This is a genomic window from Massilia soli (assembly GCF_016809835.1).
GTDB classification, from domain to species: Bacteria; Pseudomonadota; Gammaproteobacteria; order Burkholderiales; family Burkholderiaceae_D; genus Telluria_A; species Telluria_A soli.
Genome location: NZ_JAFBIL020000004.1, coordinates 282,008 through 395,590, shown reverse-complemented (window position 1 = coordinate 395,590; position 113,583 = coordinate 282,008). Strand labels below are relative to the sequence as shown.

Sequence of the window (113,583 nt, the reverse complement as noted above, 5' to 3'; positions counted from 1 at the left end):
AAAATGCGATCAAGCATGGCATCGAACCGACTCTGCGCGGCGGCGACGTGCACGTGTCGGCGGTGCAAGCAGGCGCCAATGTGGTGATCCGCGTTGTCGATAGCGGCGCCGGCATGAGCAGCTCGCCGGGCGCCGGTGTCGGGCTCGAGAACGTGCGGCACCGCTTGCAGCTGGTGCACGGGGAAGCGGCCAGCTTGACGCTCTCCGACAATCTCGATGGCGCTGGCATTACGGCGGAAATTGTCATCCCCCACCCACCCGAACAGAAAACAGCATGAAAACAAGAATCATGATTGCGGAAGATGAACCGCTGATGCGCGAACGGCTGCTGGGGATGCTTGGGGAGGCCTGGCCTGAAGCCGAGGTGGTGCTGGTGGCGGAGAACGGCAATGACGCATGGGATGGTTTTCTGGAACATGAACCCGAGGTCGTGTTCCTCGATATCCGCATGCCGGGCATGTCCGGCCTGGAAGTGGCCGAGCGCATCGGCAAAGTGGCGCATATCGTTTTTGTGACTGCCTACGACCAGTACGCGGTCGACGCGTTCGATGCGGGCGTCGTCGATTACCTGCTCAAACCGGTGCAAGCGGACCGGCTGGCACGCGCCATCGCGCGGCTGCGCGGCAAGCTCGGTGCGGCGCCGGTCGACTTGGGCGATATCCTGCGCCAGCTGAAGACCGCGATCCCGGAGCCGAAACGCGAGAGGATGAAATGGATCAAAGCGACGGTTGGCAAGCAGATTCGCCTGATCGATGTCGACGAGGTGCTGTTTTTCCAGTCGGACGCCAAGTACACGCGGGTCGTGCTGGCGGGCTCGGAGGCGCTGGTACGGATTCCCCTGAAGGATTTGATGAGCGGCCTGGACCCGGCGCAGTTCTGGCAGATCCATCGCTGTACGATGGTCAATGTCAGCGCCATCGCCGCCGCTGAACGCATCGACGCCGAGCGGCTCCAGGTGCTGCTGCGCGGCAGTGACGAAAAACTGCCAGTGAGCCGGACCTTCAACCACCTGTTCCGGGACTAAACGGCGGCAATAACCGTCGTTCCCGCGAAAGCGGGAACCCATAGCGTGTATGCTCAGCATGGATTCCCGCCTGCGCGGGAACGACGTGGAAGAACTACGCCGCTACTGCTTCTTCGACCGACTCGGCCGGCACGTCGACCGGCTGGCGGATCAGATAATCGAACGCGCTCAGCGCAGCCTTGGAACCCTCGCCCGCAGCGATCACGATCTGCTTGTAAGGCACGGTCGTCACGTCACCGGCTGCAAACACGCCCGGCAGGTTGGTGTGGCACTTGGCATCGACGACGATTTCGCCGAATTTGCTCAGCTCCAAGGTCCCCTTCAGGAACTCGGTGTTTGGCACCAGGCCGATTTGCACGAACACGCCTTCCAGGCCCACGTGGTGAATCTCGTTGCTCACGCGGTCTTTGTAGCTGATGCCATTGACCTTCTGGCCGTCGCCGGTGATTTCCGTGGTCTGCGCATTGACGTGCACCGTCACGTTGTTCAGGCTGCGCAGCTTGTTTACCAGCACCGCGTCGGCCTTGAGCGCATCGGCAAATTCGATCACCGTGACATGCTGGACGAGGCCGGCCAGGTCGATCGCGGCTTCGATGCCGGAGTTACCGCCACCAATTACCGCAACGCGCTTGCCCTTGAACAGCGGGCCGTCGCAGTGAGGGCAGTACGCCACGCCCTTGTTCTTGTACTCCGCCTCGCCCGGCACGTTGACATTCCTCCAGCGCGCGCCGGTGGAGACGATCACGCTGCGCGAATGCAGCACGCCGCCGTTTTCCATGTGCACGGCGACCAGGCCGCCCGGCGTTGGTGCCGGAACGATGCGCGAAGCACGCTGCATGTTCATGATGTCGACATCGTAATGGCGCACCTGGGCTTCCAGCGCCATGGCGAATTTCGGGCCGTCGGTCTCCAGCACCGAGATGTAGTTCTCGATCGCCATGGTGTCATTGGTCTGGCCGCCGAAGCGCTCTGCCGCCACACCGACACGGATGCCTTTGCGCGCCGCGTATACCGCAGCCGCCGCGCCGGCAGGGCCGCCGCCGACGATCAGCACGTCGAACGGCGCCTTCTCGTTCAGCTTGGTCGCTTCGCGGTCGGCCGAGTTGACGTCCAGCTTGGCGACGATTTCTTCCAGCGTCATGCGGCCGGAACCGAACAGGGTGTCGTCCTTGAACACCATCGGCACCGCCATCACCTGGCGGGTTTCAACTTCGTCTTGATACATACCGCCATCGATGATCACGGTATTGATATTCGGGTTGTAGATTGCCATCAGCGAGGCAGCCTGAACGACGTCCGGGCAGTTATGGCAAGAGAGGGACATGTACACCTCAAAATTGCCTCCGTCCAGGGACATGATCTGTTCAAGCACGTCGGCTTCCACTTTTGGCGGATGGCCGCCGGTCCACAGCAGGGCCAGCACCAGTGAGGTGAACTCGTGGCCCAGTGGAATCGCGGCAAAGCGCACGCCGCGGGTCTCGCCTTGCTTGGCGATCACGAACGACGGCGAACGGGCGTCGGTACCCGATTCGTCAACGCTGACTTTGTCGGACAGGCTGGCGATCTCGGCCAACAGCTCACGCAGCTCTGCGCTCTTGGCGCTGTCGTCCAGCGTTGCGATGAGCGTGATCGGTGCGCGCAGGTTCTGCAAATAGGCCTGCAATTGCGTTTTTAAGGTGGCGTCAAGCATGTCGATATCCGTAAAGTAAGCGCCTTGCAGTTTCAACTGCTGGGCCGCTGAGCGGCCCGGCGATGAAGGGCGGCAAGGCGCGCGCCCTTCAGCAGTCACAATTTAGATCTTGCCGACCAGGTCGAGCGATGGGGTCAGGGTCTTCTGGCCTTCGTTCCACTTGGCAGGGCAAACCTGGCCTGGGTTCGCAGCAACGAACTGGGCAGCCTTCAGCTTGCGCAGGGTTTCCTTGACGTCGCGCGCGATGGCGTTGTCATGGACTTCCATGGTCTTGATGACGCCGTCCGGGTTGACGATGAAGGTGCCGCGCAGTGCCAGGCCTTCTTCTTCGATGTGCACGCCGAATGCGCGGGTCAGTGCGTGGGTTGGGTCGCCGACCAGCGGGAACTGGGCTTTGCCAACGGCTGGCGAGGTCTCGTGCCAGACTTTGTGCGAGAAGTGGGTGTCGGTGGTAACGATGTACACCTCGGCACCGGCCTTCTGGAACTCTGCATAGTTGTCAGCTGCATCTTCGACTTCGGTTGGGCAGTTGAAGGTGAACGCGGCAGGCATGAAGATGATGACCGACCACTTGCCTTTGAGGTTTTCGTCCGAGACTTCGACGAATTTGCCGTTGTGGAAAGCTTGGGTTTTGAAAGCTGGAACTTGAGTGTTGATCAGAGACATGGGAAGGTCCTCGTAGCTGTGTGTCGGTTAATAAAAACTATCGAATGAGAAGAACTCATTGAAAACATGATACACCAATCCGAGCCGACTCCTCATTGGTTGTATTAATCGGTGTGATTGAAAAAGCTATGACCAGGTTGCCGAAAGGCATGGAGCGGCCGGCTCAGCCGCGGATGCGTTGAAATTTGTATCAGGTGGCCGAACCCAAGTAGAATGCGGTGTCCGCGGGTGTAGCTCAATGGTAGAGCAGAAGCTTCCCAAGCTTACGACGAGGGTTCGATTCCCTTCACCCGCTCCAGCCGGTTCCGGCATTCAAGACGTTTCAGTGTCATTCCCGCAGCGCAGATCCTCATGTGAAAAGACCCGGTTCCGAAGCTTGCGCCTTCAGGCCGGCCGCTGGCCGGCCCTGGGAAGACATGGGGCCCCTGGAGCTGAACGGCGCCTTGGAATTGCCCGGACTATAATTAAAACGTCCTGCTTTTCAATGGGAGGCAACCGATATGCGCACTATCCATGCAGCCATCCTCGTTGCCAGCATGTCGATCGTTCCCGTTGCCAGCGCAGAGCGCGCCAGTGCCGTGCACAAAGGCCAGGAGGCCGCAGTCGCCTGGCTTGACCTGCTCGACTCCGCTCAGTACGGCGCCAGCTGGGACCAGGCTGCTGTGCAGCTACAGCGCGCCGTTCCCCGGCAGACCTGGGAGGCGCGCACCCGTGCGCTGCGCGCGCCGCTTGGCGCCGTGCTTGCGCGGAGATTAAAGCTGGCCAGCTACACGGAAACCCTTCCGGAGCTGGTCGCCGGGCAAACAGTTGTACTTGAGTATGAGACGCGGTTTGAAAACAAGGTAAGCGCGGTCGAAACGGTCACGCCGATCAAGGATGCGCAGGGCAGTTGGAAAGTGGGTGCATACAGCATCCGTTGACAAAAGGCACTCAATGAAACGACATCTGGTGTTCGTCCACGGTCGCGCGCAGCACGGCAAAGATGCCGCCGCGCTGAAACAAGAGTGGATCATCGCGCTGAAAGCAGGGCTGGCGAAAAGTGGCCTGACCTTGCCTGTCGCCGACGACGAGATCAGGTTTCCATACTACGGCGACACGCTTGACCAGATCGTCAAAGGATCGAGCCTTGACGACGCGGTTGACATCGTCGTGCGTGGCGTCGCGCCGTCCTCGCCTGAAGAAGAATTCTTCACCGAGTACCTTGCCGAACTAAAAGCCGCCATTGGCATGCCGGATGACCCTGGCAGGCAGAGGGGACCGCTGAACTGGGGCTGGGTCCAGGCCTTCCTAAGCGTCCTCGACAAGACCGTTCCGTTTGCCAGCGCCGCCGGCGTGGCGTTATTTACCAACGACGTCTTCCAGTACCTGTACCGCAAGGACCTGCGCAACGTAATGGACGACGGCGTGCGCGCGGCCTTTGTGCCGGGCAGCGAGGCGGTGGTCGTCAGCCATTCGCTGGGCACCGTCATCGCCTACAACGTGCTGCAGAGCGCCCAGCTGAGGGTGCCGCTTTTTGTCACGCTCGGGTCGCCATTGGCGATTCGCGCGGTCAAGCGCAAATTGCAGCCGGTGTCGCATCCGGCGGCGGCAGCGCGCTGGTTTAATGCCATGGATGAGCGCGACGTTGTTGCGCTGTATCCGCTTACATCAGAGCACTTCGCCGTGTTCCCGCCCATCGAGAACATGACCTCCGTGGAAAATTTCACCGAAAACCGTCATGGTATCGCTGGCTACCTGAGCGATAAGGAAGTCGCCAGGCGGATTCATGATGCGCTGATTGCGCCCTAAACAGGGAAACCAATGGAAGTCATCGTCCTCAACGCCGACCTGCGCTTTACCGGGCAAGCCCTGCTGGTCGGACATTACCGCTCAACCACGCTGACCGGCGCGGAAGCGGCCGTCGATGCGCTGCTCGACGAACGGATGAGCCGAAGCCTGAATGCCGGGTTGTATCCCAGCGCAACGGGGTCGCATCAGGTTTTCCAGAACACGTGCGCAGGCGCGTGCCTGTCGGCAGTGGTCGTCGCAGGCCTCGGCGACGAAGGCGACATGCGCACCGCTGATCTTGTCTACACCATTCGCCAGGCCATCCTGGCGTACGCACAGCGCCTGTCCGAACGGTCCGCAGGCAAGCCGCCCGCCGATTTTTCGCTTTCGGCCACGCTGGTCGGCAGCGGGGGCAGCGGCATCAGTGCCGGCAGCGCGGCGCTGGCCATCGTGCAGGCCGCGCACGAGGCGAACACCAAGCTGGAGCACGTCGACGGCTGGCCCAGGCTGCGCCAGCTGACGCTGGTCGAACTGTATCTCGAGCGCGCAACCGACGCGTGGCATGCGCTGCAGATGCAGCAGCAGGCCGACCGCACGTTGCTGCAGCTGGTTGGCAAAATCCAGTTCGGACCGGGGGCGTTGCGGCGCACGCCCGATTCCGGCTACCGCGGCACCAGCTATGATTTCATCAGCGCGCTGCGGCAGGCCGGCCCCGACGCGGATCACCCGGGTATCGCCTATACGCTCGACACCCGGCGCGCGCGTGCGGAGGTACACGCGCACCGCGCACAGGCCACCCTGGTCAGGGAACTGGTGTCGAAGGCGTCGAACGACCCGGCAATCGATCCCGACATCGGGCGCACGCTGTTCGATCTGCTGATCCCGATCGACATGGAACCCTTCCTGAGCGGCTCCATTGAACTGGTCATGGAACTCGATGCCACTACCGCCGGCATTCCGTGGGAACTGCTTGATACGAGCCTGGAAAGCGATGCCGCCGACAAGCGCCCCTGGGCCGTCCGCAGCAAACTGGTCCGCAAGATGCAGCTGGAGGAATTTCGCGCCAGCCTGCGGCCGGCCAGCGTCGGCGACAAGGTGCTGATCATCGGCGATCCGCAAACATCGTCGCCGCTGTATCCGCCGCTGCCGGGGGCACGGCGCGAGGCGATCGCGGTCGCGCAGACGCTGACCCGGCCCGGCAGCGGCCTCGAACCCGGGCAGGTCACTCTGCGCGCCGAGGAGAATGACGCGCAGGCGATCCTGATCGCGCTGCTCAAGGACCCGTACCGCATCGTGCATGTCGCCGGCCACGGCGAGCCGGGACCGCACGGCGGCGTGGTCCTATCGGGCGACAACACCTTCCTCGGCGCGAACGAGATCAACGCCATGCGCAGCATTCCCGACCTGGTGTTCCTCAACTGCTGCCATACCGCGAGCGCCGATCCCGCCGCCATCTTGCAGCCCTACGACCGCACCCAGTTCGCCGCGAATGTCGCCGAGTCGCTGATCCGGATCGGCGTGCGGTGCGTGGTTGCCGCGGGCTGGGCGGTCACTGACGATGCGGCCGAAGTGTTTGCAACCGCTTTCTACGTCGCGCTGCTGAACGGCTCGCGCTTTATCGAGGCGGTCGGCATCGCCCGCGCCGCTGCCTGGAATGCCCACCCTGAATCGACAACCTGGGCCGCGTATCAGTGCTACGGCGACCCGGACTGGCGCTGGCGCGCGATGCGCCGGAACGACACGGCATCGCGCCTGGCGGTGCCGTTGAACGAAGAGTTCAGCGACCTCGCCTCGCCAGTATCGCTCGCCATCGCGCTCGAAACCCTGGCAGTGCAGAGCAAAATCGGTAGCGTCCAGCGCGAGGTGCTGCTGGCCAGGCTGCAGTATCTCGACCGCGAATTCGGGCCACTGTGGGGAGGCATCGGTTCGATTGCCGACGGCTTCGGCTACGCCTACGCGGGTGCAGGATACGACGACAAGGCAATCGAGTGGTACCAGAAGGCGGTGTGCGCGGAGGATGGCACCGCCACGCTGCGGGCGGCGAAGCAGCTGGGCGAACTGCTCACGGCGCGGGCCGGGTCGTCGGCCGCGGCCGACCTGCCCGACTGTTTGGGTAAGCTATAATGCCGCTTCCGCAGTCCGTCAATTTTGCATCCCATGTCCTCTGATACCCCACCAACCGGCCCAAACCGGCCGATGCTCTACGACCCAACCGAACACCGCATCCGCAGCTTCGTCACACGTGCTGGCCGCCTGTCGGTGGCACAGGCGCGCGCGCTGGAAGAACTGGGCCCGAAGTTCCTGATCGAGTACGCCAAGGCGCCGCTCGATTACGAGCAGGCGTTTGGCCGCAAGGCGCCAGTGGTGCTGGAGATTGGCTTCGGCATGGGCGACACCACGTCGCATATCGCGCGTGCGATGCCGGAGAAGGATTTTATCGGTGTTGAAGTGCACACGCCTGGCGTGGGCAGCCTGCTCAAGCAGATCGGCGAGCAGGGCATCACCAACCTGCGCCTGATCCAGCACGATGCGGTGGAGGTGCTGAACCAGATGATCCCTGACGGTTCGCTGGCAGGCGTGCACGTGTTCTTCCCGGATCCGTGGCACAAGGCGCGGCATAACAAGCGCCGTTTGATCCAGGGGCCGTTTGTGACGCTGCTGGCGCAGAAGCTGGCGCCGGGCGGTTATCTGCACTGCGCGACCGACTGGGAAGACTATGCGGTTCAGATGCTGGAGGTGCTGGGCGCCGAGCAGCTGCTGCAGAATACCGCCGAAGGGTATGCGCCGCAGCCGGCGTATCGTCCGCTAACCAAGTTTGAGAACCGTGGCCTGAAGCTGGGGCACGGGGTGTGGGATTTGGTGTTCGTTAAAAAGTAGATCGCGGCCGCGTGTCGCGCGGAGGCGCGCTTCGCGCTTGTCCGCCCTACGCAGTCGCCAGTGGTTTTTTTTTGCGAAATCGACCGCGGGTTTCGTAGGGCGGAAGAGCGCGAAGCGCGTCATCCGCCGAATTACATCATCTCGCCAATCAAGGCGACAATCTCTTCACCATACGACGCGAGCTTCTTCTCGCCCACGCCGCTGACGCCGCGCAGGTCGTCCAGCGAGCGCGGTTTGGCCTTGGCGATCTCGCGCAAGGTCGCATCCACAAAGATCACGTACGCCGGCACGTTGTGCTCGCGCGCCGTACCCATGCGCCACGAGCGCAGGCGGTCGAAAATCTCTTGTTCCGATTTCGACAGCTCGCTTTCGACGTAGCCTTTCGAGGCCGATGGCGCGCGCTTTTGCTTGGCAGGCTTGACGTATTGGCGCAGCTGCACCTTCTGCCCGCCCTTGAGCACCGGACGCGCGGCGTCGGTGAGCTTGAGCGAGCTGTATGAGTCATGGTCGACCGTGATCAGCCCGAGCGCGATCGCCTGGCGCAGGATCGCTCGCCACTCCGCTTCGGTGCGTTCGCTGCCGATGCCGTACACCGACAGCGAGTCGTGGTGCCACTGCTTGATGCGGTCCGACTCCACCCCGCGCAGCACGTCGATGACGTGGCCGCCTGCGAACCGCTGGTCGACCCGGTAGATCGTCGACAGCAGCTTTTGCACCGGCACCGTGCCGTCGAACGACACCGGCGGTATCAGGCAGGTGTCGCAATTGCCGCACGGGCCGGAAGGTTCGCCGAAGTAGTCGAGCAGGCGCACGCGCCGGCAGGTTAGCGTTTCGCACAGTCCGAGCATGGCGTCGAGCTTCATCGACAGCACCCGCTTGAACGTTTCGTCGGCTTCGGATTCGTCGATCATCCGGCGCTGCAGCACCACGTCCTGCAAGCCGTACGCCATCCAGGCGCTGGCCGGCATGCCGTCGCGGCCTCCGCGCCCGGTCTCCTGGTAGTAGCCTTCGATGCTTTTCGGGAGGTCAAGGTGGCAGACGAAGCGCACGTCCGGCTTGTCGATGCCCATGCCGAAAGCGATGGTCGCGACCATCACCATGTTCTCTTCGCGCAGGAACTTGGCCTGGTTGGCGGCGCGCTTCGTGTGGTCCATGCCGGCGTGGTACGGCATCGCGCGTACCCCGTTCTCGTTCAGGAATTCGGCGGTCTCTTCGACCTTCTTGCGCGACAGGCAGTAGACAATGCCGCAGTCGCCGCCATGTTCGGCGGTGATGAAGTCGAGCAGCTGCTTGCGGCCGTTGTCCTTCTCGACGATCTGGTAGCGGATGTTCGGACGGTCGAACGACGAGACGAACTGGCGCGCGTCGTCGAGCTGCAGCCGCATCGCGATTTCGGCTCGGGTTTGCGGGTCGGCGGTGGCGGTCAGCGCGATGCGCGGCACGTCCGGGAAGCGTTCGTGCAGGATCGACAGGCGGATGTACTCGGGGCGGAAGTCATGGCCCCATTGCGATACGCAGTGCGCTTCATCGATCGCGAACAGCGCGATCTTCGACGCGTCGAACAGGTCGAGGCAGCGCTGCGTCATGAGGCGCTCTGGCGCAACGTAGACCAGGTCAATCTCGCCGGTGCGCACCAGCCGTTCGATGCGCATCGATTCTTCAAACGTCTGGGTCGAGTTCAGGAAGGCGGCGCGCACGCCGACTTCGGCCAGCGCGTCGACCTGGTCCTGCATCAGCGCGATCAGCGGGGACACCACGACGCCGACGCCGTCGCGCAGCAGTGCGGGAATCTGGTAGCACAGCGACTTGCCGCCGCCGGTAGGCATCAGCACCAGCGCGTCGCCGCCGCTGCTGACGTGTTCGACGATCTCGGCCTGCTGGCCGCGGAAGGCAGGGTAGCCGAAAACGGTTTGCAGCTGTTCGAGGGCGCGTGCGCTGATGGCAGGATTCATGTCTAGTGCACCCAAACGATCCACCCGTAATGCGAGCTGGCGAGCACGATCAGCCCGAACACGATGCGGTACCAGGCGAACACCGTGAAGTCATGGGTGCTGATGTAGCGCAGCAGCCAGCGAACGCACATGAATGCGGAAATGAAGGCCGAGATCGAGCCGAGCGTGAACATCGGCAGGTCGTCCAGCGTGAGGATGCCGCGCTCCTTGATCAGCGAGTACACGGTCGCCAGCATCAGGGTGGGAATCGCGAGGAAGAACGAGAACTCGGTAGCGACGCGGCGCGGCAGGCCGAACGCCATCGCGCCGATGATGGTCGCGCCAGAGCGGCTGGTGCCCGGAATCAGCGCGGCCGCCTGCGCAATGCCGACCTTGAGGGCGTCGGCCATGCTCATGTCGTCCACGCTCTCGAAGCGCACCGCCGGCGGATTGTGCTTGTGGTGGCGCTCTACCCACAAGATGATGAGGCCGCCGATGATGAAGGCCAGTGCGACCGGCACCGGCGAAAACAGGGCGGCCTTGATTGCGCTGCCGAAGATCAGGCCGAGCAGCGCCAGGGGCAGGAAAGCCACAAAGACATTCAGCACGAATCGCTGTGCCTGCCGATCATGGGTGATGCCGCTGAAAATCGACACGATACGGGCCCTGTACTCCCAGCACACGGCGAGGATGGCGCCGGCCTGGATCACGATTTCAAACACTTTCGCCTTGGCATCAGTAAAGTTGAGCAAGCTGCCCGCCAGAATCAGGTGGCCGGTGGAAGAAATTGGCAGAAATTCTGTCAACCCCTCCACCACGCCCATGAGAATGGCTTTTACCGCGATGATGATATCCATGTATTCGGCGAAAACGTACGTCTGTGTTGAGAGAGTCAAGACCGGAAGGCGTCACGGTGCGGGGTCGAAGCTTACCACGACTGGCCTCCGGGCTATGGGTCAACGGCAACAACGGTACGCATGTCCCGCCGCATTCTCAACCTTGTGATTGTATGGTCAAGCGCCGGCCCGGGATTGACGATGAATCAACGCCGGAGAAGCCTTGTGACGTGCTGTGCTCGCCGTTTTATTGCAATCTATATAATCAATTACACGATTTTTAGGCGGCGAGGCTGATGATGGCGAGAAGATTTCCTGTATATGCGGTTGGCGGCCTGGTGTTGCTGCTAGGCGGACTGGCGGCGTGCTCGCCGCTCAAGGCGCTGAACGCGCTGTCACCGGCGGGCGCGTCCACCGCCACCGCCGGCGTCGCCTATGGCAGCGGCCCTCGCAACAAGCTCGATATCTATGTGCCGAATGGCGGGGCAACTGGCGCGCCGGTGGTGGTGTTCTTCTATGGCGGCAACTGGAACAAGGGCGAGCGCGCCGACTACGCTTTCGTTGGGCGGGCCCTGGCGTCGCGCGGCATCGTCGCCGTGATCCCCGATTACCGGCTGTACCCCGAGGTGCGCTACCCCGACTTCCTCGACGACTCGGCCCTGGCGGTGGCGTGGGCAGCGCGCGAGATCGCCCGTTATGGCGGCGACCCGGCGCGCCTGTTCGTGATGGGACACAGCGCCGGCGCGTACAACGCCGCGATGGTGGCGCTGGACGAGAGCTACCTGGCAAAGTCGGGCATGAAGACCGCCGCGCTGCGCGGCTGGATCGGGCTGGCCGGGCCGTATGATTTCCTCCCGATCGTCAACAAGGATACGCGGCCGGTCTTCCATCATCCCAACACGCCGCCGGGTTCCCAGCCCGTCAACCATGTCGGCACGACCTCGCCGCCGGCGCTGCTGATAGCCGCGTCCAGCGACAGCCTGGTTAATCCTGCCGACAACACCGGGCGCCTCGCAGCAAAACTGCGCAGCACTGGCGTGGCCGTCACCGAGTTGTATTACGGTGGAGTCACCCACACGACGCTGGTGGCCTCGATGGCGGCGCCGTTACGCGGGCTGGCGCCGACGCTCGACGCCGTGGACAGCTTCGTCAACGAGACGCCGCGCACGCCTTGATGAGTCCGGCATTGCCCCCATGTGTTGGCAATGCTGAAACAAAAACTGAACTGGAGACGGCCGCTGTTCTACCTGCTGCTGCCGATTTTCTTCGTGATGGTGTTTCTCGGATTCCCGCTCCCGGTCGCGCCGCCGCCGGCATTGCGGCCGACCCAGGAGCAAACTGAAGTGGTCAAGAAGAAGAAACGCAAAGGGCTGAGCGGCCCTGTCCCGCTGGATGAGGCGCCGCCTAAGTAGGCGCGGTCGCCCGTTCAAGGTCAGTCAGCCATGCGATCGCGTGTTCGCGCGACGTACCGCACATGTCTGCCGACGCTTGAAGGCCGGCGCAAAACGCCGGCCGGTCCGGGTGGCCGAAGATTGCGCAACCGTTCGTGTCCGTCAGCTGGATGCAGCGCACGCCAGCGGGCTTCCCGTCGGGCATGCCGGGAATCGGGGAGGTAATCGAAGGAGCGGTGCAGCACGCTCCGCATCCGGCACGGCAGCTGACCTGGTTTGCACTGGCTGACATCGGCAATATTGAAGACAGGATGCGACAGTATACAGGAGCAGTCAAACCGGGCGGCCGATGACATCCGCGCCGTTGAGCATGGGCTCAAGCACCCGCCCGCATTGCGGACACACGCCCGGCCCGGCGTGGCGTATTTCCGGATGGATCGGGCAGGTGTAGACGGTGCCGTCGGGGAGCGGCTGGGGATAGTGGTGCATGTCGGGCATCCGGTTATATGCATGCTCTGGCCGCAAGTAGTCAGCAATCCATCGTAGCCAGCACCTTGGCGCGCCGGTTGCGCTGCCTCAATCGAGGCTGCGCGCGACTGTACAAAGTGGATACATTTCTCCCGCCCCAATCCGTTGCTTCCGACCCCGACATTGATTAGCATGGCTGTCACGATGTTCTTTTGGCAGCGCCCTCCGCGCCCCCGCAGCTACCTGGAGTTTCCTGATGCTTCTCGATTCGGTTCGCTGGTTTGCCGCCGCTGCGCTGGTCGCCGGGCACTTCGGTGCCGCGGCGCAGTTGCCATCCGACCGCGCCCGCACCGAGCAGGTCGAGGTCAGGCTGATCAGCGATGCCGCAAGCGTGGCTCCCGGCCAGACGGTGTACCTGGGTCTCGAACAAAAGATCATTCCCAACTGGCACACATACTGGAAAAATCCCGGCGATTCCGGCACCAGCACCAGCATCGAGTGGCAACTTCCGGCGGGCGTCACAGCGGGTGACATCTTGTGGCCGGCGCCTGGCCGCTTCGACATCGGCCCGATCACCAACTACGGCTACGCCGATCACGTGGTCCTGCTGACGAAGCTCACCGTGCCCGCGTCGCAAGCCATCGGCAGCCAGATCCCGATCGAGGCAAAAGCCAGTTGGCTGGTCTGCGAGGAAAGCTGTATTCCGCAAGACGCGACCTTGAAGATCACGCTGGCAGTGGCGGCCGCGGCCTCCGGCAACGGCGAACAGGCGCAGATCATCGGTGCCGCGTTGAAAAAAATTCCGCAGGCAGTCAGCTGGCAAGCCGCATATCAGCGCGAGAATGGCAAACTGCAGGCGAAACTGGCCATGCCGTCCGATATCGCCGGTCAATCCGCAGCCGACTTCGTCGGCCAGCATACCTTGCGCTTTTACCCGGCCGACTGGGGAACGGTAGCCCACAATGCGCCGCAGGCGTTCCAGCTGGACGGGCGGCAGCTGACGATCGCACTGGCCCCCGGCGAGACGCCTCCCGCGCCAGGTGCCCCTGTGCGCGGCGTGCTGGTCGCCGAAGAAAAGACCGCGCCTGGCGGGCATGGCGTCATTGTCCATGCGGTTGAACTGGGCGCCAGCGCGGCTGCGCCAAAGCCGAAGAATGCCGCCGTACTGGCGCCGGTTGCAAGCGAACCGAACATCACCGTATGGCGGGCGCTGCTGCTGGCCTTCATCGGCGGCATCGTGCTCAACCTGATGCCCTGCGTCTTTCCGGTGTTGTCGATCAAGGCCCTCGGATTGCTCAAGCATTCCGATCTGAGCAGCGCGCAGAAGCGCGCGCAAGGCCTCGCCTACACCGCAGGCGTATTGGCCAGCTTCAGCCTGCTGGCGCTGGCGCTCATCGTCATCAAGAACCTCGGCGCGCAAGTGGGCTGGGGCTTCCAGTTCCAGTCGCCGTACTTCGTGCTCGGCGTGGCTTACCTGATCTTTGTCGTCGGACTCAGCCTGTCCGGGGTGTTTGCGCTGGGCGGCCCGGCCAACCTGGGTTCAAGCCTTGCCGGCCGCAGCGGCTACAGCGGCAGCTTCTTCACGGGCGTGCTGGCCACCATCGTCGCCACCCCTTGCACGGCGCCTTTCATGGGCGCCGCGCTGGGCTTCGCGCTGACCCAGCCTTCGCTGGTGCTGTGGCTGGTCTTCCTCGCGCTCGGCCTCGGCCTGGCGCTGCCGTACCTGCTGGTCAGCGCGTGGCCCGCTCTGCATCGGATACTGCCCAAGCCCGGCCTGTGGATGGAACGGCTCAAGCAGGCGCTGGCCTTCCCGATGTACGGCGCGGCCGTGTGGCTGGTCTGGGTGCTTGCGCAGCAGGCGGGCGTCAACGCCGTGCCGCTGGCGCTGGGCGGCATGATCATGCTGGCGCTGATCGCCTGGATCTTCGACAGCACCCGCACCACCAGTGGCGGCGCCCGCGTGGCCGCGAACGGCGTGCTGCTGGCAGCGACGCTGGCCACAGTCGGCCTGAGCTTCCAGGCGGTGCGCGTGCTGGCCGCGACACCTGCCCAACTGGCGCAAGCGGGCGCGGGGGAGAACTGGGAAGCCTATTCGCCGCCACGCCTGGCCGAGCTGCGTGAGCAGGGCAAGCCGGTTTTCATCAACCTGACCGCCGCCTGGTGCATCACCTGCCTGGTCAACGAGAAAGTCGCGTTGAGCCAGCCAGAGTTCAAGGCATTGCTGCAGGAGGAAGGCATTACGTACATGAAAGGCGACTGGACCAACCAGGATGCCCAGATCAGCGCCTTGCTCAAGCAATACGGCCGCAGCGGCGTTCCGCTGTATCTGTTTTATCCATCAGGCACGGGATCCGAGGCGGCGGTGCTGCCGCAGATCCTGACGCCTGACATCGTCAGCTCGGCGTTGCTGTCGAAATAGCGCCGGATCATCGTTACGTGAACTGAAACCTCAAGGAGATACAACATGTCGACAACAATCAAGCAGGTGGTCAGGGCAGCAGTCACCGTGGGTTTTCTGGCCGCAGCATCGTCCGCGATGGCCGCTGCCGACCTGAACCAGCCAGCGCCGTCCTTCGATGCGGTCGGGGCGGACGGCAAGCCGGTCAAGCTGTCCGACTTCAAGGGCAAGACGGTGGTGCTGGAGTGGACCAACCATGAATGCCCATTCGTCGCCAAACACTATGACAGCGGCAACATGCCGACGCTGCAGAAAGACGCCGCCGGCAAAGGCGTGGTGTGGATGCAGGTCTTGTCGTCGGCCCCGGGTAAGCAAGGCCATGTGGACGGCGCGACCGCGCAGAAGCTCAACGCCAGCCGTAAAGCGGCGCCAGCATTCACGCTGCTTGATCCGGACGGCAAGATCGGCAAGCTGTACGGCGCGCAGACCACCCCGCACATGTTCATCGTCAACGCCGCTGGCCAGCTGGTCTACAAGGGCGGCATCGACAGCATTCCAACCGCCAAGAAGGAAGACCTGGCGAAAGCGGAAAACTATGTGTCCGCAGCGCTGAGCGCCATCAGCACCGGCAAGCCGGTCGAGAAGGCCAACACCAAGCCGTACGGCTGCTCGGTGAAGTACGCAGGCTAGTTGGCGGTGCACGTTATCCGGGCAGAGACGACGGCCCCAGCTTGACGGACCGTTATCAGCAGTCTATATTAATGACTCGCAAGTAAGTTACCCGGATGGCAGCACATGGATTGCTCTTTCAATATGAAACCGCGCTGGGAGCGCCGCAAGGACGCGCGCCCCCAGGAGCTTCTTGCGGCCGCACTGGACCTGTTCGTCGAGCGCGGCTTCGCCACGACGCGGCTGGAGGATGTCGCCAAGCGCGCCGGCGTGTCGAAGGGCACGCTGTACCTGTACTTCACCAACAAGGAAGAGTTGTTCAAGGCGGTGGTACGCAACAGCGTCGTGCCTGCCATTGACGCGACCGAAGCGGACATAGCCGGGTTCGAAGGCCACAGCGCCGACCTGCTGCGCCGGGTCATGCACGGCTGGTGGGACCGCATGGGCGAGTCGAACGCCTCGGGCATCATCAAGCTGGTGATGGCCGAAGCGAAGAATTTCCCCGACCTGGCCTGCTTCTACCAGGAAGAAGTCATCGTGCGCGGCACCCGCGCCATCGCGGTGATGCTCGAACGCGCAGTCGCCAAGGGCGAGTTCCGCAATGTCGACATCAACGTCATGACCCAGGTGTTGATCGCGCCGGTATTGATGCTGATGACCTGGAAGCATTCGATCGGTCCTTGCGCCCATGAGCAGCTCGACCCGGCAGCTTTCATCGATTCCTTCCTCGACATGGCCCTCAACGGCCTGCTGCCGCCCCAGCCGGTCCCCCCCGCAGTCCAGCCGTGAGTTGCCAAAAGCGCCAAGTCGGCGTTTTCGCAGCTTCATTCCCTTTAAACTGCAGACTGTCGCAATTTCTCCCGATCTACGAACCCATGTCGCTAAGATGTGGGTTCTGAGGCCGTTCAACGATAAAATATCGGATTATTATTTTTCCACCGAGTCATAGAGATGAATATCGAACAAGCCCGCTTTAACATGATTGAACAGCAGATCCGTCCATGGAACGTGCTGGACCAGGACGTGCTCGACCTGCTGGTAGTCGTCAAGCGCGAGGAATTTGTTCCTGCGGCTTGCAAGGCACTGGCGTTTGTCGATACCGAAATTCCGCTGCCAGGCGGCGAGGCGATGTTTACGCCGAAGATGGAAGCGCGCATTTTGCAGGAAGTTATGCTCAAGAAGCACGAAACTGTCCTGGAAATCGGCGCTGGCTCCGGCTACATGGCGGCACTGCTGGCGCACAAGGGACGTCATGTGACGACCGTCGAGATCTCGCCTGAACTGAAGGCCATGGCCGAAGCGAACCTGGCGCGCGCCGGCGTCGCCAACGTCAAGGTGGAGCAGGGCAATGGCGCGGCAGGCTGGGACAACGGTGCGCCATTCGATGTGATCGTGATTTCGGGCGCGCTGGAAGTGCTGCCGGAAGCGTTCCTCAAGCAAGTCAAAGTCGGCGGACGCATCGCCGCGGTCATCGGCGTGGCGCCGGTGATGTCGGTCAATGTCATCACCCGCGTTTCGGAAACGGCCTACGACACGGTCAAGGTCTTCGAGACCAACGTCAAGCAGCTGAGCGGCGCGAAAGCCGTATCGCACTTCTCGTTCTAAGGCGGCGCGGCGATGAAACACCTTACCGCACCCGAGCTTGCAGAGTGGCTGGCTGACCCGTCGCGCCCGCGTCCGGTGCTGCTGGACGTGCGCGAAGGGTGGGAATTCGAGACCTGCAAGATCGAAGGGTCGACGCTGATCCCGATGAATACCGTGCCGGCGCGCCTTCAGGAACTCGATGACGATGCCGCGATCGTCTGCATCTGCCATCACGGCGCGCGCAGCGCGGCGGTGGCGAGCTTTTTAGAACGCAACGGTTTCACGGATGTAAGCAATTTGACGGGCGGCGTTCACGCCTGGGCTGTGCAGGTCGACAGCGCGATGCCGAAGTACTGACCATCACATCAGTACGGCGGAATCGGAGATAGTCAGCTGCAAATTTATTTAAACCTTTTGATGACTCCAACGGAGAATGCAATGCAGAAATCCCTTATCGCCGTGCTGATAGCCAGCGCTGTTGTTTCGCTCAACGCACAGGCGGCCGACCTCCTCGACGTGTACAAGCAGGCACTGGCAAATGATGCGGTGTTCGCGAGCGCGCGCGCCTCGGCGGCGGCAGGCAGGGAGCGGGTTCCGCAAGGGCGTTCGCTGTTGCTTCCGACCATAGGCGCAAACGGCGCGGTCGTCAAAAACGATACCGACAACTCGCCATGGAATGAAGGCGCGCTCGGGACGCTGCCGAACGGCACCGTCGGCACCATTCCGGGCAGCGGCAGCAACCTGCGTACCACCGACTACACGCTGTCGCTGGTCCAGCCGCTGTTCCGCTGGGCCAACTGGCAGACCTACCAGCAAAGCAAGCTGCTGCAGGCCATCAGCGAAGCCCAGTTCGCCCAGGCGCAGCAAGACCTGATCACCCGCGTGGCGCAGGCGTATTTCGACGTGCTGGCGGCGGAAGACACGCTGGCATCGACCCAGTCGCAGAAGACCGCGACCACCGAGCAGCTGGCCTCGGCCAAGCGCAATTTCGAAGTCGGCACCCAGACCATCACCGACACCCACGAAGCACAGGCAGCGTATGACCTGGTCGTGGCGCAGGAATTCGCCGCCATCAACGACCTGGCCGTCAAGCGCACCGCGTTGCAGGCGATCATCGGCACCGACCCGCAGGGGCTGGCGCCGCTGAAGCCGGGCGTGGCACTGGCATCGCCCCAGCCTGCCGTGCTTGAGCCATGGGTATCATCGGCCGAGACCTCGAACTACGGCGTGGTTGCCGCCCAGCTGTCGCTGGAGTCCGCCAAGCGCGACATCTCGAAAAACCGCGCCGGCCACTACCCGACGCTGGACCTGGTCGCCAACTCGACCCACCGCAAAATCAGCGGCCAGAGCCTCGGTTCGGGCACCACCCAGAACAACGCCATTGGCGTGCAATGGAACGTGCCGCTCTTCAACGGTTTTGCCGTGACCAGCCGCGTACGTGAATCGATCGCTTTGGAAGACAAGGCCCGCAGCGACCTCGAAACCACGCGCCGCAACGCAGCGCAGTTCGCGCGCCAGGCTTACCTCGGCGTCAACAGCGGGCTGGCGCAGGTGAGGGCGCTGGAAGCGGCGGAAGTGTCGAGCACTTCGGCGCTCGATTCGAACAAGCTGGGCTACCAGGTTGGCGTGCGCATCAACATCGACGTGCTGAACGCGCAGCGCCAGCTGTTCTCGACCCGCCGCGACCTGTCGCGCGCGCGTTACGACACCATCGTCAACGGCCTGCGCCTGAAGGCGGCCGCTGGCGCGCTGCGCGAAGACGACCTGATCCCGGTGAACAACCTGCTGCAGAAATAAGCGGCAAGGCAAGCAAAAAACGGCGCTTCGGCGCCTTTTTTTTCGCTATGTCACCGTGAATGTGGAAAACGGAGTGGCCCCCATCCCGTCGTGCCCGCGCAGGCGGGCACCCATGCCAGGGATGCGGTAACCGCGAGACCCCGATCCGCTACCCGGCGCCAGTATGGATTCCCGCCTGCGCGGGAAGGACGGAGTCCATTCCACACATAACGGTGACATCGCTTTTTATTACCGTTTGCAGGCGGGAAAGATATCAGGCGATTTCGCTCAGTGCGGTGAGGCCGGCGCCGGCGCCGTTGTCCTTGCGTTCGATCAGCTCGATCTTGTAGCCGTCCGGATCGGTGATGAACGCGATGATGGTGCTGCCGCCCTTGACCGGTCCCGGCTCGCGCGTGACGTTGCCGCCGTTGGCGCGCGCCGAGTCGCAGGCTGCGACGATGTCGTCCGCCGAGATCGCAATGTGGCCGTAGGCGGTGCCGAGCTCGTACGAATCGACGCCCCAGTTGTAGGTCAGCTCGAGCTCCGCGTGGTCGGGGTTCTTGCCGTAGCCGACGAACGCCAACGTGTACTTGTATTCCGGGTTCTCACTGGTGCGCAGCAACGTCATGCCGAGGACCTTGGTGTAGAAATCGATTGAACGCTGCAGGTCGCCGACCCGCAGCATGGTGTGCAGGATACGCATCCCGGCTCCTTGACTGTGTAATGTGAGCCACGATTTTAAGCGCAAGCGGCGATTCGTGCGCGCGCCGCCTTAAAAGCTGAGCAGTTCCTTCAGCTCGATCGCGTTGCGGCGCGATACCTCGACCATGCGGCCGTCGCTCATCGTGATCATGTAGCCAAGGCTGATCGACTCTTCAATGCTGCGGATCGCCTGCAGGTTCACCACGCACTGGCGGTTGGCGCGGAAGAAGTGCCCGGCCGGCAGCCGTTCTTCGACGCTGTTGAGCGACTTCTTCACGTAGGCCTTGTCGGCGCCGAAGAAGACCTGGACGTAATTCTTGCAGCTCTCGATGTACTTGATCGCGTCGAGCCCGACCAGGTGGCATTTTTCGCCGTCCTTGATGAAGATCTTGCTGCCGATGTCCAGCCGCCGCGGCGCCCTGGCCGGATCGGATTCTCCGAGCAGCTTGTGCAGCGCCTGTGCCAGCCGCTCGGCGCTGATCGGCTTGAGCAGGTAATCGACGGTATTGAAGTCGAACGAGCGGATCGCGTATTCGCTGAACGCCGTCGTGAACACGATGCGCGGCAGGTAGTCGAGCTGCGCGAGCAGGTCGAAGCCGCTGGCGCCAGGCATGTGAATGTCCAGGAACAGTACATCCGGCCGCAGCGCCATGATCATCGGCAGCGCGCTGTCGGGATGGTCAGCCTGGCCCACTACCGTGAGCGCCGCGTGCTCGCCGAGCATGCGCACCAGCCCTTCGCGCGCCAGGCGCGAGTCTTCCACCACGATGGCTCTCATGCGCTCTCCTTCGGCAGCGCGATCCGCACATGGAATCCGCCCGGGTGCGCGCTAGCCGCCAGCGTCGCGCCGGTCCCATACAGCAGCCCCAGGCGCTGCTCGATGTTGCGCAGCCCGATGCCCATGCCGGGCTGCCTGGCGCCGTCGGCCGGGGCGTCGTTGCGCACATCGAGCAGCAGCCGCTCGTCTTGTTCGGATATGTCGACACTCAAGCTGCCGCCATCGCGCAGCTGGTCCAGCCCGTGCTTGACGGCGTTCTCGGCCAGCATCTGCAGCGTCATCGGCGGGATCAACTGCGATTGCAGCGAAGCCGGCACGTGCAGGTGAAAAGCGTGGCGGCCGTCGTACTGCGTGCCGACGATCGCCAGATACTTCCTGACGATGGCTATCTCGTCGCTGACGCGCACCTTGTCGCGCGTCGCGCTTTCCAGCGAATAGCGCAGGATCTCGGAGAGCGAGGTAATCATGGCGTCGGCGCTACGCGCATCCTCATGGATCATGAAGCGGATGTTGTTCAGGGAGTTAAACAGGAAATGGGGATTGAGCTGGTTGGACAGGTTGCTCAGCTGCGCGTCCTTCAGGTTGTTCGCCAGGCGCAGGTTGAACAGCTCCGCTGCTGCCGCCTTGCGTGCGGTCGCCACGCTGATGTAGATGAAGCTCCACACGCATACGAACAGCTGGCTTTGCGGCGCGTGGTCAAGCAGGCGGTCAAGCAGCACGCGGCCGGCCGTCATGGCGATGCCCGCCTCGGCGTAGCGCGCGGCGAACTGCTCCCAGAACAGCGGCAGCAGGAGGGCCACCAGCACGAACGCGATCAGCACCCCTGCCACCGCGCTGTACGCGACGGTCGCGGCGATTACCGTCACCATCGCAGGGCGATGTACCTCCATGCTGCGGTAGCACTTGCGGAACGCGAGTACTGCGATCGTATAGATCGGCATCCAGACGATGCTGCTGACAATCTGATAGGCGCTCATCGATCCCCACGCCGCCGCCATCGCGACCGTGACAGCCAGTCCCACGGCGAGGGCGCTGCAGTGATACATCCAGAACGTGCGCGCGCGCGGGAAGAAGTGGTCGGCCATGTGGCAGGTGCGATCTCGATGAGGATGGTCAGGCATTCTAGCAATGGGCAGGGGCGGCGCATAGCGCTCATTCCCCCTGATCCTGCTACCAGGCGCGGATGCGCTCCGCGGCCGGCTTGTACATGGCGTCGCCGGGACGGGTCGCAAAGGCGTCGTGGAAGGCATCGGTGTTGGCGGCGGGGCCGTTGGCACGATTGGCGTGCGGCGCGTGCGGGTCCGAGGTGAGCGTTTGCAGCATCATCTCGTCGCGCATCTTCACGCGCCGGAAGTGCGCCACCGCGAAGAAGAAGCGCTGCGGCCCGGTGCGCCCGTCGATGACCGGCGCTTCCTTTCCGCCGAGTGAGCGGATGTAGGCCTTGTACGCCACCTGTACGCCTGCCAGGTCGGCCAGGTTTTCGGTCAGCGTCAGCTTGCCGTTCACGCGCTTGCCGGGCAGCGCTTCCACCGTGTCGAACTGCGCAACCAGGCGTGCCCCGAGCGCGTCGAAGGCCAGGCGGTCCTGGTCGGCCCACCAGTTGCGCAGCTTGCCTTCGCCGTCGAACTGGCTGCCCATCTGGTCGAAGCCATGGGTGATCTCGTGCGCGATGTTGACGCCGATCGCACCGTAGTTCATTGCCGCATCGGCAGCAGGGTCGAAGAACGGCGGCTGCAGCACCGCTGCCGGGAAGACGATCTCGTTGAGCATCGGGTCGTACATCGCGTCCACCGTCTGGGGAGTGAAATGCCACTCGTCGCGGTTGACCGCGCGGTCGGCCTTGGCCGCCTGCTGCTGCCAGTTGAAGCGCGCGGCGCGCACCTTGTTGCCAAGCGCGTCGTCGGCCCGTACTTCAAGCTTGCGGTAGTCGCGCCACACCGACGGGTAGCCGATCTTGGTGCGGTAGCGGGCCAGCTTCTCGAGCGCCTGACCCCTGGTCGCTGCAGTCATGCGCGCGGTTTGCTGGATCGATTCGCGGTACGCGGCCATGACGTTGTCGACCATCGCTTGCACCTGGCGCTTGTGGGCAGGCTGGAAATGGCGGCGCACATAGAGCTGGCCCACCGCTTCGCCAAGCGCGCCATTGAGCACGGCAATGCCTTGCTGCCAGCGTGGCTCAGGCGCCTTCGCGCCGCCAAGGGCCACGCCCCGGAAGGCGAAGCGCGCGTCGCGGAACGCCTGCGGCAGCACATTGGCATGCGCGTCGAGGGTACGCATGCGGATGTACAGCTTCCAGTCGGCCAGCGGCCTTTCGGCCAGCAGGCCGGCGGCCGCTTGCAGCGATGCCGGGTGGGCGACCATCAGGGTTGTCGCGCCGCCCAGGGAGGCGGCGGCCAGGTAGGCGTCCCACGCAAATCCCGGCGCGTGCTTGTTCAGCGCGGCGGCGTCCATCGGGTTGTACATCCGTGCCGGGTCCATCAGCTCCTCGCGCTTCGCGTGCGTTTGCGCGAGGGCTGTTTCGAGGGCGATCACGCGCTGCGCGGCGTCGCTGGCGTTCGGCAGTCCGGAGAGACGCGCCAGCGTTTCAAGGTAAGCACGGTAGGCGCCGAGGGCGGCGTCGAAGCGCGCATCGCCGGCAGCCAGGTAGTACTCGCGGTCCGGCAGGCCCAGGCCACCTTGCCACATCATCGCGCGGCTCAGGGCCGGGTTCTTCAGGTCGGGGAAAACGCGCAGCCACAAGGGGGTGTCGATCACGCCTTGCGAGCGGCCCAGGAATGTCGCCAGCGCGGCCGGTGAATCGATCGCGTCGACCTCGCGTAGCGCTGCCTTGAGCGGGGCAAGGCCGGCGCGCTCGATTGCGGCGGTATCCGTGTAGGCGGCGTAGAACGCGCCGACCTTCTGCTCGATGCTCCCGGCCGGCTGGCGCGAGGCCGCCAGGCCGTTCACGATGGCGCGGATGCGCGCGTCGGTGATGTCGTTGACCTCGACCCCCAGCACGTACGATTTGTCGGCCGGGATGGCGGTCTGCGCCAGCCATTGGCCGTTCGCCGCAAGGAACAGGTCGTCCTGCGGCCGAACGGCTGCCCCGGCGCCCGGCGGGACAGGGACGGACGCGGCGGGCGTGGCAAGTGCGGGCTGGGCGAGTGCAGCCAGCAGTGACAGCGCGGTGGTGATGGAGAGTGGGTTCATGGCAGGCTCGAAGTTGTTCTTGAGCGGCCATTGTCAGGCGCGAAATGTGCCTGAATAAAAAAAGGTGCCGAGCGGCGAAATAGGGGGATGAGCGGCATGCAACGCCGCTCCCACCGGCCCGGTGCTACCGGGACCGGTGGAGTGGCCAGTGCTTATGCTTCCAGACGTGCATCCAGCGTGATTTTTGCATTCAGCAGTTTGGATACCGGGCAGTTGGCTTTCGCGTCCTGCGCAGCCGCGTCGAAGGCTTCCTGGCTGGCGCCCGGGATCTGGGCGACCAGTTCCAGGTGGACCGCCGTGATTTCGAAGCCGCCCTCGACTTTTTCGAGCGTCACGGTGGCAGTGGTTGCCAGGTGCTTGGCGGTCATGCCGGCCTCGCCGAGCTTGCCCGACAGCGCCATCGTGAAGCAGCCCGCGTGCGCAGCGCCGATCAGTTCTTCGGGATTGGTTCCCGGGCCGTTTTCGAAACGGGTGTTAAAGCCGTACTGCGTGTTGTCGAGCACGCCGCTTTGGGTCGAGATGAACCCTTTACCGTCTTTGATGCCGCCACTCCAGGCGGCCGATGCTGAGCGTTTATTCATGAATCCTCCATTGCTTAATCGTGTCTGAAAGCCCATGGTGCCATGCGATACATACGGGCTCTGTACGCACACGCACAAAGCCCGGCCAGCTTTATTTCTTTGCGGCAGTAGTAGCGGCCGGTGTGATACGCCAGACGATGTTGCCGACGTCGTCCGCCAGCAGGATCGCACCGGCCTTGTCGACCGCGACCCCGACCGGACGCCCGTAAGCGCGTCCATCCTTGCTCAGGAAGCCGCTGACCACGTCTTGCGGTGGGCCGCTGGGCATGCCGCCGGCGAATGGTACGTAGATCAGCTTGTATCCGGAGTGCGGCTTGCGGTTCCATGAACCATGCTGGCCGACCAGCGCGCCGTTCTTAAACTGCGGCATCAGGTTGCCGTCGTAGAAGGCCAGCCCAAGCGATGCCGTGTGCGCGCCCAGCGCATAGTCCGGCTTGATGGCCTTGGCCACCAGGTCGGGGCGCGGCGGCTGCGGGCGGGTGTCGACGGTCTGGCCATAATAGCTGTACGGCCAGCCGTAGAAGCCACCGTCCTTCACCGAGGTCATGTAGTCAGGCACGAGCTCGTCGCCCAGCTCATCGCGTTCATTGACACTGGTCCACAGCACTTTGCTTTCCGGATGGAAGGCCATGCCGACCGGGTTGCGCAGTCCGCTGGCGAAGATGCGGCCCTTGCCGGTGGCGCGGTCGAATTCCCAGATCGCGGCGCGGCCTTCTTCCTTGTCCATGCCGTTTTCGCCGACGTTGCTGTTCGAGCCGACCGACACGTACAGCTTGCTGCCGTCCGGACTGGCGACCAGGCCTTTGGTCCAGTGGTGGTTCATTCCGGCAGGAAGGTCGGCTACCTTGGTGGCCGGCGCGGTGATGCGGGTGTCGCCTTCCTTGTAAGGGAACTTGACCAGTGCGTCGGCATTGGCCACGAACAGTTCATTGCCCACCAGCGCCATGCCGAACGGCGAACTCAGGCCATCGAGGAACACGGTGCGGCTGGTGGCCTCGCCCTTCGGACCAACGCCGCGCAGCAAGGTGATGCGGTTGGCCGATGGCACGCCGGCGCCGGCTTTCTTCATTTGCTGCGCCATCACGACGCCCTTGACCTTGGCGATGACCCCGTCCGGTTTGTCTTCTTCCTTCTTCGGCGGCTTATTGGTTTCCGCAACCAGCACGTCGCCGTTCGGCAGCACGTACAGCCAGCGCGGGTGGTCCAGTTTGCCAGCATAGGCGTTGATGGCCAGGCCTTTGGCGGCAACAGGGTAGGTGCCTTTCGGCCATGGCTGTGCCTTCGCCACATTGACGGTCGGGATCAGTGTCCGCTCCGGCGCGGGCAGCGTTGGGTTCGGACCGAAGCCCGGTGGCATCGTTTGGGCAACAGCGGCTGAGCACAGCGCGCCCAGGGCCAGACCCGGGATCAGGAAGGCAGGCTTCATCAGTTGCTTCCCTTAGGTGGGTTGGCGGTATCGTGATGGCGCATGCCGTCGGCCGGATGCGCTTGCGGCTTGGCCTGGCCGGAGCCGCCCGCTGGCGGCACGGCCCGGTCGATGCCGGGCGTGCCGCGCAGGTCGGTGTCGACCAGCCCTTGCTCGAGGTCGCTGGCGGCCTGCTCCATGATGCCGCGCGGTTCGGTTTCCTGCGCGTCCGGCGATTCGTCGCGCTCGTGCGGCAGCCGCTTGACGCCGTCGTTGCTGATCGGGGCGTCGGTGTTGACCTTGCGGTCGCGTGTTTCGGTAACCATGCGTTGCTCCCTGAGTTCTTGCGGTTTAATTGTGCAAATGGTATCGCTTCGCAGTGAATTTGGTCGCGCAATTGCGAGGGGGCGCTGGCGATCCGGACGCGGTCCGGCGCATCGGTGCTGGTTGTTGTCTTGCCGGAAGTTGGCGCCGCACTCTATACTGTGCATGCATACAGCCCTGGCAGCGCCGGGGCGAAGTAGCAGCCGCAGGCATTATCGGGTAATCTGCTGCGTGACATCATCCATCAACCGCCGAGATTTCTATGCCCGACACGCCTGACATGAAGAACACCATCGCGCTGGTCGTGCGTCCGAATACCGCGGGTATCGAGCAGCCGGTCCAGCAATTGGTGGATTTCCTGCAGCACAGCGGCTACCGGGTGGTGTTCGAATCGGGCACCGCCGAACACCTGGCGCTACCCGGCATCGAGGCGATGAGCGCGGACGCCATCGGCGCCAGCGCCAAGGCGGTGGTGGTGATGGGTGGCGACGGCACCATGCTCGGCATCGCGCGCCAGCTGGCGCCTTACGATGTGCCTCTGATCGGCATCAACCTGGGGCGCCTCGGCTTCATGACCGATATTCCGGTCGACCGCATGATCCCGTCGATCGACGCCATCCTCAGCGGCAAGGCGCGTACCGAACACCGCACCCTGCTCGAAGGCTGCGTCAAGCGCAATGGCGAAACCATTCACTGCGGCCAGGCCGTCAATGACGTGGTGGTGGCGCGCGGCGCCGGCGCCGGCATGGTCGAGCTGAAAGTGCTGGTCGACGGCGACTTCATGTACAACCAGCGTTCGGATGGTTTGATCATCTCGACGCCGACCGGTTCAACTGCCTACGCATTATCGGCCGGCGGTCCGTTGCTGCACCCTAGCCTGGGCGGCATCGCGCTGGTGCCGATCGCCCCGCACGCGCTGTCGAACAGGCCGATCGTGGTGCCCGATTCGAGCACCATCACGGTGGAAATCGTGGCCGGGCGCGACACCAGCGTCAACTTCGACATGCAGACTTTCGCCAGCCTGATGCACGGCGACCAGATCATCATTTCGCGCTCGCCGCATGACATGACTTTCCTGCATCCGGAAGGCTGGACCTATTACGAGACGCTGCGCGAAAAGCTGCACTGGAACGAGTACCCGGCGGGCGAAAGCCGGCCGAAATAACAGAAAACCTGATCACCATGCTGCGTACACTTTCCATCCGCGACTTCGTCATCGTCGACTCGATCGAGCTTGAATTTTCCAGTGGTTTTTCGGTGCTCACCGGCGAGACCGGCGCCGGCAAGTCGATCCTGATCGACGCGCTGCAGCTGGCGCTGGGCGGCCGCGGCGACGCCAGCGTGGTGCGCGAAGGCGCAGCCAAGGCCGACATCACGGCTGACTTCAGCGCCATTGGCGCGGCCAGCGACTGGCTCGTGCGCAACGAGTTCGCCACCGGCGAAGGCGGCGCGCTGCTGCGCCGCGTGATCGACAACGCCGGCCGCTCCAAAGCGTATATCAATGGCGTGCAGGCCACCGCGACCCAGTTGCGCGACCTCGGCGAACTGCTGGTGGATATCCACGGCCAGCATGCGCACCAGTCGCTGCTCAAGCTCGACGCGCAGCGCGCGCTGCTCGACAGCCAGGCGGTGGCGAAGGAGGGCGGCGGCGCGCAACATGCGCAGGACGTGGCCGCGGCCTACAAGGCGTGGCGCGCGGTATCGCGCCAGCGCGAGGAATTCGAGACCAATGCCAAGAACGTGCTGGTCGAACGCGAGCGGCTTGAGTGGCAGGTCAATGAGCTGGAAAAGCTGGCCGTCAAGCCAGGCGAATGGGCCGACATCACCAACGAGCACAGCCGCCTGTCGCATGCGGCCAGCCTGCTCGAAGGCGCGCAGGAAGCGCTGACCGCGATTTCCGATGCCGAGCATCCGATCCTGTCCCAGATTTCGTCGCTGAACCAGAAGCTGGGCAAGCTGGTCGACATCGATGCGCAGCTGCAGCCGGTGCTCGATTGCATGGAGCCGGCGCGCATCCAGTTGCAGGAGGCGGTGTATGCGCTCAACGATTATCTCGACCGGGTCGATCTCGATCCGGAGCGGCTGCGCCAGGTCGAGGGCAGGCTTGAGGCGATCCACAGCACCGCGCGCAAGTTCCGCGTGACGCCGGAGGAACTGCCGGAAGAACATGCGACCCTGTCGGAGAAGCTCAGGCAGCTGGCCGACGCCAGCGATATCGATGGCCTGCGCAAGCAGGAAGACAAGCTGAAGGCCGATTACATGGCGGCGGCGAAAAAGCTGTCGCTGGTGCGCACCGGCGCCGCGGCGCTGCTCGGCACCCAGGTGACCGCCGCCATGCAGGAGTTAAACATGACCGGCGGCAGTTTCGTGGTCGCGCTCAATCCGGTTGACCCTGGCGCGCATGGTGTCGAGCAGGTGGAGTTCCTGGTGGCCGGCCATGCCGGCGTCGCGCCGCGTCCGCTTGCGAAGGTGGCGTCGGGCGGTGAACTGGCGCGCATCGCGCTGGCGATTTCGGTCATCACATCGAACTCGGCCACCACGCCGACCCTGATTTTCGACGAAGTCGACAGCGGCATCGGCGGCGGCGTGGCCGAAGTGGTCGGCCGTTTGCTCAAACGTCTTGGACAGGCGCGACAAGTATTGTGCGTCACGCATTTGCCGCAGGTGGCCAGCCAGGCAAACCAGCATTTCCAGGTCGCCAAGGGCACCACGGACGCTGGCAAGACCGTGTCGCGCATCGATGTACTCGACAATAAAGCACGAGTCGAAGAGGTCGCGCGCATGCTTGGTGGAATAGAGATCACGGCAACAACAAGAAAGCATGCCCGCGAACTATTGGCGTCGTAGAAAACTTATAATAGCGCGCTTTCCGCCCCTAATTTCCGGACTTTCATGCCCTTCCGAAAAGAACCTCCTTATATCCACGGAACCGTGGCCGCCAGCGCAGTGGTCCTGGTCAACCTTGGCACGCCTGATGCGCCCACGCGCAAGGCCGTGCGGCGCTACCTGAAGGAGTTCCTGTCGGACCCGCGCGTGGTCGAGATTCCGCGCCTGGTATGGTGGTTCATCCTGAACCTGATCATCCTGCCGTTCCGCTCGGGGAAGTCGGCCGCGAAGTACCGCCTGATCTGGACCCGCGAAGGCTCGCCGCTGAAAGTGCATACCCAGAAGCAGGCGGCGCTGCTGAACGACATGCTCGAAGCGCGCGGCCACGCCGACGTCGAGGTGGTGATGGCGATGCGCTACGGCTCGCCGTCGCTGCCGGAAGTGCTTGACCAGCTGAAAGCAAAGAACGTCGGGCGCATCGCGGTGCTGCCGGCTTACCCGCAATATTCCGGCACCACCACCGGCTCGATCTACGACGCCGTGTTCGCCCACTACGCGGCTGCGCGCAACCTGCCAGAGCTGCGCATGGTGCGCAATTACCACGACAACGAGGCCTACATCACGGCGCTGGAAGAAAGCATCCAGACGCACTGGGAAGCGCACGGCCGCGGCGACAAGCTGGTGATGAGTTTCCACGGCGTGCCGAAGCGTACCTTGCTGATGGGCGACCCTTACCACTGCGAATGCTACAAGACCGCGCGTTTGCTGGCCGAGCGCCTGCGCCTGACCAAGGACGAGTACATCGTCACGTTCCAGTCGCGCTTCGGCAAGGCCGAATGGCTGCAGCCGTACACCGCGCCGACCTTGCAGCAACTGGCGCGCGACGGCGTGGCGCGGGTTGACCTGGTCTGCCCGGGCTTTACCAGCGACTGCCTGGAAACGCTGGAAGAAATTTCGATGGAAGCCCGGCATGAGTTCGAAGCGGCGGGCGGCAAGGAGTTCAACTATATTCCCTGCCTGAACGAGTCGCCGACCTGGATCACGGCGCTGGCGGAAATCACCGAGCAGCACATCATCGGCTGGCCGACCATGCTGTCGCAGTCGCAACGCGATGCGCGCGAACTCGATGCCGAAGCCGGCCGCGCCAGCGCGGCGGCACTCGGGGCGGTGTAGCGGTACCGTCGTTCCCGGAACCGGCTTCCCGTGAACGCGGGAATGCCGTCATTGGGCAGTCCCCCCACCCAATTGACAACCCGCATTTACAGCCTGTTAAAATAGCAGGCTGACATGCCTTTCCGCGGTCAGCTCGGCGTAGCACAGCCACGCCACAGTCAGGACGGTATAGGCAAAAACGCTGGCGGCGAGCAGTGACAACTTCATGATGAACTCCTGTTGGTAGTTCAATATTAGTTCGTTCCGTCCCCGCAAGAATGCTCGAATTCGTAAGACTTGTAACTGTCGTTACAAATGCTTTTTAGCACTCATCGATAGAGAGTGCTGTTAATACCCCTTGAAGTTGTAGGCTATAGCCCCATTTGATGTGGAGTGTAGTTAGCACGACACGTCAAATATCATCCAAGCCATTGATAGTAGGAGCTTTTTCGATGCAAGACCAAGAAAACAAGGATGTGTCCAGCACGCCCGAAGACGACACCGTCCAGGTAACGGCGGCAACCAGCGTGGACGAAGGCGTCAACAGCCTGGAGCAGCAGCTGAGCGCGACCGAAGCCAAGCTGGCTGAGATGCATGATGCGTTCATGCGCGCCAAGGCCGAGGCCGAAAACATCCGCCGCCGCGCCCAGGAAGACGTCAGCAAGGCGCATAAATTCGCCATCGAAGGCTTCGCCGAGGCGATGGTGCCGGTGCGCGACAGCCTCGAAATGGCCCTGAAGGTCGAGGCGCCGACGGTGGAATCGCTGAAGGAAGGCGTCGAAATGACCCTCAAGCAGCTTAGCGCCGCGTTCGAGCGCAACCGCCTCGTTGAAATCATGCCGGCAGTGGGCGAAAAGCTCGATCCGATGAAGCACCAGGCCGTTGCCGTGGTGCCAGCCGAGCAGGAAGCGAACACTGTCGTCAACGTGTTGCAAAAAGGTTACATGATCGCCGACCGCCTGTTGCGCCCGGCCATCGTTACTGCCGCGCAAGCAAAATAAAGTCGCGACGAACTTGCGTAAGCTCTTGAAAACGCAAAGTTTTTCCAAATATCCGAATCATCTGAAAACATAGTAATTAAAAGGACAATATCATGGGCAGAATTATCGGTATCGATCTGGGAACCACGAATTCCTGCGTCGCGATCATGGAAAATGGTCAGCCAAAGGTAATCGAAAACGCTGAAGGTGCACGTACCACGCCTTCCATTATCGCTTACCAAGATGACGGCGAAATCCTTGTCGGTGCACCTGCGAAACGCCAGGCTGTCACCAACCCGAAGAACACGCTGTTCGCAGTCAAGCGCCTGATCGGCCGCAAGTTTGACGAGAAAGAAGTGCAGAAAGACATCGGTCTGATGCCTTACTCGATCATCAAGGCGGACAATGGCGACGCATGGATCGCCGTGCGCGACAAGAAACTGGCGCCGCCACAGATCTCCGCTGAAGTACTGCGCAAGATGAAGAAGACCGCTGAAGACTACCTCGGTGAAGAAGTCACCGAAGCGGTCATCACTGTTCCTGCTTACTTCAACGACTCGCAGCGCCAAGCCACCAAGGACGCCGGCCGCATCGCGGGCCTGGACGTCAAGCGCATCATCAACGAGCCAACCGCGGCAGCGCTGGCATTCGGCCTCGACAAGACCGACAAGGGCGACCGCAAGATCGCCGTGTATGACCTGGGCGGCGGCACGTTCGACGTCTCGATCATCGAGATCGCCGATGTTGAAGGCGAGAAGCAGTTCGAAGTGCTGTCGACCAACGGCGACACCTTCCTCGGCGGCGAAGACTTCGACCAGCGCGTCATCGACTACATCATCGACGAGTTCAAGAAGATCAACGGCCTCGACCTGAAGAAAGATCCGATCGCACTGCAGCGCATCAAGGCCTCGGCCGAGCGCGCGAAGATCGAACTGTCGTCGTCGCAGCAGACCGAAATCAACGAGCCGTACATCGCCATGGCGAACGGCGCGCCGGTCCACCTGAACCTGAAGATGACCCGCGCCAAGCTGGAGTCGCTGGTTGAAGAGCTGATCAACGCGACCATGGAACCATGCCGCATCGCGATCAAGGACGCTGGCGTCAAGGTTTCGGACATCGACGACATCATCCTGGTCGGCGGTATGACCCGTATGCCGAAGGTGCAGGAAAAGGTCAAGGAGTTCTTCGGCAAAGAGCCGCGCAAGGACGTGAACCCGGATGAAGCCGTGGCAGTTGGCGCAGCGATCCAGGGCTCGGTGCTGTCGGGCGAGCGCAAGGACTTGCTGCTGCTGGACGTGACCCCGCTGTCGCTGGGTATCGAAACGCTGGGCGGCGTGATGACCAAGATGATTCACAAGAACACCACGATCCCGACCAAGTTCTCGCAAGTGTTCTCGACTGCGGACGACAACCAGCCTGCGGTGACGATCAAGGTGTTCCAGGGCGAGCGTGAAATCGCGGCCGGCAACAAGGGCCTGGGCGAGTTCAACCTCGAAGGCATTCCGCCAGCATCGCGCGGCACGCCGCAGATCGAAGTGACCTTCGACATCGACGCCAACGGCATCTTGCACGTCGGCGCGAAAGACAAGGCCACCGGCAAGGAAAACAAGATCACCATCAAGGCGAACTCGGGCCTGACCGAAGCTGAGATCCAGAAGATGGTGAAAGACGCCGAGCTGAACGCGGAAGAAGACAAGAAGGTCAAGGAACTGGCGGAATCGCGCAACCAGGCCGACGCCCTCGTGCACTCGACCCGCAAGTCGCTGACCGAATACGGCGACAAGCTTGAAGCTGGCGAGAAGGAAAAGATCGACGCTGCGATCGCCGACCTGGAAGGTTCGCTGAAGTCGGGCGACAAGGCCGAGATCGATGCCAAGGTTGCCGCACTGTCGACCGCGTCGCAGAAGCTGGGCGAGAAGATGTACGCCGATATGCAGGCGCAGCAGGCAGCCGGCGGTGACGGCGGCGCAGGCGGCCAGCAGCCAGGCGGCGAGCAGCCACGCGCCGACCAGGACGACGTCGTCGATGCCGACTTCAAGGAAGTGAAAGACGCGAAGTAAGCAAGCGAAGTTAAGCAATATAATGGAGGGCGGGCGCGAAATTGGCGCCCGCAAACATGGCCGGGCCGGTAACCAGTTTGGTTCGCGGCTCGGTTTTTTTGCATATTGAAGTTAGTTAGCAGATAGACAGCAAGGTGCCCGACATATGGCAAAGCGTGATTTTTACGAGATCCTCGGGGTCGCCAAGAATGCTTCGGAAGAAGAGATTAAAAAAGCTTATCGCAAGCTCGCGATGAAATACCATCCGGACCGCAATCCGGATAGTAAAGAGTCGGAAGAGAAGTTCAAGGAAGTCAAAGAAGCCTACGAAATGCTGACGACGCCGGACAAGCGCGAGGCATACGACCGCTATGGCCATGCAGGCGTCGACCCGAACATGGGCGGCGGCGGCGGCGGATTCGGCGGCGGCGGCTTTGCCGACAGCTTCGGCGATATTTTCGGCGACATCTTCGGCGGCGGCGCCGGTGGGCGCGGCCGTGGCGCCGGTCCGCAGGTGTACCGCGGCGCCGACCTGCGCTACAACCTCGAGATCACCCTCGAGCAGGCAGCAGGCGGCTTCGACACCACGATCCGCGTACCAAGCTGGGACAAGTGCGACACCTGCCACGGCAGCGGCGCCAAGCCTGGCACCTCGCCGACCACCTGCACCACGTGTGCCGGCCATGGCCAGGTACGCATGCAGCAAGGTTTCTTCAGCATCCAGCAGACGTGCCCGAAATGCCACGGCAGCGGCAAGGTCATCACCGACCCATGCGCGCCATGCGGCGGCCAGGGGCGCATCAAGCGCAACAAGACGCTGGAAGTGAAGATTCCGGCGGGTATCGACAACGGCATGCGCATCCGCTCGTCGGGCAACGGCGAACCGGGCACCAACGGCGGTCCGTCGGGCGACCTGTACGTGGAAATCCACATCAAGCCGCACGCGGTGTTCCAGCGCGAAGGCGACGACCTGCATTGCGAAATGCCGATCTCCTTCGTCAAGGCGACCCTGGGTGGCGAAATCGAAGTGCCGACCCTGTCCGGCAAGGTCTCGTTCACGATTCCTGAAGGCACCCAGTCGGGCAAGACCTTCCGCCTGAAGTCGAAAGGCATCAAGGGCGTGCGTTCCGGCTACGCCGGCGACCTGTTCTGCCACGTGGTGGTCGAGACGCCGGTCAAGCTGACCGACAAGCAAAAGGATTTGCTGCGCGAGTTCGAACGCCTGACGGTCGAAGGCGGCGCCAAGCACAGCCCGCAAAGCAAGGGATGGATGGACAAGGTCAAGGACTTCTTCGAGTAAGAAGCGATCTTCGAACCGCTGGCGCCGCAAGGCTGCCGGCGGTTTTTTTACGAGTAAAGGGATAAAGATGAGCGACGACAAAAAAAATCACGGTCTCACGACGGACGAACTGTTCGAACGCAATCGCAAGTGGGCCGCCTCGATGGTTGCCAAGGATGCCGAATTCTTCAGCAACCTTGCCGCCCAACAGACCCCGGAATACCTGTGGATTGGCTGCTCCGACAGCCGTGTGCCCGCCAACGAATTGCTTGGTATGGCGCCGGGCGAATTATTCGTTCATAGAAATATCGCCAACGTCGTCGTGCATTCGGACCTGAACTGCCTGAGCGTACTGCAGTTCGCGATCGACGTGCTCAAGGTCAAGCACATCATCATCTGCGGCCACTACGGCTGCTCGGGCGTGCATGCGGCGATGGTCAACCGCCGCGTCGGCCTGGCGGACAACTGGCTACGCCACGTTCAGGACGTCAACCAGAAACATGAAAAATACCTCGGCGAAGTGTTGCCGACCAGGGAGCGCTCGGATCGTCTGGTGGAGCTGAACGTCGTCGAACAGGTCGTCAACGTCGCTCAAACCACCATCGTCCAGGACGCATGGGAGCGTGGTCAGCCGCTCTCGATCCACGGCTGGGTGTACGGGCTGGAGGATGGTTTGTTGCGCAATCTCGGCATGGACGTCAGCGGCCCCGATGAACTCTCGCCGACCTTCAAGTCCCTGATGCATACCTATGAGGGTGGCCCGGGGTGAGCAACGACCTGCACGCCATCCGCGACAGCGTCCGCATCTTCGTGGACGAGCGCGACTGGGACCAGTTCCATACGCCGAAGAACCTCGCGTGCGCGCTGTCGGTGGAAGCGGCGGAGCTGCTGGAACATTTCCAGTGGTTGCAGGCGGGGCAGCGCGAGGAATTGGGCGAGGCCAAGCTGGAACAGGTGCGCCACGAGATGGCCGATGTGATGGTGTATCTGGTGCGCATCGCCGACAAGCTCGGCGTCGACCTCGGCGCGGCGGTGATCGAGAAAATGGCGCTCAACCGCGCCAAGTATCCGGCCGACCTGGTGCGCGGCGACGCACGCAAATATGACGAATACAAACAGGCGGGCAACAATGAGTAAGAATGCGATCGCAGTCATCCAGGCACAACTGGATGCATTCAACGCCCGCGACATCGAGGGCTTGATGGCGACGTACGCGCCGGACGCGGAGCAGTACCAGCTTCATGGCAGCTTGCTGGCGCGCGGCCACGAACAGATGCGTCCGCGCTACCTGGCACGCTTCGACGAACCTGACCTGCACGCGCGCTTGGTGTCGCGCACGGTGATGGACAATGTGGTCGTCGATCTTGAAATCATCACGCGCAACTTCCCTGAAGGCCTGGGTACGCTGGAGATGCTGTGTATTTACGAAGTTGCTGACGGGCTTATCCGGAAAGCCTCGTTCGCCGCTGGCCGCACTGCCATGGCGCGCGCTCAAGAGTCGGCGTTTTAGTCCACGAATTGTGGTGGAAGAGGGATAGCGAACAGAACAAAAAAACCGGTGCGTGATACGGTCGTGCTTGCTTCTCACGACAACAAAGCCGATCCATGTTCGAATTTATCACTGACTTCCTCGGAAGCGCTGGCTACCTCGGCGTATTCCTCCTGATGGCGCTGGAAAACATCTTCCCGCCAATACCTTCAGAAATGATCATGCCGTTTGCCGGCTTCATCGTCGCCCGTGGCGACCTTGGCCTGGTTGGCGTGCTGCTTGCCGGCACGGCGGGCTCGGTCCTTGGCACCTTGCCTTGGTTTTATGCTGGCAAGGCGTTCGGCCATGCGCGCCTGCGCCAGATGGCCGCGCGCTGGGGGCACTGGATGACCGTCACGCCCGAAGAAATTGACAAGTCGCTGGCGACGTTCGACAGGCATGGCGTCAAAGCGGTGTTGTTCGGACGCCTGATCCCGGCGATCCGCACCCTGATTTCGATTCCGGCCGGGATTGCCAAAATGCGCGTGCTGCCGTTCCTGGCGTGGTCGACAGTCGGCTCGCTGGCCTGGTGCTCGATCCTGACGGGTGCCGGTTTCGTGCTGGAAGCAAATTACGAAGCAGTGGCAACGTATGTCGATCCGGTCTCGAAAGTGGTGCTGGGAATCCTGGTGGCCACCTATCTGTACCGCCTCGTCACCTTCCGCGCGGAACCGAAGAGCCGCGCGGAGTGAGCAGGGCGGACAGGTCTACATGCCGCCCATGCAAATGTATTTGATGACGAGATAATCGTCCATCCCGTACACCGAGCCTTCGCGCCCGAGGCCTGACTGCTTGACGCCGCCGAACGGGGCCACCTCGTTCGAGATCAATCCGGTATTCACGCCGACCATGCCGGTTTCGAGGGCTTCGGCCACGCGCCACACGCGCCCGATATCGCGCGAGTAGAAGTACGCCGCCAGGCCGAACTCGGTGTCGTTGGCCATCGCGATCACTTCGTCCTCCGTCTTGAAGCGGAACAGCGGCGCCAGCGGGCCGAAGGTCTCTTCGCCCGCCACCTGCATCCCGGTCGTCACATCGGCCAGCACGGTCGGCTGGAAGAAGCTGTGCCCAAGCGCATGGCGCTTGCCGCCGGTCATCAGGCGCGCGCCTTTCGACAAGGCGTCGGCAATATGCTGCTCGACCTTGACCACGGCCTTTTCCTCGATCAGCGGCCCCTGCGTCACCCCCGCGTCCACGCCATTGCCGACTTTCAGCTTGTCGACAGCGGCGACCAGTTTTTCGGCGAATTGTTCGTAGATGCCGTCCTGCACGTACAAGCGGTTCGCGCACACGCAGGTCTGGCCGGCGTTGCGGTACTTCGAGGCGATCGCCCCTTCGACTGCGGCATCGATATCGGCGTCGTCGAACACGATGAAGGGCGCATTGCCGCCCAGTTCCAGCGATACCTTCTTGATCGTCGGCGCGCATTGCTGCATCAGGATGCGGCCAACCTGGGTCGAACCGGTAAAGCTGACCTTGCGGACAATCGGGTTGCTGGTCATTTCCAGCCCGATCGCCTTGGAGTCGCCCGTCACGACGCTGAACACGCCTTTCGGCAAACCAGCGCGTTCGCCCAGCACCGCCAGCGCCAGCGCCGAGAACGGCGTCAGCTCGGCCGGCTTGACGACGATAGGGCAGCCCGCGGCAAGTGCGGGACCGACCTTGCGGGTGATCATCGCCGCAGGGAAGTTCCACGGCGTGATGGCCGCGCAGACGCCGATCGGCTCCTTGGTGACCACCATGCGGCGGTCGGGCCACGGCGACTGCAGCGTATCGCCGGCAACGCGCTTGCCCTCTTCGGCGAACCATTCGATGAATGAGGCGGCGTAGACAACTTCGCCCTTGGCTTCGGCCAGCGGCTTGCCCTGTTCGGCGGTCATGATCAGCGCCAGGTCGTCGGCGTTGGCGAGCATCAGGTCATTCCAGGCGCGCAGGATGGCGGCGCGCTCCTTGGCGCTCTTCTTGCGCCATGCCGGCCAGGCGGCGTTGGCGGCCTCGATGGCGTGCCTGGTTTCGGCCTGGCCCATATGTGGCACGGTGCCGAGGCGTTCGCCGGTTGCCGGGTTGACGACATCGATGGTGCTGGCGTCGTCCGCGTCGCACCATTCGCCGTTGATGAAGCATTGCTGACGCAGCAGGGAAGGGTCTTTCAGGTTCAGCATGGCATTTCCTCAATCATGTTCAACAGTTCAGAGTTCACATGCTACCCCGTTTTCAGGGAGTGGGTCGGAAGCCGGGTGGCCGCCGCAGTGGAGCAAATGTAATCAAAGGAATAACTTGTGTGTTGGCATGGTTGGCCACTTCCCGGTAAGCTCTACCTGCTACCATGTCACAAATGATGTGGATAATGAGCTACTCGCGTTCAGCCGAGATCGGATTTAAGATGGGCCGAACGCGACATCAAACGGAAAAGGTGAGACATCATGCGCCGCCCTGTCGTTATCGTTCCTGCCTGCACGCGTGACATCGGGGGGCACCCCTACCACGCCGTCCAGTACAAATACATCGACGCGGTTGCCCAGGGGGCAAACTGTGCGCCGCTGATCGTGCCGGCGCTGGGCGATGCTGTCGACATCGATAGCGTGCTGGGCAATGCGGACGGGATCATGCTGACCGGTTCGGCATCGAACGTCCATGCGAGCCATTACGAGCAGGATGTGCTCGACCCGGCCTTGCCGCTCGATCCGGCGCGCGACGCCACCACCTTGCCGCTGATCCGCGCGGCGCTCAACCGCGGCGTGCCGATCCTGGCGATCTGCCGCGGCTTCCAGGAAATGAACGTGGCGCTGGGCGGCAGCCTGCACCAGGCGGTGCAAAACATCAGCGGCATGATGGATCACCGCGAGAATCCCGGCGACACGCTCGACAACCAGTATGGGCCGAAGCATCCGATCGCGCTGGTGCCGGGCGGGCTGATGTCGCGCATCCTCGGCGGCGTCGACGAAATCGTCGTCAACTCGCTGCATGGGCAGGGCATCGACCGCCTTGGCGCCGGCATCGTCATCGAGGCGACTGCGCACGACGGCCTGGTGGAAGCGTTCTCGGTGCCGACGGCGCCGTTTGCGCTGGCACTGCAGTGGCATCCGGAGTGGCGCCTGCTGCAAAACCCCGATTCGATGAAGCTGTTCGGCGCTTTTGGCCAGGCGTGCCGCGAGTACCGGGAGCGGCGCCTGGGGCTGAAATGATGACGCCCTGCCAGGAATGGGCCGCCTGCCGCGTGCCCTGGCGTCGCTCTCCACCCCGCAGATTCACGCGCGCGGCCGATCCTGGCCGCTCGCAACGAGCAAGACAATAGAGAGAGCATTATGGCAATTCGTGAAAACTTTACTTATACCGACATGGATTTGTGGCTCAATGAAAAGCGAGTCACCGAAATTGAATGCCTGGTTCCCGACTTGACCGGCGTCGCCCGCGGCAAGATCCTTCCCCGCGCCAAATTCACCCAGGACCGCGGCATGCGCATTCCGGAAGCGGTGCTGGGCATGACCGTGACCGGCAACTACCCGGTCAATGACGGACCGTACGACCGCGCCATTTCGGCCACCGACCGCGACATGATCCTGAAGGCCGACCCGACCACCATCACGATGGTGCCGTGGGCTGCCGACCCGACCGGGCAGGTGATCCACGACTGTTATTTCGCCGACGGCAAACTGGTCGACTTCGCGCCGCGCACGGTGCTGCGCCGCGTGCTCAAGCTGTACGAAGAAAAGGGCTGGAAGCCGGTGGTGGCGCCGGAGCTGGAGTTCTACCTGACCGCCAAGAACATCGATCCCGACCTGCCCCTGAAACCGCCGATCGGCCGCAGCGGCCGCGCCGAGACCAGCCGCCAGGTGTATTCGATCGACGCCGTCAACGAGTTCGACCCGCTGTTCGAGGACATCTACGATTACTGCGAAATGATGAACCTCGACGTCGACACGCTGATCCACGAGATCGGCGCCGGCCAGATGGAGATCAACTTCCTGCACGGCGATCCGCTCGGCCTGGCCGACAAGGTGTTCTACTTCAAGCGCACCCTGCGCGAAGCGGCGCTCAAGCACGACATGTACGCCACCTTCATGGCCAAGCCGATGGCCGGCGAGCCGGGTTCGGCGATGCACGTGCACCAGAGCGTGGTCGACGTAAAGACCGGCTGGAATATCTTCAGCAATGAAGACGGGTCGTCCTCGCCGCTGTTCAAGCACTATATCGGCGGCCTGCAGCGCTACATGCCGTCGGCGATGGCGATCGTCGCGCCGTACGTCAATTCGTACCGCCGCATCGTGCGCCACACAGCCGCCCCGATCAACATCCAGTGGGGCCTCGATAACCGCACCGTGGGCTTCCGCGTGCCGGAATCGGGCGTGCAGGACCGCCGCGTCGAGAACCGCATCATCGGCGCCGATGCCAACCCGTACCTGGCGCTGGCCGTCACGCTGGCCTGCGGCTACCTTGGCATGACCGAGCAGCTCGAACCGACCGCGATGATGGGCGGCAGCGCCTACGACATGCCGTTCGAGCTGCCGCAAGGACTGCCCGAAGCGCTGGCGCTGCTGCGCGGCGAAGACAAGCTGCGCACGGTGCTTGGCGAACGCTTCATCGATGTCTACGCCGCCATCAAGGACCTGGAACACCAGGAATTCATGACTGTCATCAGTCCATGGGAACGCGAGCATTTGTTGCTTCACGTATGACCCTCAACACAACACGGGAGGCCATCATGGCAGCAATCTCAGATACCAAATCCGCGGCCGGGCAGGACGTCGACACCGCCGCCGTGCGCAAGCTCGACTCGGCGCATTTCATCCATCCGTTCACCGACCACGCAGCGCTGGCCGACAAGGGCGCGCGCGTCATGGTGCGCGGCGAAGGCGTCTACCTGTGGGACTCGGACGGCAACAAGATCATGGACGGCATGTCCGGCCTGTGGTGCGTGAACGTCGGCTACGGCCGCACCAGCATCTCGCAGGCGGTGTATCGCCAGATGGAGACGCTGCCGTTCTATAACAGCTTCTTCAACACGACCAACCTGCCTGCCGTGCAGCTGGCCACGCTGCTGGCCGATCTCGCGCCGCCTTCGTTCAAACATGTGTTCTTCACCAGCTCGGGGTCCGAGGCGAACGACACCAACGTGCGGATGGTGCGGCGTTACTGGGACCTGCTGGGCTACAAGGACCGCCACACCATCATCGGGCGCATCAACGGCTACCACGGCAGCACGGTGGCCGGCGCGGCGCTTGGCGGCATGTCGGGCATGCACGCGCAGGGCGGCATGATTCCGGGCGTGGCGCACATCGGCCAGCCTAACTACGCCGAGTCGGGGCGCGGCATGACGGAAGCAGAATTCGGCATCGTCGCCGCTGGCTGGCTGGAAGAAAAGATCCTCGAGCTCGGGCCGGAAAAGGTCGCCGCCTTCATCGGCGAGCCGGTGCAGGGCGCCGGCGGGGTAATCATCCCGCCATCGACCTATTGGCCCGAAATCCAGCGCATCTGCGACAAGTACGAGATCCTCCTGATCGCCGATGAAGTCATCACCGGGTTTGGCCGCCTGGGCGCCATGTTCGGGTCGGAGCTGATGCAGATCAAGCCTGACCTGATCACGTTTGCCAAAGGCGTCACGTCCGGCTACGTGCCTTTGGGCGGCGTACTGGTTGGCAGCCGCGTCGCCAGCGTCCTGATCGACAAGGGCGGGGACTTCAACCACGGGTTCACGTATTCAGGCCACCCGGTTTCCTGCGCGGCCGCCCTCGAAAACCTGCGCATCATCCAGGACGAGAAGCTGGTATCGGCAGTAGCGGTCGATACCGGCCCTTACCTGCGCCAGGCATTCTGCGCGCTGGCCAGCCATCCACTGGTCAGCCATCCGGACGCCTGCGGGTTCGTGGCGGGACTGAACCTGGTGAAGAAGAAGGCGGATGCGGTGTACGACTGCGAGCCGTTCGGATCGGACGACGGCGTCGGCATGATCTGCCGCGGCCACATGTTCAACAATGGGATCATCATGCGCGCCGTGGGCGACCGCATGATCATCGCGCCGCCACTGGTAATGACCAAGGTGCAGATCGACGAGATGGTCGGGCGCATCCGAGACGCGCTCGACGCCACGCTGGCCGACCTGCGCCAGCGCGGGCTGTTTAAGTAAACGTAGGGCGGATAAGGCCGAAGGTCGCATCCGCGCGCATGCGTCAACGTGGCGCGAGCACGCGGATGCGACCTGCGGTCTTATCCGCCCTACGGGTTTCTCTCAGATTTCGCGGCGGTCCTGCAGCACTTGCGGCAGGACCGATCCCGCGACCATGCCCACGAACGCTGCGATCAGGCCGGCCAGCTGGCCGGGGAACACCTCGCCGAAGCTGGAAATCTGCGGGAAGAAGACTAGCCACGTTCCCATCCCCAGCGCAACCGCCGCGATGGCGCCCTGCGTCGTCGCGCGCTTCCAGTACAGCCCCATCACGAGCGGCACGAACGCCGCTACCAGCGGCACCTGGTACGCCGCCGATACCAGCTCGTAAATCGAGGTGCCTTCCATCGCAATCGCATACGCCAGCACCAGCGCGGCGAACACCACGATGGTGCTGCGCATGGCGAACAGCTTCTGGCGGTCGTCCATGCCCGGGCGCAGGTGCCTGAGGATGTTCTCGACGAAGCTGGTCGACGGCGCCAGCAAGGTGGCCGACGAAGTGCTCTTGATGGCCGACAGCAGCGCGCCGAAGAAGAGGATCTGCATCATCAGCGGCATCTTGGTCATCACGAAAGTCGGCAGCAGGCGCTGGTAATCGTTCTTGGCCATCGCCAGGCCGGCGTCGCCCATCACCAGGATGGCCGCTGCGACGATAAACATCGGCACGAAAGCGAACATGATGTAGCTGGCGCCGCCGATGATCGCCCCGGTTCGGGCGGTAGGCGCGTCCTTGGCCGACATCACGCGCTGGAACACGTCCTGCTGCGGGATACTGCCGAACATCATCGTGACGGCCGCGCCGATAAAGAACACGATGTCATGGAAGGTCGGCGGCGGCAGCATGCGCCACAGGTCCTGCTGGGCGGCCATCGCAAACACCTGGTCGGCGCCGCCGGCCAGCTGGGCCGAGAAGAAGGCGATGATCGACAGGCCGACCACCAGCACGATCATCTGGATGAAGTCGGTGATCGCCACCGCCAGGAAGCCGCCTACGACCACATAGATCAGTACTGCCAGGGTGCCGACGATCATGCCGGCGGCCGGCGACATGGCGCCGTTGGTCAGCACCGAGAACACCAGGCCAAGCGCCGTGACCTGCGCCGCGACCCAGCCCAGGTAGCTCATGATGATGGCGGCCGAGCAGAACACCTCGATCCCTTTGCCGTAGCGCTGACGGTAGTAGTCGCCGATGGTCAGCAGGTTCAGCTTGTACAGCTTGGCGGCGAAGAACACGCCCACCAGGATCAGGCACATGCCCGCGCCGAACGGGTCTTCCACCACGGCGTTGAGCCCGCCTTCGATAAACTTGGCCGGAATGCCCATCACCGTCTCGGCGCCAAACCAGGTGGCGAAGGTGGGGGTGACCACCATGATCAATGGCAGGCTGCGGCCGGCGACTGCGAAGTCAGCCGTATTCTTGATGCGCGTGCCCGCCCAAAGCCCCAGTGCGAGCGTGCCCAGCAAATACAGCACGACCGAGGTAATCAAGGTGTAATTCATGTGGTTTAACTCCGCCCTGGGTAATTGCCTGACTGGAAAATTGGGCGATTATAGCTGTAGAAGGCGCGGGTATCGACGGCGCAAACGCAAAAAAACCGTACTGTGGCCTCAAATTCCCGTTGTCAGTTAAGCTATGGCGGATGGTTCGACTAATTTCAGATTTCAGGAGCGAGACATGGCACAGTGGCACGAGCGCGCAAGCGCATTGAAAATCGACGGACGCGCGGTTATTGGCGGCGAGCGGGTGTGGGCGCAGTCCGGACAGCAGTTCGACAACCTGTCGCCGGTCGACGGCCGCACGCTGGGCATGATGGCGCGCTGCGACAAGGCCGATGTCGATGCAGCCGTGGCTTCGGCCCGTGCCGCTTTCGAGGACCGGCGCTGGGCCGGCAAGGCGCCGGCGGCGCGCAAGCGTGTGCTGATCAAGTTCGCCGAGCTGATGCTCAAGAACGCGGAAGAACTTGCGCTGCTTGAAACGCTCGACATGGGCAAGCCAATCAAGTACAGCAAGAACGTCGACGTGCCGCTGGCGGCGAACTGCATCCGCTGGTACGGCGAGGCGATCGACAAGATCTACGACCAGATCGCGCCGACCGGCGACGATTCGCTGGCGCTGGTCACGCGCGAGCCGGTCGGCGTGGTGGGCGCCATCGTGCCGTGGAATTACCCGATGCTGATGGCCGCGTGGAAGATCGGCCCTGCGCTGGCAGCAGGTAACAGCCTGGTGCTCAAGCCGTCCGAAAAATCGCCGCTGACCGCGCTGCGGCTGGCCGAAATCGCCATCGAGGCCGGCCTGCCGGCGGGCGTGTTCAACGTGGTGCCGGGCTTCGGTAACGAAGCAGGAGCGGCGCTGGCGGAGCACATGGATGTCGACTGCATCGGCTTTACCGGCTCGACCCGTACCGGCCGCGCGATTTTGCGCATGGCCGCCGAGTCGAACATGAAACGCGCGTGGACTGAGCTGGGCGGCAAATCGGCCAACATCGTTTGCGCCGACTGTCCCGACCTCGACGCCGCTGTCAGCGCCGCCATCGGCTCGATCTACTTCAACCAGGGCGAAAGCTGCAATGCGCCATCGCGCCTGTTCGTCGAAGCGTCGATCAAGGAGGCGTTCCTCGAAAAGGCGCTGGCGATGATCCCGCGCTACGCGCCGGGCGACCCGCTCGACGATGAGACGATCATGGGCGCCATCGTCGATGCGGCCCAGATGAAAACCGTGATGGGCTATATCGAGGCGGGCAAGGCGGGCGGCGCCAAGCTGCTCGCTGGCGGGGAGGCGGTGCGGGTTGAGAGCGGCGGCTATTACGTGGCGCCGACGCTGTTCGACAAGGTGGACAACGACATGCGCATCGCGCAGGAGGAAATTTTCGGCCCGGTGCTGTCGGTGCTGACCTTCACCGATGTGAACGAGGCCGTCAAGCAGGCGAATGCCACGCCGTACGGCCTCGCAGCGGGGGTGTGGACGTCGGATATCAGCAAGGCGATCAAGGTGTCGCGCGCGCTGCAAGCCGGGACCGTGCACGTGAACCAGTACGACAGCGACGACATCACGGTGCCGTTCGGGGGCGTCAAGCAATCGGGCAATGGGCGCGACAAGTCGCTGCATGCGTTCGACAAGTACACCGAGCTGAAGACGACCTGGATCCAGATCACTTAGGCGTCGTTCCCGCGAGGGCGCACTGCTGTCCGGAATATTCTGCTGACACGAATCGCTCGGCAGCCAAGCGTCGTTTTAGAAGCCACAGCCACAAGGAAATCGGCAATGCAGGCCAACATCGCCCCTGCGCAGGCAGGGGCCCATACGAATCGTTCCGAGTATGGACCCCTGCCTTCGCAGGGGCGACGTTAAGTCTTGCATTCCAAGTCTCAATGTCGCGATTTCTGTGAGCTTCCCGAACCCGATTGATGCAATCGCACTGTCAACAAGATTATTCCGGACAGCAGTGCGCGCAGGCGGGAATCCAACTTCGCCAGCCGTTCACGCGGGGTATAGGTTCCCGCCTGCGCGGGAACGACGAGGCTATGGGTAGGTTTGTAGCACGCGGTAACCGCCGGCGCTCGATTCCATCAGCGCATAACCATCGACTGCCCACATCAGTGGCGGTCCGCTTTCCGGCACGGTCGCCTTGGCCGCCCGCCGCGCCATCGTCACATGCGGTTTGAAACTGCGCTCATCGACTGGGATGCCCAGCCGTTCCAGGGCCGCGCCAAGATCCGCGTGCAGCCGCAGTAGCTGCGCGGGCGCCGCAAGCGGCTCCAGCACAGCGATCCCATGCGGCCACAATGTCGCCTGGCCGAATTCAAGTTCAAAGGAGTCAAATGGCACCGCCAGCGCCTCGCGCAGTTCAGGAATGCGCTCGTTGGCAACGCTGCCCAGGAAGTGCAGCGTCATGTGCAGCCGTTCCGGCTTGACCGGCGTCGCGCCGCGCGGCCATTGCCAGGCGTCGCGCCAGCTGTGCAGCACCTGCCGGACCGGCTGGCCGGGCCAGAGCGCGACAAACAGCCGTGACTGGTCATCGCCGCTCATCGTGCCGCCTCGTCAGAAGCAGTGCTCCGGCGCCGGGAAGCTGCCGTCCTTGACCGCGTTAACGTACGCCGACACCGCAGCGTCGATGGTGGTCTGGCCGTCCATGAAGTTCTTCACGAAGCGCGCTTTACGGCCCGGGAACACGCCCAGCAGGTCATGCATGACCAGCACCTGGCCCGAGCAGTCGGGACCTGCGCCAATGCCGATGGTCGGAATCGCCAGGATATCGGTCACGTCCTTGCCCAGGCCTGCGGGAATCGCTTCCAGCACCAGCATCGCCGCGCCCGATTCGGCCAGCAGCACCGCATCGGACCTGAGCTGGTCGGCGCTTTCGATGGTCTTGCCCTGCACCTTGTAGCCGCCCAGCTGGTGGACCGACTGCGGCGTCAGGCCGAGGTGCGCGCAGACCGGAATGGCGCGTTCGGTCAGGAAGCGCACGGTGTCGGCCAGCCAGGCGCCGCCTTCGATCTTGACCATGTGTGCGCCAGCCTGGATCAGCTTGACGGCGTTGTCGAACGCCGCTTCTTTCGTCGCATAGGTCCCGAACGGCATATCGGCGACGATCATCGCGCTCTTGCTGCCGCGCGCAACGGCGGCGGTGTGGTACGCCACCTCGGCCAGCGTGACCGGCAAGGTCGACTGGTGGCCATTGCATACCATGCCGAGCGAATCGCCGATCAGCAGCACTTCCACGCCGCAGCGGTCCATCAACGCGGCGAAGCTCGCGTCGTAACAGGTCAGCATCGAGATCTTGTTGCCGGCCGCGCGCATGGCGTTCAGCGATGGAATGGTGACGGCCTTCGTGACCACCGGAGCGGCAGGCGCAGTCGCTGCCTTCTGATCTCCGCCAGCCATGTCTTTACCCTGCAAGTAACCGCTCATATTATTCCTTTGATATCGAATTTGACGCCAACGGCGATAGTGTAATGCCAACCGGGTGAACGTGCCGGATCAGGTCCGGAAGATGAAGTAGACCGCTCCGACCAGGCACAGGCCGGCCCAGACGTAATCGAGCTTGAATGGCTGGTTCATGTAGAACATCGCGAACGGCACGAACACGGTCAGCGTGATCGCCTCCTGCAGGATCTTGAGCTGAGCAAGACTGTACTGGGTGTGGCCGATACGGTTGGCCGGCACCTGCAGCAGGTATTCGAACAGCGCGATCGCCCAGCTGACCAGCGCGGCGTACCACCATGCCTTGGACGACATATTCTTCAGATGGCCATACCATGCGATGGTCATGAAGATGTTCGACAGCACCAGCAAGCCAGTGGTCTGGACGATGACCGGGATTTGCATGGCTACGGAAGCTTCGCGATCTGCTGACTGGCTACATCGCCGATGAACTGCTGCACCGGACCGCGGCCGGGAACCGCCGCATCGGGCGCGATTTCAAGCAGCGGGACCACGACGAACGCGCGCTCGAGCATGCGCGGGTGCGGTACCTGCAAGGCCGGCGTGTCGATCACCTGGTCGCCGTACAGCAGCACATCCAGGTCAAGCGTGCGCGGCGCATTGCGGTAAGGGCGCTCGCGCCCGTGCGCCAGCTCGATGTCCTGCAGCGCGGCCAGAAGCGCATGCGCGCCGAGGTTAGTGTCGATAAGAGCCACCGCATTGATGTAGTCGTCGCCCGACGAGTCGATCGGCGCGGTGCGATATTTCGCCGAACTGGCGAGCAGCTGCGTCGAGGGCATCTTTGCCAGCCGCACCAGGGCGTCATCGACGTTGGCCAGCGCGTCGCCCAGGTTGGCGCCGATACCGATGTAAGCGATCATTCCTCGCTCGTGGTGCTCTCGTTCGCTGCGCCGGCGCCGGTCTTGCGCGGCGCGCGGCGTGGTGCGCGCTTGCGCTTGGCGCCCGATGGCGCGGCGTTGGCGGTAGCGACCAGCTGTTCGCGTTCGTTCGGATCGCCTTCATAGAACGCGGTCCACCAGTCGCCCAGTTCCATCTCGATCTCGCCGGACTCGCAGCGCAGCAGCAGGAAGTCGTAGCCGGCGCGGAAGCGCGGGTGTTCCAGCAGCTTGTACGGCGTCTTGCCGTTGCGGCGCTCGAAGCGCGGCTGCATCGACCAGATGTCGCGCATGTCCGACGCGATGCGGCGCTGCAGGGCCAGCTGTTCGGTCTGCGAATCGAGTACGTCGTCGGCGGCCAGGTGCAGGGCGGGGATCGGCGATTCGCCGGCGGCCTTGTAGGCGGTCCACTTCTCGACCACCTGGTGCCACAGCAGCGACGCGAACAGGAAGCCAGGCGAGACGCCCTTGCCGGCCTTGACGCGGTTGTCGGTCGATTCCAGCGCCAGCGTCACGAACTTCATGCCGATCGGCTGTTCCAGCACCACGTCCAGCAGCGGCAGCAGGCCGTGGTGCAGGCCTTCCTTGCGCAGCTGCTGCAGGCAGGCCAGCGCGTGGCCGCTCATGAGCAGCTTGAGCATTTCGTCGAACACGCGCGCAGCCGGCACGTTGTCGATCAGCGGCGCCATCACGGCGATCGGCGCGCGGGTGGTCGGCTCGATGGTGAACTGCAGCTTGGCGGCGAAGCGCACCACGCGCAGCATGCGCACCGGGTCTTCGCGGTAGCGCGCTTCCGGCTGGCCGATGATGCGCAAGGTCTTGTCGCGGATGTCGGCGATGCCGCCGTGGTAGTCCAGCACTTCTTGCGTGGCCGGGTTGTAGTACATCGCGTTGATGGTGAAATCGCGGCGCATCGCATCTTCATGCTGCGGGCCGAAGCTGTTGTCGCGCAGGACGCGGCCGTGTTCATCTTTCGGCGCGTTGGCTTCACCGGCGCCGCGGAAGGTAGTCACCTCCAGCAGGTCCTGGCCAAACATTACGTGCACGATCTGGAAGCGGCGGCCGATGATGAATGCGCGGCGGAACAGCTTCTTTACTTCTTCCGGTGTCGCATTGGTGGCGATGTCGAAGTCTTTCGGCTTCACCCCGAGCAGCAGGTCGCGTACCGCGCCGCCCACCACAAAGGCCTTGAACCCCGCGTCCTGCAAGGTTGACGTGACGCGGATCGCGTTTGACGACAGCAGTTTCGGATCGATTCCGTGTTCGGCCGCGCCGAGCACCACTGGCTCGGTCGGGTCGCGCTGGTCTTTAACGCCAAGGATCTTGCGGATGAATTTTTTAATCATTGAATAAGTGGAGTAAAGGCCAGCCAAGGTTCGCCGCGTGCGTCGCCAGCACGGCGTTCGGGTTGGTCGCGACAGGGTGGGTGACAACGGAAAGCAGCGGGATATCGTTATGCGAGTCGCTGTAAAAGTGGCTGCGCTCGAAGGTGTCGAGCGGTCTGCCCATGGTTGCAAGCCATGCGTGGGTGTGAGTGACCTTGCCGGGGCCCGAGGTCGGCTCGCCCAGCAGCTTGCCGGTCAGGTTGCCCTGCGCGTCTTCTTCTGGCACGGCGGCGATCAGGTGCTGGACGCCGAGTTCTTTGGCGATCGGCGCGGTGACGAAGCGGTTGGTGGCGGTGATGATGGCCACCAGGTCGCCGGCGTCATGGTGCTTCTGCAGCAGGTCGCGCGCGCAGGAGCGGATCGACGGGTTGATCACCTCGTGCATGAACTGCGCGTGCATGGCATCGAGCTGGGTGCGTGGAAAGCGTGCCAGCGCGCCAAGCGCGAATTCGAGGTATTCGACCGGATCGAGCGTGCCGGCCTGGTACTGCAGGAAGAAGGCGTCGTTGCGGCGCTTGAATTCGATCGGATCGACGGCGTTGGTGCGGACCAAAAACTGGCCCCATTCGTAGTCCGAATCGATCGGCAACAGGGTGTGGTCGAGGTCAAACAGGGCCAGGTTGCTCATTCTTTCGGTTCCGACTGGAGCAGCAGGTCGCGCAGGAGCGGCAGGGTGACAGGGCGCTGGGTTTCGAGTGAATATTGGTCGAGTGCGTCGAGCATCGTCGATAGGGAGCGCATGTCGCGCTTAAAGTGTGACAGCAAGTAGGGTAACACGCTGGCCGACAGCGTCAAACCGCGCGATTCGGCCGCATGGGTCAGCGCGGCGATCTTTTCGTCGTCCGACAGGCCGTGGATCTGGTAAATCAGGCCCCAGCCCATACGGGTGCGCAGGTCTTCGCGGACCGGCAGCACCGCCGGCGGCACCGGCCCGGTCGATACCATGTAGGCGCCGTGTTCGCGGATCTGGTTGAACAGCGCGAAGGCGTCGATCTGCGCCTGGCCCGAGAGCAAATTGCAGTCGTCGAGCAGGTAAAGGCTGACGTCCGGGCTGTAGACAAAGTCGCCTTCGGGGGCGTCAAACGGGATGTAGCGCGAGTTGCCGGTCGCCGCCAGCGCCTGCAGCAGGTGGGTCTTGCCGGCGGCGGCCTCGCCCCACAGGTAGGCAAAATGCTCGCGCGACGTGCGTTCGGCGAACTGATGCATCAGATGCGCCAGTTCGGCGTTCTGTCCCACCTCGAACGAATCGAGGCTCTGCGCCTGGTCTGCGCCTAGATCGAGCACCAGTTGTTTCATGGCGACCGTTTCATCCTGAATTTCCTGCTTTCCGCGTCATTTGCATCAGGCATTATAAAAGCTGTTGCGCGGACAGTCGGAAATCTCGGCTGCAAGGACGCGAATGAAAAAGGCATGGATCTGTTGTTATCTCGGTTAAACCGGCTGCGGGCGGGGCATTTTGATAAAATAGCGAATTGACCAGCAACCGGCTGCGAAATGACTTCGTTTGGGCCGGGCTGATCCACCGCCTTCTATTTTACCGCCTCCGCTGCGAAAAACACCATGAGCCAACCTTCAAATGTTTCACTCTCTTACCGTGACGCAGGCGTCGACATCGATGCCGGCGACGCTTTGGTCGAAGCTATCAAGCCGTTTGCCAAGCGCACCATGCGCGAAGGTGTCATGGGCGGCCTTGGCGGTTTTGGCGCCATGTTCGAGATCAGCAAGAAGTACAAGGAGCCAGTCCTGGTCTCCGGCACCGACGGCGTCGGCACCAAGCTGCGCCTGGCGTTCGAGCTGAACCGCCATGACACGGTCGGCATCGACCTGGTCGCCATGAGCGTCAACGACATCCTGGTGCAGGGCGCCGAGCCGCTGTTCTTCCTCGATTACTTTGCCTGCGGCAAGCTCGACGTTCCGATCGCCACCGCCGTCGTCAAGGGCATCGCCCAGGGCTGCGAGCAGGCAGGCTGCGCGCTGATCGGCGGCGAGACCGCTGAAATGCCAAGCATGTACCCGGCCGGCGAATACGACCTGGCCGGCTTCGCCGTCGGCGCGGTCGAAAAATCGCAGATCATCGACGGCACCAAGATTACCCCGGGCGACGTGATCCTCGGCCTGGCCTCGTCGGGCGTGCACTCGAACGGTTATTCGCTGGTGCGCAAGATCATCGAAGTGGCCAAGCCGGACCTGGAAGGCGACTTCCACGGCCGCAAGCTGTCGGACGTGCTGATGGAGCCGACCCGCATTTACGTCAAGCCGCTGCTGGCGCTGATGGCCTCGATGGAAGTCAAGGGCATGGTGCACATCACCGGTGGCGGCCTGGTGGAAAACATCCCGCGCGTGCTGCAGCCTGGCCTGACCGCCGTGCTCGATTCGAAGTCGTGGACCATGCCTCCGCTGTTCACCTGGCTGCAGCAGCACGGCGGCGTCGCCGACGCTGAGATGCACCGCGTGTTCAACTGCGGCATCGGCATGATCGTCATCGTCTCGAAAGACAACGCGGATGCCGCGTTCGCCCAGTTGCAGGCAGCCGGCGAGACCGTATCGCGCATCGGCGTGATCCGCGTACGCGAGGGTGACGAGCACCCGACGATCGTCGAATAAGCAACCCTTCTTTCCGCCTTTAAGAAAACCACGTCACGGCCTAGCGGTCGGACGTGGTTTTTTTGCTTTTGCTGATTTCAAAGCGTGGCGGGGAACTGGTGGTGCGCGCTACACGTTTTCTGTATTTCGAATGAACTCGTACGGCATGGATCGGGTCTAGCAGTTGTGTGTGAGCCGGGGAGCCAAGCGAGACAAGACCAAGCACCGCCAGCCACACGAGCACTTTGGCTCCCTGCGAAACGATGGTAGCGTCGGCTGGTACGACTGGGAGTATGAGGACGTCCTTGCCCGGTTTTGCGCACAAACAGATATTGCGTTCGCGCCCGCGCCCCCCGCGCCAAGGCGCACAACGAAAGGATGGCGGTGCCGTGAGCAATCTTGCCGATATGTTTGCCGACAGCTACCAGGTGTTTGACGATGATGAAAACCTGGTGTCTGTTGGTACCGCGTTGGAATTCTGGGATGAGGACCTATTTGCCTTGTACGTCGAACGAGTTGGGTCGCGCCTTCGTTTTTTTGACGACGGACTGGTGATGATGCACATGTACGGAAGTGGCATTCACTTTGACAATGCAAACCTGACGCAGTCGGTCGCACAGATCGCCGAGCCGGAAGGCGTTAAGCTGAATGGCGCTGACCTCGAGATTTGGGCGGAGGCCAGTGAGGCGGCCGGCGCTTTCTCACGCTATCTGTCCGCCATCCTGGCATTGATGAAGTGGGAATCGGGTGAAGTCAGCCGCCTTTCTCGTGGCGAATTCATTTATTGAGAATCTTTTCCACCGGCGCGGGCCGTAACCGATACGCATCGGGCATCTTCGATCCCAGCAACGGCCGCAGGTACAGCCTGAACGCGTCGGTCACGTCGGTGCCGTCGGCAGTGATGAATTCGTCTTCCATCACGCGTGTCTTGCCGGCCACGTCTTCGAGCGGCATCAGCTCGTAGTCGACCGAGTAGTAGCCGGTACGCTTGATTGCCACCGAGCCGTCGCTGTCACCCCACATCGCGAACTGCACCGCCTTTTCGCCCACCTCGCGCGCCTCGCGCTGGTCGACATCCGACACGCAGCCGATGAACGAGCGCTGCAGGTAACCGAAGGTGTCGCCGCGTACCCGCTTGATGCCAAGTTTCGTCTTGATCTCTTCGCACAGCAAGTCGGCCAGCGCACCGGTGCCCGACAGCTGCACGTTGCCATGGTCGTCGCGCTCGATTTCCTTGGCCAGCAGGCTGACGATCGCTTCGCCCGAGGCATCATGAATACCTTCCGATACCGCAATCACGCAACGGCCAAACTTCTCGTAGGTCCGCTTCACGTCGGCGAGGAAGCGCTCGATGTCGAAGGTGCGCTCCGGAATGTAGATCAGGTGGGGACCATCATCCGGGAACTTCTTGCCCAATGCCGACGCGGCCGTGAGGAAGCCCGCATGGCGCCCCATCACGACGCCGACATATACGCCTGGCAAGGCCGCGTTGTCGAGATTGGCACCGGCGAACGCCTGTGCCACGAAGCGCGCCGCCGACGGGAAGCCCGGCGTATGGTCATTGCCGACCAGGTCGTTGTCGATGGTTTTCGGGATATGGATGCAGCGCAGCGGATAGCCAGCCTTGCGCGCCTCTTCGCTGACGATCCGCACCGTGTCGGACGAGTCATTGCCGCCGATGTAGAAAAAGTGCTCGATCTCGTGCGCGCGCAGCACCTCGAAGATCTTGTGGCAGTAGGCCAGGTCAGGCTTGTCGCGGGTCGAGCCGAGCGCGGATGACGGCGTGCTGGCCACCAGTTCCAGGTTGTGGCTGGTTTCCTGCGTCAGGTCGACAAAGTCTTCGTTGATGATGCCGCGCACCCCGTGCAGCGCGCCGTACACCCGCGTCACATGGCGGAAACGCCGTGCCTCCAGCACGACGCCGACCAGCGACTGGTTGATCACGGCGGTTGGCCCGCCTCCCTGTGCAACGAGGATTTTTCCGGACGACATGCGCAGCTCCTGTGGACGGTGGATGCAATGGCTTCAGATTACCGCAAATTGCCGGCTGTGTTACGGCTTGCCAATGTGCCGGTCGAGGAATTTCTCCACGCGCGACCAGAAATCGATGCGGTTCTCCGGCAGCGCCCAGCCATGGCCCTCGGTCCGGTATTCGATCCACTCGACATTCGGATTGGTCTTCTTGACCGCGGCGTGGAACTTTTTGCCGTGGTAGATCGGCACCCGCTCGTCGGCGCCGCCATAGGCCAGCAACAGCGGCTGCGTCACGCGCGCGGCCTGCAGCAGCGGCGAGGTGGCCTCGAATTGCGCGGCGTCCTTGACCGGGTCGCCCAGCAGTTCTGGCATGCCGTAGCGCCTATAGCGCGCCGTCACGTTGGACATGAAGCCCCAGCTGCCGCTGTAGAGCAGACCGATGTCGGTGACGCCCGCCCAGTTGATCCCGCATTTGTACAGCCCGGGGTCGTTGATCAGCCCCATCAGCACCGAGTAGCCGCCGTAGCTGGCGCCGGCGATGCACACGCGGTCTGGATCGGCGATGCCCTGCGCCACCGCCCACTTGACGCCATCGGCGATATCGTCCTGCATCGCCTTGCCCCATTGCTTCCAGCCCGCGCGGAAGTGGGCATTGCCATATCCGGTACTGCCGCGGAAGTCCGGCTCCAGCACGGCGTAGCCGCGCGTGGCGAGGAACTGCGAATCGGAATCCCAGCCCCACGCATTGCCGCGCAGATAGGGGCCGCCGTGGACCACCACCACCAGCGGCAGCTTGTCCTTCTTGGCGCCCGGAGGCATGGTCAGCAAGGCAGGAATCTCGAGGCCGTCGCGCGCCTTGTAGCGCACCGGTTTCTGGCGGCCCATCTGCTCCGGCTTGATCGCCGGGTAGGACGCGCCGATCCGGATGAAGGCCTTGGTCTTGGTGTTGTACAGCAAGAACGCGCGCGGCTGCACGTCCGAGTAGGCGGTGACCAGCACCACCGGCAGCTCGGGCCGGGCCGCGATCGAGATCAGGTTGACCGTCGACGTCAGTTTGCTATCGACTTCTTTCTGGATCGCCTGCATTGCCGGATCGATCCAGACATTCGACTCGGCGTCGGTGGTGACCTGCAGGCCAAGCACTTTGCCGTTGCTGATCACCAGATTGCCGGTGAAGTCATAACCTTTCGTTTCCACCACTGGCTCATCGCTGAGTTTGCCACTAGCCAGGTTGTAGGTGTGCACCGACGCCTTGTCCTTGCCCGCCGTCGCCTCGACATACAGGGTGCCGTCGGGGCCGAACGCCAGCGGCGAGAACGAGCCCGCCTGCGCCTTGTACGACGCAAAGCTGGTCAGCTTGCGCCAGTCGCCGCCGACGCGGTCGCGATGGTAGATCGCTTGCTGGTCGCCCTCATAGGCCAGCGCCAGCCGCGGCTCGCCATTGTGGTCGAGGATGAAGCGGCGGGTGCCAGCCGGACCGATCAGGTTGGTGGACTGCTGGGTGCGCGTATTCAGGTGGATCAGCTTGACGTTCGACACTTCCCAGTTCGAGTCGTACGAGTTGCTGCGCACGTAAATCCAGTCGGAATCCTGGCGCCCCACCTGGTCCAGGATGAAGGTGTGCCAGGGCAGCTGCTTGCTGGTCTTGATCATGCTCCCGGTCTCGATCCGGCCGCCTTCGCCGGCGCGGTCGACCAGCTGGACGAAATTCTTGCCGTCGCGGTCGATCGCATACAGGCCTGGCGCGTATTCGCGTTCACCCTGGGCCGACTGGCTGTCGTGGGTGTCGAACACCAGGCGGTTGTCGTTCACCCAATGGAAGCGGCCAACGTCGCCGTTGCCGAAGGCGGCGATCGACGTCATGGTGTTGGTCGCTACATCGATCACGGCTAGCCGGTCGCGCTTGCCGGTTTCGGCTTCGCGCAGCGCCACGAACCGTGCATTGGGCGAGAGCACCGGCGCGTCCAGCACCGGGTTGCCAAAGAAGCTTTCGATGGGCGGCGCGGCGCCGGCCAATGCGGCCACCGACAGCAGCGACAGCCCGACTAACAGGCGCAGGGAACAAACCAACTTGGGCATGCGATCTCCGAAATTTTAAAAAGAACCAGTCTGCGCGTCATGCCACCGCGCGGATTGCGACAGAACAATATCATTGACGGAAAACCAACAATAGCTATCAGAAGCGCCAGCTATTCAGGCGAGCGGATATGGTCGACCAGCGCGTCCGACCTGCGGCTCGGCGGCGCCGTCAGCAGGCTGGCGAGCACCATCACGGCGATGCCGGCCGGCACCCCGAAAATACCGGCCGAAATTGGCGCGATGTGGAACCACTGGGCCGCCGCCGAGCCGCCGAAACCGGGGTAGGTGGTCAGCATGTAATACAGGCACATGACGAAGCCCGCGATCATGCCGGCGATGGCGCCCTGGTGGTTGGCGCGCTTCCAGAACACGCCCAATACCAGCGCCGGGAACAGCGTCGACGCCGCCAGCGAGAATGCCGCGCCCACCAGCGAGAGGATGTCGGCCGGCCGCTGCGAGGCGGCGTAGGCGGCGATGAACGCCACCGCCAGCAGCAGCAGCTTGGAGATCGTCACCCGCTTCTGGGTTGACGCGGTCGGGTCGACGATCTTGTAATAGACGTCGTGCGACAGCGCGTTGGAGATGGCCAGCAGCAGGCCGTCGGCGGTCGACAGCGCGGCGGCCAGGCCGCCGGCCGCCACCAGGCCCGACACCACGTAGGGCAGGCCGCCGATTTCAGGCGTGGCCAGCACCAGCACGTCGCCATCGATGGCGATTTCGGCCAGCTGCACGATGCCGTCGCGGTTGATGTCGGCGATGCTGATCAAGGGGCTGACCTTGTCGACATTGGCCCAGTAAGAGATCCAGTCGGGCAGCTTGCTGAAATCGGCGCCCACCAGCGAGCTGTAGATGTCGTACTTGACCAGCACCGCCAGCGCCGGAATTGTCAGGTAGACCAGCAAGATGAAGAAGAGCGTCCAGAACACCGAGCCTCGGGTCTCGCGCACCGACGGCGTGGTGTATGACCGCATCAGGATGTGCGGCAGCGCAGCGGTGCCGAGCATCAGGCAAAACACCAGCGCGAGGAAGTTATTCCGGCGGATGTCCGACTGGACCGGGTCGTCGCCCGGGAATGGCGTGGCGTGAGGCGCAAGCTTGCGGGCGCGTTTCAGGTTGGCGTCGCGCGCGCCGCCCCAGATGCTGCGCGCGTCGGCCGCATCCTTCGGGTAGTTGATCAGGGCGCGCTCGGCGGCGCGAATCTCGGCCAGCGACGCGTTGCGCATGCGGACTTCGTCGAGTTGACGCTGGACGTCCTCCTTGCCGCGCTCCCACGATGCCGGCAGCGCCGCGATCTTCGCCTGGTACGCCTGGGCGCGCTCCCGGAAGATGGCGCGCACCTGCTGCTCTTTTGGATCGGCCGCCAGTTCGGCCTCGCGCTGGGCAAGCTTCGGCATCACCGAGCCGTAGGCCAGCTGCGGGATCGGGATGTCGGCGTGCTTCACCGACAGCCACATGGTCGGGATCAGGAAGGCCACCAGGATGATGATGTACTGCGCCACCTGGGTCCATGTGATGCCGCGCATTCCGCCAAGGAAGGAGCACACCAGGATACTGGCCAGGCCGAGGAAAATCCCGACCGAGAAGTCGACCCCGGTGAAGCGCGAGGCGATCAGGCCGACCGCATAAATCTGCGCGACGACATAAGTGAACGAGACAACGATGGTGGCGCCGACCGCCATCGCGCGCACCGGACCGCCGCGCCCCCCCGCGCCGCCGCCGTAGCGCGTCGCCAGGAAGTCGGGAATGGTGTACTGGGCGAAGCGGCGCAGGTAGGGCGCGATCAGCAGGGCCACCAGGCAGTAGCCGCCGGTCCAGCCCATGATGTAGGCCAGGCCGTCGAAACCATGCAGGTACAGGCCGCCCGCCAGGCTGATGAAGCTGGCGGCGGAAATCCAGTCGGCCGCCGTGGCCATGCCGTTGAACAGCGACGGCACCCGCCGTCCGGCGACGTAGTATTCCGAGACGTTCGAGGTGCGGCTGATCACGCCAATGCCGGCGTACAGCACGATGGTGGCGAACATGAACGAGTAGCCGATCCACAGGCGCGGCATGCCTTCCTGCTCGAGCAGCGCGAGCGAGATCAGGAAGCCGGCGAAGCAGGCCGTGTACCAGAGATAGTAGCGCGACAGCTTGTTGAAGTAGGGCGAGGCGCCGTTCATGCAAGCTCCCGCTGGCGCGCTTCGAATTCGCGGTCGGCGCGCCGCATCGCCCAGGCATAGGCGCCGATGATGGCGAGGAAGATCAGCAGCGAACCCTGGGCCGCCAGGTAGAACGACAGCGGCCAGCCGAGGATCGACAGGTTTTGCAGCTCACGCGCGAAGAACACCGTGCCGAAGGTCGTGACCAGCCACAGGGCAAGCAGAACGCCGGTGATGGCGCGGGTGCGGCGCCAGTGCAGCGCGCGCGCCGTTACCAGCGTATGCAGGCGGCGGGCCGCCAGGCCCGCGTCGTCGTGCTGTGATTCCATCAGTTCGCTTCCTCTACGATGCTGGGCGGGCGCGGGAAGGTCACGCGGAACAGGCTGCCGGGTAGTTTTCTGGCGAAGCCGCGCGGGTTGCTGAACACATCGACTTCGGCACTGTGCTGCTGGGCGATCTCGCGCACGATCGCCAGGCCCAGCCCACTGCCGCTGGCGCTGCTTCCCAGGATCCGGTAAAAGCGCTCGAACACGTGGGCCCGTTCGGCCGGGGCGATGCCCGGCCCGGTATCTTCGACTTCGAGGATGGCCTGCTGGGCATCGAGGCGCACGCGCACGGTGACGCTGCCGCCGGCCGGGGTGTAGCGCAGCGCGTTGTCGATCAGGTTCGACAGCAGTTCGCGCAGCATCATGGCGTTGCCTTCAATCGCCACCTGGGCGTCCGAGACTTCGAAGCCGAGGTCGATCCGGTACGTGAACGACGCCTGCACCCAGTCCTGCACGGTGTCGCGCGCCAGCACATTCAGGTCGACCTGTTCAAATGCCAGCCCGGTGTGCGGCTGGTTTTCGGCACGCGCCAGCGCCAGCAGCTGGTTGACCAGGCGCGTGGCCGATTCCGAACTCTTGGCCAGCTGCTCGAGCGAGCGGTGGATTTCGTCCGGGTCGATCTGGCGCAGCGCCAGTTCCGACTGCATGCGCATGCCGGCCAGCGGCGTCTTCATCTGGTGCGCGGCGTCGGCGATAAAGCGCTTTTGCATGTCGATGGTCTGCGACAGGCGCGCCAGCATGTCGTTGAGCGAACCGACCAGCGGCGAGATCTCTTCCGGCACCTGGGTCGCGTCGATCGGCGACAGGTCGTCCGGGCGGCGCGCGCGGATGCGCTGCTGCAGTGCGGCCAGCGGCGACAGGCCGCGAGCCAGCGCGAACCACACCAGTGCCAGCACGATCGGCAGGATGATGAACTGCGGGAGGATCACGCCCTTGATGATCTCGTTGGCCAGGAGGGCCCGCTTGTCGAGCGTTTCGGCCACCTGCACCAGCGCCGCATGCGGTTCGGTGTTGCGCGCAGCCGGGCGCAGGTTGACATAGCTGAAGGCCACGCGCACCTGGGTGCCGTTCATGGCATCGTTGCGGAAATGGACAGTCCCGGTGCGGTAGCGGTCCGGGTTGGTGGGCAGCGGCAGCTCGCGGTCGCCGTCCACGTATTCCTTGTACGGGCCGGTGACCTGGAAGTAGACATTGTCGACATCGTCGGCGCGCAGGATGTCGCGCGCGGTGCCCGGCAGGCGCGACACTGCCTTGCCGTCGACTTCGCGCACCTGCTGCGCCAGCACGGTCACGCTGTCTTCCAGCGCATGGTCGAACGGCTGGTTGGCGATCGACTTGGCGACCAGGTAGGTGATCGCGATACTCATCGGCCAGAGCAGCAGCAGCGGCGCCAGCATCCAGTCGAGGATCTCGCCGAATAGCGAGTGCTGGATATTCTCTTCAGGTTCGGGATTGGGCGGCTGGTACAGTTCGGCCGGCGGAGGCGGCTCGTTGATTCCGACCAGGCCGGCGTCGCGGTCGTTCACTTCGATTCGGCAGGGGCGTCCGCGCCGGCGCGCGCGGCATCGGAGAATTTTTCAAGGCAGTAGCCAAGCCCGCGCACGGTGGCGATGCGCACGCCGCCCAATTCTATTTTCTTGCGCAGGCGGTGCACGTAGACTTCGATGGCGTTGTTCGACACTTCTTCGCCCCATTCGCACAGATGGTCGACCAGCTGTTCTTTGGAGACCAGCCGGCCGGTGCGGGCGAGCAGGATTTCAAGCAGGCCGAGTTCGCGCGCCGACAGGTCGAGCATCTGGTCGTTGACGTAGGCGCTGCGGCCGACCTGGTCATATACCAGGGGGCCGTGACGGATCACGGTCGGGCCGCCGCCGGCGCCGCGCCGGGTCAGGGCGCGCACCCGCGCTTCCAGTTCGGACAGCGCGAACGGCTTGGCCATGTAGTCGTCGGCGCCCAGGTCGAGGCCATTGACGCGCTGCTCGATCGAATCGGCCGCAGTGAGGATCAGCACCGGCAGCAGCGACGCGCGCGCGCGAAGGCGGCGCAGCACTTCGAGGCCGGACATCTTGGGCAAGCCCAGGTCGAGGATCAAGAGGTCGAATTCCTGGGTCGACAGGGCGGTATCGGCCTCCTGGCCGTTGCGCACGCAGTCGATGGCGTAGCCCGACTGGCGCAGGGAACGCGTCAGTCCGTCGGCAAGCACACTATCATCTTCGGCAAGTAGAATACGCATGGGGCACCGGAACGTCGAACAGGCAGAGGGTCCTATTGTGTTTCATTTTCCGTAACACTGCGAGAATAATCACGATTTTTGATCTATTTACGGATATCTGCAAGTTGCGCTTGCCAAGACCACTGTTTTTTTATACAGTACCGGCTGAACGAGTGACTTCGCCCTTTTCCCAGACTGAAAGAACATTATGGACGATAAGAAAACCGCATTGCATGGCGCAGAAAAGGGCAAGGCGCTCGCCGCCGCCCTGGCACAAATTGAAAAGCAGTTTGGCAAAGGTTCGGTCATGCGCATGGATGCCAGCATGCCGGTGGAAGAAGTCCAGACCGTGTCGACCGGCTCGCTCGGCCTCGACATCGCGCTGGGCGTCGGCGGCCTGCCGCGCGGCCGTATCGTCGAAATCTACGGTCCCGAGTCGTCGGGTAAAACCACCCTGACCCTGCAAACCATCGCGGAAATGCAAAAGCTGGGCGGCACCTGCGCGTTTATCGATGCCGAGCACGCGCTTGACGTCGGCTATGCACAAAAACTTGGCATCAACCTGTCGGAGCTGCTCATTTCGCAGCCGGACACCGGCGAGCAGGCACTGGAAATCACCGATGCGCTGGTGCGCTCGGGCAGCGTCGACCTGGTGGTCATCGACTCGGTGGCGGCGCTGACCCCGCGCGCTGAAATCGAAGGCGACATGGGCGACTCGCTGCCAGGCCTGCAGGCGCGCCTGATGTCCCAGGCGCTGCGCAAGCTGACCGGTTCGATCAACCGCACCAACACCCTGGTCATCTTCATCAACCAGATCCGCATGAAGATCGGCGTCATGTTCGGCAGCCCTGAAACCACCACCGGCGGTAACGCGCTGAAGTTCTACGCGTCGGTCCGCCTGGACATCCGCCGCACCGGCTCGATCAAGTCCGGCGACGAAGTCATCGGTAACGAAACCAAGGTCAAGGTCGTCAAGAACAAGATCGCGCCACCGTTCAAGGAAGCGCACTTCGACATCCTGTACGGCGCCGGCACCTCGCGCGAGGGCGAAATCCTCGACCTGGGCGCGGACAACAAGATCGTTGAAAAGTCCGGTTCCTGGTACAGCTACAACGGCGAGCGCATCGGCCAGGGCAAGGACAACGCACGTACCTACCTGCAAGAGCGTCCGGCACTGGCACGCGAGATTGAAAACAAGGTCCGTGCCGCCCTCGGCGTGCGCGAATTGCCAGCGGTTGTTGGCGATGCCGAGGCGACCCCGAAAGTCGCCAAGCTGAAGGCCGTCGCCGAATAACAAGGCAATGAAGCCCCGGCTCAGTCTCAAGGGCCGTGCCCTGCGTTATTTGTCGATGCGGGAGCACAGCCGGCTGGAACTGGGGCGCAAGTTGTCGCGTTATGCGGAGGAGGGCGACGATGTCGAGGCCCTTCTTGATTTCCTGGAAAAGAACAACTGGCTGTCGCAGGAGCGCTTCTCCGAATCGCTGGTGCACCGGCGCTCGGCGCGCTTTGGCAACAGCCGCATCATGGCCGAGCTGCAGAGTCACGGCCTGAGCAGCGAAGCGCTCAAGGAAGTGAAGGCCGGCCTGTCCGACACAGAGATCGCGCGTGCGCGCGAACTGTGGGAGCGCCGGTTTGGCGAGGTTGCCACTGACCCTGCCGCACGCAACAAGCAAATCCGTTTCCTGATGCAGCGCGGCTTTTCGCAGCGCGCCGTGTTCAGCGCAGTCAAGGGCGAGCCAGAAGACGACTTCTGAGCCGCTTCCCGTGGCTTCCGCCGAGGCCGCCTTCCGTTGTTGATGTGTGCCGTGACAGGCGCGCATCTCCTCACCAACAGCGGGTGGCCTCGCCGGCATCCCCGTAGCAAGAATCTGAACATCTAGATCGGTAGGGCGGACAAGCGCGAAGCGCGCCTCCGCGTGCGTGCCGTTGGCGTTGGCGTATCGATTTTTTGAACCTACCTGCGTTCGCCCGATAATCATTCAACGGCATCCCTGCTCGCCGGAATCGGCGGAGGCGCGCTCCGCGCTTGTCCGCCCTACAGTCCCATCTATTCAGGCATTGCACCCCCACCGTTTCGCCGTCGATGGAACATTATCGCATCGACAACAGACTGATGTTATGCCGCAATGCAGCGTCCACATGTGATAAACTTTTGTGGTTTAAGCAGCGCCGCATGAGCGGTAGTTGCCGCAGAAGCTGCGGTAGCGTGCATCAGCACACCAGCTGCACACAATTTTTCGCCGCTCTCCGGCATTCGGCCCTTATGCCCCTGTCATCACCTGTTCCGCGCGCGTTGCGGCACACCCGCGCCATCCAAGTCGAAGCGTTCAAGCGCGACGATGGCCTATGGGATCTCGATGCGCGAATCACCGATGTGAAAGTGAACGACGTGACGCTCGCTTCCGGCGTCCGGACTGGCGGAACACCCCTGCATGAACTCAGCCTGCGCATCACCATTGACCTCGAACTGACCATCGTCGACGCCGAAGCGGCCTCCGATGCGGTTCCCTATCCGGGCTATTGCGATACCATCGGTCCTGCCTACAAGCAGCTGGTTGGCCTGTCGCTGATGAAAGGTTTCCGCGCGGGCTTGAAAGAGCGCCTGTCCGGCGTCCTCGGCTGCACCCACCTGACCGAACTGGCGCAAGTCTTGCCGACGGCCGCCATCCAGGCGTACGCCAACGATGTCATCAAAACCCGCGATGGCGCCGACGACGACCTGTTGCCCCATCGTCCGTTCCAGATCGACAAATGCCACGGCCTGCGCGCCGATGGCCCGGCGGTCGCCATGTATTATCCGCGCTGGGTTGCGAAACCAGTGACCAGCTGACCAGAGTTCCGTTTTTCCGACGTTCGTTTCACATCTCAACCGTATTTCTACAAATCAGCATCATAAGAAGGGAAGCCAGCATGAAAATCCATGAGTATCAAGGCAAAGAAATCCTCCGGCAATTCGGAGTGACGGTACCGCGCGGCATCCCGTGCATGTCCGTAGAAGAGGCTGTCAAAGCAGCAGAGACGCTGGGCGGCCCGGTCTGGGTAGTCAAGGCGCAGATTCATGCTGGTGGCCGCGGCAAGGGCGGCGGCGTGAAAGTCGCAAAATCGCTGGAGCAGGTCAAGGAATACGCAGAACAGATCATGGGCATGCAGCTGATCACGCATCAGACCGGCCCTGAAGGCCAGAAAGTACGCCGCCTGCTGGTGGAAGAAGGCGCGGACATCAAGAAAGAACTGTACGTGTCGATGGTCACCGACCGCGTCAGCCAGAAGGTTGTGCTGATGGCGTCGTCGGAAGGCGGCATGGACATCGAGGAAGTCGCTCACTCGAACCCGGAAAAAATCCACTCGATCGCGATCGACCCATCGGTCGGCCTGACCGACGCGGAAGCGGACGACATCTCGACCAAGATCGGCGTTCCTGCCGAATCGCTGGCCGACGCGCGCGCCCAGCTCCAGGGCCTGTACAAGGCGTACTGGGAAACCGACGCTTCGCTGGCTGAAATCAACCCGCTGATCCTGACCGGCAGCGGCAAGGTCATCGCACTGGACGCCAAGTTCAACTTCGATTCGAACGCGCTGTATCGCCAGCCAAACATCGTCGCTTACCGCGACCTGGACGAAGAAGATCCGGCAGAAGTCGAAGCATCGAAGTTCGACCTGGCTTACATCTCGCTCGACGGTAACATCGGCTGCCTGGTTAACGGCGCTGGCCTGGCCATGGCGACCATGGACACCATCAAGCTGTTCGGCGGCGAGCCGGCCAACTTCCTCGACGTGGGCGGCGGTGCGACGGCAGAAAAAGTGACCGAAGCATTCAAGATCATGCTGAAGAACCCTGGCCTGAAAGCCATCCTGGTCAACATCTTCGGCGGCATCATGCGCTGCGACGTGATCGCCGAAGGCGTGATCACCGCATCGAAGGCCGTTTCCCTGAAAGTGCCACTGGTTGTGCGCATGAAGGGCACCAACGAAGACATCGGCAAGAAGATGCTGGCCGACTCCGGCCTGCCGATCATCGCCGCCGATACGATGGAAGACGCAGCGAAAGCCGTAGTCGCCGCTGCTGCTGGTAAAGCCTAATTCGAAGGAAATAACATGTCGATCCTGATTAATAAAGATACAAAAGTAGTCACCCAGGGAATTACCGGCAAGACCGGTCAGTTCCACACCCGCATGTGCCGCGAGTACGCGAACGGCAAGGAAGCATTCGTTGCAGGCGTGAACCCAAAGAAAGCCGGCGAAGACTTCGAAGGCATTCCTATTTTTGCCAACGTCGCTGAAGCGAAAAAAGCAACCGGCGCCAACGTGTCGGTCATCTATGTTCCGCCAGCAGGCGCGGCTGCCGCAATCTGGGAAGCTGTCGAAGCTGAACTGGACCTGGCGATCTGCATCACCGAAGGCATTCCTGTCCGCGACATGATGGCCCTGAAGGACCGCATGGCCAAAGCAGGTTCGAAGACCCTGCTGCTGGGCCCTAACTGCCCAGGCCTGATCACCCCTGACGAGATCAAGATCGGCATCATGCCAGGCCACATCCACCGCAAGGGCCGTATCGGCGTGGTATCGCGTTCGGGCACCCTGACCTATGAAGCAGTCGGCCAGCTGACCGCACTGGGCCTGGGCCAGTCGTCGGCAGTCGGCATCGGCGGCGATCCGATCAACGGTCTGAAGCACATCGACGTCATGAAGATGTTCAACGACGATCCTGATACCGACGCGGTCATCATGATCGGCGAAATCGGCGGTCCTGACGAAGCCAACGCGGCTTATTGGATCCGTGACAACATGAAGAAGCCGGTTGTCAGCTTCATCGCTGGTGTTACCGCTCCTCCAGGCAAGCGCATGGGCCACGCCGGCGCGCTGATCTCGGGTGGCGCTGACACTGCGGAAGCCAAGCTGGAAATCATGGCGGCATGCGGTATCACGACCACCAAGAACCCGTCGGAAATGGCGCGTCTGCTGAAAGCCATGCTGTAATTTGTAAGCATGGGCAAAGGTAGTCAATAATGACGGGGAGCGAATTCGCTCCCCGTTTTTATTTCCCCCGTCGTTCCCGCGAAGGCGGGAACCTATAGGTGATCGACCAGGATGGCAGAGCGCGCAATATCGGCGAACTGGACGAAGCATAGGTTCCCGCCTGCGCGGGAACGACGGGGGAGCAGGGGACAGTTGTGAGATCAGACATGGAGAGGCCAGTGGCCAGAATTATCGTATCGCACGGTGACATGGTGGAGCAGGAGGTTGAGCTGATCAAACCACGCATGACCATCGGGCGCCATCCCAGCAACGATATCGTGATCGCGCACCGGGCCGTCAGTGCCCAGCATGCCGCGCTGACCGTATCGGCAAGCGATATCCAGGTGGAAGACCTGGGCAGTACCAATGGTACTTTTGTCAATGGCCAGCGGATCGCGCGGCAGACCCTTGCGGACCGTGATGTCATCAAGGTCGCATTGCATACTATTAGCTACATCGTCGGCACTGCTCCGTCCGCCACGCCAGTCGCGTCCATCGAAGTGCTAACCGGCCCGAACCAAGGGAAGAAGCTCGCTCTCGTCAAGCCGCTGACTACCCTCGGCAGCCCAGGCGTGCTCGTCATAGTGATCGGGCGGCAGGAAGAGCGTTATTTTATTCGCCACGTTGATGGCGCTACACGCCCCCGCATCAATGGCGTTGAAATGCAGGGAGACGAGCAGTTTCTCAATAATGGCGACGCCATTGATCTGGCCGGAACTCGTATGCAATTTTCTGTCAGTGCATGATTACTGACAAACTTCGGAACCTAAACTGACAAAAAATGTCAGTATTAATGACGGAAAATGGCTGAGTTACCTGGTTTTGATGTCTTCGAAATAATAAAAACCCGTGAATTCAAGCTGGCACGGCAATTGCTCATATGAAAGGGCGGTAGCAGTGCAAGACAAAATTTAAACCCACACGGAGAAACACCATGAAATCGATGAAAATGATGAAGAAACAAGCCCAAGCCGGTTTCACCCTGATCGAACTGATGATCGTTGTAGCAATCATTGGTATCTTGGCAGCAGTTGCAATTCCTGCTTACCAAGATTACGTTGCTAAGTCGAAGTTCGCAGCTGCCTTAGGTGAAGTTTCGGCCGCTAAGACACCTTATGAAGTCGCGGTGAATGATGGGGTCGTTGTTGATGCAATCGGTAAGCTTCCGAGCGTCAAGGCCGAAACCACGAACTGCATCATGACTGCAACCGAAACCACCTTGGTCTGTGAAATCGAAGGCGGCCCGGCGGCGGTTAGCGACAAGGCTATTACCTTGACCCGCGACGATGCCGGCCTGTGGACTTGCGGTACCACTGCTGAAGAGAAACACAGCGGTCCTGGTTGCGTCGCCGCCGCAGCAGCACCTTAATAATCGTAAGCGCGAATAATCAACTAAACATCGTTGTAGTCGCAAACGACAAATACTCCAACTCCGGTTGGAGTATTTTTTTGCGTTAGTACTATTGAATCTCAGCGGACCAGTCCCCCGACTTGCCACCATGCTTTTCCAGAACACGAATATTTGTCATCATCATCCCTCTATCAACGGCCTTGCACATGTCGTAGATTGTTAGCAGTCCAACCTGCACCGCGGTCAACGCCTCCATCTCCACCCCAGTCTTCCCCACGGTCTCAACCTGCGCACGGCAATGAACGCTTGACGCTGCCTCATCAATCTCGAAATCCACAGCAACCCGCGTCAGCGCCAGCGGATGGCACAGCGGCACCAGGTCGCTTGTCTTCTTCGCCGCCATGATCGCCGCAATGCGCGCAATCCCCAGCACATCGCCCTTCTTTGCAGTTCCCGACACCACGCGCGCCAATGTCTCTGGCTTCATGCGGACGGTCCCGGCCGCAACGGCAATGCGATGGGTTTCGTTTTTAGCGCCGACATCAACCATGTGCGCCTGTCCGGTCGCGTCAAAATGGGTGAGGTCGCCTTGCGGGTTGGAATTGGTTGTCATTGTTGGGAATGATGGGTGGTAATAAAATGTTGGCGGAAGATGCACGTTTCGCAGATGCGGTTATCATAGCACCGTGAAAACGAAACCAGCTCCAGCTCTTCGACGCCTCACCACGCGAATCCGGCGTGCCGTCACGGCCGTTTCGGCTGCGGCGCTCACGTCCTTTGTCGTTGCGATCCCGGCCGGCTACGCCCAGGCCACCACCGCAGCACCTAGCCTGCCGACGCTCGGCGACACCGCCCGCGAAGACCTGTCTCCCGTATTCGAACGCAAGCTCGGCGAAGAAATCATGCGCGACATCCGCCGCGACCGCGATTTCATCGACGACGATGTCATCCTCGAATACATGAACAGCTTCGGCAACGCGCTCGTCGCCGCTTACCCGGGCGCGCGCGGCGAAACCAATGCCGACTACTATTTCTTCGCCGTGCGCGATCCGGTCCTCAACGCGTTCGCTTTGCCAGGTGGTTTCATTGGAGCGCACACCGGCCTGCTGATCGCCGCGCAGTCGGAATCCGAACTGGCATCAGTGATGTCGCACGAGATCGGCCACGTGGCCCAGCGCCACATCGCCCGCATGCTTGGCCAGCAGCGCCAGGACGCGTTGATCCCGCTGGCGGCGATGCTGCTCGCCGCGCTCGCTTCCAAAGCCGGCAGCGACGCCGCGATGGGTGTCTTCATGGGCGGCCAGGGCCTGGCGATCCAGCGCCAGCTCGATTTCTCGCGCGATGCCGAGCGAGAGGCCGACCGCGTGGGGTTCCAGATTATGGGCGCAGGCGGTTATGACACCACCGGCATGGTCGAGTTTTTCCAGCGCCTTCAGTCGGCCAGCCGCAATTATTCAGACCTGACGCCGGCCTACCTGCGCAGCCACCCGCTGACCTCGGAACGTATTTCGGATATCCAGTCGCGCATCCGCGAAACGCCTTACCGCCAGCGCATCGACAGTATCGAGTTCCACCTGGTCCGCGCGCGCGCGCGCGTGCTGCAGGATGAGTCGGTACAAGGCCTGCGCGACACGCACATGGCATTCGAGAGCCAGCTGACGCAGCTGAACCGGCAGCAGAAGGCGGGCGCGCAGTACGGACTGGCTTTCCTCGAACTCAAGCGCGGCAATCACGTCAAGGCGCAGGAATGGCTGGACAAGGCGCGCGCCACCATGAAGCCGTCCGACAGCGGCGCGGTGATGTCCGCCCAGCGTGCCGGCTCGTATGGCGCTCCGACCTTCGCCAGCCTGGGCGTCGAGATCAAGCTGGCGCCGGGCCAGCCGGCCGCGGTCAAGCTGCAAGGAATGAAGGAAGCCGAACTGGCCCATTTGCAATACCCGCTATCGCGCGGGATCGCGCGCCAATATGCGGATGCAATGATCGCCAACGGCAAACTGGACGACGCTGCGAAGTTCTTGCGTGACCAGGTCCAGCTGTACCGCGAGGAGCCAAAACTGCATGATCTGCTGGCGAAAGCGTACGCGGCGCAGGGAAAGCTGACGCTGCAGCACATGGCGCTGGCCGAGTCGTATGCGTTGGGTGGCAGTGTGCTGGCGGCGCTGGACCAGCTGACGATCGCGCGCAAGGCAAAGGATGCATCGTTCTACGACCTGGCACTGATCGACGCGCGCGAACGCGAATGGCAAGCCAAGCGCAGGGAAGAGATTGAGGAAGCGAAGAAGTAATATGTCGTTCCCGCGCAGGCGGGAATCCAGGCTGAACTAGCTTCGATGCAGTGTAAAGGTTCCCGCATGCGCGGGAACGGCGAGCTAGGCCTGCGGCCGTTGCACGAAGCCGAATTCTTCCGGCACCGCAGCCTGCCTGATCCGCTCGACGATCACCTGGCCGAGCATTAATGAACCCGGGCTGCCTTCCATCCATGCCAGCAGCGCATCGTCTGAAGCGGGCTGGCCGTTAATCTGCATCGCATCGACCAATTGGCCCATGTCGCGGTCATCCACCTTCGCGACCTTGCCACCGCCGCACACAATCAGCTCGCCGGTCTCGGTCATGCACGCGCGCTCGATGTCGCCAAGTGTCTCACCGGTCTGCACCAGCAAGCCTTGTTGCGGATCGGTGCGCGCGATGTAGGGCGTCGCTTCCAGGTTCAGGTACACGCGTTGCGGACCGTTCTGGAAATACCAGCAGCCGCGCTCGTCCGCCGCGTAATTGCGATTGATGAATCCAAGCAAAGCCTGTTGATGTACCTTGTCGCCGGGAAGGTCCAGGTGTTGCGCGCGCTCGTCGCGCATGCGCCAGGCGCCGCGCGCATCAAGCGCCAGCCAGCCATAGCAGTGCGGTACGTTCGGCCATTTCGCGATGGCCTTTTTTACAATGTCATCCATGCTCGACAGCTTCGCACACTTCGCGCGCGCTCGGCGCTCGCGTTGACGGGGCGCCCTCGAGGAAGCTGATCAGGCGCTGCGGCAGCCAGTCGAGGCTGCCGGGAATGCCGCCGCTTGCGAACCCGACATGGCCGCCATGTTCCGGGTACTCCAGCGTAACGTGCGGCGACGCCTTGCTTGGCAAATGCACGCCAGGCAGGAAGGGGTCGTTGCGCGCGTTGAGCACCAGGGTCGGCACGGTGATGTCATCGAGCACGTGCTTGGCGCTGGCGCGGTCCCAGTAATCGTTGGTGTCGCGGTAGCCATGCAGGGGCGCCGTCACCACGTTGTCGAATTCGTAGAGGTCGCGCGCGGACAGCAAGGCGTCGCGGTCGAACAGGCCGGGAAACTGGTCGAGCTTGGCGAGGCACTTCGGCTTGAGTGTTTGCAGGAACATGCGCGTGTAGAGCATGTTGAACCCTGACGACAGCGATTCGCCGCCGCGCGCCAGGTCGAGCGGCGCCGACACGGCGCAGGCCGCATCGACGATCTCGGATTCGTGTTGCCCTTCGCCTAGCCAGCGTAGCAGGGCATTGCCGCCAAGCGACACGCCGACGGCGTAAAACTTGCCCATCGCGCGTGGCCGCAGGCGCCGCAAGATCCAGTCGAGCTCCTGCGCATCGCCCGAATGGTAGAAGCGCGGCGCAAGGTTCGCTTCGCCTGAACAGCCGCGGAAATGCGGCACCGCGCCGGACCAGCCGCGGGCGGCGACCGCCGCCATCAGCGAGCGTGCGTAATGGCTGTTGGACGAACCTTCCAGGCCATGAAACAGCACCACGAACGGTTTGCCAGGCTCACCATCAACGAAATCGACATCAACGAAATCGCCGTCGTGCGCGTCCCAGCGCTCGCGCCGGAACGTCACTGGCGGCTTGGCGATCGCGATGGCGGGATAAATCGTTTGCAGGTGTCCGCTAGGCAGCCAGAACGGTGCGGTGTAGCGCATGCGGCGAAGGTCAGTGCAGGTTGGTTGGCAGCGCGCCGGAAGGCACCGGGCCAGGCGCGACCGACACATGGTGCGACACCATGCGCCAGCCGGCCGGGGTCTTCATGTACACATTGGTGGCCACAAGATGCGCTGCTTCCTCGCCGTTCGAGGTCACACCCTCGACCACGCTGTGTACCGCGCTCATCATGTTGTGGCTGACGTACAGCTGCGACGGCCGGATCTGCAGGCCGCCGCGCTCGAGGATCGCTTCCCACGACGCGTGGATCGCCGCGTGGCCATGCAGGCGCGGGCCGCCCGGGTGGACGCAGATGATTTCCTCGTCGTCGGCCCAGAGTTCCATCAGGGCGTCGACGTCGCCGCGGTTGAGCGCTTCATAGAAGGCGGTCTCAACCTCGGCGGCGGTGCCGATCAGCTGTTTCTGGCGTTTCATCTGCTCTCCAGCGTGCCGCGGTTAGTGATGCGACAGGACCGTGCCTGGCTTGAGCATGTACTCGGTGCCGCAATACGGGCACTTGGCCAGGCCGTCGTGGCCGAAGTCGAGGAACACGCGCGGATGGGACGACCACAGCGGCATCGCCGGGTTCGGGCAGTGCGCCGGCAGGTCTTTGGCTTCTAGCTCTACTGCAGGCACTTGTTTGTGATTCATGGATTCTCCGAAACGCTAAGGGGCAAGACCTCGATTTTAGCGGATTCGGGCAGCCATCCGGAATGGCCGTTAAAATAGCGCCTCAACAATCACGGCCGTGCTCGCCTTTCTCCCATGGAAAAGCGGACCCGGCGCCTCACAAAGAATTGCGCTTCATGGCCGACCGCTCCCCCTCGCCCGCACTGTCCTCCAGCATTGGCTGTAGCAGGAAAACAACATGAGCGGGCAAATTCCAACAGCGGCGGCGGAAGCCGAAGCGGTTCGCCCGCCGGACGAAGACCCGGCGGTGTTCCGCGAAGGCCTCAAGGTCGGCATTCCCACCCTGTTCGGCATCGGCGCATGGGGACTGGTGGTCGGTATCGCGATGATCAAGACCGGCCTGTCGATCCCGCAGGCGCTGGCGATGACCCTGCTGGTGTTTGCCGGCTCGGCCCAGCTTGCCTCGCTTCCACTGATTGTCGCGAATGCCCCGATCTGGGTGGTGTTCGCCACGGCACTGGTCGTCAACCTGCGCTTCGTAATCTTCTCGGCCATCCTGGCGCCGCACTTTGCGCACCTGCCGTGGAAAAAACGCTTCGCACTCGGGTATGTGTCAGGCGACATGTCGGTGGCCTTGTTCCTGCAGCGCTTCCCGACCGAGGCACCGGCGCTGGGCAAGCTTTCCTACCTCAAGGGCCTGCTGTACCCGAACTGGGGCGCCTGGCAGGTTGGCTCCATCGCCGGCATTTTCCTCGGCGCCGCGGTGCCGGCCGAGTGGGGCCTGGGCTTTGCCGGTACCCTCGCCATCATCTGCATCATGGTGCCGCTGACGGTCAACAGGGCGGCCGCCTGCGGGGTGCTGGTGGCTGCCGCCACCGCCGTGCTGGCCTACGAATTGCCGTACAAGCTGGGCCTGCTGGCAGCGGTGTTGCTCGGCATGGTGACCGCGATGGTGGTTGAAGAAACCATGGAAAAAATAAGGCCGCGGACATGACCGACCTCGAAATCTGGATCACCATCGGCGTGCTGGCGCTCGCCACCGCGGCCACCCGCAGCTCGTTCTGGCTGGTCGGCCACCACATCACGATCCCGAAACGGGTGCAGGAAATGCTGCGCTTCGCGCCGGCCTGCGCGCTGGCCGCGATCGTCGCGCCTGATTTGTTGCTTGGCAGTAAAGGGGAGCTGCAGTTTGCCTTCACCAACCTGAAGCTGGTGGCTGGCCTCGCATCGATCGGCTATTACCTTTGGCGCAGAAATATGCTTGAAACCATTGTTTTCGGGATGCTCTTCTTTACCGGCCTGCGGCTTTGGTTCCAGTAACCGTGCTGGCAAATTTGCATTGTTCATGAGTTAAAATAGCGTTCTTTCTCAATTGTCCGTCTGGGTAGCCATGCACGCTGTTCTCAACTTTACTCGTCTGCAAGACCTGATCGACCAAGGCGCCCTGCAAGGAAAGCGCGTGTTTATCCGCGCCGACCTGAACGTGCCGCAAGATGATGCGGGCAACATTACCGAGGACACGCGTATCCGCGCCTCGGTGCCTGCGATCCAGGCCGCCCTCAAGGCTGGCGCCACGGTCATGGTGACGTCCCACCTGGGCCGTCCGACCGAAGGCGAATTCAAGCCGGCAGACAGCCTGGCGCCGGTCGCCGCGCGTTTGTCCGAACTGCTCGGCCAGCCGGTTGAACTGAAGCAGGACTGGGTCGACGGCAAGGGGCTCGACAAGCTGCAGCCCGGCCAGGTCGTCCTGCTGGAAAACTGCCGCGTCAACAAGGGCGAGAAAAAGAATTCTGACGAGCTGGCCCAGAAGATGGCCAAGCTGTGCGACGTCTACGTCAACGATGCCTTCGGCACCGCGCACCGTGCCGAAGCGACCACCCACGGTATCGCCAAGTTCGCGCCAGTTGTTTGCGCCGGCCCGCTGCTGGCCGCCGAACTGGATGCATTGGGCAAGGCGCTGGGCGCGCCGAACCATCCGCTGCTGGCCATCGTCGCCGGCTCGAAGGTGTCGTCCAAGCTGTCGATCCTGAAGGCGCTGGCCGGCAAGGTCGACAACCTGATCGTCGGCGGCGGCATCGCCAACACCTTCATGAAGGCCAAGGGCCTGAACATCGGCAAGTCGCTGGTCGAAGCCGACCTGGTCGACGAAGCGAAAGCCATCATCGAGATGATGTCGGCGCGCGGCGCCACGGTGCCGATTCCAGTCGATGTCGTTTGCGCCAAGGAATTTTCGCCGACCGCTGAAGCGACCATCAAGGATGTGGCCGACGTTCAGGATGACGACATGATCCTCGACATCGGCCCGAAGACGGCGGCGACGCTGGCCCAGCAGATCCGCGGCGCCGGCACCATCGTGTGGAACGGTCCGGTCGGCGTATTCGAGTTCGACCAATTCGGCGAAGGCACGCGCATGCTGGCGCTGGCGATCGCCGGCTCCAAAGGCTTCTCGATTGCCGGCGGCGGCGACACCCTCGCTGCCATTGCGAAATACGGTATTACCGATAAAATCGGCTACATCTCGACGGGCGGCGGGGCATTCCTCGAATTCCTCGAAGGGAAGACGCTGCCAGCAGTAGATATCCTCCTGCAACGCAGTACCAAGTAACGCCAGCGCAGCCCTCCGGCTGCGCTTTTACTTCAAGGATTACCTATGTATCGTGGCACAAAGATCGTTGCAACCATCGGCCCGGCGTCGACCGATTTCGATATCCTCGTCAAGATGATCAAGGCAGGCGTTGACGTTGTGCGCCTGAACTTCTCGCACGGCAAAGCGCAAGACCACATCGACCGCGCCACGCTGGTACGCCGCGCGGCTGCCGAGTGCGGCAAGGAAGTGGCGATCATGGCCGACATGCAAGGTCCGAAGATCCGCGTCGGCAAGTTCGAAAACGGCAAGATCTTCCTTGAAAATGGCGAAAAATTCATCCTCGACGCCAAGTGGGGCGATGAAGGCGAACTGGGCAACCAGGAACGCGTCGGCCTCGACTACAAGGCGCTGCCGCGCGACGTGCGTCCGGGCGACAAGCTGCTGCTGAACGACGGCCTGATCGTGCTGATCGTCGACCGCGTGGCCGGCCACGAAGTCTTCACCACGGTCAAAGTCGGCGGCGAGCTGTCGAACAACAAGGGCATCAACCGCCAGGGCGGCGGCCTGACCGCGCCGGCACTGACCGCCAAGGACATGGAAGACATCAAGACCGCGATGAGCTTCCAGGCCGACTACCTGGCGATCTCGTTCCCGAAAAGCGCGACCGACATGGAAATGGCGCGCCAGCTGGCCAACATCGCCGGCGAGCAATACCACCACAAGCCAAGGATGATCGCCAAGATCGAGCGCGCCGAAGCGATCCCGGTGCTGCAGGAAATCCTCGACGCCTCCGACGGCATCATGGTCGCGCGTGGCGACCTGGCCGTGGAAGTGGGCAATGCCGCCGTGCCTGCGCTGCAAAAGCGCATGATCCGCATGGCGCGCGAGAGCAACAAGCTGGCCATCACCGCGACCCAGATGATGGAGTCGATGATCGTCAACGCCGTGCCGACCCGCGCCGAAGTATCGGACGTGGCCAACGCGGTGCTGGACGGCACCGACGCCGTGATGACCTCGGCCGAGACCGCATCGGGCAAGTACCCGATCGAGACCGTCGAAATGATGGCGGCCATTTGCGCCGAAGCCGAGCAGTCCGAGTACAACAAGCTCGACGCCGATTTCCTGAACATCCAGTTCACCCGCATCGACCAGTCGATCGCGTACGGCGCGCTGTTTACTGCGCACCACCTGCGCGTGAAAGCGATCGTCGCGCTGACCGAGTCGGGCTCGACCGCGCTGTGGATGAGCCGTCACAGCATCGACACGCCGATTTTCGCACTGACCCCGTCACAGCAGACGCAGCGCAAAGCATCGCTGTATCGTAACGTGCAAGCTTATCACCTGCTGCAGGAAGGCGGCAGCCACGCGGTGCTGCGCCAGGCCGAAGAATTGCTGATGAAACAGGGCGTCGTGCGCAAGGGCGACACCATCGTCGTGACCTGGGGATCCCCGATGGGACAGGCCGGCGGCACCAACGCACTGAAAATCGTGCGCGTAGGAGAATTCGACTAAATACGACACCCCGTCGTTCCCGCGTAGGCGGGAACCCATCACACAGCTGCTCAGCAAGCAAAGTATGGGTCCCCGCCTTCGCGGGAACGGCGGTGGTTACAGATTTCTATTGTTCTTGGAGTACTACCATGTCCCTCGTATCCATGCGTCAACTGCTGGACCATGCCGCCGAAAACGGCTATGGCCTGCCGGCGTTCAACGTCAATAACCTCGAACAGGTGCAGGCCATCATGGCTGCCGCCGATGCGGTCGGTTCCCCGGTCATCATGCAGGCCTCCGCTGGCGCCCGCAAATATGCCGGCGAAGCGTTCCTGCGCCACCTGATCGACGCCGCCGTCGAATCCTACCCGCACATTCCCGTCGTCATGCACCAGGACCACGGCCAGTCGCCGGCGGTCTGCATGGCCGCGATCCGCTCGGGCTTCACCTCGGTGATGATGGACGGCTCGCTGGAAGCGGACGGCAAGAGCGTCGCATCGTACGACTACAACGTCGATGTCTCGCGTGAAGTCGTCAAGTTCGCGCACTCGATCGGCGTGACCGTCGAAGCCGAACTGGGCGTGCTTGGCTCGCTCGAAACGATGATGGGCGACAAGGAAGACGGCCATGGCGCCGACGGCGCGATGACCCGCGAACAGCTGCTGACCGACGTGGCCCAGGCCGCCGACTTCGTGCAGCGCACCCAGTGCGACGCGCTGGCAATCGCCATCGGCACCTCGCACGGCGCCTACAAGTTCTCGCGCAAGCCAACCGGCGACATCCTGGCGATCGACCGCATCAAGGAAATCCACGCGCGCATCCCGAACACCCACCTGGTCATGCACGGTTCGTCGTCGGTGCCGCAGGAACTGCTGGCGGTGATCCGCGAATTCGGCGGCGACATGAAGGAAACCTACGGTGTGCCGGTCGAGGAAATTCAGGAAGGCATCCGCCACGGTGTCCGCAAGATCAACATCGACACCGACATCCGCCTGGCGATGACGGCGGCGATCCGCAAGTACTTGTTCCAGAACCCGGGCAAGTTCGACCCGCGCGACTACCTCAAGCCAGCGCGTGAAGCGGCGACCGAAATCTGCAAGGCGCGCTTCCTGTCCTTCGGTTGCGAAGGCCAGGCTGGCAAGATCAAGCCGATGCCTCTCGACAAGATGGCCGAGCGTTACAAGAACGGCGAGCTGGCCCAGATCGTAAAATAACAAACCTTGCGCGCCCTCCGGGGCGCGCTTAGCTTCAAGCAATTCAAGGATTCGTGATGTCTAGTGTTCTCGAAACAAACCTCAAGTCGCTTCCCTTCCTGCACCGCGGTAAGGTGCGCGACATTTACGCCGTCGGCGACGACAAGCTGCTGGTGATCCAGTCCGACCGCCTGTCGGCATTCGACGTCATTCTCGACGATCCGATCCCGGGCAAGGGCAAGATCCTGACCGCGATGTCGAACTTCTGGTTCCAGAAATTCGCCGACCTGATGCCGAACCACGAGACCGGCATCGATCCGCTGTCGGTTGTCTCGCCCGAGGAGCGCGCGCAGGTTGAAGGGCGCGCCATCGTCGTCAAGAAATTCAAGCCGCTGGGCATCGAGGCGATCGTGCGCGGTTACCTGATCGGTTCGGGCTGGAAGGATTACCAGAAGACCGGCAAGGTGTGCGGCATCGCGCTGCCAGCTGGCATGAAGGAAGCCGAGAAGCTGCCGCAGGTGTTGTTCACGCCGTCGACCAAGGCACCGGCTGGCGCGCATGACGAAAACATTTCGTTCGAAGAAGCCGAGAACATCGTCGGCGCCGACGTCGCGCGCCAGGTGCGCGATTACGCGATCGCGCTGTACACCAAGGCTGCCGAATACGCCGCCGAAAAAGGCATCATCATCGCCGATACCAAGTTTGAATTCGGCCAGGACGAGAGCGGAAAAATCTACCTGATCGATGAAATCCTCACGCCCGACTCGTCGCGTTTCTGGCCGATGGAAAGCTATGCGACCGGCATGTCGCCGCCATCGTACGACAAGCAATTCGTGCGCGATTACCTGGAAACCCTGAAGGACTGGAACAAGGCGCCGCCGTCGCCGCCAGTCCCGGCCGATGTGATCGCCAAGACCCAGGCCAAATACCTCGAAGCACTTGAGCGCCTGACCGGCCAGAAGCTGGATCTCTGATGGACGATACCGTAAAGCCTATCGTTGGCGTGGTCATGGGTTCGTCGTCCGACTGGGATGTGATGCAGCACGCGGTCGCCATCCTCAAGGAATTCGGCGTCCCGTTCGAAGCGCAAGTCGTTTCCGCGCACCGCATGCCCGATGACATGTTCGCCTACGCCGAAAGCGCGCGTGCGCGCGGCCTGCGCGCCATCATCGCCGGCGCCGGCGGCGCCGCCCACCTGCCGGGCATGATCGCCGCCAAGACCATCGTGCCGGTGCTGGGCGTGCCGGTGCCGTCGAAGTACCTGCGCGGCGAAGATTCGCTGCTGTCGATCGTGCAAATGCCAAAGGGCATTCCTGTCGCCACCTTCGCCATCGGTGAAGCGGGCGCGACAAATGCTGCGCTGGCGGCGGTCGCGATGCTCGCCAGCACCGACGATGTCATGGCCGATCGCCTGCAGGATTACCGCGACATCCAGACCGCGGCCGCACGGGCCATGGCGTTGCCGGCATGAGCGCCAAGCAGTTTCCCCCGGCGCGCCCACCGGCAACGCTGGGTGTGATGGGCGGCGGCCAGCTTGGCCGCATGTTCGCGCACGCGGCGCAGGCAATGGGTTTCAAGGTGGCCGTACTCGACCCGGCGCGCGACAGCCCGGCAGGGCAGGCGGCCGACCGCCTGATCGTGGCCGGTTATTCCGACGCCGCCGGACTGGCCGACCTGGCCTCCGCCTGCGCCGCCATCACCACCGAATTTGAAAATGTACCGGCCGACAGCCTGGCATGGCTTGGCGAGCGCAGCTTCGTGGCGCCGTCGGCGCAGTGCGTGTCGGTGGCGCAAGACCGCATCGCCGAGAAACGGTTCTTTGTCGACTGCGCGCCAAGCTCCGGCGTCATGCCGGCGCCGCACAAGACCATTGCAACAAGCGAAGACATCGACGCGATTCCTGATGACCTGCTGCCGGGCATCCTGAAAACCGTGCGCATGGGCTATGACGGCAAGGGCCAGGTCCGCGTCAAGACGCGCGCCGACGTGCGCGCCGCGTTTGCCGAGATGCAGGGCGTTACCTGCCTGCTTGAAAAAATGCTGCCGCTGGCCTATGAGGTCTCGGTGCTGACAGCGCGCGGCGCTGACGGCGAGTCGGTGGTCTACCCGATCGCCGAGAACGTCCATCGCGACGGCATCCTGTTTACCACCACGGTGCCAGGGCCGAACGTATCGAGCGCCTGCGCCGCGATGGCGCAGGATGCCGCGCGCGCAATCGTCTCGCAGCTTGGTTATGTGGGCGTGCTGTGCATCGAATTCTTTGTGCTCGACGACGGCACCCTGGTCGTCAACGAAATGGCGCCGCGCCCGCATAACAGCGGCCACTACACCATCGATGCCTGCGTCACCAGCCAGTTCGCGCAGCAAGTGCGCGCGATGGCGCGCCTGCCGCTGGGCGACGTGCGCCAGCATTCGCCGGCCGTCATGCTCAATATTCTCGGCGACATCTGGTTCGACGGCGACAGCGACACCGCGCGCGAGCCGGCCTGGGAGCAAGTGCTGGCGCTGCCCGGCGCCTGCCTGCACCTGTACGGCAAGGAACAAGCGCGCCGCGGCCGCAAGATGGGCCACCTGACCCTGGTGGCGCCGACGCTTGCCGAAGCGCAGGTCAAGCTGCGTTCGGCCTGCCAGATTCTCGCTATCGAGGAGGACGCATGAGCGGGCAGGACGTTGACGTGGCGGCGATCGCCGCAGCAGCGCGCCTGCTGGAACAGGGCCAGCTGGTCGCCCTGCCCACCGAGACCGTCTACGGACTGGGCGCCGATGCCGAGAACCCGGCCGCGGTGGCGCGCATCTACGCCGCCAAGGGCCGCCCGATGGATCACCCGGTGATCGTTCACGTCGCCCCTGGCGCCGAGCTGGACCATTGGGCAAGCGACATCCCGTACCAGGCGCGCGCACTGGCCGATGCCTTTTGGCCTGGGCCGCTGACGATGATCCTGAAACGCGCGGCGCACATACCGGACGCTGTTTCCGGCGGCCAGGACACGGTCGGCATCCGCTGCCCCTCGCATCCGGTCGCCATCGCGCTGCTGCAAGCTTTTAAGGGCGGCAAGGGCGGCATCGCCGCGCCATCGGCCAACAAATTCGGCAACGTCAGCCCGACTACCGCGCAGCATGTACGCGACGAATTCGGCGCCGACGGCACCGTCGCCGCGATCCTCGACGGCGGCCAGAGCCAGGTCGGCATCGAGTCGACGATTGTCGACCTGTCGCGCCTGGCCACCCATGGGCCGGTGCTGCTGCGGCCCGGTCAGATCAGCGCCGACGCGATCGCCGCGGTGATCGACAGCGTACCGGCGGCGCCGGACGCCGCCGCGCCGCGCGCTTCCGGCACCCTCGAATCGCATTACGCACCGCATACGCCGGTGGCCATGCAGGACAGCGCTGAACTGCTGGCCACGCTTGCCCAGTTGCAGGCAGCGGGCCGCAAGGTCGCCCTGGTCCACTACAGCGCCTTCCCGCCAGCCCACGCCGAAGTGCAGTTGCCGTCCAGCCCGGACGGATTTGCGCACGCCCTGTACGCGGCGCTGCGTTCGATGGACCAGGCCGGCGCGGATGTGATCCTGGTGGAAGCACCGCCGCGCGGCGGCGAGTGGCTCGGCGTAAACGACCGCCTGCGACGCGCAGCGCATGGTTCGAGCGGCATCGTGCACGGCCTTTTGAACCACCACGTACCATCCTGACGGGAAACCATTGTTGTTCGGACCCGACGGGTAGATAAGTTTATCGATGTACAAGATTGCTTAACGCTGGCATATTAGTTGTAGTGCAAATAGCACGGGCGTTCGCATCAAAAATATATTCTTCTTAGGAGACACAATGCGTCACAACAATATCGCGCTGGCCTTGCTGGCGGCGGCTATCCTTTCCGCTTGCGGCAGCAGCGACAACGACACTCCGGTCCAGCCACCGAAGCCGAAATTCGCTTCCCAGGTATCGTTTGGCGACAGCCTGTCCGACGTCGGCACCTACGCCGTCGGCACCGTTGCTGCCCTGCGCGGCGGCAAGTTTACGATCAACGGCGACAATACCGCGATCAATGCCGCGCTGACCGGCAAAAACTGGACCGAGCTGATGGCAACCCGCTTCGGCCTGCCGGCGCCATGCGCTGCCGTCACCGGCCTCGATGGCGATCCGTCCAAGGGCTTCTCGGTTCCGGTCACCAATAACCTCAATTGCACCGGCTACGCCCAGGGCGGCGCCCGCGTCACCAATCCGATCGGCCCGAACAATAAGGCCACCGGCGCCGCCATCGGCGCGCTGACCTATCCGGTCGCCACCCAGATCGCCACCCACCTGGCGCGCAATGGCGGCAGGTTCAAGGGCGACGAAGTCGTCTTCGTGAGCGCTGGCGGCAATGACGCCTTCGCGCTGCTGGGCGAACTGACCGCCGCCGCGACCGCGGCCGGCAACGCCGCCGGCGCCGCCGAAGGCGCCAAGGTTGGCGCGCAGACCTTCGCCTCCACGCTGGTCGGCCTGCTGTCGGTCGGCGCCACCAACCCAACCACCGCCGCCCAGGCGATCGGCGCTGCCGTCGCAACCGAGTCGGCGCGCGCCGGCAGCACCTCGCAAACCATCGTTGGCGTTGCAGTGGCCACCGCGGCTGCGCAGCCAGGCAACATGGCGGTCGGTTCGCCAGCCGTGTATGGCCCGATGGTGGCCCAGGCGCAAGCCCGGGCGGCCACCGCTGGTGCCGAAGCGGGCGCCAAGGCCGGTGCCGCAGCCGGCGCCGCCTACGGTGCCGAGAACGGTCCGAAAATGGTACCGCGCATGGCCGCTGCCGCAGCCGAGCTGGCCGACCTGGTTCGCAACCAGGTCGTTGCCAAAGGCGCCAAGTACGTCGTGCTGGTCAACCTGCCTGACCTGGGCAATGCACCAAGCTCGAAGGCACAAGCCGCTTCGACGCAGACCTTGATCAACGGTATGGTCAACGCCTTCAACATCGCGCTGCGTGTCGGTGTGGACGGCCTGGACGCCAACGTCCTGTTCGTCGACCTGTTCACCATCAGCCAGGAGCAGATTCTCAATCCTGCCAAGTTTGGCATCAGCAACGTCGCCAAGCCGGCATGCGGCCCGAACGCGCTCGGCACCACCTCGCTGGTCTGCAACGGCAGCAACCTGGTGGCCGGCGACGTCAGCAAGTACCTGTTCGCTGACGATGTGCACCCATCGCCATTTGGCTACTCGCTGATGTCGAACTACGTCGCCGAGCAGATGGTAGTGCGCGGCTGGCTGTAACAAGCGCGCAGAACGATCCCCGCCCAGGCGGGTGAATGCCGCTCGGTCTTGGCCGCGCGGCATTTTTTTATCCGCCCGGCTGCGCCTGCGGTATCGTGGTTTCGAATTGCGCCACTTCCATCGGGCGGCCAAACAGGTAGCCCTGGCAGCTGTCACAGCCAATCTCGGCCAGGAAGGCCCGCTGCGCTTCCGTTTCGACCCCTTCGGCAATGATCTCCAGGCCAAGCGCTTGCCCCAGCGCCACAATGCTGCGCGCGATTGATGCATCGTTGGGGTCGATCAGCACATCGCGCACGAACGAGCGGTCGATTTTCAGCTGATTCAGCGGCAACAGCTTCAGGTAGCTCAGCGACGAATAGCCGGTGCCGAAATCGTCGAGCGCGAAGCCGATGCCGTGCTGCTTGAGTTGCTGCATCTTGTCGATCGTCGCCTCGACGTTGTCGATCAGCAGAGATTCGGTCAATTCAAGCTTCAGCAAGTCCGGGCGGGCGCCGCTGGCGTTGATCGTCGCCAAGGTCACGGCGACGAAATCCTGCTGGCGGAACTGGCGCGCGCTGACGTTGACGGCCATCGTCAGGTGGGCCAGCGCAGGGACCGATGCCCACGCGGCCAGTTGCTCGCAGGCGCTGCGCAGGACCCATCCGCCCAGCTGGACGATGAGTCCGGAGGCTTCGGCGATCGGCACGAATACCGCCGGCCCGACGACGCCGCGGCTGCTATGGTTCCAGCGCAGCAGCGCCTCCACGCCTGTGACCTTGCCGCTGCCATCGACCTGCGGCTGGTAATGCAGCATGAATTCCGAGCGCGTTAGCGCTTCGCGCAATTCGATCTCCAGCGCGATGCGGTAAGTCACGTCGAACGCCATGTTGTCATGGAAAAAGCGCAGCGTGTTGCGGCCATCGCGCTTGGCTTCGTACATCGCCAGGTCGCCGCGCTTCATCAGCTCGTCGCTGTCGGTGTCGGCATCGAGCCGCAGTGCCGCGCCGATGCTGCAGGTGGCGTGGTGCGACCCGCCGCCGATGCTGAAGGGTTTGCCAATGACTTCGATGATATGCCAGCCCACCGTGGCCGCGTGGGCGGCGGCTAGTTGTTCCGTCTCTCCTATTCCTTCGAGCAAGATCACGAACTCGTCGCCGCCGAGGCGGGCCACGGTATCGCCTTCGCGGATGCAGTCCCTGAGGCGCTGCGCGACTTGCTTGAGCAGCTGGTCGCCGACCTCGTGTCCGCGGGTATCGTTGAGGTCCTTGAAATTGTCGAGGTCGAGAAACAGCAGCGCCACCGCCTGCTTGCTGCGGTTGTACACCGACAGGCAATGCTCGAGCCGCTCGAGCAGCAGGCGCCGGTTGGGCAGCCCGGTCAGCGCGTCGAAGTTGGCCAGCTGCATGATCTCGTCCTGGGCCATCTTTTGCCGCGTCATGTCGGCCTGGGTGCCGACGAAATTCGTGATGCGTCCTTCGGCATCGCGTACCGCGGTGATGGTCAGCCAGGCCGGGTAGGGCGTGCCCTTGCTGTCGTGGGTCCAGACGTCGCCCTGCCAGATGCCGCGCGTGCCGACCAGTTCCCACAGCTTGTCCCAGGCGTCGTCGCCGCCCGCTTCCAGCGATACCTTCGGCGGCGGCTGGCCGACCAGCGCGCGCGCCGGCGTTCCGCTCATGGCCGCGTAGGCATCGTTGACGTCGAGCATCAGGCGATCTGGGCCGGTCACGAACATCCCTTGCTGCGACTGGAACACGGTGGCGGCGATGCGGGTCGATTCCTCGTCTTTCTTGCGCTCCGAAATATCGGTGGCGATGCCGCACAAGCCATACACGCTGCCGTCTTCGCGGCACAGCGGAATTTTAGTCGACAGGAACGTCGGATGGTCGGCGCGGGTGCTGGAACTGATTTCCTCGGCGACGATACGCGTACCCTGTTCAATCACTGTGCGGTCGGTGCTGCGGATCCCCGCCGCGGTGCTTGGGTCGAACAGCTCGTCGTCGCTTTTGCCAAGGATCTGGTCGCAGCCGGTACCGTAAAACTCGCATGCGGCGCGGTTGACGTACTGGTAGCGGTAGTTGGCATCCTTGATGTAGATGAGGCTATCGACGCTGTCGAGGATGGTCGACAGGCGCTGCTGGCTGTCAACCAGCGCGCGGGTCTTGAGCGCGACCTGGCGGCGCAGCCAGAATGCCAGCAGCAACGCGATCGCCAGCGCGGCGGCGATGGCACCGGCGGTCCAGCGCACCCATGATGGCGTGCGCGCCAGCAGCGTCTTGCGCTGCCACTGCTGCAGCACGGCGAAATAGGGCGAATCGGCCGAGCGCTGCCAGGCTTCGAGGTGGCGGTCGATCGCCGCCAGCGTGCTGCCGCCGCGGCCCTTGGGCGCGGAGTAAAACAGCCGCACGGGCAGGAACGCGATGGGCGTTTCAACCAGCGCGTGGCGGTTCGCATAGATATCGCCGGCATACTTGCTGGCGACGACGACGTCGGCCTTGCGCGTGTTGACCAGGTCGAAGCCGGCGTCGATCGAGCTCACCGACACCAGCTGCGCCTGCACCCCGAACTGCAGCAGGAAATTGTCCAGGTAGGCTTGCTGGATCGAGTCCCCCATGACGGCGACTTTTCTTCCGTCAAGATCCATGATGGAGGCGATCGGCACGCGCGGATGGCGGTACACCTGCGACCAACTGTGCAATGCGGGAATATTGTGGAAGTCGAGTACCCGGTTGCGTTCGACCGACCAGGCGACATCGGGCAGCAGGTCGATGTTTCCTTGCTCGACCGCCTCCATGCAGGCGGACCACTCGCATTGAACAAACGCCAGCTGCCAGTGTTCGGCCGCGGCGATCTTGCGCAGCAAGTCGACCATGATGCCGTCGGCGCGGCCGTCGGCATCAATGAAAATCTTCGGCGCGTTCTGGTAAACGCCCACCCGGATCGTGCGCTCCTCGGCGCCGGCGCTGCCGGCGGCACAGGCCAGCATGGTGAAACCTAGCAAAAGGCGAAGCAAACCGCGCATGGGATCTCCAGGCCGATGGAGCCTGACTGTTCTCGGTCTGCCAGTGTACCCACGACTGGCTTGTTGTTGTCGCGTTCGCAATAAAAAAACCCGCCGAAGCGGGTTTATGTGCAACGTCTTGTGTCCGCTCAGAAAGCAGCGATGCCGGTCTGCGCGCGGCCCAGGATCAGCGCGTGGATGTCGTGGGTGCCTTCGTAAGTGTTGACCACTTCGAGGTTGACCATGTGGCGGATCACGCCGAACTCGTCGGAGATGCCGTTACCGCCGAGCATGTCGCGCGCGACCCGTGCGATGTCCAGCGACTTGCCGCAGGAATTGCGCTTCATCATCGAGGTGATCTCGACGGCGGCGGTGCCGGCGTCCTTCATGCGGCCCAGCTGCAGGCAGCCCTGCAGGCCGAGCGTGATTTCGGTCTGCATGTCGGCCAGCTTCTTTTGCACCAGCTGGTTGGCGGCCAGCGGACGGCCGAATTGCTGGCGGTCCATCGTGTACTGGCGCGCGGTGTGCCAGCACGCTTCGGCCGCGCCCAGCGCGCCCCAGGCGATGCCGTAGCGTGCCGAGTTCAGGCAGGTGAACGGACCCTTCAGGCCGCGCACGTCCGGGAAGGCGTTTTCTTCCGGGCAGAACACATTGTCCATCACGATTTCGCCGGTGACGGAGGCGCGCAGGCCGAACTTGCCGTGGATCGCAGGCGCGCTCAGGCCGGCCATGCCCTTGTCGAGGATGAAGCCGCGGATTGCGCCTTCGTCGTCCTTGGCCCAGACCACGAACACGTCGGCCACCGGCGAGTTGGTGATCCACATTTTGGCGCCGGTCAGCGCGTAGCCGCCGTCGACCTTGCGCGCGCGGGTGATCATCGAGCCGGGGTCGGAACCGTGGTTCGGCTCGGTGAGGCCGAAGCAGCCGATCCATTCGCCGGTCGCCAGCTTCGGCAGGTATTTCTGGCGCTGCGCCTCGGTGCCGAACTCGTAAATCGGCACCATCACCAGCGACGACTGCACGCTCATCATCGAGCGGTAGCCCGAATCGACGCGCTCGACTTCGCGCGCGATCAGGCCATAGGCGACATAGTTCATGCCCGGGCCGCCGTACTGTTCCGGAATCGTCGGACCCAGCAGGCCGAGCTCGCCCATCTCGCGGAAGATCGAGGTGTCCATGCGCTCGTGGCGGAAGGCTTCGAGGATGCGCGGGGCCAGCTTGTCCTGGCAGTAGGCCGCGGCCGCGTCGCGCACCATGCGTTCTTCGTCGGTCAGCTGTTCGTTCAGCAGCAGCGGATCGTCCCAGTGGAACTGCGCCTTGCGCGGCGATTCGGATCGGTTCATGCTCTTTCCTGTCTGTATTGGATTGGGGGCAAGTTGTCTATACTACTTTATTAATATGCAATTTTACCGCGTTTGGGTGCTGCCGAATTGCCCGGCGTGAAAAATCAGCGACGCCTGCGGGGTATACGCGCAATCCTCGACTTCGCCGACAAAGATCACGTGGTCGCCTTCCGGATAGCGGCTGCGGTTATGGCACTCGAACCAGGCCGACGCGCCCTGGAGGATCGGCTGGCCGGTACGGGACAGCGCGTAATCGACGCCGGCGAACGGGTCCTCGGTGCGGCGCGAAAAGCGCTGCGCCAGATGGGCCTGGTCGGCGCCAAGCACATTGATGACATAGTGGGAGTTGCCGCTGAAGATGGGCATGCTGTTGGCCGCCTCGGACAGGCTCCACAGCACCAGCGGCGGTTCCAGCGACACCGAGTTGAACGAACTGGCCGTCAGGCCGCGGAAACTGCCATCGGCCTGGCGCGTCGTGATCACAGTGACGCCGGTAGCGAACTGTGAAAGTGCTTGCCGGAACTGCGTGGAATCGAAATCGCGGCCTTCAGCGCGCGGGGAGCTTATATTCATTGGTGACCTGTGTATTTGTACCATTATGCCACTTCCGCCCGCCCGTACCATAGCGAGCCCGGCACCCGTCATGGCTGCACGGCATGGCGCTTTGCGTTACAGTTGCTCCATACGCGTTCGCGGGCTATGGGGTGTGTGATGAGCAATCAATCAGCGGACAATGTCGCGATTCTCGGGGGCGGCTGCTTCTGGTGCGTGGAGGCGGTCTACCTGGAGGCGCGCGGGGTGACAAAGGTCGAGTCCGGCTACATGGGCGGCCTGGTGGACCAGCCCAGCTACGAGCAGGTGTGTTCCGGGACCACCGGGCACGCCGAAGTGGTGCGGCTGGAATTTGATCCGGCTGTCATCAGCTATCACGACCTGCTCGAAGTGTTCTTTACCATCCATGACCCGACCACGCTGAACCGCCAGGGCAATGACGTGGGCACCCAGTACCGTTCGGTGATTTATACGACGACGCCGGAGCAGGAAGCCGTTGCGCGGCAAGTCATTGCCGAGATGGCCTGTGTGTGGGATGCGCCGATCGTGACGGAGGTGGCGCCGGCCCAGACCTGGTACAAGGCCGAGGATTATCACCAGGATTACTTCCGCCAGCATCCGCTGCAGGGCTATTGCGCGTTTGTGGTGGCGCCCAAGGTGGCCAAGTTTCGCAGTACGTTTGCGAATCGGCTGAAATAGCGCTCGGCGGCAGCCGGGCAGCAACGGCGCAGGCGAACCGGGTGGCTGGACTTTGTGCCGCATGCGCCGATGCGCAGCCGGCCGGCGCCAGCGTCAACAGGGATACATGTAGCGCCGCGACCACGCATGGTTCGCCGGCGCACTACCCGCCTTCCCGCACACGACCTGGTACAAACTGATCAGGTCGTGGTTGAAGGCATGCGTGCACCCGGCGAGATACACATGCCAGATCCGGAAACGCCGTTCATCGGTCAGCGTGCGGATCCGGCCGGCGTTGGCTTCGTAATTTTCGGTCCATAGTTCGCAGGTGCGCGCGTAGTGCCGGCGCAGGTTCTCGACGTCGCGCACCTCCAGCCCGCCTTCCTGCATCGCCCGGATCACCAGGCCAAGGTGGGCCAGTTCGCCGTGCGGAAACACATACTTGCTGATGAACTCGCCTCCGCCATACGGCGTGGCGCGCCCGTTCGGGTCGGTCGTGGTGAGCCCATGGTTCATCGCAACGCCGTCCGGCGCCAGCAGCGCGCTGATGCGCGCGAAGTACTCGGACAGATGGCGCACGCCCACATGCTCGAACATGCCGACGCTGGTGATGCGGTCGAATTGCCCGCCGACGTCGCGGTAATCCTGCAGGCGGATTTCGACGCGGTCGCGCAGCCCGGCGCGGGCGACTTGCTCGCGCGCCAGCCGCTGCTGGTTTTCCGACAACGTGATGCCGACGCAGCGCGCGCCAAAGCGCTCGGCGGCACGGATCGCCAGCGCGCCCCAGCCGCAGCCGATGTCGAGCAGGGTCTGGCCCGGCCGCATGTCGATCTTGGTGAGGATGTGGTCGATTTTCTTGCGCTGCGCGGTGGCGAGGTCTTCATCGCCATTTTCGAAATAGGCGCACGAGTAAACCATGCCCGGGTCGAGCCAGGCGCGGTAGAACTCGTTGGAGACGTCGTAGTGGTAGCGGATCGCGTCGGCGTCGCGCTCGCGCGTGTGCGGCAGCGCGCGCATGAAGCGCCGCAGCGCGCCGTGCGGCCTGACCGAGGCCGCGGCCAGCGCATTGACGACGCTGATCATGTCGCTGGCCCGGCCGCTGACCTCGATCGCGCCTTCGACATACGCCCGGCCGAGGTTGTACAGCGAGGGCGACACCAGGTAGCGCACCGCCGACGCGTGGGGCACGCGGATCGTCACGCGCGGCGCCTCGTCGGAGAAATCGAGGCGCTGGCCGTTCCACAGCTCGACCCGCAGCGGCACCGTGGTTTTACTGCGCAGCCCGGTGCTCCAGGCGTTTAATCGAAGTTGACTGAACACGCACACCTCCGCTGGGAAGGCAGGGCGCAAACGCGCTGGCTACCCCTTATGGTTGCAAACGCTGCCGTGTCCACTTGCCGCCTTGCAGCGTGTACACGATGCGGTCGTGAAAGCGCGAACGGCGCCCTTGCCAGAACTCAATGCGTTCGGGCACAAGGCGGAAGCCGCCCCAGTTGCCTGGCCGTGGCGGCTGCTCGCCATATTGCTCTGCTACGGATGCGTATTGCTGTTCCATGGCGTCGCGGCTGCCGATCGGCTCGCTTTGAGCGGAGGCAATTGCCGCCAGCCGGCTTTTGAGGGGGCGGCTGTGAAAGTACTGGTCGCTCTCCTCCGGTGATGTTCGTTCTACTCTTCCTTCGATACGAATCTGGCGTTCAAGTTCGCTCCAAAAGAAGAGAAGCGACGCGTATGGATTTTGCTCAAGCTGGCGGCCTTTCTGGCTCTGGTAGTTGGTGTACCAGGTGAAGCCGCGCGGGTCGAATTGCTTGACCAGCACGATGCGCGAGGCCGGCCGGCCGCGCTCGTCCACGGTCGATACGCCCATCGCGTTGGGCTCGTTGACCTGCGCCTCCAGCGCCTCGTCGAACCACTTGCCAAATTGAACGATTGGGTCGGCATCGACATCGTCTTCCGACAGGCTGGCCTGGCCGTAGTCGGTGCGCAGGTGGGCCACCGCCTCGCCGCTGGCAGGAGCGGGGGCGATGCCGCGCCTTACCTGCATCGCCTGCCCCAGCGCGGCCATCTGGCTGGCGCTGAACAGGCGCTTGGCCATCGGCGCGATCTGGCTTTCCTCGCGTTCCATGTGCGCCGTGTAGCGCTCGCAGAAGTCGCCGACGTCGGCCGCCGACACATCGCCAGCGCTGCCGTCGGCAAGCGGGCGCAGCTGCTCGTGCAGGCGCTGCCACAGCGCATCCATCTTGCTGTGGTCGTCGATGATGCCCGGCGCCAGCGCCGCCAGCAGCGCCGCGTCCTCGCCCTGCGCCACCTCGCGCAGCATCGGGATCAGATTCTGTTCCTCATCCTCATGGTGCAAGTGCGCGGCCGTCTCGAAATAGCGGATCACGGCCGTGGCGGCCTCGCGCGCCTGCTCGTCGGCGCCGTGCCGGGGCAGGTGATCGAGCAGCTTTTGCAGCGTTGCCAGCTGTTTGCGGATGCGGTCGTGGCAGTGCTTGAGCACGGCGATCGGCTGGTCGAATCCGGGCGCGGCGTCGTGGAGTGGGTTGGTCATGTCGGGCTTTCAATGTTGCGTGGTGTAGGGTCATTTTAGAACAGTGCGAAAGGCAGTGTCCGTTTACAATGCGGGGATGAATACCATCAACACCCATATCTTCACCGGGGAGACGGACGAAGTCGATTTTGCCCGGCGTTTCGGCGGCATCGCGCGCTTGTACGGCGACGCGGCGCTGGAACGTTTCCGCGCCACGCATGTCTGCGTGATCGGCGTCGGCGGCGTCGGCTCCTGGATCGTCGAAGCGCTGGCGCGCAGCGCCATCGGCCAGCTGACCCTGATCGACCTCGACAACGTCGCCGAGTCGAACATCAACCGCCAGATCCAGGCCCTGTCCGGCACCATCGGCCAGGCCAAGATCGCCGCGCTGGCCGAGCGCATTGCCCAGATCAATCCGTTTTGCCGGGTCAATCAGGTCGAAGACTTCATCGAGCCGGGCAACCTGGACCGGATGATCGCGGGACGCGGCTACGACTTCGTCATCGACGCCATCGACCATGTCCGCTCCAAGGCGGCGCTGATCGCCTACTGCCGCGATCACGCCATTCCGATGATCACCATCGGCAGCGCCGGCGGCCAGGTCGACCCGACCCGCATCGAGATCCGCGACCTCAGCAAGACCGAGCAGGAACCGATGCTGAAACAGGTGCGCAAGAAACTGCGCAACGAGTTTGGATTTCCGCGCAGCATCAAAACCAAATTCAATGTCGATGCGGTATTCTCGATGGAACCGCTGACCTTGCCGGACGAAGACGCATCCTGCGAGGTCGGGGACGGCGGCGCCGGCGTTACCGGCCTGAACTGTGCTGGCTTCGGATCGAGCATGGTGGTGACCGCGACGTTCGGCATGTTCGCCGCCGGCCATGTGCTGCGCAAGCTGGCGCTGGACGCCGGCGCGCCAGCCGGGGCCGCCCCGCCTGCTGTTCAGCAGCCGGCGGCGGCAGTATCATAAGCACAGGACAACCGCGTTTTGATCACTTTTAACAGGAAGATACATACATGATTCGCAGCTCCCTCTTGTTCGCCATGCTCGCCGCCGCAGTCACCCTGGCCCAGGCCCAGTCCGGCGCTCCGGACGCCCACGCCCAGGCCCAGGCCCAGTCGCAGGCCGCCACCGATCCTGCCGCGGTCGCCGCCGCCACGGCGCAGCCGGCCCAGCCGGCGCAGGCCAGCGCGCCTGTCGTGCAGCCGGCACCGGCCGCGGCCCCAGTTGCCGAGGCCGCGCCGGCGGCGCCCGCGCTCGACCCGTTGATCATCAAGGACACCAAGGTCGGCAGCGGCAAGGAAGCGAGCGTCGGCAACAAGGTCCAGGTCAACTACACGGGCTGGTTCTACAAGCCGATGGCAAAGAACCAGCGCGGCCGCCAGTTCGATTCGTCGATCGGCCGCGAGCCGCTCGAATTCCAGCTTGGCGCAGGTAAAGTCATCAAGGGCTGGGACCAGGGCGTGGCGGGCATGAAGGTGGGCGGCAAGCGCACCCTGATCATCCCAAGCCACCTGGCCTACGGCAAGCGCGGTGCCGGCGGCGGCATGATCGCGCCTGACTCGGACCTGATTTTCGACGTCGAACTGCTGCAAGTGAAGTAAGTCCAATCGCTAACGTACCAGTGGGAGAAATGTCATGAAAATCGCAAACGACGTCACCGAACTGATCGGCAACACCCCGCTGGTACGGATCCGCAAGCTGGGCCGCGAGGGCGGCGCGCAGATCGTCGCCAAGCTCGAATTCCACAACCCCGCCCACAGCGTCAAGGACCGCATCGGCCTGGCGATGATCGAGGCGGCCGAGCAGGCCGGGCTGATCGGGCCCGACACCGTCATCGTCGAACCGACCAGCGGCAACACCGGCATCGCGCTGGCGATGGTGTGCGCCGCGCGCGGCTACCGCTGCAAACTGGTGATGCCGGAAACCATGAGCATCGAGCGGCGCACCTTGCTGCGCGCCTATGGCGCCGAACTGGTGCTCACGCCAGGGGCCGAAGGCATGCTGGGCGCGATCCGCCGCGCCGAGGAGCTGGTCGCTGCCAACCCTGGCCATTTCATGCCGCAGCAGTTCAACAACGCCGCCAATCCGGACGTGCACCGCCGCACCACCGCCGAAGAAATCTGGCGCGACACCGATGGCCAGGTCGATATCCTGGTCGCCGGCGTCGGCACGGGCGGCACCATCACCGGCGTAAGCGAAGTCATCAAGTCGCGCAAGCCCGGCTTCCAGGCCATCGCGGTCGAGCCGGAAGCCTCGCCGATGCTGTCGAAAGGCACCAAGGGACCGCACCCGCTGCAAGGGATCGGCGCCGGTTTCATCCCGGCGGTGCTGAACGTCCACGCCTACGACGAAGTCATCAGCGTCAGCAACGACAACGCCTTCGAGACGGCGCGCGCGGCGGCGCGCGGCGAAGGGCTGCTGGTCGGTATTTCCGCCGGCGCCGCGCTGTGGGCCGCGCTGCAGGTGGCGCAGCGCCCCGAGAACGCGGGCAAGCTGATCGTCGTGATCATCCCGTCTTTCGGCGAGCGCTACCTGAGCACCCCGCTATACGCCAACCTCGCCTGATCGAAAAACTTCCAAAATCGGGGACAGACCACCATTTTGGAATGTTCCAAAATGGTGGTCTGTCCCCGATTTTGGAACGTTCGTTTTTAGTGCGCGTGTGCGTCGAGGGCGCAGGTGTGGTCAGTGGTGCCGTGTTCCATCTGCAAGGTGCAGTGGTGGATCGGGAACTTGTCTTTCAGACCTGCGGTGATGGCGTCGAACGCCTGGTCGCCAGGATAGCTGCCAGGCATGACCAGGTGTACGGTCAGCGCATTTTCGGTCGTGCTCATGGCCCAGATGTGCAGGTCGTGGATATCGCTCACGCCGGGCTGGCCGCGCAGAAATGCCGCCACCTTGCCGGCGTCGACATTCGGCGGCACCGCGCCCAGTACCAGTTGCATCGATTCGCGTAGCAGGCCCCAGGTGCTGACCAGAATTAGCAGCACGATCACCAGGCTGACCGCCGGGTCCAGCCAGCTCCAGCCGGTCGCCATGATCGCCAGCCCAGATACCACCACGCCCAGCGAAATAGCCGCGTCCGCCGCCATGTGCTGGTAGGCGCCGCGGATGTTCAGGTCGTCCTTGCTGCCGGCCATGAATAGCCAGGCCGACAGGCCATTGACCGCCACGCCGATCGCCGCGACCACCGATACCGTCATGCCGGCCACCGGCGCAGGGTTGTTGAGGCGGTGTACGGCTTCCCAAGCGATCGCGCCGCACGCCAGCATCAGCAGCAAGGCGTTAAGCACTGCCGCCAGGATCGAGCTGCTGCGCAGGCCGTAGGTGTAGCGCTGGGTTGTCGCGGTGCGCGCCAGCATGGCCGCGCCCCACGCCAGCACCAGGCCCAGCACGTCCGACAGGTTGTGCCCGGCGTCGGCCATCAGCGCGGTCGAGTTGGCGATGAAGCCGTAGGTAAATTCGATGGCGACAAAAATCGTGTTCAGTCCGATCGCCAGCGCAAACGCGCGGTTGTTGCCATCGGGCGAAATGTGATGGTGATGATGCCCGCGGCCATGACCGTGGCTGTGTCCGTGGTCATGGCTGTGTTCGTGATGATCGTGCGGCATGGTCAGGGTTTCTGCATTTCAGTCTGAATCAGCTTGCGGCTTTTGGCGTCGAGTTTTTCGACGGCGCGCGCCATCTTGTCGGCGTTCGCCAAGGCCTGGGTTTGTTCGGCAGTCAGTTCCCTGGCTTGCACAATCGGCGCCGGCGCAGGAGGTGGGCGGAAGAAGGCGGCCTGGCCGAGCAGCACCAGCAGCGCGCCCAGCAGCGCGGCGCCGCCGGCCAACGCGATCATCCGCTTGTCGCCGGCCAGCATCGGCCCGCGCGCGGCACTGGCGGCGGCAGGCGCGGCGCGCGGCGCGGCCGGGCGTTCGATGTGGCCGCCATTCTGCAGCGCCTGCACCTGGGCGGCCAGCTCGCCGGTGGCATCGTCCAGCAGCGCCACATGGCGCTCGACCGCTTCGGCCAGCACCGCTTCGTTCAGGGCGACCAGGGCAAATACCGGGTCGTCGACGTCGATCTTGACGCCGGTCTTTTCAAACACCAGGGTGCGCAGTTTTTGCTGGTCCATGGCCGCTTACCACTGCACTTTGTCGAGTTGCTCGAACAGGTCGCGGAACACCACCTTGATGCGTTGCTTCTCCATCACGTTGAACTTTTCGCTGGCGCGCACTTCATCGGCGGTCAGGCGGGCAATGTTCATTTTCTTGAGGTCGGCCCCGAAGGTGTCGGCGTTACGCTGCGACAGCACCACCCGGCCTACCACGCGCTTGGCGTTGTCTTCATAGGTGGCCGAGTTGGTGAACTGCTTGCCGCTGGCCGATTGCAGCAGGCCGAAGTGTTCGTTCTCCCACAGCACCAGCGGCACATTGGTCGACTTGGCGGTCGACACGAATCCCATCGCGGTGTCGTGCAGGGTGTCGCCGCCGCCGACGATGACGTGCACATACACCTTGCGCCCCGATTCCTCCAGCAGCGCGAAGCAGTCGTTCTCCAGCAGGTAGGCCATCAGCGGCGAGAAGGTGTTGGCGCCGTTGTCGACCACGCAGTTGCCTTCTTCTTCGAGGATATCGATCATCAGCGCGTCGAAGCGCTTCGGGTCGATCATGCGGTTGTCGGTCATCACCGGGACGTGCTTCACGTTCATCGCCTTGTAGCGCGAGAAGGTGGCGTTTTCCTGGTCCGTATCGAAGCAGCGCAGCGCCGTCTCGTCCTTCGGGGCGAGCCATTGCGCGAGGATGGTCGACACCAGGGTCTTGCCGATGCCGCCCTTGCCCTGGAGGATGAAGTGAACCGTGTTGTGCATCGAATTGCTCCAAATATGAGTGAGACCATGTGCCAGCGGCTAGTGGCAATTGCCTTCGCCGCGGTCGGGCGCGTTACCGTTCGGGAATCCCTGGTACGCCGCTTCCAGGAATGCCCATTCGTAGGCGCCTTCTTTCAAGACCAGCCTGAGCACACCGGTGCGGCTGTTGTCGCGTTTTTCGCTATTGCGCAATGGTAACAAAAACGGCGTGGCATAGGCGCCGCCGGTGCCCACGACAAACTGGCGGATGCCGCGCGCGTCGCGGTTGCCGGCCGCATCCTGCGGGGCGAAGCGTTCGTAATCGTGATCGTGTCCCGACAGTACGATTTCCGCCCCCGCATCGTGCAAGCTGCGCCACGCCCCAGCCATGCGCGCGATGCTGCCATGTCCGCCAGAACTATACAGCGGGTGATGCCAGTACGCGAGGATGCAGTGCGATGGATTGGCGGCCAGTTCCTGCTTCAGCCACGCCAGCTGGGCGGCAGCGGGGCCGGGCGCGAGGTTGCTGTCGAGCGAATAGACTTGCCAGCTGCCGAGCTTGATACGGTAGTAGCCGGCGCCGGCCGCGCTGCCGAAATAGTCGAAGTAGCCGCGCGCTCCCGGGGTCAGGTATTCGTGGTTGCCGGGCGAGGGCCAGGTGCGTTCCTTGAACCGGCCCCAGGTCGGGTGATAGCACTCGGTAAATTCGCGCAGCCTGCCGCGCGGGTAGGTGATGTCGCCCAGCAGCAGCACGGCGGCGTGGGGACTGGCTGCCAGGCCGGTCTCGACCACCTTGGCGGTCGCGGCGGCGCCCGACCAGGCCGGATCGGGATGGTCGCACCAGGCAATGTCGCCCGCCGCGTACACCGTGTATTCCTGCGCATGGGCAAGCGCTACCGGGCCGGCAGCGTTCGCTGCCAGCGCCAGCCCCAGCAAACCCGTTGCCGCGCCCCCCACTTATTCGATGAAACGCAGCAGCCCTTGCAGTGCGTGCACGACCGTCTGCTCGCGCACGGCCTTGCGGTCGCCGGCAAACACCAGCCGCTCCGTGTAGGCGTGATCGCCCTTGACCCAGCCGAAGCAGACGGTGCCCACCGGCTTGCCTGGAACGGCGCCGGTTGGCCCGGCAATGCCGGTCGTCGACAAGGCCACATGGGCATTGCTGTTGGCCAGCGCGCCATGCGCCATGGCCGCGGCGACTTCCTCGCTTACCGCGCCCATCTGGGCGATCAGCGCCGCCGGGACGTCCAGCAGTTCCGTCTTGGACGAATTGGAATAAGCAACAAAGCCGCAGTCGAACCAGCTGGTCGACCCGGCAATTTCGGTAATGGCCTGCGAAATGCCGCCGCCGGTGCAAGACTCGGCCGTTGCCAGCAGCAGGTTCTTGGCCTGCAAGGCCTGGCCAACACGTGCGGCCAGGTCGAGAATATCATTCGTCACGTGTCGCTCCTCGGATCGGAATCAGTCGTTTCTACTTTACCATGCGCTTACCCGCCGTGAACGCTCGCCCCGGTGAAAATTGCCGAGCAGGCACAGCGTTGACAGGCATGTACAATACTCACCAAATATAACAATACGCCCATTTTTCTAAACGGCAATCTTCACAGGGCAAGCCGTGCGACGATCTCTCGTCCCGTCTGCTAACCTGCTTTGCGCTTGTGCCAATCATGCTTCGGTGCAATTTGCTCTCTATTGGATGCACGACTGATGTCAGTTTCTACCGCCCGTCCCCGCAGCACCGCGCCAGGAAGTCCATGGCCGCGCTGAGACGCGCCGTGGCCGGATGGCTGGCACTGTGCCTGCTTGCCACAGCGGGCGTGGCCGCTTCCCGCGAGCCGCTGGAGACGGAAGTCAAGGCAGCCTACCTGTATAAATTCGCCAGCTTCATCGAGTGGCCCGAAGGCAGTTTTTCCCATGCCAATAGCCAGCTGCAGATCGGCGTGGCTGGCAACGACGCGCTGGCCGGGGAACTTGCGCGCATCGTCGGCGGGCGCACCGTCAATGGCCATGCGGTGGCCATCCGCAAGATCCGGCGCGGTCAATCCACCGCTGGCCTGCACATCCTGTTTGTCGGCGCCCACGACCCGACCTCCATCCACGACTACCTGCTCGCCGCGCGCGGCCAGCCGGTACTGACCGTCACCGACGCCGACGAGGCGCTGGCGCTGGGCAGCATGGTCAATTTCGTGGTCGCCGGCGAGCGCCTGCGCTTCGAGGTCGCGCTCGACCATGTCGCACCGAGCCGCCTGCGCATCAGCGCGCGCATGCTGGCCGCCGCACTGCGGGTCGAAGGCGCCTCATGATCCGCATGCATTCGCTGCGCCACAAGCTGTCCGTCGTGGTCATGCTGACCACGCTGGCGTCGCTGCTGGTATCGATCGCCATCGTCATCGCCTACGACTTGCGCCAGTACCATCGCGCGCTGCTGGGCGACATGAGTACCCAGGCCGAACTGCTCGGGCACATGACCTCGGCCGCGCTCAGTTTCGACGACCAGCGCCTGGCGGCGGAAAACCTGGCGCTGCTGCGCATCCGTCCGCAGGTGCGCGCCGGCGCCATCTACAATGCCCGCGGCCAGCTGTTCGCTTCGTATGCGGCGCCGGGCGAAGCGCGCGCGTTCCCCGCCAGGGCGCTGGGCGACAATATCCAGATCGAAGGCAGCAACCTGTTCCTGTACCGGCGCATCATCGAGAACGGCGAGCTGCTCGGCACCGTGTACCTGCGCGCGGACTATTCGCTGGTCGCGCGCGCCCTCGACTACGTCGGCGTGGGCCTGCTGGTCACCCTGGTGGCGATGCTGCTGGCGTTCCTGCTCACGCGCCGGCTCGGCCGCATCGTGACCGCGCCGATCTTCGCGATCGCCGAGGTGGCGCGCGAAGTGGTCAGCACCCGCGACTACTCGCGCCGCGCGCCGCGCACCAGCACCGACGAAGCGGGCGAACTGGTCGACTCGTTCAACGCCATGCTCACCGAGATCGAACAGCGCACCGGCGAGCTGGAAACCTCGAACCGCGCGATCGCCCGCGAGGCCGAGGAGCGCGCCCGCGCGCAGCAGGAAGTCATGCGCCTGAACGGGCAGCTCGAAGTGCGGGTACATGAACGCACCTTGCAGCTCGAAACCGCCAACGCCGAACTTGAACTGGCGATGGAAGAAGCCAAGGAAGCCAACCAGGCCAAGTCGGCCTTCCTGTCGGCCATGAGCCACGAGCTGCGCACCCCGCTCAACGCGATCCTCGGCTTTGCGCAGATCCTGACTTCCGACGCGCTGCCTTCGACGCTGCCGCAAAAGAAGGAATTCGCCGGCCATATCCTGAAATCGGGCCGCCACCTGCTGACATTGATTAACGAGATCCTCGACCTGGCCAAGGTGGAGGCGGGCGCCGTCAACCTGTCGCTGGAGCCGGTGGCGCTGGGCGACGTGATGGGCGAATGCCGCAGCATGATCGAACCGATCGCCGCGCAGCGCGGTATCCGCGTGCTGTTCCCCGAGGCCCGCGGCACCGTCGTCGAAGCCGACCGCACGCGCCTCAAGCAAGTGCTGCTCAACCTGCTCTCGAACGCGGTGAAATACAACCGCGATGCCGGCGCGGTGGTGGTCGACATCGCGTTCGACGCGCCGGGCAAGGTGCGCATAGCGGTGCAGGACACCGGCCTCGGGCTGCGTCCCGACCAGCTCGACCTGCTGTTCCAGCCATTCAACCGGCTGGGGCAGGAAAGCAGCGGCGAAGAAGGCACCGGCATCGGCCTGGTGGTCACGCGCCGCCTGGTTGAACTGATGAATGGCGCGATCGGCGTGTCGAGCCGGGTCGGCATCGGCAGCGTGTTCTGGATCGAACTGCCGGTCACTGCGCCGCATGCGCTGAGCATCGAAGGAGCCCGGGCGCCGGCGCTGCCGGCCGATGCGCCCGACGCCGGCACCCGCCACACGCTGCTGTACATCGAAGACAATCCCGCCAACCTGAAGCTGGTCGAAGAGATCGTGCGCTTCCGCCCCGACCTGCGGCTGCTGGCGGCGCAGGACGGCCATCTGGGCATCGAGATGGCGATCCTGCATCTGCCGGACCTGATCCTGATGGACCTGAACCTGCCATGCGTGAGCGGGCTCGATGCGTTCAAGACCCTGCGCAGCGACCCGCGTACCGCGCACATCCCGGTGATTGCGCTGACTGCCAACGCCATGCCGCGCGATATCGAGCGCGGGCTGGCGGCAGGCTTCTACCGCTACCTGACCAAGCCGATCAACATCGACGAGTTCACCGAGGCGGTCAACACGACGCTGGCCTGGATCGACCGCCGCGCCGCCACCGACACGGAGCCGCAGCCTTGATCGCGCAGCACCAACTCCTGCGCGCGCGCATCCTGGTGGTCGACGACAACCCGGTCAACATCGAGCTGCTCGAAGTCCTGTTGTCCGGCACCGGCTACCTGAACGTCACCAGCACCACCGATCCCCGGCAGGTCGCGGCGCTGCACGCCCGGCACCGCTACGACCTGATCATCCTCGACCTGCACATGCCGGTGATGAGCGGGCTCGATGTCATGCAGGCCCTGAAGCCGGTCGACACCGGCGCCTGGCTGCCGGTGCTGGTGGTGACGGCCGATCCGGACAAGAAGGTGCAGGCGCTGGAAGCGGGAGCGCGCGACTTCATCGGCAAGCCGTTCGACGCCGTCGAGGTGCTCACGCGCATCCGCAACCTGCTCGAGATGCGCCTGCTGCACAGCGAATCGACCAGCTATGGCGCGCACCTCGAACGGACGGTCGGCGAACGTACCGCCGAACTGCAGCGCTTCCGCAGCGCCATGGACGCCACCGCCGACGCGATCTTCCTGATCGACGCGGCCAGCATGCTGCTGGTCGATGTCAGCGATGGCGCCTGCCGCATGCTGGGCTACCAGCGCGAGGAACTGATCGGCGCCGACCCGGCCGGCTTCGGCCTGGCCACCCACGCCCAGATGGCGTCGCATGCCTCGCCGACTGGCGCCAGCGGGCGCCAGTCGGACCTGGTCGAAACCGAACTGGCCGGCGTCGACATGGCGGTGCCGACCGAAGTGCGCTGGCAGCTCGAAGCCGGCGACGGCCGCCCGATGCTGATCGCGGTGGCGCGCGACATCACCGAGCGGCGCCTGGCGCAGCAGCGCCTGAAGCACCTGGCCAATTACGACAGCCTGACCGGCCTGCCGAACCGGGTGCTGTTCTACCAGACCCTGGACGACACCATCGAGATGGCGCGCGACAGGGAGGGGCAGGTGGCCGTGCTGTCGATCGGGCTCGATCGCTTCAAGATCGTCAACGATTCGCTCGGTTCGATGCACGGCGACGAGCTGCTGCGCCAGTTCAGCAACCGGCTGGTGCAGTGCCTGCATGCGCGCGACACCCTGGGGCGCCTGGGCGGCGACGAATTCGCGCTGATCCTGCCGACCCGCGACCAGGATGAAGCGGTGCATGTCACCAGCGAAGTACGCGAGGCGCTGCGCGCGCCGTTCGATATCGCCGGCCAGCAGCTCGAGCTCACTGCCAGCATCGGCATCGCCATGTATCCGGACGACGCCACCGACCCGCAAACCCTGATCAAGTATGCCGACACCGCGATGGGCCGCGCCAAGGCGGCTGGCCGCGACGGCTACCGCTTCTTCACCGCCGGGATGAACGTGCAGGTACTGGCGCGCCTCGACCTCGAGGTGGCGCTGCGGCGCGCGCTGGAAAACCACGAGTTCGAGCTGTACTACCAGCCGAAGATGAATGTCAACAGCGGCCGCATCAGCGGCGTCGAAGCGCTGCTGCGCTGGCACCGCCCCGGCTACGGCATGGTGTTCCCGGCCGAATTCGTGCCGATTCTCGAAGAGACCGGCCTGATCGTCAAGGTCGGCGCCTGGATCATCGACGCCGCCTGCGCCCAAATCGCGGCGTGGCTGGCCTCCGGCATCGGCGAGGTGCGGGTGGCGGTCAATGTATCGAGCCGGCAGTTCGTCGAAGGCGATCTCGAAGGCGAGGTGCGCGCGGCGCTGGCGCGCCATCGGGTCGACGCCGGGCTGCTGGAACTGGAGCTGACCGAAAGCGCGCTGATGGCCAACGCCGAGCACACCAGCGAAGTGCTCACGCGCCTGCGCGACCTCGGCATCAGCATTTCGATCGACGACTTCGGCACCGGCTATTCAAGCCTGGCGTACCTGAAGCGCTTCCCGATCGACAAGCTGAAGATCGACATCGCGTTTGTGCGCGACATCACCACCAATCCCGACGACGCCGCGATCGCGCTGGCGATCATCAGCATGGCGCACAGCATGCACATGCAAGTAATTGCGGAAGGCGTCGAAAGCCGCGCCCAGCTGATGTACCTGCGGCGCCACCGCTGCGACCAGGTGCAGGGCTTCCATGTCAGCCGCGCGCTGCCTGCGCGCCAGCTCGGCGAGATGGTGGCGGCCAACCGCAGCGCGCCGGACGACCATGCGGCCAACGACACCGAACCGCCGACCCTGCTGATCGTCGACGACGACATCAACGCGCTGGCCGCGCTGCACCGGCTGTTCAGGCGCGACCACTACAAGATCCTGACGGCGGTCTCGCCGGCCGAAGGCTTCGACCTGCTGGCCCAGCACCAGGTGCAGGTGATCGTCTGCGATCAGCGCATGCCGTTCATGAGCGGCACCGAGTTCCTCAGCCGGGTCAAGGAAATGTACCCGGACACGGTGCGCATCATCCTCGCCGGCGACACCGGCCTGCAGGCGGTACTCGATTCGATCAACAGCGGCGCGATCTACCGCTTCTACACCAAGCCGTGGGACGACGTCCAGCTGCGCGACAATATCCGGCTGGCGTTCCACCACTACTGGCGCGTCAACGGCGCCCGCGACGACCCGCGCCGCAGCCCCAACATCACCCAGGACGAAGAGGCCGAAGGCCTGCGCGTCAGTCGCCGCTGAAGTGATCGAACCCGGCCAGTGCCAGCGCCAGCGCGGCGCCGGCCGCGTCGACCAGGCGCAGCCCGGCCGCGGCCTCGATGACGCCGGCGCGGGTGACCGGCGTGCCGGCTTGCGCCGCCGCCGCCATCACCGCCGCGCGCTGCGAGGCGGGCGCGGTGAAGCACAATTCATAATCGTCGCCACCGGCCGCGCAGAAGCGCCGTTTCAGCGCTGTTGGCTGGGTCGCCAGCACCGGGCCGGCCGGCAGCGCGTCCACAGCGAGCGTCGCGCCGACGCCGGAGGCGGCCAGGATGTGGCCCAGGTCGCCCACCAGTCCATCTGAAATATCGATCGCCGCATGCGCGCCGGCGTGCGCCGACAGCGCCATGCCCAGCGCGACGCGCGGCGTCGGTGCATGCATGCGCACGGCCGCCGCGGCCAGCTGCCCGGCGTCGAGCGCCAGTTCGTCGCGGTATCCCGCCAGCGCCAGGCGCGCGTCGCCCAGCGTGCCCGAGATCCAGATGTCGTCGCCGGCCCGCGCGGCATCGCGGCGCAAGGCGCGGCCTGGCGCCACCTCGCCGAACACGGTGATGCAGATGTTGAGCGGTCCACGGGTCGTATCGCCGCCGATCAGTTCGCACTGGTGGGCGTCGGCAAGGGCGAACAGGCCGGCCGAAAAGCCTTCCAGCCAGGCGCGCTCAGCCGACGGCAGCGACAGCGCCAGCGTGAAGGCGCGCGGTGTCGCGCCCATCGCCGCGAGGTCCGACAGGTTCACGGCCAGCGCTTTATGGCCCAGCATGCGCGCATCGGCGCCGGCGAAGAAGTGCCGGCCCTCGACCAGCATGTCGCACGAAATGGCCATCTGCATGCCGGGGGAAGGCGCCAGCAGGGCGCAATCGTCGCCGATGCCGAGGACAGCGCGTCGCGGTGCCTGGCGCTGGAAGTATTGCTTGATGAGGTCGAATTCGGAGAGCATGGCGCGATTGTACCTTCGGGGCCGGTCGCGGGTCACGCCGGCATGAATTGTTGAACTGATAACTTATGCGGGCAAGGTGGCTTTGGCTTTCCCGCCGTCGGTAAAAATACGTAGTTGCCAAAAGTGGCGGTCTGCTAAAATCGGCAATCACCGTCAGCTCTAGGAAGGCCGCAACCGATGGATTCGTCATCAGACAAAAAAGAAGAACTGCGTCAACAGCTTCGCCTCGCAGCGCTCGAATACCACGAAACCCCGCGCCCCGGCAAAATCAGCGTCACCCCCACCAAACAACTGACCAATCAGCGCGACCTGGCGCTGGCGTACTCGCCGGGCGTGGCCGCGCCGTGCGAAGAGATCGTCAAGGATCCGGCCAACGCGTTCAAGTACACGGCGCGCGGCAACCTGGTGGCGGTGATCACCAACGGTACCGCCGTCCTCGGGCTTGGCAACATCGGCGCACTCGCCTCCAAGCCGGTGATGGAGGGCAAGGGCGTCCTGTTCAAGAAGTTTGCCGGCATCGATGTGTTCGACATCGAGATCAACGAGTCCGACCCCGACAAGCTGGTCGACATCATCGCTTCGCTGGAGCCTACCTTCGGCGGCATCAATCTTGAGGACATCAAGGCGCCCGAGTGCTTCTATATCGAGCGCCAGCTGCGCGAGCGGATGAAGATTCCGGTGTTCCATGACGACCAGCACGGCACCGCGATCATCGTCGGCGCCGCCATCCTCAACGGCATCAAGGTGGTCGGCAAGAACCTGAAGGATTGCAAGATGGTCGTGTCGGGCGCGGGCGCCGCGGCGCTGGCCTGCCTCGACCTCATCGTCGACCTCGGCTTCCCGATTGAAAACATTACCGTCACCGACCTGGCCGGCGTGGTGTATACCGGCCGCACCGAGCTGATGGATCCGGACAAGGCGCGCTTTGCCCAGGATACGCCATTCCGCACCCTGGCCGAGGCGATTCCCGGCGCCGACATCTTCCTCGGCCTGTCGGCCGGCGGCGTGCTCAAGCAGGAGATGGTGCGCGCGATGGCGCCCAACCCGCTGATCCTGGCGCTGGCCAACCCGACCCCGGAGATCCTGCCCGAAGAAGTGCGCGCCGTGCGCAGCGACGCCATCATCGCCACCGGCCGTTCGGATTATCCGAACCAGGTCAACAATGTGCTGTGCTTCCCGTACATCTTCCGCGGCGCGCTCGATTGCGGCGCCACCACGATTACCCGGGAAATGGAAATCGCCGTGGTCCACGCGATCGCCGACCTGGCCCACGCCGAGCAGTCCGATGTCGTGGCGACCACCTACGGCATCAAGAACCTGTCGTTCGGCCCCGAATACCTGATCCCGATGCCGTTCGATCCGCGCCTGCTGATACACATCGCACCGGCAGTGGCCAGGGCGGCGCATGAGTCGGGCGTGGCGACCCGTCCGATCGCCGACCTCGACGCGTACGCCGAGAGCCTGCAGCAGTTCGTGTACCGCAGCGGCACCTTCATGAAGCCGCTGTTCGCCACCGCCAAGAACACCCCGCCCGGCCTCAAGCGCATCGTCTACGCCGAGGGCGAGGACGAGCGCGTGCTGCGCGCGGTGCAGGTGATTGTCGATGAAAAGCTGGCGCGTCCGATCATGGTGGGCCGTCCCGCAGTGCTGGAAAAGCGCATCGAGAAGTTCGGCCTGCGCCTGAAGCTGGGCGAACATTTCGACGTCATCAACCCCGACCACGACGACCGTTACCGCGACTACTGGCAGACCTATCACGAGATGGGCATGCGCAAGGGCGTGACCGAGGAGTGGGCCAAGCTGGAAATGCGCCGCCGCCACAGCCTGATCGGCGCGATGATGATCCACAAGGGCCATGCCGACGGCATGATCTGCGGCACCTTCGGCACCACCATGCTGCACCTGCACTACATCGACCAGGTGCTGGGCAAGCGCGCCGGCGCCAATGTGTATGCGGCGATGAACTTGCTGATCCTGCCGGAACGCCAGCTGGCGATGGTCGACACCCATGTCAACGAAAATCCGACCGCCGAGCAGCTGGCCGAGATCACCATCCTGGCGGCCGAGGAAATGAGCCGCTTCGGCCTGTGTCCGCGCGCCGCCTTGCTGTCGCACTCGAACTTCGGTTCGGCCAACAGCGAGTCGGCCAAAAAGATGCGCGCCGTGCTGGCGCTGGTCCAGCAACAGGCGCCAGAACTGGAAATCGATGGCGAGATGCATGGCGACGCCGCCCTCGACAGCAAGCTGCGCGAAAAGGTGATGCCGCAGTCGACCCTGAAGGGCGATGCCAACCTGCTGGTGTTGCCGAACATCGATGCCGCCAACATCTCGTACAACCTGCTCAAGACGGCGGCCGGCAACGGCATCGCGATCGGCCCGGTCCTGCTGGGCTGCGCCCGGCCGGTACATATCCTGACGCCGTCGGCGACGGTGCGCCGGATTGTCAATATGACCGCGCTATGCGTGGTTGATGCCGTAGCGCAACGCTAAGCAATGTCGACCGGGAACTAAAAAATCCGGTCGGCATGACACACGGTTGATGTGTATCAGACAAGCCACAAATTACACTCCCATACAGTTCGAGACACCGGTAACAAACGGTAAAGGCGCGCCGCCGCCTGTACATTTAGAGGCATAATGCTCAGTGCGCGAAGTTGCTTATTTCGCACGAGTTACCTTAGCGTAACGGACGCTATTATGGCCTCTGTTACAATGCCGGGCTGAATTTCGCCCGTTGGCCATCCCGGCGACCGGCCTCACCAAGTTATCTATCAAGAACATGCATACAGCAAAAAAAGCCCTCATTACCGGCATTACCGGCCAGGACGGCGCCTATCTCGCGCAGCTTCTGCTCGAAAAAGGCTATCACGTCACCGGTACCTATCGTCGCTCTAGCTCGGTAAACTTCTGGCGGATCGAGGAACTCGGCATCGAGGCCCATCCCAACCTGAACCTGGTCGAATACGACCTGACCGACCTGTCGTCGGCGATCCGCCTGATGCAATCGTGCGAGCCGGAAGAAGTCTACAACCTGGCCGCGCAAAGCTTTGTCGGCGTGTCGTTCGAGCAGCCGCTCGCGACCGCCAGCATCACCGGCATGGGCGCCGTCAACCTGCTCGAGGCGATCCGCATCGTCAACCCGAAGATCCGCTTCTACCAGGCGTCGACTTCGGAAATGTTCGGCAAGGTCCAGGCCATCCCGCAACTTGAAGATACCCCGTTCTACCCGCGCAGCCCCTACGGCGTGGCCAAGTTGTACGCCCACTGGATGACGGTCAACTACCGCGAGTCGTACGGCATCTTCGGCGCCTCGGGCATCCTGTTCAACCACGAGTCGCCGCTGCGCGGCCGTGAATTCGTCACCCGCAAGATCACCGACTCGGTCGCCAAGATCGTTCTCAACAAGCTTGACGTGCTCGAACTGGGCAACCTCGACGCCAAGCGCGACTGGGGCTATGCGCGCGAATACGTTGAAGGCATGTGGCGCATGCTGCAGGTCGATACGCCCGACACCTTCATCCTGGCCACCAACCGCACCGAAACCGTGCGCGACTTCGTCACCATGGCCTTCAAGGGCGCCGGCATCGCGATCGAATTCAAGGGCGAAGGCGAAGCCGAGACCGGCCATTGCGCCCGCACCGGCAAGCTGCTGGTGCGCATCAGCCCGAAGTTCTACCGTCCTGCCGAAGTCGAGCTGCTCATTGGCGACGCCTCCAAAGCCAAGCGCGAGCTCGGCTGGGCGCCGGAAACGACGCTGGAACAGCTGTGCCAGATGATGGTCGAGGCTGACATGCGCCGCAACGAACTGGGCTTCTCGTTCTGACATGAACCGCCTGGCCACGGAAAAATTCGCCACCCTCGTTCTCGAGAACGAAGGGCTGGGGAAACGCGCGCTGATCACCGGCCTGCGCGGCTTCACGGGCCATTACATGGCGCAGGAGCTGACCGCCGCCGGTTACCGCGTGTTCGGCACGGTGCTGCCGGGCGAGCCGACCGGGCCTGACGTCTTCACGGTGGACCTGTGCGACCGCGACGCGGTGCTGCGCGCGATCGAGGAAGTGCAGCCCGACGTCGTCGTGCACCTGGCCGGCATCGCCTTCGTGGCCCATGCCAACGCCGACCTGATCTACCGGGTCAATATCGTCGGCACCCGCAACCTGCTCGAAGCGCTGGCTGGCGCCCGCCATCAGCCGTCCAGCGTGCTGCTGGCGTCGTCGGCCAATATCTACGGCCAGATGGAGGTGCCGGTCATCGACGAGAGCATGGCGCCGGCGCCGTTCAACGATTACGGCGTCAGCAAGCTGGCGATGGAGCACATGGCCAGGCTGTGGTCGGACCGGTTGCCGGTGGTGATCGCGCGGCCGTTCAATTACACCGGCGTTGGCCAGGACGCCAATTTCCTGCTGCCGAAAATCGTCTCGCACTTCCGCAGCGGCGCGCGCGAAATCGAACTGGGCAACCTGAACATCGCGCGCGACTTCTCCGACGTGCGCGTGGTGGCCAAGGCTTACCGCCGCCTGCTGGCGCTGTCGCCGCCGGGCCAGACCTACAACGTCTGCTCCGGCCGCGCCCATTCGCTGGGCGCCATCATCGACACCATGTCGGCCATCGCCGGCTACCAGATCGCGGTGCGCGTCAACCCGGCGTTTGTGCGCGCCAGCGACGTGCCGACGCTGGTCGGCAGCAACCGCAAGCTGGCCAGCGTGATCGGCGACATCGAACCGACGCCGCTGGAAGACACATTGCGCTGGATGTACCAGGCGTGAGCGCGCTGACTGTCGGCCTGGGGACGACGATGATCGAACCGGGGCTGACGGGCGGCAGGGTCGATGGCATCGGGGTCTATACCGGCGCGCTGCTGCGCAATCTTCCGCAAGCCGGCTGCGAGGTGCAGCCGTATTCGTGGCCGCGCCTGCGCGGCGCGCCCGGCGACATCACGGTCGGGCGTGCGCTGGCGCGGTCGTTTGCCAGCGCCTCGCTGGCCGACCTGGTCCCGGCCATGCCGCGCATGCATATGCCGGCCGATATCTTCCACGTCACCGATTACCGCGTGGCGCGGATGGACTGTCCGGTGGTCGCCACCTTGCACGACGCGCTGCCGATCAAGTATCCCGAATGGTGCAATCCGCGCTTCCGCGACGCCAAGAACTGGCTGCAGGTGAAGGCCGCGCGCAAGGCCAACCACGTGATCGCGCTGTCGCATTTCGCCGTCGACGAGCTGGTCGAGTGCTTCGGCGCCGACCCGCGCCGCATCAGTGTGGTGCCGTGCGGCGTCGACGAGGAATGGCTGTCGGCGCCAGCGCCGCAAGCGGTGGCCGCGACGCTGGCCGCGCACGGCCTGCGCGCCGGCTACTACCTGTTCGTCGGTACGCTGCAGCCGCGCAAGAACATCGAGCGCGTGCTCGACGCCTGGCTGATGCTGCCTGAAGCGCTGCGCAAGGAGCGCCAGCTGGTCATCGTCGGCGTCCAGGGCGCACGCAGCGAGCTGCTGGTCAGGCGCCTGCGCGCCGCCATCGACAATGGCGAGAATGTGGTCTGGCTGGCCAGCCTGACGAGCGCCGCGGCCTTGCGCGAAGTGTATGCTGGCGCTGGTGTGTTCGTGTTCCCGTCGCTGTACGAAGGCTTCGGCATTCCGGTGGTCGAGGCGTTCGCATCGAGCGTGCCGGTGGTCGCATCGAATACCAGTTCGCTGCCCGAGGTATGCCAGGGCGCGGCGCTTGAAGTCGACCCGCTCGACAGCGGCGCGATCGGCGACGCCATGCTGGCGCTGGTGCGCGACGACGCCTTGCGGGCGCGCTGCATCGCCGCCGGCCGTTTGCGTGCCGAACAACTTACCTGGCGCGACACCGCGCGGCAAACCGCCGCCGTGTACCGCGCCGTACTCAATCACTGATCATGCGCGTCCTTCACTTCTACAAAACCTACTATCCCGACTCGGTCGGCGGCATCGAGCAGGTGATCCGCCAGATGTGCGTCGGCACCGGCCGCCTCGGCGTCACCAACGAAGTGCTGACCCTGACGCGCGCGAAGGAGCAGTTCGACTTCGCCTTCGAAGGCCACCGGGTGCGCCGCGTGCCGCTCGACTTCGAGATCGCATCGAACGCGGTGTCGTTCGCCGCGTTCGGCGAGCTGGCGCGGATGGCCGAACAGGCCGACGTGGTGCACTACCATTTCCCGTGGCCGTTCATGGACCTGGCCCATTTTGTGGCGCGCGTCAACAAGCCGTCGCTGGTGACCTACCATTCCGACATCGTGCGCCAGAAGCATTTGCTGCGCCTGTACCAGCCGCTCAAGCACCGTTTCCTGAAAAGCGTCGACGCGATCGTCGCCACCTCGCCCAACTACCTGGCCTCGTCCGAAGTGCTGGAGCGCTATCCCGACAAGACCCGCACCATCACCTATGGCCTCGACAAGAGCATCTACCCGGCCGCAAGGCAGGACTTGATGGACAAGTGGCGCGCCCGGGTCGGCGAGCGATTCTTCCTGTTCGTCGGCGTGCTGCGCTATTACAAGGGCCTGCATATCCTGCTCGACGCGGTAGCGAACTCGGACTACCCGGTGGTGATCGTCGGCGCCGGCCCGATCGAGGCCGAACTCAAGGCGCACGCCGAGCGGCTTGGCCTGAAACACGTCCTGTTTGTCGGCGCGGTCGATGAGGACGACAAGGTCGCGCTGCTGACCGCCTGCTACGCGGTGGCGTTCCCGTCGCACCTGCGCTCGGAGGCGTTCGGCATCTCGCTGCTGGAAGGCGCGATGTACGGCAAGCCGATGATTTCAAGCGAAATCGGCACCGGCACCACGTATATCAACATCGACGGCGACACCGGCCTGGTGGTGCCGCCAAGCGACCCGCAAGCGCTCGGCGAAGCCATGCGCACGCTGTGGGACAATCCGCAGATGGCGGCCGAGATGGGCAAGCGCGCCGAGGCACGCTACTGGGAACTGTTCTCGTCGGAGACGATGGCGAAGAATTACCTGGCGCTGTACGAAGAGCTGGCGGCGCGCCATGCGGTGGCCGAACTGGCCCACGCGGGCGCCTGACGCGGGTTGCTTCGCGCCGGAGCTTGCTGGTATCCTGAAACCGTCGAGCGGCTGCCCAGGAGCGGTATGCGAATATCTCACTTGCTGATCTCTTTCTTGCTGGCCGTGGCGGCTAACGTCGGGGCCGCGGCGCCGCAGCTGTACATCGCGACCGAAACCTCGCCGCCCGCCAGCATGCTGCACAACCGTGCCGTCATCGGCAGCAGCACCGACAAGGTGCGCGAGATCATGGCCCGCAGCGGCATTGCTTACCGCATTGACCTGCTCCCATGGAAGCGCGCGTACACCGCGGCCCTGCACCGCAGCAACGCCTGCGTCTATTCCACCACCCGCACGCCCGAACGTGAAAAGCTGTTCCGCTGGATCGGTCCGCTGGACGAGGCCGAATGGGTGCTGCTCGCGCTCGCCGAGCGCGGCTACCAGTTCACATCGATCGACGACGCGCGCGGCTTGCGCATCGGCACCTACCACGGCGATGCGCGCGACGAATTTTTGCGCGCGCGCGGTTTTCAGGTCGACTCCGCCCACAATGACCTGATCAACCCGCACAAGCTGTTGCTCAACCGGATCGACGTGTGGGCGGCAAGCTTGCGGCGTGGCAGCTATACGATTGAAAAAAACGGCTGGAGCGCGAACATCGTTCCGGTGCTCACGTTCCGCACGGTGCAGGTCTACCTGGCGTGCAACAAGGGCGTGCCGGCCTCGCTCGCCATCCGGATGCAGGAGGCGCTCGACGGCATGGAACGCGACGGCACCTCGCGCCGCATCGAGCGCACCTATGCGGAGTGGGAAAAACAGGCTCCCAAGAACAGGTAAGCGGAACAAGATAAACAGTATTCCCGCAGGCATTACCGTCAGCGCTTGATGCGCCGCGCATGGCAGGATGACTTTTCGCACAGCCGCTGTGTTCGCTATCCCTATGCTGGATTCACCCATGTCGGGTCCACATCCGGGAGAACACCATGTCCTTGCTTCCCAGCCTTTCGCCGCTGGCCATCGCCGTGCTGCTGGCGCTGCCTCCGGCCGCATCCGCCCATTCGCCACGTTACAAGGTCGTCCAGGTCGGGGTCGCCGGCAGCGTTGCCAACGACCTCAACAGTAGCGGCTCGGTGGTGGGCAACTTCCCGTTCAGCGCCGGCGTCACCCATGGCTTCGCCAACATCGGCGGCGTGATCACCGACCTCGGCACGCTTGGCGGGCCGGACAGCTATGCCGCCGCCATCAACGACAGCAACGTGATCGTCGGCACCTCGATCAACCATGACGGCTACCGGCGCGCATTCCGCTACCAGGCCGGCACGATGGTCGATCTCGGCACGCTGGGCGGCAACAACAGCGGTGCGGGCGACATCAACAACCGCGGCGACATCGCCGGGGCGGCCGATGACGGTCCCGATTCCGCCCTCGAAGGGCGCGCGTTCCTGCTGCGGCCAGGGTCGGGGATGCACGACCTGGGCCGCATCGAAGTGCCCGATGCGGAAGGCACCAGCAGCGCGCTGGGCCTGAACGAACTGCGCCAGGTGGTCGGCGGTTCGGTGGTCGGCCCGTACACCCCGCCCGAGAGCATGTACCACGCCTTCCTGTACAAATGCGAGGAGATGCTCGACCTGGGCACGCTGGGCGGGCAGTACAGCGTCGCCCGCGCGATCAATGAGCGCAGCCAGGTGGTCGGCGAGACCTCGACGCCGGAATTCCGCGTCAGCCGCGCCTTCCTGTGGTACCGCGGCACGATGCGCAACCTGGGCACCCTGCCGGGCGGCGACCTCAGCTCGGCCACCGACATCAACGACCATGGACACGTGGTCGGTTATGCCACCTTGGAGGGCATCGATGGCAGCACCGGGCTGCAGGTTGGCTTCCTCTATTCCTCGGGCAAGATGCGCGACCTGAACACCCTGATCGACCGCAGCAGCGGCTGGTTTGTGGTCAACGCCGAAGCCATCAACAACAGCGGACAGATCGCCGCGACCGGCTGCAAGGGCAGCACCTGCTATGCGGTGCGGCTCGATCCGTTGCCCTAGCTTTTCGACACGGCAGCAAATGGTAGACTCGTCCGGATCTGACACGCGGAGTTCCGGACGATGAAAACCTATCACGGCAGCTGCCACTGCGGCGCGCTGCGCTTCGAAGCCGATATCGACCTCAGCCAGGGCACGCTGAAGTGCAACTGCTCGATCTGCCGCAAGCGGCGCTTCTGGCCGGCGATCGTCAAACCGGAGGCATTCCGGCTGCTCGACGGCGCCCCCGCCGTCTATCAGTTCGGCGCCCGCGCCGACCGGCATTTCTACTGCGCGGCCTGTGGCGTGCACACCTTCGGCACCGGCACCTCGCCGCGCTGGGGCGCGTTCTACGCGGTCAGTGTCAGTTGCCTCGACGACGCCAGCGACGACGAACTCGCCGCCGCGCCGGTGATGTTCGTCGATGGCCGCAACGACTGCTGGGATGCCGCTCCGGCCGTCATCAGCCACCTGTAAAACATTCAACAAGACGGCGTCTTTACAGCGGTGCCAGAGCACCAAGAAAAGGCAAATTAGCGACAGAATTGTTGCGTTTTTACTATTTTCACTGCCAGCGAGCAATAACTTTTCGCTATTCGCGACGATCACGTGTACCCTTGGAATTCTCTGTCGACAATCCCGCCATGATGCTCCGCACGCCCCGAATTCCGCCCCGCCTGAGTAGTTTCGTCACCGTCGGCGTCTGCGCCACGGTCGGTCTGACCATGCTGGCGATGCTCGCCCTGATCAACCATTACGCAGCCAATTACGCCAGCCAGGAAGCCGAGCTGCGCCTGCAGCAATTGTCGTGGCAAATGCGCGACTCGCTCAACCGCGTGGTGCAGCAGGCCGGCAGCGATGTCAGCCTGGTGTCGGGACTGTCGCAGGTGCGCCAGGCCAGTGATCCGGCGGAAGTGCGCTCGGTGCTCGACAACCTGCAAACGACTTTCCCCGATTACGCCTGGATCGGCATGACCGATAACCGCGGCGTCATCTACGCCTCGACGTCGGCGATGCTGGAACAGGCCGATGTCAGCGCGCGTCCGTGGTTCCAGAGTGGCAAAGAGGGCTTGCGCGCGGTGGACTACCATCCGGCGCTGTTGCTGGGCAAGCTGTTGCCCAAGGCGGCGGACCCATGGCGCTTCGTCGACGTGGCCGCGCCGGTGCTCGGACCCGACGGCGAGGCGCGCGGCGTGATTGGCGTGCACCTCAGCTGGGCATGGGCGCGCCGCGTCGCCGCCAATCTGCTGACCCCGGCGCTGAAAGAGTACGGCGCAGAAATCCTGGTGGTGCGGCGCGACGGTACCGTGTTGCTGGGACCGGCGGGGATGGAAGAGAAAAAGATTGCCACCACCAGCCTGACACTGGCGTTCGCAGGGGCCACCGGCGCGCTGACCGAGGATTGGGCCGATGGCCGTACCTACCTGACCGGCTACACCCGCACCGGTGACCCGGCGGATCCGGCATCGCTCGAATGGGCGGTGCTGGTGCGCCAGCCCGAAGCGACCGCGATGGCTGGATGGAACACGCTGAAATGGCAGATTCTGTGGATCAGCCTGCTGCTTGGCGGCGCCCTGGCCTGGCTCGCCGCCTCGCTGGCGCGCAAGCTCACGCGTCCGATGAATCAGCTCAGCCGCATGATGGAAACCCGTGCCAGCGGCGCCGCCCCGGCCGACGTGGCTGCCATTCCGGAGGTGTATGGCTTCCGCGAGGCCCAGGTCTTGTCCAAGGCCATGCGCAGCATGCTCGAGGTCGAACGCCAGCACACGCGCACGCTGGA

108 protein-coding genes and 1 tRNA gene (2 of these 109 only partly in view) are annotated in these 113,583 nt (G+C 63.7%); 65 read left to right on the top strand and 44 right to left on the bottom strand.

The features are described from left to right. Positions 1 to 278 carry the final stretch of a sensor histidine kinase gene (locus tag I4X03_RS12035; RefSeq protein WP_223468460.1) on the top strand. Its footprint begins 952 nt before the window's first position, so 278 of the gene's 1,230 nt are visible here — the last part of the coding sequence; its start codon lies off the left edge, out of view; the stop codon is at positions 276 to 278. Continuing rightward, positions 275 to 1,024, top strand: a complete 750-nt coding sequence (locus tag I4X03_RS12030; protein WP_223468459.1) for a LytR/AlgR family response regulator transcription factor — start codon at positions 275 to 277, stop codon at positions 1,022 to 1,024. Before I4X03_RS12035 ends, I4X03_RS12030 begins: the two co-directional genes overlap by 4 nt. Positions 1,025 to 1,118: 94 nt before the next feature. Here I4X03_RS12030 and ahpF read toward each other — a convergent pair whose 3' ends face one another. Both ahpF and ahpC read right to left on the bottom strand, forming a co-directional pair. Next, a complete protein-coding gene (ahpF, locus tag I4X03_RS12025) occupies positions 1,119 to 2,714 on the bottom strand; it encodes an alkyl hydroperoxide reductase subunit F (RefSeq protein ID WP_223468458.1) in 1,596 nt (531 codons plus the stop codon). Positions 2,715 to 2,816: 102 nt separating this feature from the next. After that, entirely contained in the window at positions 2,817 to 3,380 is a 564-nt protein-coding gene (ahpC, locus tag I4X03_RS12020; RefSeq protein ID WP_223468457.1) for an alkyl hydroperoxide reductase subunit C, read from the bottom strand. Positions 3,381 to 3,604: 224 nt separating this feature from the next. Here ahpC and I4X03_RS12015 point away from each other — a divergent pair. From I4X03_RS12015 to trmB, 5 genes are all read left to right on the top strand, one after another. Next, positions 3,605 to 3,678: transfer RNA gene (locus I4X03_RS12015), tRNA-Gly, on the top strand. 202 nt (positions 3,679 to 3,880) lie between these two features. Next, the gene (locus I4X03_RS12010; protein WP_223468456.1) at positions 3,881 to 4,300 is read left to right on the top strand and encodes a DUF4019 domain-containing protein; all 420 of its coding nucleotides are present in this window, start codon (positions 3,881 to 3,883) and stop codon (positions 4,298 to 4,300) included. A gap of 13 nt (positions 4,301 to 4,313) precedes the next feature. Beyond that, a complete protein-coding gene (locus tag I4X03_RS12005) occupies positions 4,314 to 5,168 on the top strand; it encodes a hypothetical protein (RefSeq protein WP_223468455.1) in 855 nt (284 codons plus the stop codon). 12 nt (positions 5,169 to 5,180) lie between these two features. Further along, positions 5,181 to 7,271 carry a CHAT domain-containing protein gene (locus I4X03_RS12000; RefSeq protein ID WP_223468454.1) on the top strand — a complete coding sequence of 697 codons (2,091 nt, stop codon included), beginning with the start codon at positions 5,181 to 5,183 and terminating at the stop codon, positions 7,269 to 7,271. A 72-nt stretch (positions 7,272 to 7,343) separates the two neighbouring features. After that, positions 7,344 to 8,024: a tRNA (guanosine(46)-N7)-methyltransferase TrmB gene (gene trmB / locus I4X03_RS11995; protein ID WP_223468453.1), complete on the top strand. Its 681-nt coding sequence runs from the start codon at positions 7,344 to 7,346 to the stop codon at positions 8,022 to 8,024. Positions 8,025 to 8,155: 131 nt separating this feature from the next. On the opposite strand, the gene recQ is transcribed toward trmB, so the two are convergent. Then, the gene (gene recQ, locus I4X03_RS11990) at positions 8,156 to 9,976 is read right to left on the bottom strand and encodes a DNA helicase RecQ (RefSeq protein ID WP_223468452.1); all 1,821 of its coding nucleotides are present in this window, start codon (positions 9,974 to 9,976) and stop codon (positions 8,156 to 8,158) included. Positions 9,977 to 9,978: 2 nt separating this feature from the next. Further along, positions 9,979 to 10,812 (bottom strand): undecaprenyl-diphosphate phosphatase, encoded by an 834-nt coding sequence (locus I4X03_RS11985; protein ID WP_223468451.1) that lies wholly within the window; start codon positions 10,810 to 10,812, stop codon positions 9,979 to 9,981. A 275-nt stretch (positions 10,813 to 11,087) separates the two neighbouring features. On the opposite strand from I4X03_RS11985, the gene I4X03_RS11980 reads away from it, so the two are divergent. Then, the gene (locus I4X03_RS11980) at positions 11,088 to 11,966 is read left to right on the top strand and encodes an alpha/beta hydrolase (RefSeq protein WP_223468450.1); all 879 of its coding nucleotides are present in this window, start codon (positions 11,088 to 11,090) and stop codon (positions 11,964 to 11,966) included. Between the two features lie 30 nt (positions 11,967 to 11,996). Then, positions 11,997 to 12,203 carry a hypothetical protein gene (locus tag I4X03_RS11975; RefSeq protein WP_223468449.1) on the top strand — a complete coding sequence of 69 codons (207 nt, stop codon included), beginning with the start codon at positions 11,997 to 11,999 and terminating at the stop codon, positions 12,201 to 12,203. Here I4X03_RS11975 and I4X03_RS11970 read toward each other — a convergent pair. Then, positions 12,196 to 12,474: a YkgJ family cysteine cluster protein gene (locus I4X03_RS11970; RefSeq protein ID WP_223468448.1), complete on the bottom strand. Its 279-nt coding sequence runs from the start codon at positions 12,472 to 12,474 to the stop codon at positions 12,196 to 12,198. The two genes, I4X03_RS11975 and I4X03_RS11970, sit on opposite strands and share 8 nt — an antisense overlap. Positions 12,475 to 12,515: 41 nt before the next feature. Next, a complete protein-coding gene (locus tag I4X03_RS11965) occupies positions 12,516 to 12,671 on the bottom strand; it encodes a heavy metal-binding domain-containing protein (protein WP_307735363.1) in 156 nt (51 codons plus the stop codon). Positions 12,672 to 12,906: 235 nt separating this feature from the next. On the opposite strand from I4X03_RS11965, the gene I4X03_RS11960 reads away from it, so the two are divergent. The 6 genes from I4X03_RS11960 (at position 12,907) to I4X03_RS11935 (ending at position 19,098) form a co-directional block, all read left to right on the top strand. Continuing rightward, on the top strand, positions 12,907 to 15,069 hold the full coding sequence (locus I4X03_RS11960; protein ID WP_223468447.1) for a protein-disulfide reductase DsbD family protein: 2,163 nt from the start codon (positions 12,907 to 12,909) through the stop codon (positions 15,067 to 15,069). A 45-nt stretch (positions 15,070 to 15,114) separates the two neighbouring features. Beyond that, positions 15,115 to 15,738 (top strand): redoxin family protein, encoded by a 624-nt coding sequence (locus tag I4X03_RS11955; protein WP_223468446.1) that lies wholly within the window; start codon positions 15,115 to 15,117, stop codon positions 15,736 to 15,738. A gap of 123 nt (positions 15,739 to 15,861) precedes the next feature. Beyond that, positions 15,862 to 16,506: a TetR/AcrR family transcriptional regulator gene (locus I4X03_RS11950; RefSeq protein ID WP_223468445.1), complete on the top strand. Its 645-nt coding sequence runs from the start codon at positions 15,862 to 15,864 to the stop codon at positions 16,504 to 16,506. A 162-nt stretch (positions 16,507 to 16,668) separates the two neighbouring features. Continuing rightward, positions 16,669 to 17,322 carry a protein-L-isoaspartate O-methyltransferase family protein gene (locus tag I4X03_RS11945; RefSeq protein ID WP_223468444.1) on the top strand — a complete coding sequence of 218 codons (654 nt, stop codon included), beginning with the start codon at positions 16,669 to 16,671 and terminating at the stop codon, positions 17,320 to 17,322. Between the two features lie 12 nt (positions 17,323 to 17,334). Continuing rightward, on the top strand, positions 17,335 to 17,658 hold the full coding sequence (locus tag I4X03_RS11940) for a rhodanese-like domain-containing protein (RefSeq protein ID WP_223468443.1): 324 nt from the start codon (positions 17,335 to 17,337) through the stop codon (positions 17,656 to 17,658). A gap of 81 nt (positions 17,659 to 17,739) precedes the next feature. Beyond that, positions 17,740 to 19,098 (top strand): TolC family outer membrane protein, encoded by a 1,359-nt coding sequence (locus tag I4X03_RS11935; RefSeq protein ID WP_223468442.1) that lies wholly within the window; start codon positions 17,740 to 17,742, stop codon positions 19,096 to 19,098. Positions 19,099 to 19,351: 253 nt separating this feature from the next. Here the strand turns inward: I4X03_RS11935 and gloA are convergent, their stop codons facing one another. The 7 genes from gloA to I4X03_RS11900 form a co-directional block, all read right to left on the bottom strand. Next, complete coding sequence (gloA, locus tag I4X03_RS11930; RefSeq protein WP_223468441.1) at positions 19,352 to 19,780, bottom strand: lactoylglutathione lyase; 429 nt, start codon at positions 19,778 to 19,780, stop codon at positions 19,352 to 19,354. A gap of 69 nt (positions 19,781 to 19,849) precedes the next feature. Next, positions 19,850 to 20,557 carry a LytR/AlgR family response regulator transcription factor gene (locus I4X03_RS11925; protein WP_223468440.1) on the bottom strand — a complete coding sequence of 236 codons (708 nt, stop codon included), beginning with the start codon at positions 20,555 to 20,557 and terminating at the stop codon, positions 19,850 to 19,852. Then, complete coding sequence (locus I4X03_RS11920; RefSeq protein ID WP_223468439.1) at positions 20,554 to 21,642, bottom strand: sensor histidine kinase; 1,089 nt, start codon at positions 21,640 to 21,642, stop codon at positions 20,554 to 20,556. The genes I4X03_RS11925 and I4X03_RS11920 overlap by 4 nt, the downstream gene beginning before the upstream one ends. An 85-nt stretch (positions 21,643 to 21,727) precedes the next feature. Continuing rightward, a complete protein-coding gene (locus I4X03_RS11915) occupies positions 21,728 to 23,746 on the bottom strand; it encodes a M13 family metallopeptidase (RefSeq protein WP_223468438.1) in 2,019 nt (672 codons plus the stop codon). Between the two features lie 152 nt (positions 23,747 to 23,898). Then, complete coding sequence (locus tag I4X03_RS11910) at positions 23,899 to 24,327, bottom strand: OsmC family protein (RefSeq protein WP_223468437.1); 429 nt, start codon at positions 24,325 to 24,327, stop codon at positions 23,899 to 23,901. Positions 24,328 to 24,418: 91 nt separating this feature from the next. Beyond that, entirely contained in the window at positions 24,419 to 25,753 is a 1,335-nt protein-coding gene (locus tag I4X03_RS11905) for a PQQ-dependent sugar dehydrogenase (RefSeq protein ID WP_370660513.1), read from the bottom strand. Continuing rightward, positions 25,753 to 26,058, bottom strand: coding sequence for a hypothetical protein (locus I4X03_RS11900; RefSeq protein ID WP_223468436.1), 306 nt, complete (start codon positions 26,056 to 26,058; stop codon positions 25,753 to 25,755). Before I4X03_RS11900 ends, I4X03_RS11905 begins: the two co-directional genes overlap by 1 nt. Positions 26,059 to 26,318: 260 nt before the next feature. On the opposite strand from I4X03_RS11900, the gene I4X03_RS11895 reads away from it, so the two are divergent. The 10 genes from I4X03_RS11895 to I4X03_RS11850 all read left to right on the top strand — a co-directional run bounded on the left by I4X03_RS11895 (position 26,319) and on the right by I4X03_RS11850 (position 36,552). After that, positions 26,319 to 27,221 carry an NAD kinase gene (locus tag I4X03_RS11895; protein WP_223468435.1) on the top strand — a complete coding sequence of 301 codons (903 nt, stop codon included), beginning with the start codon at positions 26,319 to 26,321 and terminating at the stop codon, positions 27,219 to 27,221. Positions 27,222 to 27,238: 17 nt separating this feature from the next. Continuing rightward, a complete protein-coding gene (recN, locus tag I4X03_RS11890) occupies positions 27,239 to 28,903 on the top strand; it encodes a DNA repair protein RecN (protein WP_223468434.1) in 1,665 nt (554 codons plus the stop codon). Between the two features lie 45 nt (positions 28,904 to 28,948). Further along, a complete protein-coding gene (gene hemH / locus I4X03_RS11885; RefSeq protein WP_223468433.1) occupies positions 28,949 to 30,055 on the top strand; it encodes a ferrochelatase in 1,107 nt (368 codons plus the stop codon). 431 nt (positions 30,056 to 30,486) lie between these two features. Next, positions 30,487 to 31,035: a nucleotide exchange factor GrpE gene (gene grpE, locus I4X03_RS11880; protein ID WP_223468432.1), complete on the top strand. Its 549-nt coding sequence runs from the start codon at positions 30,487 to 30,489 to the stop codon at positions 31,033 to 31,035. 92 nt (positions 31,036 to 31,127) lie between these two features. After that, positions 31,128 to 33,074, top strand: a complete 1,947-nt coding sequence (gene dnaK, locus I4X03_RS11875; RefSeq protein ID WP_223468431.1) for a molecular chaperone DnaK — start codon at positions 31,128 to 31,130, stop codon at positions 33,072 to 33,074. A gap of 145 nt (positions 33,075 to 33,219) precedes the next feature. Next, a complete protein-coding gene (dnaJ, locus tag I4X03_RS11870) occupies positions 33,220 to 34,353 on the top strand; it encodes a molecular chaperone DnaJ (protein ID WP_223468430.1) in 1,134 nt (377 codons plus the stop codon). 67 nt (positions 34,354 to 34,420) lie between these two features. Next, positions 34,421 to 35,101, top strand: a complete 681-nt coding sequence (gene can / locus I4X03_RS11865; protein WP_223468429.1) for a carbonate dehydratase — start codon at positions 34,421 to 34,423, stop codon at positions 35,099 to 35,101. After that, entirely contained in the window at positions 35,098 to 35,469 is a 372-nt protein-coding gene (locus I4X03_RS11860; RefSeq protein WP_223468428.1) for a nucleotide pyrophosphohydrolase, read from the top strand. Before can ends, I4X03_RS11860 begins: the two co-directional genes overlap by 4 nt. Further along, complete coding sequence (locus tag I4X03_RS11855) at positions 35,462 to 35,842, top strand: nuclear transport factor 2 family protein (RefSeq protein WP_223468427.1); 381 nt, start codon at positions 35,462 to 35,464, stop codon at positions 35,840 to 35,842. Before I4X03_RS11860 ends, I4X03_RS11855 begins: the two co-directional genes overlap by 8 nt. Before the next feature lie 95 nt (positions 35,843 to 35,937). Beyond that, positions 35,938 to 36,552 carry a DedA family protein gene (locus I4X03_RS11850; protein WP_223468426.1) on the top strand — a complete coding sequence of 205 codons (615 nt, stop codon included), beginning with the start codon at positions 35,938 to 35,940 and terminating at the stop codon, positions 36,550 to 36,552. Positions 36,553 to 36,567: 15 nt separating this feature from the next. Here I4X03_RS11850 and gabD read toward each other — a convergent pair whose 3' ends face one another. Continuing rightward, entirely contained in the window at positions 36,568 to 38,022 is a 1,455-nt protein-coding gene (gabD, locus tag I4X03_RS11845) for an NADP-dependent succinate-semialdehyde dehydrogenase (RefSeq protein WP_223468425.1), read from the bottom strand. Between the two features lie 261 nt (positions 38,023 to 38,283). Between gabD and I4X03_RS11840 the strand changes: the two genes are divergently transcribed. The 3 genes from I4X03_RS11840 to I4X03_RS11830 all read left to right on the top strand — a co-directional run bounded on the left by I4X03_RS11840 (position 38,284) and on the right by I4X03_RS11830 (position 41,984). Continuing rightward, a complete protein-coding gene (locus I4X03_RS11840) occupies positions 38,284 to 39,045 on the top strand; it encodes a gamma-glutamyl-gamma-aminobutyrate hydrolase family protein (RefSeq protein WP_223468424.1) in 762 nt (253 codons plus the stop codon). A gap of 120 nt (positions 39,046 to 39,165) precedes the next feature. Continuing rightward, positions 39,166 to 40,536: a glutamine synthetase family protein gene (locus I4X03_RS11835; protein ID WP_223468423.1), complete on the top strand. Its 1,371-nt coding sequence runs from the start codon at positions 39,166 to 39,168 to the stop codon at positions 40,534 to 40,536. Between the two features lie 26 nt (positions 40,537 to 40,562). Then, a complete protein-coding gene (locus I4X03_RS11830; protein WP_223468422.1) occupies positions 40,563 to 41,984 on the top strand; it encodes an aspartate aminotransferase family protein in 1,422 nt (473 codons plus the stop codon). Positions 41,985 to 42,086: 102 nt separating this feature from the next. Here I4X03_RS11830 and I4X03_RS11825 read toward each other — a convergent pair whose 3' ends face one another. Continuing rightward, entirely contained in the window at positions 42,087 to 43,523 is a 1,437-nt protein-coding gene (locus I4X03_RS11825) for a high affinity choline transporter 1 (protein ID WP_223468421.1), read from the bottom strand. 175 nt (positions 43,524 to 43,698) lie between these two features. Between I4X03_RS11825 and I4X03_RS11820 the strand changes: the two genes are divergently transcribed. Continuing rightward, entirely contained in the window at positions 43,699 to 45,180 is a 1,482-nt protein-coding gene (locus I4X03_RS11820) for an aldehyde dehydrogenase (protein WP_223468420.1), read from the top strand. Between the two features lie 363 nt (positions 45,181 to 45,543). On the opposite strand, the gene thpR is transcribed toward I4X03_RS11820, so the two are convergent. The 7 genes from thpR to hda all read right to left on the bottom strand — a co-directional run bounded on the left by thpR (position 45,544) and on the right by hda (position 50,521). After that, entirely contained in the window at positions 45,544 to 46,050 is a 507-nt protein-coding gene (gene thpR / locus I4X03_RS11815; protein WP_223468419.1) for an RNA 2',3'-cyclic phosphodiesterase, read from the bottom strand. Between the two features lie 12 nt (positions 46,051 to 46,062). Then, complete coding sequence (panB, locus tag I4X03_RS11810; protein WP_370660512.1) at positions 46,063 to 46,932, bottom strand: 3-methyl-2-oxobutanoate hydroxymethyltransferase; 870 nt, start codon at positions 46,930 to 46,932, stop codon at positions 46,063 to 46,065. Positions 46,933 to 47,001: 69 nt separating this feature from the next. Then, entirely contained in the window at positions 47,002 to 47,349 is a 348-nt protein-coding gene (locus tag I4X03_RS11805) for a DMT family protein (RefSeq protein WP_223468418.1), read from the bottom strand. A gap of 2 nt (positions 47,350 to 47,351) precedes the next feature. Beyond that, positions 47,352 to 47,825, bottom strand: coding sequence for a 2-amino-4-hydroxy-6-hydroxymethyldihydropteridine diphosphokinase (folK, locus tag I4X03_RS11800; protein WP_223468417.1), 474 nt, complete (start codon positions 47,823 to 47,825; stop codon positions 47,352 to 47,354). Next, positions 47,822 to 49,186, bottom strand: coding sequence for a polynucleotide adenylyltransferase PcnB (gene pcnB, locus I4X03_RS11795; protein ID WP_223468416.1), 1,365 nt, complete (start codon positions 49,184 to 49,186; stop codon positions 47,822 to 47,824). The genes folK and pcnB overlap by 4 nt, the downstream gene beginning before the upstream one ends. Further along, positions 49,179 to 49,853, bottom strand: coding sequence for a histidinol-phosphatase (locus I4X03_RS11790; protein WP_223468415.1), 675 nt, complete (start codon positions 49,851 to 49,853; stop codon positions 49,179 to 49,181). The genes pcnB and I4X03_RS11790 overlap by 8 nt, the downstream gene beginning before the upstream one ends. Beyond that, the gene (gene hda / locus I4X03_RS11785; RefSeq protein ID WP_223468414.1) at positions 49,850 to 50,521 is read right to left on the bottom strand and encodes a DnaA regulatory inactivator Hda; all 672 of its coding nucleotides are present in this window, start codon (positions 50,519 to 50,521) and stop codon (positions 49,850 to 49,852) included. The genes I4X03_RS11790 and hda overlap by 4 nt, the downstream gene beginning before the upstream one ends. Before the next feature lie 264 nt (positions 50,522 to 50,785). On the opposite strand from hda, the gene purM reads away from it, so the two are divergent. Together purM and I4X03_RS11775 are read left to right on the top strand one after the other, a co-directional pair. After that, a complete protein-coding gene (gene purM / locus I4X03_RS11780) occupies positions 50,786 to 51,829 on the top strand; it encodes a phosphoribosylformylglycinamidine cyclo-ligase (RefSeq protein ID WP_223468413.1) in 1,044 nt (347 codons plus the stop codon). Between the two features lie 368 nt (positions 51,830 to 52,197). Next, positions 52,198 to 52,596, top strand: coding sequence for a DUF1828 domain-containing protein (locus I4X03_RS11775; RefSeq protein ID WP_223468412.1), 399 nt, complete (start codon positions 52,198 to 52,200; stop codon positions 52,594 to 52,596). Here the strand turns inward: I4X03_RS11775 and I4X03_RS11770 are convergent. From I4X03_RS11770 to I4X03_RS11745, 6 genes are all read right to left on the bottom strand, one after another. Then, complete coding sequence (locus I4X03_RS11770) at positions 52,586 to 53,800, bottom strand: 6-phosphofructokinase (protein ID WP_223468411.1); 1,215 nt, start codon at positions 53,798 to 53,800, stop codon at positions 52,586 to 52,588. The genes I4X03_RS11775 and I4X03_RS11770 overlap by 11 nt on opposite strands. Positions 53,801 to 53,860: 60 nt before the next feature. Beyond that, complete coding sequence (locus I4X03_RS11765) at positions 53,861 to 55,861, bottom strand: alpha/beta hydrolase family protein (RefSeq protein WP_223468410.1); 2,001 nt, start codon at positions 55,859 to 55,861, stop codon at positions 53,861 to 53,863. Positions 55,862 to 55,971: 110 nt separating this feature from the next. Further along, entirely contained in the window at positions 55,972 to 58,020 is a 2,049-nt protein-coding gene (locus I4X03_RS11760) for a sodium:solute symporter family protein (protein WP_223468409.1), read from the bottom strand. Further along, a complete protein-coding gene (locus I4X03_RS11755) occupies positions 58,017 to 58,328 on the bottom strand; it encodes a DUF4212 domain-containing protein (RefSeq protein WP_223468408.1) in 312 nt (103 codons plus the stop codon). The genes I4X03_RS11760 and I4X03_RS11755 overlap by 4 nt, the downstream gene beginning before the upstream one ends. Next, positions 58,328 to 59,851, bottom strand: coding sequence for a sensor histidine kinase (locus I4X03_RS11750; protein ID WP_370660511.1), 1,524 nt, complete (start codon positions 59,849 to 59,851; stop codon positions 58,328 to 58,330). Before I4X03_RS11750 ends, I4X03_RS11755 begins: the two co-directional genes overlap by 1 nt. After that, complete coding sequence (locus I4X03_RS11745) at positions 59,848 to 60,558, bottom strand: response regulator (RefSeq protein WP_223468407.1); 711 nt, start codon at positions 60,556 to 60,558, stop codon at positions 59,848 to 59,850. The genes I4X03_RS11750 and I4X03_RS11745 overlap by 4 nt, the downstream gene beginning before the upstream one ends. A 187-nt stretch (positions 60,559 to 60,745) precedes the next feature. Between I4X03_RS11745 and recA the strand changes: the two genes are divergently transcribed. From recA to I4X03_RS11705, 7 genes are all read left to right on the top strand, one after another. Then, positions 60,746 to 61,831, top strand: coding sequence for a recombinase RecA (recA, locus tag I4X03_RS11740; protein WP_223468406.1), 1,086 nt, complete (start codon positions 60,746 to 60,748; stop codon positions 61,829 to 61,831). A gap of 7 nt (positions 61,832 to 61,838) precedes the next feature. Continuing rightward, positions 61,839 to 62,291, top strand: coding sequence for a recombination regulator RecX (recX, locus tag I4X03_RS11735; RefSeq protein WP_223468405.1), 453 nt, complete (start codon positions 61,839 to 61,841; stop codon positions 62,289 to 62,291). Between the two features lie 509 nt (positions 62,292 to 62,800). Beyond that, complete coding sequence (locus I4X03_RS11730) at positions 62,801 to 63,367, top strand: DUF2889 domain-containing protein (protein WP_223468404.1); 567 nt, start codon at positions 62,801 to 62,803, stop codon at positions 63,365 to 63,367. Positions 63,368 to 63,447: 80 nt separating this feature from the next. Next, complete coding sequence (gene sucC, locus I4X03_RS11725; RefSeq protein ID WP_223468403.1) at positions 63,448 to 64,617, top strand: ADP-forming succinate--CoA ligase subunit beta; 1,170 nt, start codon at positions 63,448 to 63,450, stop codon at positions 64,615 to 64,617. 15 nt (positions 64,618 to 64,632) lie between these two features. Then, positions 64,633 to 65,514, top strand: a complete 882-nt coding sequence (gene sucD / locus I4X03_RS11720; protein WP_223468402.1) for a succinate--CoA ligase subunit alpha — start codon at positions 64,633 to 64,635, stop codon at positions 65,512 to 65,514. Positions 65,515 to 65,732: 218 nt separating this feature from the next. Further along, a complete protein-coding gene (locus I4X03_RS11715) occupies positions 65,733 to 66,299 on the top strand; it encodes an FHA domain-containing protein (RefSeq protein WP_223468401.1) in 567 nt (188 codons plus the stop codon). A gap of 188 nt (positions 66,300 to 66,487) precedes the next feature. After that, the gene (locus I4X03_RS11705; RefSeq protein ID WP_307735361.1) at positions 66,488 to 66,922 is read left to right on the top strand and encodes a pilin; all 435 of its coding nucleotides are present in this window, start codon (positions 66,488 to 66,490) and stop codon (positions 66,920 to 66,922) included. Between the two features lie 91 nt (positions 66,923 to 67,013). Here the strand turns inward: I4X03_RS11705 and moaC are convergent, their stop codons facing one another. Further along, a complete protein-coding gene (moaC, locus tag I4X03_RS11700; protein WP_223468400.1) occupies positions 67,014 to 67,517 on the bottom strand; it encodes a cyclic pyranopterin monophosphate synthase MoaC in 504 nt (167 codons plus the stop codon). Between the two features lie 73 nt (positions 67,518 to 67,590). On the opposite strand from moaC, the gene I4X03_RS11695 reads away from it, so the two are divergent. Next, positions 67,591 to 69,189, top strand: coding sequence for a M48 family metalloprotease (locus tag I4X03_RS11695; RefSeq protein WP_370660510.1), 1,599 nt, complete (start codon positions 67,591 to 67,593; stop codon positions 69,187 to 69,189). An 84-nt stretch (positions 69,190 to 69,273) separates the two neighbouring features. Here I4X03_RS11695 and I4X03_RS11690 read toward each other — a convergent pair whose 3' ends face one another. From I4X03_RS11690 to I4X03_RS11675, 4 genes are read right to left on the bottom strand one after another with little or no spacing between them, the layout of a single operon-like run. Then, positions 69,274 to 69,849 carry a DUF2946 family protein gene (locus I4X03_RS11690; RefSeq protein ID WP_223468399.1) on the bottom strand — a complete coding sequence of 192 codons (576 nt, stop codon included), beginning with the start codon at positions 69,847 to 69,849 and terminating at the stop codon, positions 69,274 to 69,276. Next, positions 69,842 to 70,834: a YheT family hydrolase gene (locus tag I4X03_RS11685; RefSeq protein ID WP_223468398.1), complete on the bottom strand. Its 993-nt coding sequence runs from the start codon at positions 70,832 to 70,834 to the stop codon at positions 69,842 to 69,844. The genes I4X03_RS11690 and I4X03_RS11685 overlap by 8 nt, the downstream gene beginning before the upstream one ends. Before the next feature lie 10 nt (positions 70,835 to 70,844). After that, positions 70,845 to 71,267: a YybH family protein gene (locus tag I4X03_RS11680; protein WP_223468397.1), complete on the bottom strand. Its 423-nt coding sequence runs from the start codon at positions 71,265 to 71,267 to the stop codon at positions 70,845 to 70,847. A gap of 21 nt (positions 71,268 to 71,288) precedes the next feature. Further along, the gene (locus I4X03_RS11675; protein WP_169465550.1) at positions 71,289 to 71,483 is read right to left on the bottom strand and encodes a zinc-finger domain-containing protein; all 195 of its coding nucleotides are present in this window, start codon (positions 71,481 to 71,483) and stop codon (positions 71,289 to 71,291) included. Between the two features lie 217 nt (positions 71,484 to 71,700). Between I4X03_RS11675 and I4X03_RS11670 the strand changes: the two genes are divergently transcribed. The 10 genes from I4X03_RS11670 (at position 71,701) to I4X03_RS11625 (ending at position 81,974) form a co-directional block, all read left to right on the top strand. Continuing rightward, positions 71,701 to 72,456 carry an AzlC family ABC transporter permease gene (locus I4X03_RS11670; protein ID WP_223468396.1) on the top strand — a complete coding sequence of 252 codons (756 nt, stop codon included), beginning with the start codon at positions 71,701 to 71,703 and terminating at the stop codon, positions 72,454 to 72,456. After that, positions 72,453 to 72,782, top strand: coding sequence for an AzlD domain-containing protein (locus tag I4X03_RS11665; protein WP_223468395.1), 330 nt, complete (start codon positions 72,453 to 72,455; stop codon positions 72,780 to 72,782). The genes I4X03_RS11670 and I4X03_RS11665 overlap by 4 nt, the downstream gene beginning before the upstream one ends. A 70-nt stretch (positions 72,783 to 72,852) precedes the next feature. Beyond that, complete coding sequence (locus I4X03_RS11660; RefSeq protein WP_223468394.1) at positions 72,853 to 74,067, top strand: phosphoglycerate kinase; 1,215 nt, start codon at positions 72,853 to 72,855, stop codon at positions 74,065 to 74,067. Between the two features lie 45 nt (positions 74,068 to 74,112). Next, complete coding sequence (gene pyk, locus I4X03_RS11655) at positions 74,113 to 75,561, top strand: pyruvate kinase (RefSeq protein ID WP_223468393.1); 1,449 nt, start codon at positions 74,113 to 74,115, stop codon at positions 75,559 to 75,561. Positions 75,562 to 75,689: 128 nt separating this feature from the next. Then, positions 75,690 to 76,754 (top strand): class II fructose-bisphosphate aldolase, encoded by a 1,065-nt coding sequence (gene fba / locus I4X03_RS11650; RefSeq protein WP_223468392.1) that lies wholly within the window; start codon positions 75,690 to 75,692, stop codon positions 76,752 to 76,754. 56 nt (positions 76,755 to 76,810) lie between these two features. Beyond that, positions 76,811 to 77,707 carry a phosphoribosylaminoimidazolesuccinocarboxamide synthase gene (locus I4X03_RS11645; protein WP_223468391.1) on the top strand — a complete coding sequence of 299 codons (897 nt, stop codon included), beginning with the start codon at positions 76,811 to 76,813 and terminating at the stop codon, positions 77,705 to 77,707. Continuing rightward, entirely contained in the window at positions 77,707 to 78,204 is a 498-nt protein-coding gene (gene purE / locus I4X03_RS11640) for a 5-(carboxyamino)imidazole ribonucleotide mutase (RefSeq protein ID WP_223468390.1), read from the top strand. The genes I4X03_RS11645 and purE overlap by 1 nt, the downstream gene beginning before the upstream one ends. Next, positions 78,201 to 79,391 (top strand): 5-(carboxyamino)imidazole ribonucleotide synthase, encoded by a 1,191-nt coding sequence (locus tag I4X03_RS11635; protein WP_223468389.1) that lies wholly within the window; start codon positions 78,201 to 78,203, stop codon positions 79,389 to 79,391. Before purE ends, I4X03_RS11635 begins: the two co-directional genes overlap by 4 nt. Beyond that, positions 79,388 to 80,419 carry an L-threonylcarbamoyladenylate synthase gene (locus tag I4X03_RS11630; RefSeq protein ID WP_223468388.1) on the top strand — a complete coding sequence of 344 codons (1,032 nt, stop codon included), beginning with the start codon at positions 79,388 to 79,390 and terminating at the stop codon, positions 80,417 to 80,419. Before I4X03_RS11635 ends, I4X03_RS11630 begins: the two co-directional genes overlap by 4 nt. Before the next feature lie 136 nt (positions 80,420 to 80,555). Beyond that, the gene (locus I4X03_RS11625; RefSeq protein ID WP_223468387.1) at positions 80,556 to 81,974 is read left to right on the top strand and encodes an SGNH/GDSL hydrolase family protein; all 1,419 of its coding nucleotides are present in this window, start codon (positions 80,556 to 80,558) and stop codon (positions 81,972 to 81,974) included. A 67-nt stretch (positions 81,975 to 82,041) separates the two neighbouring features. On the opposite strand, the gene I4X03_RS11620 is transcribed toward I4X03_RS11625, so the two are convergent. The 3 genes from I4X03_RS11620 to I4X03_RS11610 all read right to left on the bottom strand — a co-directional run bounded on the left by I4X03_RS11620 (position 82,042) and on the right by I4X03_RS11610 (position 86,867). After that, positions 82,042 to 84,972: an EAL domain-containing protein gene (locus tag I4X03_RS11620; RefSeq protein ID WP_223468386.1), complete on the bottom strand. Its 2,931-nt coding sequence runs from the start codon at positions 84,970 to 84,972 to the stop codon at positions 82,042 to 82,044. Positions 84,973 to 85,100: 128 nt separating this feature from the next. Further along, positions 85,101 to 86,294 carry an acyl-CoA dehydrogenase gene (locus I4X03_RS11615; protein WP_223468385.1) on the bottom strand — a complete coding sequence of 398 codons (1,194 nt, stop codon included), beginning with the start codon at positions 86,292 to 86,294 and terminating at the stop codon, positions 85,101 to 85,103. Positions 86,295 to 86,357: 63 nt separating this feature from the next. After that, positions 86,358 to 86,867, bottom strand: coding sequence for a flavin reductase family protein (locus I4X03_RS11610; protein ID WP_223468384.1), 510 nt, complete (start codon positions 86,865 to 86,867; stop codon positions 86,358 to 86,360). Between the two features lie 138 nt (positions 86,868 to 87,005). Between I4X03_RS11610 and msrA the strand changes: the two genes are divergently transcribed. After that, complete coding sequence (gene msrA, locus I4X03_RS11605; RefSeq protein ID WP_223468383.1) at positions 87,006 to 87,545, top strand: peptide-methionine (S)-S-oxide reductase MsrA; 540 nt, start codon at positions 87,006 to 87,008, stop codon at positions 87,543 to 87,545. A 93-nt stretch (positions 87,546 to 87,638) separates the two neighbouring features. Here the strand turns inward: msrA and I4X03_RS11600 are convergent, their stop codons facing one another. Beyond that, entirely contained in the window at positions 87,639 to 88,844 is a 1,206-nt protein-coding gene (locus I4X03_RS11600; RefSeq protein WP_223468382.1) for a class I SAM-dependent methyltransferase, read from the bottom strand. 46 nt (positions 88,845 to 88,890) lie between these two features. Beyond that, positions 88,891 to 90,072 carry a pyridoxamine 5'-phosphate oxidase gene (pdxH, locus tag I4X03_RS11595; protein WP_223468381.1) on the bottom strand — a complete coding sequence of 394 codons (1,182 nt, stop codon included), beginning with the start codon at positions 90,070 to 90,072 and terminating at the stop codon, positions 88,891 to 88,893. A 76-nt stretch (positions 90,073 to 90,148) separates the two neighbouring features. On the opposite strand from pdxH, the gene tcdA reads away from it, so the two are divergent. From tcdA to cysK, 3 genes are read left to right on the top strand one after another with little or no spacing between them, the layout of a single operon-like run. Then, the gene (gene tcdA, locus I4X03_RS11590) at positions 90,149 to 91,024 is read left to right on the top strand and encodes a tRNA cyclic N6-threonylcarbamoyladenosine(37) synthase TcdA (protein WP_223468380.1); all 876 of its coding nucleotides are present in this window, start codon (positions 90,149 to 90,151) and stop codon (positions 91,022 to 91,024) included. Between the two features lie 47 nt (positions 91,025 to 91,071). Further along, positions 91,072 to 91,659 (top strand): FKBP-type peptidyl-prolyl cis-trans isomerase, encoded by a 588-nt coding sequence (locus I4X03_RS11585; protein WP_223468379.1) that lies wholly within the window; start codon positions 91,072 to 91,074, stop codon positions 91,657 to 91,659. Between the two features lie 34 nt (positions 91,660 to 91,693). After that, positions 91,694 to 92,623, top strand: a complete 930-nt coding sequence (gene cysK / locus I4X03_RS11580) for a cysteine synthase A (RefSeq protein ID WP_223468378.1) — start codon at positions 91,694 to 91,696, stop codon at positions 92,621 to 92,623. Positions 92,624 to 92,709: 86 nt separating this feature from the next. Here cysK and I4X03_RS11575 read toward each other — a convergent pair whose 3' ends face one another. From I4X03_RS11575 to I4X03_RS11555, 5 genes are read right to left on the bottom strand one after another with little or no spacing between them, the layout of a single operon-like run. Continuing rightward, complete coding sequence (locus I4X03_RS11575) at positions 92,710 to 93,669, bottom strand: cation diffusion facilitator family transporter (protein WP_223468377.1); 960 nt, start codon at positions 93,667 to 93,669, stop codon at positions 92,710 to 92,712. A gap of 2 nt (positions 93,670 to 93,671) precedes the next feature. Further along, on the bottom strand, positions 93,672 to 94,175 hold the full coding sequence (gene traM, locus I4X03_RS11570) for a conjugal transfer transcriptional regulator TraM (RefSeq protein ID WP_223468376.1): 504 nt from the start codon (positions 94,173 to 94,175) through the stop codon (positions 93,672 to 93,674). Between the two features lie 6 nt (positions 94,176 to 94,181). Further along, positions 94,182 to 94,910 (bottom strand): P-loop NTPase family protein, encoded by a 729-nt coding sequence (locus tag I4X03_RS11565; protein WP_223468375.1) that lies wholly within the window; start codon positions 94,908 to 94,910, stop codon positions 94,182 to 94,184. Positions 94,911 to 94,949: 39 nt separating this feature from the next. Then, entirely contained in the window at positions 94,950 to 95,825 is an 876-nt protein-coding gene (locus I4X03_RS11560) for a metallophosphoesterase family protein (protein WP_223468374.1), read from the bottom strand. A 21-nt stretch (positions 95,826 to 95,846) separates the two neighbouring features. Beyond that, a complete protein-coding gene (locus I4X03_RS11555) occupies positions 95,847 to 96,329 on the bottom strand; it encodes a CinA family protein (protein ID WP_223468373.1) in 483 nt (160 codons plus the stop codon). Positions 96,330 to 96,643: 314 nt separating this feature from the next. Between I4X03_RS11555 and I4X03_RS11550 the strand changes: the two genes are divergently transcribed. The 3 genes from I4X03_RS11550 to I4X03_RS11540 are packed head-to-tail and all read left to right on the top strand — an operon-like array spanning position 96,644 to position 101,810. After that, positions 96,644 to 97,192, top strand: coding sequence for a TOL_0243 family YfiR-like periplasmic protein (locus tag I4X03_RS11550; RefSeq protein WP_223468372.1), 549 nt, complete (start codon positions 96,644 to 96,646; stop codon positions 97,190 to 97,192). After that, positions 97,189 to 99,216 (top strand): sensor histidine kinase, YfiR-like protein-associated, encoded by a 2,028-nt coding sequence (locus I4X03_RS11545; RefSeq protein WP_223468371.1) that lies wholly within the window; start codon positions 97,189 to 97,191, stop codon positions 99,214 to 99,216. Before I4X03_RS11550 ends, I4X03_RS11545 begins: the two co-directional genes overlap by 4 nt. After that, positions 99,213 to 101,810 carry an EAL domain-containing protein gene (locus I4X03_RS11540; RefSeq protein ID WP_223468370.1) on the top strand — a complete coding sequence of 866 codons (2,598 nt, stop codon included), beginning with the start codon at positions 99,213 to 99,215 and terminating at the stop codon, positions 101,808 to 101,810. The genes I4X03_RS11545 and I4X03_RS11540 overlap by 4 nt, the downstream gene beginning before the upstream one ends. Here I4X03_RS11540 and thiL read toward each other — a convergent pair. Continuing rightward, entirely contained in the window at positions 101,797 to 102,765 is a 969-nt protein-coding gene (gene thiL / locus I4X03_RS11535) for a thiamine-phosphate kinase (RefSeq protein ID WP_223468369.1), read from the bottom strand. The two genes, I4X03_RS11540 and thiL, sit on opposite strands and share 14 nt — an antisense overlap. A gap of 177 nt (positions 102,766 to 102,942) precedes the next feature. Here thiL and I4X03_RS11530 point away from each other — a divergent pair, with 177 nt between their 5' ends. The 9 genes from I4X03_RS11530 to I4X03_RS11490 form a co-directional block, all read left to right on the top strand. After that, positions 102,943 to 105,255 (top strand): NADP-dependent malic enzyme, encoded by a 2,313-nt coding sequence (locus I4X03_RS11530; RefSeq protein WP_223468368.1) that lies wholly within the window; start codon positions 102,943 to 102,945, stop codon positions 105,253 to 105,255. A gap of 289 nt (positions 105,256 to 105,544) precedes the next feature. Continuing rightward, complete coding sequence (gene gmd / locus I4X03_RS11525) at positions 105,545 to 106,588, top strand: GDP-mannose 4,6-dehydratase (RefSeq protein ID WP_223468367.1); 1,044 nt, start codon at positions 105,545 to 105,547, stop codon at positions 106,586 to 106,588. Position 106,589: 1 nt separating this feature from the next. Continuing rightward, the gene (locus I4X03_RS11520) at positions 106,590 to 107,531 is read left to right on the top strand and encodes a GDP-mannose 4,6-dehydratase (protein WP_223468366.1); all 942 of its coding nucleotides are present in this window, start codon (positions 106,590 to 106,592) and stop codon (positions 107,529 to 107,531) included. Then, the gene (locus I4X03_RS11515; protein WP_370660509.1) at positions 107,528 to 108,658 is read left to right on the top strand and encodes a glycosyltransferase family 4 protein; all 1,131 of its coding nucleotides are present in this window, start codon (positions 107,528 to 107,530) and stop codon (positions 108,656 to 108,658) included. The genes I4X03_RS11520 and I4X03_RS11515 overlap by 4 nt, the downstream gene beginning before the upstream one ends. A 2-nt stretch (positions 108,659 to 108,660) precedes the next feature. Then, positions 108,661 to 109,806 (top strand): glycosyltransferase family 4 protein, encoded by a 1,146-nt coding sequence (locus I4X03_RS11510; RefSeq protein ID WP_223468365.1) that lies wholly within the window; start codon positions 108,661 to 108,663, stop codon positions 109,804 to 109,806. An 81-nt stretch (positions 109,807 to 109,887) separates the two neighbouring features. Further along, positions 109,888 to 110,622: a substrate-binding periplasmic protein gene (locus tag I4X03_RS11505; RefSeq protein ID WP_223468364.1), complete on the top strand. Its 735-nt coding sequence runs from the start codon at positions 109,888 to 109,890 to the stop codon at positions 110,620 to 110,622. A 146-nt stretch (positions 110,623 to 110,768) separates the two neighbouring features. Further along, positions 110,769 to 111,827: a DUF3466 family protein gene (locus I4X03_RS11500; RefSeq protein WP_223468363.1), complete on the top strand. Its 1,059-nt coding sequence runs from the start codon at positions 110,769 to 110,771 to the stop codon at positions 111,825 to 111,827. Positions 111,828 to 111,887: 60 nt separating this feature from the next. After that, on the top strand, positions 111,888 to 112,280 hold the full coding sequence (locus I4X03_RS11495; RefSeq protein WP_223468362.1) for a GFA family protein: 393 nt from the start codon (positions 111,888 to 111,890) through the stop codon (positions 112,278 to 112,280). 167 nt (positions 112,281 to 112,447) lie between these two features. After that, positions 112,448 to 113,583: the 5' portion of a sensor domain-containing diguanylate cyclase gene (locus tag I4X03_RS11490; protein ID WP_223468361.1), read on the top strand. The gene runs 583 nt beyond the window's last position; the window shows 1,136 of its 1,719 coding nt (coding positions 1-1,136); the start codon lies at positions 112,448 to 112,450; its stop codon lies beyond the right edge, outside the window.

Coding starts and splice junctions, on each gene's coding strand:
- I4X03_RS12030 (WP_223468459.1), top strand. CDS start 275: ATGAAAACAAGAATCATGATTGCGGAAGATGAACCGCTGATGCGCGAA.
- ahpF (WP_223468458.1), bottom strand. CDS start 2,714: ATGCTTGACGCCACCTTAAAAACGCAATTGCAGGCCTATTTGCAGAAC.
- ahpC (WP_223468457.1), bottom strand. CDS start 3,380: ATGTCTCTGATCAACACTCAAGTTCCAGCTTTCAAAACCCAAGCTTTC.
- I4X03_RS12010 (WP_223468456.1), top strand. CDS start 3,881: ATGCGCACTATCCATGCAGCCATCCTCGTTGCCAGCATGTCGATCGTT.
- I4X03_RS12005 (WP_223468455.1), top strand. CDS start 4,314: ATGAAACGACATCTGGTGTTCGTCCACGGTCGCGCGCAGCACGGCAAA.
- I4X03_RS12000 (WP_223468454.1), top strand. CDS start 5,181: ATGGAAGTCATCGTCCTCAACGCCGACCTGCGCTTTACCGGGCAAGCC.
- trmB (WP_223468453.1), top strand. CDS start 7,344: ATGCTCTACGACCCAACCGAACACCGCATCCGCAGCTTCGTCACACGT.
- recQ (WP_223468452.1), bottom strand. CDS start 9,976: ATGAATCCTGCCATCAGCGCACGCGCCCTCGAACAGCTGCAAACCGTT.
- I4X03_RS11985 (WP_223468451.1), bottom strand. CDS start 10,812: ATGGATATCATCATCGCGGTAAAAGCCATTCTCATGGGCGTGGTGGAG.
- I4X03_RS11980 (WP_223468450.1), top strand. CDS start 11,088: ATGATGGCGAGAAGATTTCCTGTATATGCGGTTGGCGGCCTGGTGTTG.
- I4X03_RS11975 (WP_223468449.1), top strand. CDS start 11,997: ATGCTGAAACAAAAACTGAACTGGAGACGGCCGCTGTTCTACCTGCTG.
- I4X03_RS11970 (WP_223468448.1), bottom strand. CDS start 12,474: ATGTCAGCCAGTGCAAACCAGGTCAGCTGCCGTGCCGGATGCGGAGCG.
- I4X03_RS11965 (WP_307735363.1), bottom strand. CDS start 12,671: ATGCACCACTATCCCCAGCCGCTCCCCGACGGCACCGTCTACACCTGC.
- I4X03_RS11960 (WP_223468447.1), top strand. CDS start 12,907: ATGCTTCTCGATTCGGTTCGCTGGTTTGCCGCCGCTGCGCTGGTCGCC.
- I4X03_RS11955 (WP_223468446.1), top strand. CDS start 15,115: ATGTCGACAACAATCAAGCAGGTGGTCAGGGCAGCAGTCACCGTGGGT.
- I4X03_RS11950 (WP_223468445.1), top strand. CDS start 15,862: ATGAAACCGCGCTGGGAGCGCCGCAAGGACGCGCGCCCCCAGGAGCTT.
- I4X03_RS11945 (WP_223468444.1), top strand. CDS start 16,669: ATGAATATCGAACAAGCCCGCTTTAACATGATTGAACAGCAGATCCGT.
- I4X03_RS11940 (WP_223468443.1), top strand. CDS start 17,335: ATGAAACACCTTACCGCACCCGAGCTTGCAGAGTGGCTGGCTGACCCG.
- I4X03_RS11935 (WP_223468442.1), top strand. CDS start 17,740: ATGCAGAAATCCCTTATCGCCGTGCTGATAGCCAGCGCTGTTGTTTCG.
- gloA (WP_223468441.1), bottom strand. CDS start 19,780: ATGCGTATCCTGCACACCATGCTGCGGGTCGGCGACCTGCAGCGTTCA.
- I4X03_RS11925 (WP_223468440.1), bottom strand. CDS start 20,557: ATGAGAGCCATCGTGGTGGAAGACTCGCGCCTGGCGCGCGAAGGGCTG.
- I4X03_RS11920 (WP_223468439.1), bottom strand. CDS start 21,642: ATGGCCGACCACTTCTTCCCGCGCGCGCGCACGTTCTGGATGTATCAC.
- I4X03_RS11915 (WP_223468438.1), bottom strand. CDS start 23,746: ATGAACCCACTCTCCATCACCACCGCGCTGTCACTGCTGGCTGCACTC.
- I4X03_RS11910 (WP_223468437.1), bottom strand. CDS start 24,327: ATGAATAAACGCTCAGCATCGGCCGCCTGGAGTGGCGGCATCAAAGAC.
- I4X03_RS11905 (WP_370660513.1), bottom strand. CDS start 25,753: ATGAAGCCTGCCTTCCTGATCCCGGGTCTGGCCCTGGGCGCGCTGTGC.
- I4X03_RS11900 (WP_223468436.1), bottom strand. CDS start 26,058: ATGGTTACCGAAACACGCGACCGCAAGGTCAACACCGACGCCCCGATC.
- I4X03_RS11895 (WP_223468435.1), top strand. CDS start 26,319: ATGCCCGACACGCCTGACATGAAGAACACCATCGCGCTGGTCGTGCGT.
- recN (WP_223468434.1), top strand. CDS start 27,239: ATGCTGCGTACACTTTCCATCCGCGACTTCGTCATCGTCGACTCGATC.
- hemH (WP_223468433.1), top strand. CDS start 28,949: ATGCCCTTCCGAAAAGAACCTCCTTATATCCACGGAACCGTGGCCGCC.
- grpE (WP_223468432.1), top strand. CDS start 30,487: ATGCAAGACCAAGAAAACAAGGATGTGTCCAGCACGCCCGAAGACGAC.
- dnaK (WP_223468431.1), top strand. CDS start 31,128: ATGGGCAGAATTATCGGTATCGATCTGGGAACCACGAATTCCTGCGTC.
- dnaJ (WP_223468430.1), top strand. CDS start 33,220: ATGGCAAAGCGTGATTTTTACGAGATCCTCGGGGTCGCCAAGAATGCT.
- can (WP_223468429.1), top strand. CDS start 34,421: ATGAGCGACGACAAAAAAAATCACGGTCTCACGACGGACGAACTGTTC.
- I4X03_RS11855 (WP_223468427.1), top strand. CDS start 35,462: ATGAGTAAGAATGCGATCGCAGTCATCCAGGCACAACTGGATGCATTC.
- I4X03_RS11850 (WP_223468426.1), top strand. CDS start 35,938: ATGTTCGAATTTATCACTGACTTCCTCGGAAGCGCTGGCTACCTCGGC.
- gabD (WP_223468425.1), bottom strand. CDS start 38,022: ATGCTGAACCTGAAAGACCCTTCCCTGCTGCGTCAGCAATGCTTCATC.
- I4X03_RS11840 (WP_223468424.1), top strand. CDS start 38,284: ATGCGCCGCCCTGTCGTTATCGTTCCTGCCTGCACGCGTGACATCGGG.
- I4X03_RS11835 (WP_223468423.1), top strand. CDS start 39,166: ATGGCAATTCGTGAAAACTTTACTTATACCGACATGGATTTGTGGCTC.
- I4X03_RS11830 (WP_223468422.1), top strand. CDS start 40,563: ATGGCAGCAATCTCAGATACCAAATCCGCGGCCGGGCAGGACGTCGAC.
- I4X03_RS11825 (WP_223468421.1), bottom strand. CDS start 43,523: ATGAATTACACCTTGATTACCTCGGTCGTGCTGTATTTGCTGGGCACG.
- I4X03_RS11820 (WP_223468420.1), top strand. CDS start 43,699: ATGGCACAGTGGCACGAGCGCGCAAGCGCATTGAAAATCGACGGACGC.
- thpR (WP_223468419.1), bottom strand. CDS start 46,050: ATGAGCGGCGATGACCAGTCACGGCTGTTTGTCGCGCTCTGGCCCGGC.
- panB (WP_370660512.1), bottom strand. CDS start 46,932: ATGAGCGGTTACTTGCAGGGTAAAGACATGGCTGGCGGAGATCAGAAG.
- I4X03_RS11805 (WP_223468418.1), bottom strand. CDS start 47,349: ATGCAAATCCCGGTCATCGTCCAGACCACTGGCTTGCTGGTGCTGTCG.
- folK (WP_223468417.1), bottom strand. CDS start 47,825: ATGATCGCTTACATCGGTATCGGCGCCAACCTGGGCGACGCGCTGGCC.
- pcnB (WP_223468416.1), bottom strand. CDS start 49,186: ATGATTAAAAAATTCATCCGCAAGATCCTTGGCGTTAAAGACCAGCGC.
- I4X03_RS11790 (WP_223468415.1), bottom strand. CDS start 49,853: ATGAGCAACCTGGCCCTGTTTGACCTCGACCACACCCTGTTGCCGATC.
- hda (WP_223468414.1), bottom strand. CDS start 50,521: ATGAAACAACTGGTGCTCGATCTAGGCGCAGACCAGGCGCAGAGCCTC.
- purM (WP_223468413.1), top strand. CDS start 50,786: ATGAGCCAACCTTCAAATGTTTCACTCTCTTACCGTGACGCAGGCGTC.
- I4X03_RS11770 (WP_223468411.1), bottom strand. CDS start 53,800: ATGTCGTCCGGAAAAATCCTCGTTGCACAGGGAGGCGGGCCAACCGCC.
- I4X03_RS11765 (WP_223468410.1), bottom strand. CDS start 55,861: ATGCCCAAGTTGGTTTGTTCCCTGCGCCTGTTAGTCGGGCTGTCGCTG.
- I4X03_RS11760 (WP_223468409.1), bottom strand. CDS start 58,020: ATGAACGGCGCCTCGCCCTACTTCAACAAGCTGTCGCGCTACTATCTC.
- I4X03_RS11755 (WP_223468408.1), bottom strand. CDS start 58,328: ATGGAATCACAGCACGACGACGCGGGCCTGGCGGCCCGCCGCCTGCAT.
- I4X03_RS11745 (WP_223468407.1), bottom strand. CDS start 60,558: ATGCGTATTCTACTTGCCGAAGATGATAGTGTGCTTGCCGACGGACTG.
- recA (WP_223468406.1), top strand. CDS start 60,746: ATGGACGATAAGAAAACCGCATTGCATGGCGCAGAAAAGGGCAAGGCG.
- recX (WP_223468405.1), top strand. CDS start 61,839: ATGAAGCCCCGGCTCAGTCTCAAGGGCCGTGCCCTGCGTTATTTGTCG.
- I4X03_RS11730 (WP_223468404.1), top strand. CDS start 62,801: ATGCCCCTGTCATCACCTGTTCCGCGCGCGTTGCGGCACACCCGCGCC.
- sucC (WP_223468403.1), top strand. CDS start 63,448: ATGAAAATCCATGAGTATCAAGGCAAAGAAATCCTCCGGCAATTCGGA.
- sucD (WP_223468402.1), top strand. CDS start 64,633: ATGTCGATCCTGATTAATAAAGATACAAAAGTAGTCACCCAGGGAATT.
- I4X03_RS11705 (WP_307735361.1), top strand. CDS start 66,488: ATGAAATCGATGAAAATGATGAAGAAACAAGCCCAAGCCGGTTTCACC.
- moaC (WP_223468400.1), bottom strand. CDS start 67,517: ATGACAACCAATTCCAACCCGCAAGGCGACCTCACCCATTTTGACGCG.
- I4X03_RS11690 (WP_223468399.1), bottom strand. CDS start 69,849: ATGGATGACATTGTAAAAAAGGCCATCGCGAAATGGCCGAACGTACCG.
- I4X03_RS11685 (WP_223468398.1), bottom strand. CDS start 70,834: ATGCGCTACACCGCACCGTTCTGGCTGCCTAGCGGACACCTGCAAACG.
- I4X03_RS11680 (WP_223468397.1), bottom strand. CDS start 71,267: ATGAAACGCCAGAAACAGCTGATCGGCACCGCCGCCGAGGTTGAGACC.
- I4X03_RS11675 (WP_169465550.1), bottom strand. CDS start 71,483: ATGAATCACAAACAAGTGCCTGCAGTAGAGCTAGAAGCCAAAGACCTG.
- I4X03_RS11670 (WP_223468396.1), top strand. CDS start 71,701: ATGAGCGGGCAAATTCCAACAGCGGCGGCGGAAGCCGAAGCGGTTCGC.
- I4X03_RS11665 (WP_223468395.1), top strand. CDS start 72,453: ATGACCGACCTCGAAATCTGGATCACCATCGGCGTGCTGGCGCTCGCC.
- I4X03_RS11660 (WP_223468394.1), top strand. CDS start 72,853: ATGCACGCTGTTCTCAACTTTACTCGTCTGCAAGACCTGATCGACCAA.
- pyk (WP_223468393.1), top strand. CDS start 74,113: ATGTATCGTGGCACAAAGATCGTTGCAACCATCGGCCCGGCGTCGACC.
- fba (WP_223468392.1), top strand. CDS start 75,690: ATGTCCCTCGTATCCATGCGTCAACTGCTGGACCATGCCGCCGAAAAC.
- I4X03_RS11645 (WP_223468391.1), top strand. CDS start 76,811: ATGTCTAGTGTTCTCGAAACAAACCTCAAGTCGCTTCCCTTCCTGCAC.
- purE (WP_223468390.1), top strand. CDS start 77,707: ATGGACGATACCGTAAAGCCTATCGTTGGCGTGGTCATGGGTTCGTCG.
- I4X03_RS11635 (WP_223468389.1), top strand. CDS start 78,201: ATGAGCGCCAAGCAGTTTCCCCCGGCGCGCCCACCGGCAACGCTGGGT.
- I4X03_RS11630 (WP_223468388.1), top strand. CDS start 79,388: ATGAGCGGGCAGGACGTTGACGTGGCGGCGATCGCCGCAGCAGCGCGC.
- I4X03_RS11625 (WP_223468387.1), top strand. CDS start 80,556: ATGCGTCACAACAATATCGCGCTGGCCTTGCTGGCGGCGGCTATCCTT.
- I4X03_RS11620 (WP_223468386.1), bottom strand. CDS start 84,972: ATGCGCGGTTTGCTTCGCCTTTTGCTAGGTTTCACCATGCTGGCCTGT.
- I4X03_RS11615 (WP_223468385.1), bottom strand. CDS start 86,294: ATGAACCGATCCGAATCGCCGCGCAAGGCGCAGTTCCACTGGGACGAT.
- I4X03_RS11610 (WP_223468384.1), bottom strand. CDS start 86,867: ATGAATATAAGCTCCCCGCGCGCTGAAGGCCGCGATTTCGATTCCACG.
- msrA (WP_223468383.1), top strand. CDS start 87,006: ATGAGCAATCAATCAGCGGACAATGTCGCGATTCTCGGGGGCGGCTGC.
- pdxH (WP_223468381.1), bottom strand. CDS start 90,072: ATGACCAACCCACTCCACGACGCCGCGCCCGGATTCGACCAGCCGATC.
- tcdA (WP_223468380.1), top strand. CDS start 90,149: ATGAATACCATCAACACCCATATCTTCACCGGGGAGACGGACGAAGTC.
- I4X03_RS11585 (WP_223468379.1), top strand. CDS start 91,072: ATGATTCGCAGCTCCCTCTTGTTCGCCATGCTCGCCGCCGCAGTCACC.
- cysK (WP_223468378.1), top strand. CDS start 91,694: ATGAAAATCGCAAACGACGTCACCGAACTGATCGGCAACACCCCGCTG.
- I4X03_RS11575 (WP_223468377.1), bottom strand. CDS start 93,669: ATGCCGCACGATCATCACGAACACAGCCATGACCACGGACACAGCCAC.
- traM (WP_223468376.1), bottom strand. CDS start 94,175: ATGGACCAGCAAAAACTGCGCACCCTGGTGTTTGAAAAGACCGGCGTC.
- I4X03_RS11565 (WP_223468375.1), bottom strand. CDS start 94,910: ATGCACAACACGGTTCACTTCATCCTCCAGGGCAAGGGCGGCATCGGC.
- I4X03_RS11550 (WP_223468372.1), top strand. CDS start 96,644: ATGGCCGCGCTGAGACGCGCCGTGGCCGGATGGCTGGCACTGTGCCTG.
- I4X03_RS11545 (WP_223468371.1), top strand. CDS start 97,189: ATGATCCGCATGCATTCGCTGCGCCACAAGCTGTCCGTCGTGGTCATG.
- thiL (WP_223468369.1), bottom strand. CDS start 102,765: ATGCTCTCCGAATTCGACCTCATCAAGCAATACTTCCAGCGCCAGGCA.
- I4X03_RS11530 (WP_223468368.1), top strand. CDS start 102,943: ATGGATTCGTCATCAGACAAAAAAGAAGAACTGCGTCAACAGCTTCGC.
- gmd (WP_223468367.1), top strand. CDS start 105,545: ATGCATACAGCAAAAAAAGCCCTCATTACCGGCATTACCGGCCAGGAC.
- I4X03_RS11520 (WP_223468366.1), top strand. CDS start 106,590: ATGAACCGCCTGGCCACGGAAAAATTCGCCACCCTCGTTCTCGAGAAC.
- I4X03_RS11510 (WP_223468365.1), top strand. CDS start 108,661: ATGCGCGTCCTTCACTTCTACAAAACCTACTATCCCGACTCGGTCGGC.
- I4X03_RS11500 (WP_223468363.1), top strand. CDS start 110,769: ATGTCCTTGCTTCCCAGCCTTTCGCCGCTGGCCATCGCCGTGCTGCTG.
- I4X03_RS11495 (WP_223468362.1), top strand. CDS start 111,888: ATGAAAACCTATCACGGCAGCTGCCACTGCGGCGCGCTGCGCTTCGAA.